The sequence below is a fragment of the Capnocytophaga sputigena genome, assembly GCF_900446695.1.
Classification (GTDB): Bacteria; Bacteroidota; Bacteroidia; order Flavobacteriales; family Flavobacteriaceae; genus Capnocytophaga; species Capnocytophaga sputigena.
The window spans coordinates 1-115,343 of record NZ_UAVP01000007.1 but is presented as its reverse complement, the minus strand read 5'-3'; the positions used below and the strand labels follow the sequence as shown (position 1 = coordinate 115,343).

Annotated in this window: 103 protein-coding genes and 1 pseudogene (1 of these 104 running past the window's edge); 44 read left to right on the top strand and 60 right to left on the bottom strand. The window is 39.7% G+C overall.

Translation table 11 applies throughout. The features are described from left to right. The 9 genes from DR017_RS04445 to abc-f all read right to left on the bottom strand — a co-directional run. Nucleotides 1-202: the beginning of an efflux RND transporter periplasmic adaptor subunit gene (locus tag DR017_RS04445; protein WP_002679954.1), read on the bottom strand. The gene continues 902 nt to the left of window position 1, outside the view; only the first 202 of its 1,104 coding nucleotides appear in the window; it begins with the start codon at nt 200-202; its stop codon lies off the left edge, out of view. A gap of 406 nt (nt 203-608) precedes the next feature. Further along, a complete protein-coding gene (locus DR017_RS04440; protein ID WP_002679908.1) occupies nt 609-1,484 on the bottom strand; it encodes a geranylgeranylglycerol-phosphate geranylgeranyltransferase in 876 nt (291 codons plus the stop codon). A 27-nt stretch (nt 1,485-1,511) separates the two neighbouring features. Next, nucleotides 1,512-2,822: a lytic transglycosylase domain-containing protein gene (locus DR017_RS04435; RefSeq protein WP_002679837.1), complete on the bottom strand. Its 1,311-nt coding sequence runs from the start codon at nt 2,820-2,822 to the stop codon at nt 1,512-1,514. A 109-nt stretch (nt 2,823-2,931) separates the two neighbouring features. Further along, on the bottom strand, nt 2,932-5,253 hold the full coding sequence (locus DR017_RS04430; RefSeq protein WP_002679835.1) for a penicillin-binding protein 1A: 2,322 nt from the start codon (nt 5,251-5,253) through the stop codon (nt 2,932-2,934). 82 nt (nt 5,254-5,335) lie between these two features. Further along, entirely contained in the window at nt 5,336-5,815 is a 480-nt protein-coding gene (locus DR017_RS04425; protein ID WP_002679890.1) for a gliding motility lipoprotein GldH, read from the bottom strand. Next, nucleotides 5,802-7,226: a PSP1 domain-containing protein gene (locus DR017_RS04420; protein WP_002679839.1), complete on the bottom strand. Its 1,425-nt coding sequence runs from the start codon at nt 7,224-7,226 to the stop codon at nt 5,802-5,804. The genes DR017_RS04425 and DR017_RS04420 overlap by 14 nt, the downstream gene beginning before the upstream one ends. A 223-nt stretch (nt 7,227-7,449) precedes the next feature. Beyond that, complete coding sequence (locus DR017_RS04415) at nt 7,450-9,111, bottom strand: MBOAT family O-acyltransferase (protein ID WP_002679830.1); 1,662 nt, start codon at nt 9,109-9,111, stop codon at nt 7,450-7,452. An 8-nt stretch (nt 9,112-9,119) separates the two neighbouring features. Then, the gene (locus DR017_RS04410; RefSeq protein ID WP_002679971.1) at nt 9,120-10,580 is read right to left on the bottom strand and encodes an SGNH/GDSL hydrolase family protein; all 1,461 of its coding nucleotides are present in this window, start codon (nt 10,578-10,580) and stop codon (nt 9,120-9,122) included. A gap of 3 nt (nt 10,581-10,583) precedes the next feature. Then, nucleotides 10,584-12,473, bottom strand: coding sequence for a ribosomal protection-like ABC-F family protein (gene abc-f / locus DR017_RS04405; protein WP_002679940.1), 1,890 nt, complete (start codon nt 12,471-12,473; stop codon nt 10,584-10,586). Between the two features lie 148 nt (nt 12,474-12,621). On the opposite strand from abc-f, the gene DR017_RS04400 reads away from it, so the two are divergent. Further along, nucleotides 12,622-13,488 (top strand): lysophospholipid acyltransferase family protein, encoded by an 867-nt coding sequence (locus tag DR017_RS04400; RefSeq protein ID WP_002679935.1) that lies wholly within the window; start codon nt 12,622-12,624, stop codon nt 13,486-13,488. Between the two features lie 71 nt (nt 13,489-13,559). Here DR017_RS04400 and DR017_RS04395 read toward each other — a convergent pair whose 3' ends face one another. After that, nucleotides 13,560-15,992, bottom strand: coding sequence for a tetratricopeptide repeat protein (locus DR017_RS04395; RefSeq protein WP_002679879.1), 2,433 nt, complete (start codon nt 15,990-15,992; stop codon nt 13,560-13,562). Nucleotides 15,993-16,073: 81 nt separating this feature from the next. Further along, nucleotides 16,074-16,859, bottom strand: a complete 786-nt coding sequence (locus DR017_RS04390; protein ID WP_002679877.1) for a DUF3108 domain-containing protein — start codon at nt 16,857-16,859, stop codon at nt 16,074-16,076. Between the two features lie 209 nt (nt 16,860-17,068). On the opposite strand from DR017_RS04390, the gene DR017_RS04385 reads away from it, so the two are divergent. The 10 genes from DR017_RS04385 (at nt 17,069) to nhaD (ending at nt 31,361) form a co-directional block, all read left to right on the top strand. Continuing rightward, nucleotides 17,069-19,330 carry a GH92 family glycosyl hydrolase gene (locus DR017_RS04385; protein ID WP_002679968.1) on the top strand — a complete coding sequence of 754 codons (2,262 nt, stop codon included), beginning with the start codon at nt 17,069-17,071 and terminating at the stop codon, nt 19,328-19,330. A 127-nt stretch (nt 19,331-19,457) separates the two neighbouring features. Further along, nucleotides 19,458-20,705, top strand: coding sequence for an efflux RND transporter periplasmic adaptor subunit (locus DR017_RS04380; RefSeq protein ID WP_002679972.1), 1,248 nt, complete (start codon nt 19,458-19,460; stop codon nt 20,703-20,705). A gap of 11 nt (nt 20,706-20,716) precedes the next feature. Continuing rightward, the gene (locus tag DR017_RS04375; protein ID WP_002679963.1) at nt 20,717-22,372 is read left to right on the top strand and encodes a DUF4836 family protein; all 1,656 of its coding nucleotides are present in this window, start codon (nt 20,717-20,719) and stop codon (nt 22,370-22,372) included. After that, a complete protein-coding gene (locus tag DR017_RS04370) occupies nt 22,362-23,006 on the top strand; it encodes an ABC transporter ATP-binding protein (RefSeq protein WP_172458395.1) in 645 nt (214 codons plus the stop codon). The genes DR017_RS04375 and DR017_RS04370 overlap by 11 nt, the downstream gene beginning before the upstream one ends. Nucleotides 23,007-23,053: 47 nt before the next feature. Continuing rightward, nucleotides 23,054-24,238, top strand: a complete 1,185-nt coding sequence (locus tag DR017_RS04365; protein WP_002679942.1) for a transporter — start codon at nt 23,054-23,056, stop codon at nt 24,236-24,238. 681 nt (nt 24,239-24,919) lie between these two features. After that, a complete protein-coding gene (locus DR017_RS04360) occupies nt 24,920-26,320 on the top strand; it encodes a sigma-54-dependent transcriptional regulator (protein WP_002679882.1) in 1,401 nt (466 codons plus the stop codon). Nucleotides 26,321-26,398: 78 nt separating this feature from the next. Then, a complete protein-coding gene (locus DR017_RS04355) occupies nt 26,399-26,578 on the top strand; it encodes a hypothetical protein (protein ID WP_002679827.1) in 180 nt (59 codons plus the stop codon). Between the two features lie 2 nt (nt 26,579-26,580). Next, complete coding sequence (locus DR017_RS14480; RefSeq protein WP_002679901.1) at nt 26,581-26,703, top strand: hypothetical protein; 123 nt, start codon at nt 26,581-26,583, stop codon at nt 26,701-26,703. Nucleotides 26,704-27,042: 339 nt separating this feature from the next. Then, on the top strand, nt 27,043-29,955 hold the full coding sequence (locus DR017_RS04345) for a serine hydrolase domain-containing protein (RefSeq protein ID WP_002679865.1): 2,913 nt from the start codon (nt 27,043-27,045) through the stop codon (nt 29,953-29,955). 80 nt (nt 29,956-30,035) lie between these two features. Beyond that, nucleotides 30,036-31,361, top strand: a complete 1,326-nt coding sequence (gene nhaD, locus DR017_RS04340; RefSeq protein ID WP_002679983.1) for a sodium:proton antiporter NhaD — start codon at nt 30,036-30,038, stop codon at nt 31,359-31,361. A 53-nt stretch (nt 31,362-31,414) separates the two neighbouring features. Here nhaD and DR017_RS04335 read toward each other — a convergent pair whose 3' ends face one another. From DR017_RS04335 to DR017_RS04305, 7 genes are all read right to left on the bottom strand, one after another. After that, entirely contained in the window at nt 31,415-32,347 is a 933-nt protein-coding gene (locus DR017_RS04335; protein WP_002679844.1) for a peptidylprolyl isomerase, read from the bottom strand. 19 nt (nt 32,348-32,366) lie between these two features. Then, nucleotides 32,367-33,551 (bottom strand): aspartate aminotransferase family protein, encoded by a 1,185-nt coding sequence (locus tag DR017_RS04330; RefSeq protein ID WP_002679832.1) that lies wholly within the window; start codon nt 33,549-33,551, stop codon nt 32,367-32,369. After that, a complete protein-coding gene (locus DR017_RS04325; RefSeq protein WP_002680018.1) occupies nt 33,551-34,324 on the bottom strand; it encodes a GIN domain-containing protein in 774 nt (257 codons plus the stop codon). The genes DR017_RS04330 and DR017_RS04325 overlap by 1 nt, the downstream gene beginning before the upstream one ends. 52 nt (nt 34,325-34,376) lie before the next feature. After that, a complete protein-coding gene (locus tag DR017_RS04320) occupies nt 34,377-36,812 on the bottom strand; it encodes an FtsK/SpoIIIE family DNA translocase (protein ID WP_002679943.1) in 2,436 nt (811 codons plus the stop codon). A gap of 321 nt (nt 36,813-37,133) precedes the next feature. Next, a complete protein-coding gene (tpx, locus tag DR017_RS04315) occupies nt 37,134-37,634 on the bottom strand; it encodes a thiol peroxidase (RefSeq protein ID WP_002680011.1) in 501 nt (166 codons plus the stop codon). A gap of 85 nt (nt 37,635-37,719) precedes the next feature. Beyond that, nucleotides 37,720-39,414 (bottom strand): single-stranded-DNA-specific exonuclease RecJ, encoded by a 1,695-nt coding sequence (gene recJ, locus DR017_RS04310; RefSeq protein WP_002679958.1) that lies wholly within the window; start codon nt 39,412-39,414, stop codon nt 37,720-37,722. Nucleotides 39,415-39,523: 109 nt separating this feature from the next. Continuing rightward, nucleotides 39,524-40,387 (bottom strand): sigma-70 family RNA polymerase sigma factor, encoded by an 864-nt coding sequence (locus DR017_RS04305; protein WP_002680009.1) that lies wholly within the window; start codon nt 40,385-40,387, stop codon nt 39,524-39,526. A gap of 102 nt (nt 40,388-40,489) precedes the next feature. Here DR017_RS04305 and DR017_RS04300 point away from each other — a divergent pair, with 102 nt between their 5' ends. After that, nucleotides 40,490-41,485 (top strand): glycosyltransferase family 2 protein, encoded by a 996-nt coding sequence (locus tag DR017_RS04300; RefSeq protein ID WP_002679878.1) that lies wholly within the window; start codon nt 40,490-40,492, stop codon nt 41,483-41,485. Nucleotides 41,486-41,628: 143 nt separating this feature from the next. Here DR017_RS04300 and DR017_RS04295 read toward each other — a convergent pair whose 3' ends face one another. The 9 genes from DR017_RS04295 to pncB form a co-directional block, all read right to left on the bottom strand. Further along, nucleotides 41,629-42,024, bottom strand: coding sequence for a PepSY-like domain-containing protein (locus DR017_RS04295; protein WP_002680001.1), 396 nt, complete (start codon nt 42,022-42,024; stop codon nt 41,629-41,631). Next, entirely contained in the window at nt 42,024-42,467 is a 444-nt protein-coding gene (locus DR017_RS04290) for a PepSY-like domain-containing protein (protein ID WP_002680046.1), read from the bottom strand. Before DR017_RS04290 ends, DR017_RS04295 begins: the two co-directional genes overlap by 1 nt. 41 nt (nt 42,468-42,508) lie before the next feature. Continuing rightward, a complete protein-coding gene (locus tag DR017_RS04285) occupies nt 42,509-43,189 on the bottom strand; it encodes an ABC transporter ATP-binding protein (RefSeq protein WP_002679894.1) in 681 nt (226 codons plus the stop codon). Further along, nucleotides 43,190-45,190 carry a phospholipase effector Tle1 domain-containing protein gene (locus tag DR017_RS04280; protein WP_002680016.1) on the bottom strand — a complete coding sequence of 667 codons (2,001 nt, stop codon included), beginning with the start codon at nt 45,188-45,190 and terminating at the stop codon, nt 43,190-43,192. 4 nt (nt 45,191-45,194) lie between these two features. After that, a complete protein-coding gene (locus DR017_RS04275; RefSeq protein ID WP_002679855.1) occupies nt 45,195-46,289 on the bottom strand; it encodes a DUF2931 family protein in 1,095 nt (364 codons plus the stop codon). Between the two features lies 1 nt (nt 46,290). Further along, a complete protein-coding gene (locus tag DR017_RS04270) occupies nt 46,291-47,301 on the bottom strand; it encodes a DUF2931 family protein (RefSeq protein ID WP_040361337.1) in 1,011 nt (336 codons plus the stop codon). Nucleotides 47,302-47,383: 82 nt separating this feature from the next. Then, nucleotides 47,384-47,929 carry a DUF8465 domain-containing protein gene (locus DR017_RS04265; protein WP_002680007.1) on the bottom strand — a complete coding sequence of 182 codons (546 nt, stop codon included), beginning with the start codon at nt 47,927-47,929 and terminating at the stop codon, nt 47,384-47,386. A gap of 123 nt (nt 47,930-48,052) precedes the next feature. Next, entirely contained in the window at nt 48,053-48,253 is a 201-nt protein-coding gene (locus DR017_RS04260) for a hypothetical protein (protein ID WP_002679869.1), read from the bottom strand. Between the two features lie 69 nt (nt 48,254-48,322). Next, nucleotides 48,323-49,495, bottom strand: a complete 1,173-nt coding sequence (pncB, locus tag DR017_RS04255) for a nicotinate phosphoribosyltransferase (RefSeq protein WP_002679946.1) — start codon at nt 49,493-49,495, stop codon at nt 48,323-48,325. A gap of 218 nt (nt 49,496-49,713) precedes the next feature. On the opposite strand from pncB, the gene DR017_RS04250 reads away from it, so the two are divergent. The 5 genes from DR017_RS04250 (at nt 49,714) to DR017_RS04230 (ending at nt 55,064) form a co-directional block, all read left to right on the top strand. Continuing rightward, on the top strand, nt 49,714-52,200 hold the full coding sequence (locus tag DR017_RS04250) for an SLBB domain-containing protein (RefSeq protein ID WP_002679834.1): 2,487 nt from the start codon (nt 49,714-49,716) through the stop codon (nt 52,198-52,200). Nucleotides 52,201-52,204: 4 nt separating this feature from the next. After that, nucleotides 52,205-53,347, top strand: a complete 1,143-nt coding sequence (locus tag DR017_RS04245; RefSeq protein ID WP_002679863.1) for a Wzz/FepE/Etk N-terminal domain-containing protein — start codon at nt 52,205-52,207, stop codon at nt 53,345-53,347. Between the two features lie 20 nt (nt 53,348-53,367). Then, on the top strand, nt 53,368-53,994 hold the full coding sequence (locus tag DR017_RS04240) for an HAD family hydrolase (RefSeq protein WP_002680019.1): 627 nt from the start codon (nt 53,368-53,370) through the stop codon (nt 53,992-53,994). Continuing rightward, nucleotides 53,991-54,389, top strand: a complete 399-nt coding sequence (locus DR017_RS04235) for a hypothetical protein (protein ID WP_002679961.1) — start codon at nt 53,991-53,993, stop codon at nt 54,387-54,389. The genes DR017_RS04240 and DR017_RS04235 overlap by 4 nt, the downstream gene beginning before the upstream one ends. Nucleotides 54,390-54,479: 90 nt before the next feature. Next, nucleotides 54,480-55,064 (top strand): DUF4112 domain-containing protein, encoded by a 585-nt coding sequence (locus DR017_RS04230; RefSeq protein ID WP_002680021.1) that lies wholly within the window; start codon nt 54,480-54,482, stop codon nt 55,062-55,064. Nucleotides 55,065-55,159: 95 nt separating this feature from the next. Here the strand turns inward: DR017_RS04230 and DR017_RS04225 are convergent, their stop codons facing one another. The 5 genes from DR017_RS04225 to DR017_RS04205 all read right to left on the bottom strand — a co-directional run bounded on the left by DR017_RS04225 (nt 55,160) and on the right by DR017_RS04205 (nt 62,922). Continuing rightward, nucleotides 55,160-56,428 (bottom strand): DUF2851 family protein, encoded by a 1,269-nt coding sequence (locus DR017_RS04225; protein ID WP_002679846.1) that lies wholly within the window; start codon nt 56,426-56,428, stop codon nt 55,160-55,162. 237 nt (nt 56,429-56,665) lie between these two features. Beyond that, nucleotides 56,666-57,241 (bottom strand): phosphatase PAP2 family protein, encoded by a 576-nt coding sequence (locus DR017_RS04220; protein WP_002679978.1) that lies wholly within the window; start codon nt 57,239-57,241, stop codon nt 56,666-56,668. Continuing rightward, the gene (locus tag DR017_RS04215) at nt 57,241-58,995 is read right to left on the bottom strand and encodes a DEAD/DEAH box helicase (protein ID WP_002679990.1); all 1,755 of its coding nucleotides are present in this window, start codon (nt 58,993-58,995) and stop codon (nt 57,241-57,243) included. The genes DR017_RS04220 and DR017_RS04215 overlap by 1 nt, the downstream gene beginning before the upstream one ends. A gap of 181 nt (nt 58,996-59,176) precedes the next feature. Next, nucleotides 59,177-62,539: a preprotein translocase subunit SecA gene (gene secA, locus DR017_RS04210; protein WP_002679980.1), complete on the bottom strand. Its 3,363-nt coding sequence runs from the start codon at nt 62,537-62,539 to the stop codon at nt 59,177-59,179. Nucleotides 62,540-62,700: 161 nt separating this feature from the next. Beyond that, entirely contained in the window at nt 62,701-62,922 is a 222-nt protein-coding gene (locus DR017_RS04205; RefSeq protein ID WP_111944740.1) for a DUF2795 domain-containing protein, read from the bottom strand. A 276-nt stretch (nt 62,923-63,198) separates the two neighbouring features. Between DR017_RS04205 and DR017_RS04200 the strand changes: the two genes are divergently transcribed. The 4 genes from DR017_RS04200 to DR017_RS04185 all read left to right on the top strand — a co-directional run bounded on the left by DR017_RS04200 (nt 63,199) and on the right by DR017_RS04185 (nt 67,423). Continuing rightward, nucleotides 63,199-64,449, top strand: coding sequence for a 3-phosphoshikimate 1-carboxyvinyltransferase (locus DR017_RS04200; protein WP_002679899.1), 1,251 nt, complete (start codon nt 63,199-63,201; stop codon nt 64,447-64,449). Between the two features lie 188 nt (nt 64,450-64,637). After that, nucleotides 64,638-64,931, top strand: a complete 294-nt coding sequence (locus DR017_RS04195; RefSeq protein WP_040361328.1) for an HU family DNA-binding protein — start codon at nt 64,638-64,640, stop codon at nt 64,929-64,931. 223 nt (nt 64,932-65,154) lie between these two features. Continuing rightward, nucleotides 65,155-66,699 (top strand): Rne/Rng family ribonuclease, encoded by a 1,545-nt coding sequence (locus tag DR017_RS04190; protein ID WP_002679970.1) that lies wholly within the window; start codon nt 65,155-65,157, stop codon nt 66,697-66,699. A 58-nt stretch (nt 66,700-66,757) separates the two neighbouring features. Next, nucleotides 66,758-67,423 carry a uroporphyrinogen-III synthase gene (locus DR017_RS04185; protein WP_002679841.1) on the top strand — a complete coding sequence of 222 codons (666 nt, stop codon included), beginning with the start codon at nt 66,758-66,760 and terminating at the stop codon, nt 67,421-67,423. Nucleotides 67,424-67,453: 30 nt separating this feature from the next. Here DR017_RS04185 and DR017_RS04180 read toward each other — a convergent pair whose 3' ends face one another. The 7 genes from DR017_RS04180 to DR017_RS14275 form a co-directional block, all read right to left on the bottom strand. Then, complete coding sequence (locus DR017_RS04180; protein WP_002679822.1) at nt 67,454-70,969, bottom strand: MMPL family transporter; 3,516 nt, start codon at nt 70,967-70,969, stop codon at nt 67,454-67,456. A 72-nt stretch (nt 70,970-71,041) separates the two neighbouring features. Beyond that, nucleotides 71,042-71,908, bottom strand: coding sequence for a DKNYY domain-containing protein (locus tag DR017_RS04175; protein ID WP_002679843.1), 867 nt, complete (start codon nt 71,906-71,908; stop codon nt 71,042-71,044). An 8-nt stretch (nt 71,909-71,916) separates the two neighbouring features. Continuing rightward, a complete protein-coding gene (locus DR017_RS04170) occupies nt 71,917-72,555 on the bottom strand; it encodes a WG repeat-containing protein (RefSeq protein WP_002679818.1) in 639 nt (212 codons plus the stop codon). A gap of 30 nt (nt 72,556-72,585) precedes the next feature. Then, nucleotides 72,586-73,110 (bottom strand): O-acetyl-ADP-ribose deacetylase, encoded by a 525-nt coding sequence (locus DR017_RS04165; protein ID WP_002679929.1) that lies wholly within the window; start codon nt 73,108-73,110, stop codon nt 72,586-72,588. Between the two features lie 7 nt (nt 73,111-73,117). Further along, entirely contained in the window at nt 73,118-73,396 is a 279-nt protein-coding gene (locus DR017_RS04160) for a DUF6794 domain-containing protein (protein ID WP_002679920.1), read from the bottom strand. 213 nt (nt 73,397-73,609) lie between these two features. Beyond that, nucleotides 73,610-74,002 (bottom strand): transposase, encoded by a 393-nt coding sequence (locus DR017_RS14280; RefSeq protein ID WP_081450872.1) that lies wholly within the window; start codon nt 74,000-74,002, stop codon nt 73,610-73,612. Between the two features lie 13 nt (nt 74,003-74,015). Then, nucleotides 74,016-74,405, bottom strand: a complete 390-nt coding sequence (locus DR017_RS14275) for a transposase (RefSeq protein ID WP_081450871.1) — start codon at nt 74,403-74,405, stop codon at nt 74,016-74,018. Between the two features lie 115 nt (nt 74,406-74,520). Between DR017_RS14275 and DR017_RS04150 the strand changes: the two genes are divergently transcribed. From DR017_RS04150 to DR017_RS04125, 6 genes are all read left to right on the top strand, one after another. Continuing rightward, a complete protein-coding gene (locus tag DR017_RS04150; RefSeq protein WP_009413704.1) occupies nt 74,521-74,868 on the top strand; it encodes a hypothetical protein in 348 nt (115 codons plus the stop codon). A gap of 228 nt (nt 74,869-75,096) precedes the next feature. Then, nucleotides 75,097-75,699 (top strand): CDP-alcohol phosphatidyltransferase family protein, encoded by a 603-nt coding sequence (locus DR017_RS04145; protein WP_002679956.1) that lies wholly within the window; start codon nt 75,097-75,099, stop codon nt 75,697-75,699. After that, the gene (locus DR017_RS04140) at nt 75,689-76,465 is read left to right on the top strand and encodes a phosphatidate cytidylyltransferase (RefSeq protein WP_002679931.1); all 777 of its coding nucleotides are present in this window, start codon (nt 75,689-75,691) and stop codon (nt 76,463-76,465) included. Before DR017_RS04145 ends, DR017_RS04140 begins: the two co-directional genes overlap by 11 nt. Continuing rightward, nucleotides 76,453-77,493, top strand: coding sequence for a patatin-like phospholipase domain-containing protein (locus DR017_RS04135; RefSeq protein ID WP_040361324.1), 1,041 nt, complete (start codon nt 76,453-76,455; stop codon nt 77,491-77,493). Before DR017_RS04140 ends, DR017_RS04135 begins: the two co-directional genes overlap by 13 nt. Continuing rightward, on the top strand, nt 77,490-78,236 hold the full coding sequence (locus tag DR017_RS04130; RefSeq protein ID WP_002679880.1) for an SDR family NAD(P)-dependent oxidoreductase: 747 nt from the start codon (nt 77,490-77,492) through the stop codon (nt 78,234-78,236). The genes DR017_RS04135 and DR017_RS04130 overlap by 4 nt, the downstream gene beginning before the upstream one ends. Before the next feature lie 66 nt (nt 78,237-78,302). After that, the gene (locus DR017_RS04125) at nt 78,303-80,006 is read left to right on the top strand and encodes a bifunctional alpha/beta hydrolase/class I SAM-dependent methyltransferase (RefSeq protein ID WP_002679933.1); all 1,704 of its coding nucleotides are present in this window, start codon (nt 78,303-78,305) and stop codon (nt 80,004-80,006) included. Nucleotides 80,007-80,047: 41 nt separating this feature from the next. On the opposite strand, the gene DR017_RS14100 is transcribed toward DR017_RS04125, so the two are convergent. From DR017_RS14100 to DR017_RS04035, 18 genes and pseudogenes are all read right to left on the bottom strand, one after another. Further along, nucleotides 80,048-80,224, bottom strand: coding sequence for a hypothetical protein (locus DR017_RS14100; protein WP_002679975.1), 177 nt, complete (start codon nt 80,222-80,224; stop codon nt 80,048-80,050). A 5-nt stretch (nt 80,225-80,229) separates the two neighbouring features. Next, a pseudogene (locus DR017_RS04120) lies at nt 80,230-80,469 on the bottom strand (class I SAM-dependent methyltransferase); the annotation flags it as partial. A gap of 18 nt (nt 80,470-80,487) precedes the next feature. After that, nucleotides 80,488-81,171, bottom strand: a complete 684-nt coding sequence (locus tag DR017_RS04115; protein WP_002679884.1) for a hypothetical protein — start codon at nt 81,169-81,171, stop codon at nt 80,488-80,490. Between the two features lie 9 nt (nt 81,172-81,180). Next, a complete protein-coding gene (locus DR017_RS04110) occupies nt 81,181-81,678 on the bottom strand; it encodes a YdeI/OmpD-associated family protein (RefSeq protein WP_002679955.1) in 498 nt (165 codons plus the stop codon). Nucleotides 81,679-81,710: 32 nt separating this feature from the next. Next, nucleotides 81,711-82,772: a hypothetical protein gene (locus DR017_RS14095; RefSeq protein ID WP_002679915.1), complete on the bottom strand. Its 1,062-nt coding sequence runs from the start codon at nt 82,770-82,772 to the stop codon at nt 81,711-81,713. 68 nt (nt 82,773-82,840) lie between these two features. Continuing rightward, the gene (locus DR017_RS04095) at nt 82,841-83,212 is read right to left on the bottom strand and encodes a hypothetical protein (RefSeq protein ID WP_002679965.1); all 372 of its coding nucleotides are present in this window, start codon (nt 83,210-83,212) and stop codon (nt 82,841-82,843) included. 100 nt (nt 83,213-83,312) lie between these two features. Further along, complete coding sequence (locus DR017_RS04090) at nt 83,313-83,684, bottom strand: hypothetical protein (RefSeq protein WP_002679959.1); 372 nt, start codon at nt 83,682-83,684, stop codon at nt 83,313-83,315. A gap of 6 nt (nt 83,685-83,690) precedes the next feature. After that, nucleotides 83,691-84,020 (bottom strand): hypothetical protein, encoded by a 330-nt coding sequence (locus tag DR017_RS04085; RefSeq protein ID WP_002679982.1) that lies wholly within the window; start codon nt 84,018-84,020, stop codon nt 83,691-83,693. A gap of 6 nt (nt 84,021-84,026) precedes the next feature. Continuing rightward, nucleotides 84,027-84,509: an SMI1/KNR4 family protein gene (locus DR017_RS04080; RefSeq protein ID WP_040361322.1), complete on the bottom strand. Its 483-nt coding sequence runs from the start codon at nt 84,507-84,509 to the stop codon at nt 84,027-84,029. A 7-nt stretch (nt 84,510-84,516) separates the two neighbouring features. Then, the gene (locus DR017_RS04075) at nt 84,517-84,948 is read right to left on the bottom strand and encodes a DUF2262 domain-containing protein (RefSeq protein ID WP_002679829.1); all 432 of its coding nucleotides are present in this window, start codon (nt 84,946-84,948) and stop codon (nt 84,517-84,519) included. A 188-nt stretch (nt 84,949-85,136) separates the two neighbouring features. Then, nucleotides 85,137-88,946, bottom strand: coding sequence for a DNA-directed RNA polymerase subunit beta (rpoB, locus tag DR017_RS04070; RefSeq protein WP_002679974.1), 3,810 nt, complete (start codon nt 88,944-88,946; stop codon nt 85,137-85,139). Between the two features lie 273 nt (nt 88,947-89,219). After that, nucleotides 89,220-89,600 carry a 50S ribosomal protein L7/L12 gene (gene rplL, locus DR017_RS04065; protein ID WP_002680017.1) on the bottom strand — a complete coding sequence of 127 codons (381 nt, stop codon included), beginning with the start codon at nt 89,598-89,600 and terminating at the stop codon, nt 89,220-89,222. Between the two features lie 53 nt (nt 89,601-89,653). Then, on the bottom strand, nt 89,654-90,169 hold the full coding sequence (gene rplJ, locus DR017_RS04060; protein ID WP_002679966.1) for a 50S ribosomal protein L10: 516 nt from the start codon (nt 90,167-90,169) through the stop codon (nt 89,654-89,656). Nucleotides 90,170-90,191: 22 nt separating this feature from the next. Then, on the bottom strand, nt 90,192-90,881 hold the full coding sequence (gene rplA, locus DR017_RS04055) for a 50S ribosomal protein L1 (protein ID WP_002679854.1): 690 nt from the start codon (nt 90,879-90,881) through the stop codon (nt 90,192-90,194). Nucleotides 90,882-90,893: 12 nt separating this feature from the next. Beyond that, nucleotides 90,894-91,331, bottom strand: coding sequence for a 50S ribosomal protein L11 (gene rplK / locus DR017_RS04050; protein WP_002679988.1), 438 nt, complete (start codon nt 91,329-91,331; stop codon nt 90,894-90,896). A gap of 47 nt (nt 91,332-91,378) precedes the next feature. After that, a complete protein-coding gene (gene nusG, locus DR017_RS04045; RefSeq protein ID WP_002679816.1) occupies nt 91,379-91,930 on the bottom strand; it encodes a transcription termination/antitermination protein NusG in 552 nt (183 codons plus the stop codon). 11 nt (nt 91,931-91,941) lie between these two features. After that, the gene (secE, locus tag DR017_RS04040) at nt 91,942-92,133 is read right to left on the bottom strand and encodes a preprotein translocase subunit SecE (protein WP_002679824.1); all 192 of its coding nucleotides are present in this window, start codon (nt 92,131-92,133) and stop codon (nt 91,942-91,944) included. A 108-nt stretch (nt 92,134-92,241) separates the two neighbouring features. Then, the gene (locus DR017_RS04035) at nt 92,242-93,630 is read right to left on the bottom strand and encodes a leucine-rich repeat domain-containing protein (protein ID WP_040361317.1); all 1,389 of its coding nucleotides are present in this window, start codon (nt 93,628-93,630) and stop codon (nt 92,242-92,244) included. A gap of 309 nt (nt 93,631-93,939) precedes the next feature. Here DR017_RS04035 and DR017_RS04030 point away from each other — a divergent pair, with 309 nt between their 5' ends. The 10 genes from DR017_RS04030 to nagB all read left to right on the top strand — a co-directional run bounded on the left by DR017_RS04030 (nt 93,940) and on the right by nagB (nt 106,148). Next, nucleotides 93,940-96,057, top strand: coding sequence for a peptidylprolyl isomerase (locus DR017_RS04030; protein WP_002679836.1), 2,118 nt, complete (start codon nt 93,940-93,942; stop codon nt 96,055-96,057). A 154-nt stretch (nt 96,058-96,211) separates the two neighbouring features. Beyond that, on the top strand, nt 96,212-96,568 hold the full coding sequence (locus DR017_RS04025; RefSeq protein ID WP_040361315.1) for a four helix bundle protein: 357 nt from the start codon (nt 96,212-96,214) through the stop codon (nt 96,566-96,568). A gap of 139 nt (nt 96,569-96,707) precedes the next feature. Further along, nucleotides 96,708-97,349 (top strand): pyridoxamine 5'-phosphate oxidase, encoded by a 642-nt coding sequence (gene pdxH / locus DR017_RS04020; protein WP_040362043.1) that lies wholly within the window; start codon nt 96,708-96,710, stop codon nt 97,347-97,349. Nucleotides 97,350-97,437: 88 nt separating this feature from the next. Then, nucleotides 97,438-97,800, top strand: a complete 363-nt coding sequence (locus DR017_RS04015; protein WP_002682357.1) for a hypothetical protein — start codon at nt 97,438-97,440, stop codon at nt 97,798-97,800. Then, nucleotides 97,793-99,409 (top strand): McrB family protein, encoded by a 1,617-nt coding sequence (locus tag DR017_RS04010; RefSeq protein ID WP_002682359.1) that lies wholly within the window; start codon nt 97,793-97,795, stop codon nt 99,407-99,409. Before DR017_RS04015 ends, DR017_RS04010 begins: the two co-directional genes overlap by 8 nt. Further along, the gene (locus tag DR017_RS04005; RefSeq protein WP_040362041.1) at nt 99,390-100,721 is read left to right on the top strand and encodes an McrC family protein; all 1,332 of its coding nucleotides are present in this window, start codon (nt 99,390-99,392) and stop codon (nt 100,719-100,721) included. The genes DR017_RS04010 and DR017_RS04005 overlap by 20 nt, the downstream gene beginning before the upstream one ends. Nucleotides 100,722-101,086: 365 nt before the next feature. Further along, nucleotides 101,087-101,821, top strand: coding sequence for a porin family protein (locus DR017_RS03995; protein ID WP_040361984.1), 735 nt, complete (start codon nt 101,087-101,089; stop codon nt 101,819-101,821). Next, nucleotides 101,821-102,984, top strand: coding sequence for a VWA domain-containing protein (locus tag DR017_RS03990; RefSeq protein WP_002682152.1), 1,164 nt, complete (start codon nt 101,821-101,823; stop codon nt 102,982-102,984). Before DR017_RS03995 ends, DR017_RS03990 begins: the two co-directional genes overlap by 1 nt. Nucleotides 102,985-103,309: 325 nt before the next feature. Beyond that, entirely contained in the window at nt 103,310-103,996 is a 687-nt protein-coding gene (locus DR017_RS03985; RefSeq protein ID WP_002682147.1) for an LOG family protein, read from the top strand. Between the two features lie 208 nt (nt 103,997-104,204). Continuing rightward, nucleotides 104,205-106,148, top strand: coding sequence for a glucosamine-6-phosphate deaminase (gene nagB / locus DR017_RS03980; RefSeq protein ID WP_002682146.1), 1,944 nt, complete (start codon nt 104,205-104,207; stop codon nt 106,146-106,148). Nucleotides 106,149-106,230: 82 nt separating this feature from the next. Here nagB and dnaJ read toward each other — a convergent pair whose 3' ends face one another. From dnaJ to DR017_RS03965, 3 genes are all read right to left on the bottom strand, one after another. Further along, nucleotides 106,231-107,349 (bottom strand): molecular chaperone DnaJ, encoded by a 1,119-nt coding sequence (gene dnaJ / locus DR017_RS03975; RefSeq protein ID WP_002682159.1) that lies wholly within the window; start codon nt 107,347-107,349, stop codon nt 106,231-106,233. Between the two features lie 10 nt (nt 107,350-107,359). Beyond that, the gene (locus DR017_RS03970; protein ID WP_050772821.1) at nt 107,360-107,890 is read right to left on the bottom strand and encodes a nucleotide exchange factor GrpE; all 531 of its coding nucleotides are present in this window, start codon (nt 107,888-107,890) and stop codon (nt 107,360-107,362) included. A 417-nt stretch (nt 107,891-108,307) separates the two neighbouring features. Then, complete coding sequence (locus tag DR017_RS03965) at nt 108,308-109,168, bottom strand: helix-turn-helix transcriptional regulator (protein WP_002682148.1); 861 nt, start codon at nt 109,166-109,168, stop codon at nt 108,308-108,310. A 94-nt stretch (nt 109,169-109,262) separates the two neighbouring features. Here DR017_RS03965 and DR017_RS03960 point away from each other — a divergent pair, with 94 nt between their 5' ends. From DR017_RS03960 to DR017_RS03930, 7 genes are all read left to right on the top strand, one after another. Continuing rightward, nucleotides 109,263-109,634, top strand: a complete 372-nt coding sequence (locus DR017_RS03960; protein WP_002682154.1) for a DUF2493 domain-containing protein — start codon at nt 109,263-109,265, stop codon at nt 109,632-109,634. A gap of 343 nt (nt 109,635-109,977) precedes the next feature. Next, a complete protein-coding gene (locus tag DR017_RS03955; RefSeq protein WP_002682137.1) occupies nt 109,978-110,277 on the top strand; it encodes a hypothetical protein in 300 nt (99 codons plus the stop codon). A gap of 74 nt (nt 110,278-110,351) precedes the next feature. Continuing rightward, nucleotides 110,352-111,626, top strand: coding sequence for a hypothetical protein (locus DR017_RS03950; RefSeq protein WP_040361988.1), 1,275 nt, complete (start codon nt 110,352-110,354; stop codon nt 111,624-111,626). 45 nt (nt 111,627-111,671) lie between these two features. Next, the gene (locus DR017_RS03945; RefSeq protein ID WP_232501570.1) at nt 111,672-112,259 is read left to right on the top strand and encodes a hypothetical protein; all 588 of its coding nucleotides are present in this window, start codon (nt 111,672-111,674) and stop codon (nt 112,257-112,259) included. Between the two features lie 277 nt (nt 112,260-112,536). Further along, nucleotides 112,537-113,748 (top strand): hypothetical protein, encoded by a 1,212-nt coding sequence (locus DR017_RS03940; RefSeq protein WP_002682150.1) that lies wholly within the window; start codon nt 112,537-112,539, stop codon nt 113,746-113,748. Nucleotides 113,749-113,800: 52 nt separating this feature from the next. Further along, nucleotides 113,801-114,583: a hypothetical protein gene (locus DR017_RS03935; protein WP_002682141.1), complete on the top strand. Its 783-nt coding sequence runs from the start codon at nt 113,801-113,803 to the stop codon at nt 114,581-114,583. A gap of 25 nt (nt 114,584-114,608) precedes the next feature. Then, nucleotides 114,609-115,028, top strand: a complete 420-nt coding sequence (locus DR017_RS03930; protein ID WP_256587533.1) for a hypothetical protein — start codon at nt 114,609-114,611, stop codon at nt 115,026-115,028. Nucleotides 115,029-115,343: the final 315 nt, after the last annotated feature.

Below are 115,343 nucleotides of genomic sequence, written 5' to 3'. Positions count from 1 at the left end.
TATAACCTGATATTTTGGCTTGTACGGAGCTGTTTACAATACCTTCAATATTCACTGGATAAGAGAGTTGAGAAACCGTATTTTGTTCACCTACTACAATCACTGGATAAGCCTCAGGTTCTTTTGATTGTTGTTGCTGTTGATTTCCATTATTACAAGCTACCAATGCGATAGCTGCTGCTGCTAAAAAAAATTTATTCATTATACTTTAATTATTAGTTGTTAGTTTTAGGACAAGTCGGACGGGGTTAACAAGTCGGAGAAAGTAGATGAGGTTGAAGTTAGAGGGTAAGGATAAGGATTATTGACAAAAGTAGTTCAAAAATAGTTATAGGCAAGTGTGGAATGGCGTTAATCTTTTGTTAAAGTTTAGAAAATGAGACCTATACGCTGTTTTAAAACTATGGTGCAAAGGTAGGGTGAAGTAGAGATTTAGGCAAATAATATCGACAGAAAGGCTGATTTTATCGACGAAAAACGCAAAATACGAGGTGTGAACCCCCGAACCCCCGAAGGGGACAATCCTGAGTGGTAGCCCCCGAACCCCCGAAGGGGGACAATCCAGAAAGGAGTCTATTATAAGTCTCAATGAAACAATATGCTATTTTTTAACTATTGATTTGCTTTACTAATATTACACTAAAGACTCCCATTACGAGAATCACTCTAAGCATATTGTGTAAAGCTCTGTATTGAGGTTGGATTTGGCTTTTCCAAAGAAAGGCTACAAAAAACAATAAATAAAGTATTGTGAAGTAGAGAAAGTACGTCAGTTTGAATATGGCGAAGCTATGGAGTAGCCAATAGATAGGCAGAAAGCAGAGCAATATACTCGAGGTGATGAGTTTTTTAGCAAAACGTTCGCCATAGACCACAGGGATTGTGGCGTAGTTATGTGTGAGATCACCTTTGATATTTTGCAAATCTTTGATGAACTCTTTGGTAAGCATCAACAGAAAAATGAGTAAAGCGTGTGCGAAAATAACTGTTTCAAAATTGCGATAATACACAAATACTGCGAAGAAAGGTATAATGGCTAAACTTGCCGAAGTGAGATTCCCCCAGAGTAGTAACTTCTTGATACGATGTGAATAAAGCCACATAGTGAAAATGTAACCCGAAAAGAAAACTACTGCCCTAAACGACACGTAACTCGCTACAATCACTGAAAGAAAATTGAGTAAAAAATAAAGTGTAAGTTTGGTATTCTGACTTACCAAATGATTGATCATCGTTTGGGTAGGTTTATTAATCAGGTCTTTATCTTTGTCATAAAAACCATTGATAATATACCCTCCTGCGATAGCTAAAGCTCCTGCAATGACTAACATTAGCAAGTGAGTATCGGAGAGGACTTCTCGCCAAGATTGTTTAGAAAGTACGAAGATAGACGCTAAGTACTGAGCTACACACACCATTGCGATGTTGTAGCCTCGCACTGCCGAAAAAAGCCCCAATAATTTTAATAAAGCTCTTCTCTTCATTTTGTCTAATTTTTATTGTAAGTTCTATTACTTGTAAATAGAAAGTCGTTGACCTACGCGTACTTTATTGCTTTTCATTCGGTTCCAACGTTTGAGATTATTGATACTCACACCGTGGCGACTTGCGATTTTACCCAAGTTATCGCCTTTTTTCACCGTGTAAATCGTTTTTTTAGTAGATTTACCTCCTGCATATTGTTCTCCTTTAGCTACTTCTGGAAGTATTTGTTCGCGTTGGGCTTTTTGTTCGTTTAGATAGTTGTAGATGGCTTGTTCATTGGCTACAAATTTACCTATCTCTGAAATAGGCAAGCGCACCGCATAGTTACGTCCTTCTACATAAGGCACTACATCTAACTGATATGAAGGATTAAAAAACTGAATATCTTGTACATCCATACCTGTAATTTCGGCTATATCCTTAAACGGAATTGCTTGTTTTACACGAATAGTATCAGTTTGGAAAAGGTGATTGGCGCGCTTTTGAGGTTTGAAGCCGTGTTCTTTAGCATATTCAAAAATATAGAGTGTTGCCAAGAAGGCAGGGACATATCCCGCTGTTTCACGAGGAAGATAGGGGCGCAAATTCCAATAGTTAGTCTTGCCATTAGAACGGCGTATAGCTTTGGTTACATTGCCAGGACCTGAGTTATAGGCTGCGAGAGTTAAATCCCAGTCACCAAATATTTTGTAGAGTTCGTTTAAGTATTTGGCTGCTGCTTTAGTAGAACGAACGGGGTCGCTGCGTTCATCGACATAGTTATTCACCTCTAAACCATAGCTTTTACCCGTAGCATACATAAATTGCCACAAACCTGTAGCCCCTGCACGTGAACGCGCTTTAGGGTTCAAAGCAGATTCAATAATGGCAAGGTATTTCATTTCAAGAGGGATTTTCTGGTTACTCATTTCCTGCTCGAACATTGGGAAATAGTAATCACTGAGGCTCATCAGGCGTTCCAAGGAAGAACGGCGGTTTTTCAAAAACGATTTGATCACCTGTTCTAATACGGGATTATACTCCACATTAAAAGGTGTTTTCTCGTTGAGCTTGCGCAAGCGTTCTTTGAGTACTTCGGTGGGCAACTCGCTGTAATCTACATCGGTAGGGGTAGCGGCTACATCTTCACTCATCTGAAAGAACAAATCAGAATTTGATAATTCTTTCAGCCATTTTTCATCATATTTTCTTACGTTAGGATTATCGTTGAGTTTGCGTAATCCTTCACGTTTAGGATTCTTATTTATAGTGTCTTTTTGAGAGAATTGCGCCTGCATTGGCATACTACCTAAAAGCAAGCAAGCGAGGGTAGTAAGAGTATATTTTCCAAGTTTCATATTCTTAAATAATGTAAGTGTGTTTTTTAGTTTATTATCGTAAGGGCGACAAAACTACTAAAAATATTACAAAGACGCAAATATTCGCTCAAAAAAGTATTTCGTTTCTCTAAAAATCGATTTCGGGCTCTTCTGTACCTCCTTCTTTTTCTTTGCTACAATCTATAGGGATTTCTATATTTTGAGGAGCTGGGAAAGCACCTTTAGAAACGTTCAAATCTTTATCGGCATAGCATTTTTTCATATAATAACCGAATACAGGGAGTGCCATAGTAGCCCCTTGACCGTAGGCAGTAGTACGGAAGTGTATCGCGCGGTCTTCTCCTCCTACCCAAACACCGGTAACAAGGTTAGGTACCATACCGATAAACCAACCATCACTGTTGTTTTGGGTTGTTCCTGTTTTACCTGCAATAGGGTTCGTAAACTGATAAGGGTAACCAGTCATCACATTCTTATAAATCGCATTGTAAGTTTCAGCTCCTTTGGTACGCAAGCGCGCCCCTGAACCATAACGTGTAACACCCTCCATCAAGTTTACCACTGCACGTGCTACTTCAGCACTTACTACATCGTGAGTTTCGGGAGTGTTCTCGAATAGTACTGTACCATTCTTATCTTCTATACGAGTTACCAACACTGGTTTTACATATACACCCTCATTAGCAAAGGTGCCATAAGCGCCTACCATTTGGAAGACTGTAGCATCGGCAGTACCTAAGGCTATAGAAGGCATTTCGGGTATATTAGAAGTGATACCGAGTTTTCGCACCAAATTGATAACAGGTATAGGTCCCACTTTGTCCATTAGATTTACTGTAATAGAGTTCACCGAGTTTGCCAAAGCGTATTTGAGGGTCATCATCTTACCGGTGAAATTACCCGTAGAGTTACGCGGACACCACGCTTGTACATTGCCATATTTATTAGCTTCCACACAAGTTAGGATATCAGGAAGTTCCAAACAAGGCGAATAGTGCAACTGGTCGATAGCAGTAGCATATACAAAAGGTTTGAAAGTAGAACCTGTTTGGCGAGCGCCTTGTACCACTTGATCGTATTGGAAGTGCTTGTAGTTGATACCTCCTACCCATGCTTTGATATGTCCTGTTTGAGGTTCCATAGACATCATACCCGTACGCAAATAAGCTTTGTAGTACAATATAGAGTCGCGTGGGGTCATAATAGTATCTTTTTCACCTTTCCAACTGAACACACGCATCTCTACTTTCTTATCAAAGGATTCGCGGATTTCTTTTTCGGAATATCCTAAATATTTAAGATGTATCCAGCGATTAGAATTTTTCATCGCGCGCTCCATCAGGTTTTTATACTCTTCTTTAGAGACTTTTACAAAAGGATAAGTAGCATTTTTCTTAGGGTTATTCTCGGCATCGAAGGCTTTTTGCAGCTGTTTCATATGAGCTTTCACAGCAGCCTCGGCATAAGCCTGCATCTTAGAATCAATAGTGGTATAGACTTTCAATCCATCGAGGTAAAGATTGTGTTTAGTACCATCGGGTTTAGGGTTTTGGTCAATCCACGTTTTCATATAAGAACGCAGATACTCACGGAAGTAGGTTGCCATCCCATCATTATGACTTTCGGGGGTAAACTTAATCTTCAATGGCAATTTTTGCAAAGAATCTTTTTGTTCTTGAGTGATATAGTTGTTCTTAGCCATTTGGGCGAGTACCACGTTGCGGCGATTGGTTACCCCTTCTTTATTTTTTACGGGATTGTAGAGGGCAGAGTTTTTGAACATTCCCACTAACATTGCCCCTTCTTCTATTTTGAGGTTTTTAGGTTCTTTATCGAAGTAAATTTTAGCCGCTGAGCGTATGCCATCGGCATTGTTATTGAAGTCGTAGATATTGAAATACATTGCCAATATCTCTTCCTTAGTATATTGTTTTTCAAGGCGAGTAGCAATCACCCATTCTTTTATTTTTTGGGTATAACGCGCTAACCCTCTGGTTTTTTCCTTGTGAAAGAGCTGTTTAGCCAATTGTTGTGAGATAGTGGAAGCCCCTCCTTTACTACCTAAATAGACCATTGCGCGCAGTGTACCGCGGACATCTATCCCTGAATGCTCATAGAAACGTTCGTCTTCGGTAGCGATGAGCGCATCAACTAAATGTTTAGGTAAATCTTTGAAGCGAATAGGGGTACGATTTTCATCTAAATAGAATTTCCCTAATGATTTACCATCGGCTGTAACGATTTCGGTAGCCAAATTGGTTTCAGGATTTTCCAAGTGCTGGAAGTCGGGCATTTCACCCAACAAGCCAAAAGAAGCTGATACAAAGAGCAATATCACTCCTACTACACCTGCTATAAAAATATACCAAAACCATCTCACCACTGCACTGAGTCCTTTTTTAGACTTGCGGCTGCTACTGGTGCTGTTTGTGCTGTTTTCTTTTTTCATAGTTTATTATTTTTTTAAGTCTCCCACGAATTTCACGAATTTACACGAAATTGAGACTATATAAAACTCTTTTGTTAGGCAATTATTTATTAGTTTCTTCTCGCAATCCTACTTCGGTAATTCCTTTGAGGACTGGCACTCCCTCATTGTCACCGATTTTGCGCATTGCTTGTTCTATTTTGATATTGTACTTGCCTTTCGCAGGAAAAACAAATTGTTCTTTGTACCACAATTTGCTCTCTTTCACTGCTGAATAACCATCACCTAACCATTTACCTTCGGGGGTTGCCATTTCGTACTGCAAGGTATCGACAATTACTTTATCGCTATTAGGCACTTCCATTTTGGCAATCAGGTAGATATTGCTAAACTCGTAATGCTCATCATTGCGCAACATTATAAATAGGTTTTTCTTAGCCAAAGTATCGTTTTCCTCTATAAGAAAAGTTACAGGCTCATTTTTAGTCCAACCATTAGGCAAGGATACATATTCGCTATAAGTTACCCCATTTTGGCAAGAGACAAGGAATATCAATAGCAATAATATACTAAACGTTCTCATTTTTAGGTTTATCGGCATTAGGAGCTTTAGGTTTGTTATTCTTATTATTAAACTTTTTCTTGGCAGCATTAGGGTTGTTATTGCTGTTGTTATTAGCATTATTGCCATTGTTATTAGCATTGTTGCTATTATTCTTAGGCTTGAATTGTTGTTTCTTTTTGTTAGGTTGCCCTTGTTTAGGCTGCCCTGATTGTGCCTGATTAGGCTGATTTTGCTGTGCTTGTGCCTGTGCTTGTTGGGGTTTGTTATCCCGCTGAGGCTTATTGGCATTAGTATTTTTCTTGTTGTTACGCTTGGTCTTTTTGCGTTTAGGCGTATCGAAACGGGTGATGCTATCTTCCTCTACTGGAGCGAGTTCTATACCTTCATAAGCTGAAGTGTTCTTACGAGAGGACAAATCGGTAACTATAGCGTACTCTTCTAATTCCTCAATAGGTTCCCCCTCTTTGTTAATCTCTATGATTTCCTTTACGCTATCTACTGACAGTTTGTGCCAAGTGATAGGGTTCTCATCATAAGTGAACCACATTAAACGCTTGAAAATATCTATTTTTTGGCACGATGCCATACCGCGCTGTGTGTGGAGTTTCACATCGGTACGAGGAAAATCTTGTAAGGCATCGAGATAAGTATCGAGTTCGAAGTTCAAACAGCATTTGAGTTTGCCACACTGCCCTGCGAGTTTTTGAGGGTTGAGGGACAATTGCTGGTAACGCGCTGCAGATGTAGAAACGCTTCTGAAATCGGTGAGCCAAGTAGAGCAGCAAAGTTCACGACCACAAGAGCCTATCCCACCTAAACGAGCAGCCTCTTGACGGAAACCTATTTGTCGCATTTCTATACGCACCGAAAAGGCTTTTGCCATATCCTTGATGAGCTGACGGAAATCTACACGCCCTTCGGCAGTATAGTAGAACGTTGCTTTAGAGCCGTCGCCTTGAAATTCTACATCGGAGATTTTCATCTCTAAGCCCAAGGCAATAGCTAATTCACGCGATTGTTTTTGCACTTCTATCTCTTTAGCTCGTGACTGTTGCCACACATCGATATCGTGCTGATTGGCTTTGCGATACACACGTGGTATCTCGCCCTCCCAATCCACTTTGCGCTTTTTCATTTGCGAACGCACTAATTCACCAGTGAGGGTTACTACCCCTACATCGTGCCCTGAAGGAGCTTCGGTAGCTACTACATCGCCCATTTGGAGGGGCAATTTATCTACATTGCGAAAATACTCCTTACGACTGTTCTTGAAGCGCACTTCTACGCAATCAAAATACTCTTGTCCGCCAAGGAGTTGGGTATTTGCCAGCCAATCAAAAACAGATAGTTTGGCAGTGCCAAAGCTACGGGCTCCGCAGTTTGTATTACAACTATTATTTGTATTGTGTGTGCAAGTATTGCAACTCATTTTTCTATGATTATTACGTTAATAGAGTGGGCGTAACAGCCCTTTCAATCGGCAAAAATACGAATAATTTGGGAATTTGCAAATTTGAGAATTAGCAAATTAGAGAAAAGTAGAGAGAATATTATAGGAAAAAGCTCAGAAAATCTTGTAAGATTTCTGAGAGTCCTGAAAAGAGTAGAGAGACGAAAAGAGCTGATTATTGATTCCTAAATCCTAATTTTGCTTAAAACTGAAAATAGATAAATGGCTGTATATCGGTAGAATAGGCTTGATAACATATCAACACTACTACTAAAGCGATAGCAGCTTTTACCACGTAATGGCTTTCGGCAAAAACGTGCTCAGTATAATCTTTCCAGCTTTGAGGCAACCAATGGGTAATATAGCCTATGAGAATGATTCCTAAACTGATATTGTTGTACTTCATCACTTGCATAGCTGACCCCCAGTCCATATTATGAGCGACTTGGTCAAACCACTGGTTTACACTCTCCATATCATTACTGCGGAAGAACACACGGGTGAAAGAGATAAAAGCAAAAGTAAAAGTTATTTTCCAAACACGTGCTACCCACAAATTGCTGTTCTCATACGGACTAATCTTACGCCAATACTTATAAGCTACCACTCCCAAACCATTGAGTCCGCCCCAGATGACAAACTTCCACGACGCACCGTGCCACAAGCCCCCAATGAGCATTGTGAGCATAATGTTGATATTGGTAGTGAGGTAACGCTCAAAAGGTTTATAAAAGAAAGCAACCGCAGAGCCCGCTACTAATAGTAGCCCTGTGATGAGGGTAAATGCTAGATTGTTGATAGCTACTACCAAAATTACCACAAAGAGCAAGGAGAAGACAAAAGTTCCTATGGTACTATTGCGGTTACCCCCTAATGGGATGTACAAATAGTCCTTTAACCAAGTGGAAAGGGAGATATGCCAACGTTTCCAGAAATCGCCGCAGTTCAGAGCTTTATAAGGAGAATTGAAGTTTACAGGCAATTGGAAACCCATTAGCAGTGCCACCCCTATGGCTATATCAGTATAACCAGAGAAATCGCCATAGATTTGCAACGAATAGCCTATGAGAGCCAGTACATTAGCAAAGCCCGTGTGCATAGAAGGGGCATCGAATACTTTGTCTAAGAAGTGCAAAGCGATGAAATCGGCAAAAATCATCTTTTTGATAAGCCCTTTGAGAATGAAAAATATTGCCTTGTTAAACTCTTCTTTAGAAACAACTGTTTTTTTAAGAATTTGAGGCACAAACTCTTCGGCACGCACGATAGGTCCTGCTACAAGTTGAGGGAAGAAACTCACATAGAAACCAAAATCGAGTATAGATTTGAGCGGTGTTACTTTGTTGCGATAGACATCTACTGTATAACTAATCGTTTGGAAAGTATAGAAAGAAATCCCTACGGGCAGAATTATTTTATCGACAGTGAAATACCCCTGATTGCTAAAACCATTTGCCCAATAAGCCAAATAGTTAAAAGTTTGATGATGGGTATGGAATAGCGCGTTGTAAGTATCGGTAAAGAAATAAGCGTATTTGAAATATGCTAACACAAACAAATTCAAGCAAACGCTCACGGTTACAGCTATTTTGCGATGGCGTTCTTCAGTTTGGCGATAGATGTAATGCCCCAGATAAAAATCGGTAACAGTACTGAACACCAATAGCAATACAAAGAGACCGCTTGCCTTGTAATAGAAATAAAAACTAGCGAGTAGCAAAAACAGATTGCGCAGGTGTCGGCGTCGGTAAATTAGAGCAAAAATGGCATATACCAAGACGAAGAATATCCAGAAGTCTATCCGCACAAAGGTAAGCGGATGTTCGGGATTAAAAGTAAAGAAATTGTTGAAAAAGTCTGTCATAAAATCTGTTATTCTACCGCCGCGAGGTCGTTATGTAGACATTGATAAAATACTTCTGAAATAAGTTTGGTTCCTTTAGGGCTAAAATGGACATAATCGGCAGCAGCCATACCTTCTTTAACCCACGTAATCATAGAGTTTTCACCTCCCATAGCCTCATACATACTGAAATAAGCAATATCGTTTTTCATACACTCTTCTTTCATCAAATCATTGAGTTTAGGAACGTAAGGATAAGTGATGCGCTTGCCATTGCGCGAGGTGGTCATATCGCCATTGCCTATGAGCATAAACATCGCATTAGGATTGGCGCGTTTCACCCATTTCATATTGAAAATGAGCCCTTCAACATAGTCTTTCAGCTGCTGATCGGTTTTCATATAAGGAATTGTATTACCCCCGAACTCAAAAATAAAGAGGTCGGGTTTGCGGACAGCAGACATTTGGCGGTAATTCTCATAGTTCATACGGGTGAAAATACGCCCTGCTTCACCGCGCATTGCCACGTTATCGGCGCGCACTCCCGAAGCTGCATCAAGGGTAATTCCATAGAAATCAGGACTTACACGTGCTTCTAATTCTACGCGTAATTCTTCGGGGGTAGTAGCGAAATTCAGTTGATAGTTATGGTATTTACCATCGGCGATAAGGGTATCAATTTTAATTACATTTTTTCCTTGATATACCTTAATCGCAGTTCGGCTGATAGCATTGCCATAGTGCAAGCCAAATTTAGTGTAGTTTTGCAAACGTGCGTAGGATTTTTTAGAAGGTTTGATTGTAAAAGATGCCTTTGTAGGTTTCAACAAGGCTGTATCGTTTACATAAGGTGTAAATCGCGAATAAGTAGCAAAAAGTCCGTAGCTATTGTGTTTCACAGTTTTGCGCTGTTTACGGTCGAAGAAAGCATAACGCATCCAGTTAGGTGAAGCCACAATATCTATACTATTTTGGCTATATACTACTTTGATAGGGATAAATCCAGGTCCGCCCCCACCATAGGAAAGTTGCAAGCGGTTGCGCATATAAGCTGTAATGCGGTCTCCCTCTATTTGAGAGTCGCCATAGTGTACAATTTGGCATACTCCCTGAGTGAGCTTGGCTTTGAGGCGCTTGATATAATCAATTTTATTACCAGGGTAATAGATTTTACCTTCTACATTGGTATCTAAAGTATGCAGCGAATCTTTTTCGATAGTATCGTTAGTTGCTAAGTTTTTTGTTTTCTCATCAACAATACTCCCTGAAGTTTCTTTGATAAGTTCATCGAGTTTGTTGTTCTCTTTTTCATCAGCTTTGAAGAGTTCTCCTAAAATATCGGGAGTAGGATAGCGCAACATCGCATCACCAAAGGCAATACCTTCACGCACCATACCATTGGCGGTGGTGTGATAACGACTGAAAAAGGTCATTGCAAAAAGGGCAGCGAGTAGCCCCACGATAAAGAGTAAGATTTTCTTAGGTTGCATAGATTAACTCATTAAAGATTCCCATTCGGTCATTAAATCCTCCAACTGTTGTTTTTTCTGTTCGTACTGTTTGTAGAACGCATCGGTTTGTACGCCTTGTCCCATTTGTTCGTTCATCGTTTTGAGTTCCTGTTCAAGCTCAGTGATGTTGCGTTCTATTTTATTGAGTTTGTTTTGAGCTGCTTTCTGTTGTTTTTGTTCTTCGAAAGAGAGTTTTTCAGGAGTTTGAGCAGCTTTAGTAGCAGTAGTAGTCGTTTCTTTAGGTTGTTCTATTTCACGGAAATTAGCGACAGCGCGTTGCTCTAAATAGAAATCGATATCGCCCAAATATTCTTTGAGGTGTTGGTTTTTAAATTCGTACACTTTATCTGTGAGTCCTTGCAAGAAATCACGGTCGTGTGACACGATGATGAGCGTTCCTTCGAATTGCTGAAGTGCTTTTTTAAGTACATTTTTGCTCTTGATATCCAAGTGGTTCGTAGGCTCGTCCATTACCAAGACATTGAAATCCGACAGCAACATTTTAGCCAATGCCAAGCGATTGCGCTCACCCCCTGAAAGCACTTTCACTTTCTTATCTACCTCGTCGCCGCGGAAGAGGAAAGAGCCCAGAATATCGCGTATTTTCATACGATTGCTATCGTTAGCAGCGTTGAACATCGTATCGAGCACAGTGAGTTCACCATCTAAATAGTCGGCTTGATTTTGGGCAAAATACCCCAATTGCACATTATGACCTAACTTGATAGTTCCGTCGTACGGAATTTCGCCTACAATCATCTTGGCGAGGGTAGTTTTCCCTTGTCCGTTTTGCCCTACAAACGCCACTTTGCTACCGCGTTCTACAAGCAAACTCACGTGGCTAAGCACTTGTTTTTCGCCGTAGTTTTTAGAAACATCGTCTATTTCGAGCACCACTTTCCCTGGAGTTACCGATACAGGAAAACGCACATTCATCACGGCGTTATCCTCCTCATCTACCTCTATGCGCTCTATCTTGTCAAGTTTTTTCATCAGCGATTGCGCCATAGAAGCCTTAGTAGCTTTTGCACGGAATTTTTCAATCAGCTTTTCAGTTTGCTGAATTTTCTTTTCTTGATTTTTTTGTGAAGCGAGTTGTTGCTCACGTATTTCTTGGCGCAATGCCAAAAATTGAGTGTAGGGTTTAGGGTAATCGTATATTTTGCCTACTGAAATCTCGATAGTGCGATTGGTAACATTATCGAGAAACATCCTATCGTGAGAGACGATTACCACTGCCCCACTATAAGTTGTGAGAAATTGTTCCAACCATATAATCGACTCGATATCCAAGTGGTTCGTAGGCTCGTCCAGCAACAACACATCGTTGTTCTGCAAGAGCAGTTTTGCTAACTCTATGCGCATACGCCAACCTCCTGAAAAGCTATCGGTGAGTTTATCAAAATCACTACGCTGGAAACCAAGACCTTGTAATACTTTTTCGGTTTCACCTTGGTACTGATAGCCCCCGATGAGATCAAAACGATGTGTATAATCGCTTAGTTTATCGAGCAAATCGTGGTATTCCTGACTATCATAATCAGTGCGAGTTTCTATTTGATGATGAATATCGTCTAACTGACGTTCTAATGCTTTGATCTCGGTAAATGCCTGATAGGCTTCTTCTAAGATAGTGCGCCCTTTTACAAAATCGATATCCTGCTTGAGGAAACCAATGCGCACATCTTTATCGGTAGCGATTCCGCCAGTATCGGGTTTTAGTTCGCGTGAAAGCAGTTTGAGCATTGTAGATTTACCTGCTCCATTCTTACCGATAAGCCCCACACGGTCGCCTGCATTGAGCATAAAAGCAACATCCTCAAAGAGGTATTCACCTTGAAAAGAAACAGATAGATTGTGAACGTTCAGCATAGAGAATAATTAGCAATTGATAATTGACTACTGACAATTAATAATTTAAAAACGGGGGCAAAAGTACGAATAATTTGTGAATTAGCAAATTAGCAAATTGGCTATTTGACAAATTATTTTTACCTTTGCGGCTTGAATTTGAACTCAAATGAATTTATTTATCTATATTATCGCTTTTCCTCTTATCTGGCTGATCTCACGGATGCCTTTCTGGATGCTCTATGGCGTATCGGACTTTTTGTACTTTGTGCTATATACTCTATTGAAATACAGAGTAAAAGTGGTACGCAAAAACTTGCATACAGCCTTCCCCTTTAAAACTGAGACTGAACTTTTAGACATCGAACGCAAATTCTACCACCATTTTTGCGATACCCTCTTAGAAATGGTAAAATCGTACGGAATGAGTGAAAAAGAAATGAAAAAACGTATGGTTTTCCCTAACTTGGAGGTTTTGAAGAAATACGAAAATGAGGAACGCAACATCTTGTTTATGTGCAGTCATTACGCAAGTTACGAATGGTTACTTTCATTGGCTTACTTCCTTAAACACAAATCGTACGCTCTGTATACCCCGCTGAGCAATCCTTATTTTGACAAGCTATTACAAAAAATACGCACTAAACATCACAGCTTTTTGCTACCGCGCTATACCGCTCACCGAGAGATGAAAAAACACAAAGATGCTCACGATGTATATTGTTATGGATTTGCTTCCGACCAGATTCCAAACAACAAAAAGAACTACTTACGTCCGTTTTTAGGTTTGAATGTACCTGTTTTCACTGGGGCAGAACGCTTGGGTAAGGCTTTGAATACGGTGATTGTATTTGCTAAAATAGAAAAACTAAAACGCGGGTATTACCAAACAACTTTTGAAGTTTTAGCTGAAGTACCTAACGATTATGTAGATTTTCAAATCACAGATATGTTCTTTGAACGTATAACCCGACAAATTTATGACCGCCCTGAGTTCTACTTATGGACACACAATAGATTTAAAAGGATGAGGTAAGACAAGATGAATAATAATAAAAAAAGCTGCCCAGAGTTGGACAGCTTTTTTATTTGTAGTGTTGTGAATATTTATTTTTTAGCTACTGCAACTTTTAGCATATCGCAGGCTTGTTTTTCACCACTATCGCAGGCTTGATCAAACCAATCGATAGCACGAGCATCGGATTGCTGGATACCTTCGCCGTGATAATAGCAATTACCCAAGCGGAATTGTGCAGGCGCATAACCTTGGCGAGCTGCGCGTTTATAATAGTCGGCGGCTTTTTCGTTAGAGCGTTCTAAACCACTACCATTATAATAACAATTTCCTAATTTGTATTGTCCTTCAGCGTATTCGCGATGAGCAGCTTTTTGGTATTGAGTTACCGCTTGACCGAAATCTTGTTTGCTTTCATAGTAAGCACCGAGTTCAGTGAGTGCTGCTACATTATTTTGTTCGGCAGCTTTGGAGAGCCAAAGTACCCCTTTGTGTTCATTGAGGCGTTTCATAGGTGTTTTAGGGGCAGGGGCATTGTGTGCTACTCTATGTTGAGCAACAGTGCGGTTGTTCACCGCAGGCGCCTTTGCAGGAGTATTTTCTGTTATTGTAGGGCGTGCTGAAGGGCGCACTCTGGTACGTGTTGTAGGAGTAGCGGTAGCAGCTGCAGTAGTAACTGTAGCTGTTTTTCCTTTTGCAGGGGCAGGGGTTTTAGGTTCTGGAGCTGGTTTTTCTTTAGGAGCAGGAGCTACATCAGGCACTAAAGTCATATAGTGTTTGCCCAAATTGTACTGAGTTTCAGCATCACCTTTTTTAGCAACACGTTCACTCCAGTACACTGCTTTTTCTTCATCTTTTTGAGGGTTTTTTGCCTCAAAATAATATTCAATCAAGCGTTTTTGTGCTTGCATATTGTCTTGTTGTTTAGCAAGTTTTTCGTATAGAGCAAAAGCTTTGTCGTTTTGTTTTTTCACTCCTTTGCCATAGAAATAACCATCGGCAACGGTGAGGATAACTTCAGGAGTTTCTTTTAAATCGTTTGCTTCTACTTTTTTGAGCAACCAATCAAAAGCTCCTTTGTGTGACAAATCGGCAGCTTTCATCGCCCATTTAGCAGCTTCACGTGGTGATTTTTTCACTCCTTTACCATCAGCATAGCATTGAGAAAGGGTGAAAAGCACATCAGCATAAGCATCGGCTTGCCCTTGATAGAAATAATCTAACATTTGATTTTCAGGGGTAGGAGTAAGTTTTGCAGCTTTATTGTAATACTCAAAAGCACGAGCGTAAGATTGATTTGTATATTTTCCTGTGAAGTTCAAATCACCTAATTTTTTAAGTGCAAGTAGGTGGTTTTGAGCGGCTGCTTTTTCAAGGTATTCAAAGGCTTTTTTCACATCTTGCTGTGGTTCTTCAAGCAAGAGAGTTCCTAAGTTATATTGAGCGGTTACATCGCCTGCATCAGCAGCTTTTCGGAAGAGTTCTACTGCCTGAGCTACTGATTGGCGTGTGCCATTGCCTGTAGCATAACATACAGCTAAATTATTTTCGGTTATAGGAGAAGGATTAGCATTCACTGCTTTGAGAATCCAGTTGAAAGCATCGCGTTGAGAAGCTGCTCCGCCAATACCATTATAGAGGCATACTGCCAATTGTCTTTGAGCATCTACATTGCCTTTATTAGCTGCTTGAGTGTAGTAATCGAGTGCTTTTTTAGGAAATTTACCTATGAGTGGACTATTGCCATAGAAGTAGAAATTAGCTAAATGATAGAGTGCTGTAGCATTACCTTTGGCTGCTGCCTTCTCAAACCATTCTATCGCTTTACTTTCAGATTGTTCTACCCCTTTACCATTGAGGTAAGACTCTCCTATCATTGCTTGTGCCTCGGCATCACCTTTTTCAGCAACTTGCATCAAGCGTTGTATTCCATCGGGGTTAGAAGGATTGGTTTCGTACACCCAAGTAGCAAGGAGAAAATCAGCATCTTTACTTCCTTTTTTAGCAGCTTTTTCAGCCCAAAACTTAGCTTTGTTCACATCTTTGGTTACACCATCGCCAGCGTAATACGCTTTGGCAAGATCAAGCAAAGTTTCAGCTTTTTCATTATCGGCATTCTTTTCAATCCAAGCGTAGTACTTTTCGGTAGACTGAGCAACGCCACGACCATCGCGATAACAGAGGGCGAGTTCTTGTTCGGCTTTTTGGTTACCATTTTCGGCAGCTTTAGCAAGCCATTCAGCTCCTTTTTCTTCAGATTTAGGCATCCCTTTACCATCAAGATGAAGGTGAGCAAGCTGGTATTGTGCTTGAGCATCGCCTGTTTCGGCTACTTTTTCAAGCCAAAGGGCAGCATCCTGAAAAGAGCGTTTTACTCCTTTGCCTTTTAGATAGGCTTCGGCTAATTCCGATTGAGCTTTCACATCGCCTTTTTCAGCGAGTTTCATTAGTTTTTTCACACTTGAATCTTGCCCGTACGCTAAAGAGGCAAGAAAAACAGAGACTGCTAAAAACAAGTTTTTCATAGTATAATTGTTTATTTTTGAGATTATATTGTTTGAGGGCACAAATATACGTAAAAAAAATAAACTATCTATACAATATACTTAATTTTTTTTCAAATCGGTTTCATTTTTGAGATTGTTAAAGCCGTCGAGCTCAGCTACTAATGAGCCTACACGCAAGGCAGCACGCAGTTTTACAGGTACTTTGTTCTTGTCGTCGGTAATCCACATTGTGATACTTTCTTCTTCTTTAAACACGCGACCATCTTGCACTAACGGACAGAATTTAAGCGTATTTACAGTACCAAAATGCGTTTTTACTTTCTCACGACCGAGGAGTTTAAGTTTGAATTTATACACTTCATCGTCATCGAAAATCATATCCAAAGTGATTTGTCCGCCCACTTTCATATTTTCGATATCGGGGTGGTGGCGAAGAGCGTAGAAAGCCGAAATCACATCGTGAAGCCCAGGTTGGAAAGAAATTTCGGTATCTTTACCGTTTTCCATATTGTGGATTTTCACTTTGTTATCAGTGTGATTGAAGTACATTTTTAAATATTTAGTATAGCCACCTTCGTAGATATTGCGGATAAAAAGACGCGGTTTGCCATCGGTGATGCCAAAATAACTCTCATAAGTATCATCTACTTTAAAAAATACGCGTGCCAAGCCGGTAGTAGCCCCTTTTCCAACAGCGTGATACACTTTTTCACCTCCATACATCTCTTCTTTGACCGACATTGTAGCAATACTAGCATTAAAAACACCATATTTTACTTTAAAACGCAACCATTCACCTCCTTTAAAAGGCAAATCTGAAGTTTGTGCCGACAATGGTGCCAGCAAACAAGAGAAAAGAGCAATGAATAAAGATTTGTTTTTCATAAGTTTCTTTTTTTAGTTCCCTAACCTTCAAAAATAAAACTTTTGTTCAACATTTTGCAATGTATAATCAGGGATTTAGATTTAATTTTGAGAAAGTCAGCAATTAATGTGCCAATTTTACACAAGAAATAATATTGAGTTTAAGTAAGTTATAAAACTTGTTAATTGAAAATTTATTACTACCTTTGCCTTCAAATAAAAAACACCTTATGAAACGATTATTTTCAACCATCTTTTTAGGGAGTTTGTTTGCTTGCTCCTCTCCTACTCCAGAAAACAAACAACCTCAACAGCAAGACGATATACCTATTGTACCCAAAACTTTTTATACCGAGTACGTAAACCCACTGATGGGCACTGATTCTAAATTTAGTCTTTCTAACGGCAATACTTATCCCGCAATAGCTGTGCCTTGGGGTATGCATTTTTGGACACCCCAAACAAACAAAATGGGCGATGGCTGGGCATATCAATATCACGCTGATAAACTCGTAGGTTTTAAGCAAACTCACCAACCGAGTCCGTGGATTAACGACTATGGGGCTTTTGCATTGATGCCAGTAGTAGGTGACTTGAAAATCAAAGAAGAAGAGCGAGCCTCGTGGTTTTCGCACAAAGCAGAAACAGCTCAGCCTCATTACTATAAAGTGTATTTAGCCGATTATGATACCTCAGTGGAGATTACACCTACTTCACGAGCCGCACAGTTTCGCATTACCTTTCCCGAAAGTGACAAGGCTTATTTGCTTCTCGATGCTTATTTTAAGGGCTCGATGGTACAGGTATTACCTAAAGAACGCAAGATTATAGGTTATGCACGCAACAACAGCGGGGGCGTGCCCGAAAACTTCCACAACTACTTTGTGCTTACTTTCGACAAAGATTTTGAGAGCGTACAAACGTGGGGCAACGGTTTTAAACTATCTAAAAACACTGAAAGTAAGGGTGAACATACAGGAGCTGTGATAGGTTTCAACACCAAAAGAGGCGAACAGGTAACTGTGAAAGTAGCATCGTCGTTCATTTCACCTGAACAAGCCTTGTTGAATTTGCAAACAGAACTGGGCAACGACACTTTTGAGCAAACCAAACAAAAGGCTCTCAATCTTTGGGAAACTGAACTCAGCAAAATACAAGTGGAAGACGAGAACATAGACCATTTGCGCACTTTCTACTCTTGTTTGTACCGCACTCTGCTTTTCCCACGCACTTTCTACGAATACAACAAAACAAGCGAAATGGTGCATTACAGTCCGTATAATGGCAAGGTAGAAAAAGGATATATGTTCACCGACAATGGTTTTTGGGATACTTTCCGCGCGGTATTTCCGCTGTTTAACCTATTGTACCCCGAGATGAACCAACAGATGATGAAGGGATTGGTGAATGCTTATAAGGAATCGGGCTGGTTACCTGAGTGGGCAAGTCCGGGGCATAGGGATTGTATGATAGGCTCAAACTCAGCTTCTATCATTGCCGATGCTTACCTAAAAGGAAATATAGAATCCGCTGATGCCGAAATTCTTTTAGAGGCAATGCTAAAAAACGCTACTCAAAACGATGGTAGACCCGTAAAATCGGTAGGGCGCGAAGGAGTGGATTACTACAACACTTTAGGTTATGTACCTTATGATGTGAAGATTAACGAAAATGTAGCTCGCACCCTTGAGTACGCTTATGCCGATTATTGCATTGCGCGTATGGCAGAAAAAATGGGCAAAGCCGATATAGCCAAACAGTACTACGAGCAGTCTAAACGCTATAAAAATGTATTTGACCCCGAAACTAAGTGGATGCGAGGTAAAAATAAGGACGGCAAATTCCAATCGCCATTCAATCCGCTAAAATGGGGCGATGCGTTTACCGAAGGGAATAGTTTGCACTATACTTGGTCGGTATTTCAGGATTTTGAGGGACTCATACAACTGATGGGAGGCAAAGAAGCTTTTGAGAAAAAGATAGACGAAGTATTTGAAATGCCACCATTGTTTGACGATTCTTACTACGGATTTACCATACACGAAATACGCGAAATGCAAATTATGGATATGGGTAACTACGCTCACGGCAACCAACCTATCCAACATCTTATCTACTTATATAACTATGCTGGCAAACCTCATAAAGCACAAGCCAAACTGCGTGAGGTAATGGAAAAACTCTACGCCCCTACCCCCGATGGTTATTGCGGCGATGAGGATAACGGACAAACCTCGGCGTGGTATGTGTTCTCAGCTTTAGGTTTTTACCCTGTAACTCCTGCTAACGATACTTATATTTTAGGAAATCCTTTATTCAAAACTGTAACTTTACAACTACCTGAAGATAAGAAGTTTTTAATTAAAACCGTAGCTCGCAACAGCACTGATAACTTGGTAGAATACGTTCAACTCAACGGCAAGAAAATAGAAGGTTTTAAAGTTCCTTTTGAAGCGTTTAGAGAGAATGGAAAAATGACGTTTTTTAGGTAAATCACGATAGACAAATTACGAATTACGAGGGAAGAACTAAAAATAGTATTATACTTATTTTTGTCATTCGTAATTCGTAATTCGTATTTTTTTATTATCTTTGCCTTTGAAAAACAACTTGATTGTTATGAAAAGAAAAACTATATTCATTATTTTATCCGTTGTCTTGCTTTTAATCGTACTAATTGTCGGAAAAAAAGCAGGCTGGTTTGGTGGTAACAGTGATGTCTTAACTGTTGAAACAGAAAAAATTACCCCTACAACTATTGTCCAAAAAGTATCCGCTACAGGAAAAATACAGCCTGAATTGGAAATCAAACTATCTTCAGAAGTATCAGGAGAAATTATAGAACTCCCTGTAAAAGAAGGGCAAATGGTCAAAAAAGGCGATCTTTTGGTGCGTATCAATCCTGATATTTACCAATCGGTAGTAAAGCGCAGTGCAGCGAGTTTAGAAACCGTACGGGCGAGCTTACAACAATCAGCCGCAACGCTCAAAGAAGCTGAAGAGAGTTACAAACGCAACAAAGTATTGTACGAAAAGGGTGTTATCTCTAAATCCGATTGGGACAAAGCTGTATCAGCCTATGAGGTTGCCAAAGCCTCTCGCGAGTCGGCTCGTTTCAATGTACAAAGTGCGATGGCAAGTGTATCGGAAGCCCAAGACAACCTCAAAAAAACAATTATCTACTCACCTACTGATGGCACTATTTCTAAACTCAGTGTAGAGTTAGGAGAGCGCGTAGTAGGTACGATGCAAATGACGGGAACTGAGATTATGCGCGTGGCTAACCTTCACAATATGGAGGTAGAGGTAGATGTAAATGAGAATGATATCGTGAAGATAAGCGTAGGCGACTCAGTGAATGTAGAAGTCGATGCTTACCTCAAGCGCGTGTTCAAAGGTAGGGTTACCAATATTGCGAACACCGCCAACACTACCACCAGTGTAGACCAAGTAACGAACTTCAAAGTAAAAATACATATAGAAGAAACTTCTTACAAAGACCTTTTAGAAGGCAAGCCCGCGGGCTATTCTCCTTTCCGCCCAGGAATGACTGCTACTGTTGATATACTCACTAAAACCAAAAAAGATATAGTAGCAGTTCCTATCAGTGCTATTATTGTAAAGAAAAAATCGGAAATCGACCCTAAAACGCCTAAAGAAGACGCTGATAAAAAACAAGAAGCAGTATTCGTGTTCAAAAACGGTAAAGCCGAACTTCGCGCTGTAAATACAGGCATTCAGGACAATGTGCATATCGAAATTCTTTCAGGTGTCACCAAAGACGAAACTATCATCACAGGACCTTATAACGTTGTGAGTAAAAGTTTAAAAAATGGAGATACCGTTCAACTAACAAATAACAAATAACAGTTAATACTATGAAAAAGTTTATTTTATTATTAGGTGTATTAGCCTTAGGATTTACTTCCTGTTCTAAGAAAAGTGAGAACTTAAAAGTAATTCCTAAAGATGCTATGGTAGTCGTTTCATTCGACTTGCAATCGCTTTACCAAAAAGCCGATGTAGAGGAATTACAACAACTCAAGAATTTCCAAAAACTCAAAGAGAAAATCAGCAACGACAACAAGGAAATGGGTAAAATTTTTAATGAAATTCTAAAAGACCCTAAGTCTTCAGGAGTTGACTTTAAAAAGAACGCTTTCTTTTTTGTATGTGACAGTAAAAAATACGGAGGTGATAGCCGCAACCCTTATATAGGTGTAACTGCAGTACTAAGCGATGACGCTAAATTTAAAGACTTGCTAAACAGAGTCTCTCAAGCTACAGAAGCTCAGTTGGACATCAAAAAAGAAGGTGCTTTAAACATCGTTTATTTTAATGAAGGAGCATCCCTCAGTTGGGACAACAAGAAAATGCTCTTCCTTGTAAATGATAATTATAGTACAAGAGTTGATGTAGTGCTTAAAAAACTATATGAACAAAGTAAATCAGAGCAAATTACTGATATCAAAGGCTTTTCTGATTTCTTAGACGGACAGAAGGATATCAATGTATGGTTGAATTTTGGAGGCTTTATGCAAGACGACAGTATGTTCCTCAATGGAATTGCAGCTTCTTTATACAAAAGTCTCTTCAATATGCAAAAAGACTCTTATTTCTATGGCTTTATAGATTTTGGTAAAGATGATATCAAGCTCACTACTTATAGTATTTACAACGAAGAAACTGCTAAACTCTTAAAAAAATACGACTTGTATGATATCTCGTTTGATAAAGATATCTTGAAAAACTTCCCTGAAAAATTACCTATAGCCATAGGTGGCGCTGTAAATGTGAAAAACTACTACGAGTTTTTAAAAGCTCAATTTGGCAAAGAACTCAATGAGGACGACCTCGTGAAACTCCTCAACACTCAGGGGCTTACTAAGGACAATGTGCTCAATTTCTTTGGTGGTAGCTTTGTGTTAGCTATTGAAGGTTTTGAAAATCAAAAATATATCAGCTATGATTTAGTAGAAGATGAGCAAAGTGAAGATGGCTATGAATACAAAGAAGTAGAAAAAGAGAGAATGTTTCCTATTTTTGGACTCTCATTCAATATAGGCGACAAAACACTCCTCGACAAAGGGGTAACACTTGCTAGTTTAGCGTTAGAGAATGGTTATTACAAGCTCCCTCTCCAAAAAGACCTCACATTTTATTTTGCTTATAACAATAAGGCTTTCTACGGTAGTAATTCTCCTAAAGGTGTAGAAGCATTCCTAAAAGGCGGTGTGAGCAACAACGCAGTGAAATCCGATTTTGGCAAACACGTAAGCAAAGATCTCACCTATCTCTATATGAGTTTAGAACCTAAGGATTATCCACAAGAGTATGTTGATATAATTAGAGAAAAAAACAGCCGTGAAGGCAGTTTAGCTTTCGATTTATTTACCCAACATTCTACTAACATAGAGTGCAAACGCATCGACAACTCTTCAGCTGAAATTATTTATCACCTTAAAGGGATTGAAAAGAACAGTTTGAATACTTTCTTCAAGTCGATAGACAAAGTAATAAACTATGAAAATTAAGCTACAACATTTAAAACCTACCTATATGTCGGGCGACGAAATACCGTCGTCCGATATCTATTTACAGCCAGAAGTAACTTTTGAACAAGGGCAGTGTTACCTCATCAGGGCACAATCGGGACAAGGCAAAACCTCACTTTTGAATTTCATCTATGGTGCGAGTTTTAGTTACGATGGCAAAATTACTTACAACGAGGTGTTTAACAAAAAAGAAGTTCTTCGCTATCGCATTGATAAACTGAGTTATGTATATCAGGATTTAAGGCTCTTCCCTACCCTCACCGCTTTTGAGAATATCATCTTGAAAAACAAACTCACCCTCTACAAAACCGAAGCTCAAATAAACAGCCTCATAGAACGTGTAGGGCTCTCCCACAAACGCGACACTTTGGTACAAACACTTTCTTTAGGGCAACGCCAGCGCATCGCCCTTTTGCGCGCCTTGTGTCAGCCTTTTGAGTTGCTGTTGTTAGATGAGCCTTTTAGTCATTTAGACGATAGCAACACCACTATTTTAAGAGAAATCATAGGGGAAGAACTACAAGTACGCAACGCCAGCCTACTCCTCACTTCTTTGGAAGACAACAATTTTTTCCACTATAACAAAAAACTCAATTTAGGTTTTAGAAATTAAATATATTAATTGTTATTCTGTTAATTGCTAATTGTTAATTGTAAAAAATGTTATACAAACTACAAAAAAACACACTTGTTAAATCACAAGTCATAGGTTATGCCCTCACACTTTGTATAGGAGTGTGTATACTGCTCACCGTCTGTCAGTTATATTTTGATGTAAAGCCGTTATTACAGCATCAAACCGATGTATTTGCAAGTAAATACGCAGTAGTGAGCAAAAATATTTCCATTTTCAAGACTCTTGATAAAGAAGGTATTTACTTTGATAAAAACGAGATGGAAAAACTCAAACAAGAGCCGTTTGTAAAGAGTGTTTCACACTTCACCCCAGCCTCCTTCAAAATAGGTGCTTATACTGATAAAGACGATAATATTCCCCTCTTCTACACCGATCTCTTTTTTGAAAGCATCCCCGATAAATACCTCGATGTTCAACCCGATGACTGGCAATGGACTGAAGGCAGTAGGTTTGTGCCTGTTATCATCCCCGAGAGCTATCTAAACCTCTATAACTTTGGCTTTGCCGAAAGCCAAGGGCTACCCGTATTTTCTAAAAATACCATTTCGCAAGTGCGTTTCAATTTAGAAGTGAGCGGCAATGGTAAAAACGATAACTACGCCAGCAGAATTGTAGGTTTTTCTAACAAAATCAACTCTATTTTGGTACCCCAAAGTTTTTTAGATTGGGCAAACAAAAAGTATGGCAAAACCGAAGTGAGCAACACCAGCCGATTGTTAGTAGAGTTTGAAAACCCCTCCGATGAGCGCGTGTTGCAATATTTTAACACTCACAATCTCTCCATTAATAAAGACGAATTAGAACTCAGCAAAATGAGTTTCTTTTTCCATTCTGCCTTGCTCTTTGTAGTAGGCATCGCACTGATTATCATAGTACTATCGGTTGCTTTCATCTTGCTCAGCGTAAATCTAATCATTCAAAAACACAAAGAACAAATAGTAAATCTATATTATATAGGCTACCAACCCCATCAAATTGCGCGATTCTATCAATGGGTCATCAGCATAGTTACAGTAATAGCCGTTGCAGGAGCAATAGCACTCAGTCTATACATACGCAAACTCTATACTGAAAAACTCAACACCCTTTTTGAGTTCAACAGCGAACAAAGCATACTATTTATAGCCGCCATCACAATTTTATTAATATTAGGGGTATTATACAACCTTTTAGTACTGCGAAATATCCAAAAAACTGTAAAACTGTAAACAGAAATTACACATTTATTACACACTTTAATTGTGTAATTATACGCTTTTCAACAAAGTATCAACATAGTTATTAACAGATTATCAACATTATATTTCATTGAAAAAAAAGCAATTAACGAGTTTATAAACATACTTTTCAAGTTTGGCACGATATTTTCAATGTAAAAAGCGTAAGTGAATAGAAGAAATCACTTATGATGCATACATAATTAAATAATGAATGATTTGTTCATAAGTACAAAAATTGGTTAAAAATTAAATTACTGAGAAAAATTGCTAAAAGAAACATTGTTAGATAAGAATCATTAAAACAAGATTATTGCAAAAAAATTAAATTTCATTTCATTTTACTAAAATCGTTGGGAAACGACATCTTTTTTAAGAAACATTGCTAAAATTTTAATTGTTAAACAAAATCATTTATTGAACTATTGTAAAAAAATAGTCTTTTAAACTGCCGAAGAGATTTTGCCAGTTTAAAAATACTAACAAATTTGGGAGTTAGTAGTAGTATTTATATTATATGCATTGGAAAAGACTTCCTGAAAGGGAAGTCTTTTTTTTGACTAATAACACAATTATTCGAAAAAAGTTTGTACATTTGCACGCTTTTTGTGTAGTATTTAAAAATAGAGAAAAAGCAAATATTAATTTTTTTATATTTAAAAATATACGAATATGAAGAATCCTATTCTTTTAGTAGAAGATGACGTAGTATTTTCCAAGATGCTAAGTCGATTCTTGGAACGCAATGGATATGATGTAATAGGGTGTTATACATTAGAAGAAGCACAAAAAAACCTAAACGCATCACTAAGTATGGTTTTCACCGATTTGAGACTTCCTGATGGAGATGGCATCAATTTTTTGAAAGCAGTAAAAGAAAATTTCCCTAATCTTCCCGTAGTGGTAATGACCAGCTACGCCGAAGTTTCTACTGCGGTAGAAGCGATGAAGTTAGGCGCTTTCGATTATATCTCTAAGCCCTTCCAGCAAGAAGATGTGCTCAACGTTATCAAAAACGCCCAAAGCAGCACTCGCACTGCACAACAGGACGTCTCTGTAGCGAAAAAAACTACTACCTCATCAGCTGCCGATAACAGCGCTCCTGCCAAGGTGACTAAAGCCCCTGAAACCGATGCTAACAATCCTTATATCGAAGGTGTTAGCCCTGCCTCTAAACGCTTGAGTAAGTTCATCAACTTGGTAGCCCCTACCGATATGTCCGTACTTATTATGGGAGAAAGCGGTACAGGTAAAGAGGTGGTAGCCAAATCTATTCACCTAAAAAGCGAACGCCGAAACAAACCATTTATCGCGGTAGACTGTGGGGCTATCCCTAAAGAAATCGCTTCAAGTGAGTTCTTCGGTCACGTAAAAGGTTCGTTCACAGGTGCTATCAGTGATAAAAAAGGACATTTTGAAGAAGCTAATGGCGGTACAATCTTCCTCGACGAAGTAGGTAACCTCAGCTACGAGAACCAAATACAATTGTTACGCGCACTTCAAGAACGCCGTATCAAACCTATCGGTAGCTCTAAAGAAATTGATGTTGATATTCGTGTATTAGCAGCTACTAACGAAGATTTGCTAGCTGCTGTAAACAAAGGTGAGTTTCGCGAAGACCTCTATCACCGTTTGAATGAATTCTCCATAAAAGTACCTTCTCTCAATGAACGCAAAGACGATTTGATGATATTTGCTTCACATTTCTTGGAAAAAGCCAATGAAAAACTCCACAAGAACGTACAAGGATTTACTGAAAAAGCAGTACAAAAAATGCTTTTATACACTTGGAGTGGAAACTTACGCGAGTTATCAAATACTGTAAAACGTGCTGCTCTACTCACGCAAGGCGATTACATCACCGAAAATGAATTACCTGAACCAGTGATTGTAGAAACACGCCATTTCCCTACCGAACGCTTTTCATTCTCTACCAAAGAAAATGAACGTGAGCTTATCATTGGGGCTTTACACGAAACCCATAACAACAAAACAGAAGCAGCTAAATTATTAGGCTTTACACGTAAAACACTTTACAACAAACTCAAAGCCTACAATATCGATGAGTTTTAGATAGATAAAAGGTAAGAGTTAAGAAGTAAGAAACTTACTCTTACCTTCTATTTTTTATTCTTTTAACCTAATAAAAATATGGAAACCACAAAAAAACAAGTAGTAGTAGTAACGCGAAAAACACATAATGCTACTCAAGTAACCATAAAAAATCCAAATCAGAAACTTCTTAGTTTTATAGAAAAATTAGCTGAAAGATCTAAAAAACTAAAAGAAGAAATAATGCAAATGGATTTTAAGGAATACAAAAGAATCTAGTTTTGAACTTGAATATTAATATACCTTTTGAGAGTGAAAAAGGTAATCAGTATACTTTAGTATTTTCTGTTTATGAACCTCTTTCTGATATTGCTATCCCAGTAGTTGAGGTAAGTTTAGTTTAAAAAAAAACAAGTAACTTCTACTAACTCACTAAAAGTTTTTAATCATATCATCAAAGAAATAGAAGAATATCTTTCAGAAAAAGAGGTTATTTTGTACTATTATTGTGATAATACAAAAATATATTACAGAAATAGTAAGAAACGATTCTTATCTCCCCAACATTTTAGAAGTGAGCTTTTTTATACGCTTTTTATCAAAGCTAATCCTAAAAATCTATTGATAAAAACTTCTGAAATCATTAATGAAACAGTAGGGAATCACTATATTAACTTTATTTATAAACCTAAACATCAACATTATATTGATATTCTCAGCAAAGAAATAGAAGAATACCAAAAATGAAAAAAACTTATATTTTTATATCTTTATTTATTGTATCTTTTTTTACTTCAGTAGCTCAATCTCCGCTGCGCTCTCCCGATGCTCAAGCCCAAGAAAAATGGGTAAACGATACTTACAACCAGATGTCTCTCGACGAAAAAATAGGACAGCTCTTTATGGTATCGGTCTACTCAAGCCATATAGGCACTAAAAGGGCTGAAGAAATTAAAGACTTCATCAAAAAATACTACATCGGTGGGATTATCTTCTCTAAAGGAGGACCTAAACGTCAGGCTAAACTCACCAATGAGTACCAATCTCTCTCTAAAATACCTCTTTTTATGGCAATGGATGCCGAGTGGGGGCTCGCTATGCGCTTGGACTCCACCTATGCCTATCCGTGGAATATGACCCTCGGTGCGATTAAAAACAACGCACTCATTGAGCGCACTGGCAAACGCATCGGGATGCACTGTAAACAATTAGGTATGCAGTTCAACTTCGCCCCCGATATTGATATCAACACGAACCCCGATAACCCTATTATTGGCAATCGCTCTTTTGGAGAGGATAAACTAAACGTTGCCCAAAAAGGACTTGCTTTTACCCGCGGAATGCAATCAGTGGGAGTATTGGGCAGCGCCAAACACTTCCCTGGTCACGGCGATACTTCTAAAGATTCACACAAAACCCTTCCTACTATCTCATTTACAGCCAATCGATTAGATGAGATGGAACTCTATCCGTTTAGAGTACTTGCCAAAGAAGTAGCTAGTGTGATGATAGGTCACCTAAACGTTCCTGCATTAGAACCTAAAGCTGGCTTACCTTCTTCCCTTTCTTCAGTTACCATCACCGATTTGCTCAAAAAGAAAATGGGTTATGAAGGCTTGATTTTCACCGATGCGCTGGGTATGAAAGGTGTATCAGAATATCTGCCCGTAGGCGAAGTGGAAGTAGAAGCCTTCTTGGCTGGAAACGACATTTTGCTAATGCCTGCTAATGTAGCCAAAGGTTTTGAAGCTATGAAAAAAGCCTACCAAAACAAACGCATCAGCGAGGAGCGTTTGGCACACTCAGTAAAAAAAATACTGATGGCTAAATACAAAGTAGGGCTTACTTCCTTTACTCCTTTAGACGAAACAAAAATCAACGAAGGCTTGCACACCCTCGAAGATGATTTGCTCACCGAAGAACTCTTTGAAAACGCTCTTACTATAGGACAAAACAAGGAAAACATTCTCCCTCTAAAAGACCTCGATAAACGCAAAATCGCCTACGTAAAATTTGGCAACGACAGCGGTTGGGCATTCTATTCTTCCTTACGCAAATATGCCGAGGTAACCCTTATAGAACCTCAAAACGAAACCCAACTCTACAATGCGATAGAGAATTTCGAAACAATTATCATTGGGTTACACAAACCTGATAAAACTCCTTGGGATGCTTATAAATTTAGTGATAACGAACTGAAATGGTTAGAGCATATCGCCAAAAAGAAAAAAGTGATACTAACTGTTTTCACTCGTCCGTATGCAATGCTCAACGTAAAGAATATCGCACATATCAAAGCGATAGTATTTGCTTACCAAAACCACAAAGTAGCTCAAGAAAAAGCCGCTCAACTTATCTTTGGTGCTATCGACGGCAAAGGTGTATTGCCTGTAACTGCTCACCCCGAATTGCCTGTAGGCACTTCTATCAGCACCCAAAAAATAGGACGATTGGCTTTTGGATTACCCGAAAGTGTAGGACTCAATTCGGCTAAACTTAAAGAAATTGATAGTATTGCCTTAGATGCTATCAACCAAAAAATGACCCCTGGCATCCAAATATTAGTCGCCAAAAAGGGCAAAACAGTATACCGCAAGAATTTTGGCACTTTAGACTATAATCCCGCCAATAGAGTTACCGATAACACTATCTACGACCTTGCTTCACTCACCAAAATATTGGCAACCCTCCCCGAATTGATGCGTCTATACACCAAAGGTGATTTCAAACCTGTAGACACTTTTGAAGATTTGCTGCCTAAACTCAAGCATACTAACAAAGCGGGAATGACAATGAAAGACGTGCTCTCTCACTACGCCCAATTTCAGGCGTGGATTCCTTTTTTTAAAAGAACTTTAGACTCTGTACAAAAGCCGAGCTCAGCGTTTTACAGCACTGTGAAAAGCGATGAATTTCCCACCGAAGTAGCCAAAGATATGTACCTCATAGAAGGATATACTGATACTATTTACAAACGTATAGACGAAAGTGAACTCATCAAAGATAAAAAGTACTTGTACAGTGATTTGCCGTATTACTACTTCAAAAAATTTATAGAGAAGAAAGAAAAAAAGCCCTTACAAGAGTTGGTGCAAAAACATTTCTACAGAGGTTTAGGGGCTTACCAACTCACTTATTTGCCTCTACATAAGTTCTCTCCTGTAAATATTGCCCCTTCTGAAGATGAAAAAGGATTTCGCAACCAAGTGCTTCGCGGTTATGTACACGACCAAGGTGCTGCGATGTTAGGAGGTGTAGGCGGGCACGCGGGGCTTTTTGGTACTGCGGACGATGTAGCCAAAATGATGCAAATGTATCTCCAAAAAGGTTATTACGGAGGCACGTGGTTTCTGCAACCTCAAGCAGTTGCCCTTTTCAACACTTGTAACTACTGCAGCGAAGGCAACCGCCGTGGTTTAGGGTTTGATAAACCTCAATTAGGTCGCTCAGGACCTACTTGTGGTTGTGTACCTATGGACAGTTTTGGGCATACTGGATTTACGGGTACTTTTGCTTGGGCTGACCCTACTAATGAAATTTTAATTGTTTTTCTATCTAACCGCACCTACCCTTCTTCAAATAATAAACTACTGATTAACAAATTAGTGCGACAAAAAATACAAAGTGTAGTATATCAAGCTATCATTTCACAATAAAAATTAAACAAAAAGATTTGGCATATAATAGAAAGTTTTAGTATATTTGCCACATTAATTTTAAAAATAATATTTATTGTATGGAACCTTGGATTATTGCCATTTTCTTCATTGGCTATCTCTGCATTACCACAGAACACCAAATAAAGGTGGACAAAACAATTTCAGCTTTAGCTATGGCTGTTATCTGTTGGACACTCTTAAAAGTTTCTAACATTGATGTAATGGAAGTTATAAACGGTGTATTAGTACCGGCTAACCCTGCCGACAATGCTACTGCTATCGACAAAGCTTTACAACATCACTTAGCTGAAACAGCTGAAATTCTCTTCTTCTTAATCGGTGCGATGACCATCGTGGAAATCATCGATATGCACCGTGGGTTTGAAATTATCAAACGATTGATTCGTACCAAAAGTAAAGTAAAACTCCTTTGGATTATAGGAATTATCGGTTTCTTCCTCTCCGCAATTATCGATAACCTTACTACAACTATTATCCTTATCACCATTCTGCGCAAGATTATTCCAGAACAAAAAGAACGTATATGGTACGCTTCTCTCATTGTAATTGCGGCTAATGCAGGAGGTGCTTGGTCACCTATCGGCGACGTAACTACTACTATGCTTTGGGTGAAAGGCAAAGTAACTGCTGCTAAATTAGTTGAGTACGTATTTATTCCTTCTGTTGTATGTTTGGTTGTACCTTTGCTCATTGCATCATTTTTACCTGTATTCAAAGGAAAAATTGATACTTCTAACAGTGAAGAAGGTATTACTTACAAAAGCAGTATGCCCGTGCTTTCTATAGGATTTATAGCTATTATTTTTGTTCCTATTTTCAAATCAATCACTCATTTGCCTCCTTATATAGGAATGCTCTTTGCTTTGGCTACAATGTGGTTTATTTCTGAAAAATTGAAACCTATCAGCGAACTTTCGCCTACTGATAAGGATAAATTCAGTATTCACCGTGCAATGAGCCGTATCGAGTTTTCTAGTATCTTATTCTTCTTAGGTATTTTGTTGGCAGTAGCATCATTGCAAACTATTGGAACACTTTTCAATTTTGCACAAACATTAAATCAAACTATTCCAAACACAAACGTAGTAATTTTGCTCTTAGGTTTTGCTTCGGCTATTATAGACAACGTACCATTGGTAGCAGCCAGTATGGGTATGTTCCAAGAAGGTATAGACCACGGTATTTGGCACTTCATCGCTTACGCGGCAGGTACTGGTGGTAGCTTGCTTATCATCGGATCGGCAGCGGGAGTTGTAGCTATGGGTATGGAGAAGATTAGTTTCTTCTGGTACGTAAAAAATATCTTATGGATAGCCCTCTTAGGATTCGTTTTAGGATACCTCACTTTGGTAAGTTTTGAAGCGCTACACTTCTTTGGATAATTAACAAGTAACAGATAAAACAATAAAGCCAGCTTTTAGCTGGCTTTATTATTTTATCCTACTGAAACTAATTCGACATCAAAGATAAGAGGCGCATTAGGAGGGATAACACCACCAGCACCTCGGCTGCCATAAGCAAGCTCTGAAGGGATAACCAAGCGGGCTTTGTCACCTTCGCTGAGGAGCAAAATTCCCTCGTCCCAGCCTTGTATCACTTGCCCTACCCCTACGGTAAATTGCAAAGGTTCTCTACGGCGATGAGAGCTATCGAACACAGATTTATCTAATAACATACCGGTATAGTGCACCGCTACTTTTTGTCCGGCTACTGCTTTTTTACCATTGCCTTTGTGGGTGATTTGGTAGTACAAACCACTGTCAGTTTTATCAAAACCTACTACTTCTTTAGCTAAGGCTTCTTCGGCTTTGCGTTTTTCTTCGGCTAAACGAGCTGCTTTTGCTGCTTTGAAATCTTCAAAAGCCTTGAGAGCGTCCCATTTTTCAGCCTCTGCTCCTACTCTTAAAATTTCAACTTTTTCAATTTTATCACCTTGTGCAATCGCATCTACCACCTCTTGACCTTCTACTACTTCACCAAAAACAGTGTGCTTATTGTCCAACCAAGGCGTTGCCAAATGCGTGATAAAAAACTGACTTCCATTAGTGCCAGGACCTGCATTTGCCATAGAAATCACGCCTGCTTTGTTGTGTTTCAATTCTGGGTGAAACTCATCATCAAAACGATAACCTGGGTCACCAGTACCTGTACCTAACGGACAACCGCCTTGTATCATAAAATTAGGAATCACACGATGAAAGGTGAGTCCGTTGTAATAAGGAGTGCCTAATGGTTTTTGTGAATTTTTCATTTTTCCTTCGGCAAGAGCCACGAAATTACCTACCGTAGCAGGAGTTTTGTCGTAAGTAAGACGCAGTAAAATAACGCCTTTATTAGTAGTTATTTTAGCATAAATTCCGTTTTCCATTTTTGTTTATTTTTAATTGTTAATTGAATTGGTTTAGCGCTTCAATAATGATATCGCAACCTTCTTTAATTTCTTCATCGGTGAGGGTAAGTGGAGGCGAAAGTCGTACGGCGCGGTGTTCAAACAAAAGCCAATAGACTATCAATCCTTTATCCTGACAGTAATTCACTACATAATCAGCGATTTCGGCAGTTTTCACGATCACGGCTAACATCAAACCGCGACCGTTGATACTTTCGATAAGTGGATGTTGCAAATACTTGCGGAAGAGTTTTTCTTTCTCTAAAGTTTGAGCCATCAGGTCGGTAGTGAGGAGCTGGTTGAGGGTTGCCAACGAGGCAGCTGCTATCACGGGATTGCCTCCAAAAGTAGTGATATGTCCCATTTTAGGACTATTTGCCAACAGCTGCATACGCTCATACGACGACACGAATGCCCCTACCGGCATACCGCTTGCCATCCCCTTGCCCATTGCGATAATATCGGGGGTAAAGCCATAGTTTTGGAAACCAAAGAGCTTGCCCGTACGCCCGAAACCTGGTTGTATCTCATCAATAATAAGGAGAGCACCTACTTCTTCACAACGGCGTTTTACCTTGATAAGATAGTCGTTTTGGGGTTCGATAAAGCCAGCTCCTCCTTGGATGCTTTCGAGCACTACCCCTGCGGTGCGTTCGGTGATTTTGAGGATATCGGATTCGTTGTTGAACTCTATAAAATCTACATCAGGGATGAGCGGACGATAAGCGCGTTTGCGTTCTTCATAGCCCATTAGGCTCATAGAGCCCTGAGTATTGCCGTGATAAGCATTTTTGGCAGCGATGAGTTGGGTGCGCCCCGTAGCGCGTTTGGCTAATTTCACCGAGCCCTCAATAGCTTCCGTACCTGAATTTACCAAATAGGTAGTGTTGAGTTCGGGGGGTAGTTGTGCTGCGAGGAGCTTGCAGAAGTCTACCGCAGGCTTTTGTATGTACTCGCCATACACCATTACGTGCATATAGGTAGCGCATTGCTCTTGTATGGCTTTCACTACCGCAGGGTGGCAATGCCCTAAGGTACAAGCCGATACCCCTGCTACAAAATCTAAATAACGCCTGCCGTCGGTAGTATAGATATAACTACCTTTGGCACGTTCCACCTCCAACAATCGCGGATAAGGAGAGGTGGGAGCTTGATATTTTAGAAATTCTTGTTGTTGATTCATTATTTTTCTTCTTTAATGACCTTAATCATTGAGTTTGTTTCTATTTGGTTAGTAGCATTACCTTTGTAATAAAGTTCAAAAATACCGCTTGGTTTTCCTTGTATAGTTCCGTCAATTCTCAATTTTGCTTTTACAATACCCGAAGTATTAAAGATAGCATTTTGTATTTTTAAGTCGTAAGTTTCTAATCGGATGATTCTGTTAGAAACGAAGTTAAGATTTTCTACTTTTCCACTAATAGGCAGCTTAGCGAGTGACCCTGCATTGAAAGTGAGATTTCGGCAATTGAGTTGTAAATTTCCTTCCTTACAACTACCTATTTCTAAGTCCAAATCGTTGACATTCAGTTTTAAATCAATCTCCGAAAGAAAGTCGAGAAGCATTTTATAAGAAGGCATATTTATAGGTTCTTCTGAACGAATTTTACCACTTTGCATTTTCAATTCGCTTGTTCCTTTAATTGGGATTTTAAGTTTTATGCCTCCTGTTTGCACAAAATTCACGCCTTTAGGTGTTTCCAAAGATATTTTCAAAGTACCATCTTCAACAGTAGCTTTGATGATAGGGTGAATTGCATTATCAGCATCGATGTAGATATGGTCGTTTTTTTCATTTACCAATGTAACCTCCCACCTACTATCGATATCTATTTTAGTGTACTTGGGCAGTTCTGTTCTTAGTACACTTCTTTCGCCAGAAGCTTGGAATACGTTTTGGGCTGTTGATAAGGCTGTTGCAAATAGCAAGCCTATTGATAGGATTATATTTTTCATTGTTTAATTATTTATTTCACTTAAGAGGACAAGCTGCAAAGAAGACATTTCACTATTCACTTCCTCCTAAGAGGCGGTCTAAACTTGTGATGTCTTGGATGAGCACTTGGCGGGCTTTACTGCCTTCAAAAGGTCCTACTACACCGGCGTGTTCTAACTGGTCGATGAGGCGACCTGCGCGGTTGTAGCCCAATTTGAGTTTGCGTTGCAAGAGCGATGCTGAGCCTTGTTGTGCATTTACTACCACTTCAGCCGCTTCACGGAACATAGGGTCGCGTTCAGAAGGGTCGAAATCTAAATCCATACTTTCACCCTCAGCACCTACGTATTCAGGTAGCAAGTAGGCATCGGGGTAGGCGCGTTGGGCTCCGATAAAATCAGTGATATGTTTGATTTCGGGGGTATCGACAAAAGCACATTGTATACGCACGGGTTCATTACCTTGTGAGTAGAGCATATCCCCCCTACCGATGAGCTGTTCAGCCCCAGATCCGTCCAAGATAATTTTAGAGTCGATTTTTGAACTCACTTTAAAGGCAACACGTGTAGGGAAGTTGGCTTTGATAATACCTGTAATTACGTTAGTAGACGGACGTTGGGTAGCGATAATCAAGTGAATACCAATAGCGCGGGCAAGCTGTGCCAAGCGAGCGATAGGGAGTTCCACCTCTTTACCTGCCGTCATTATCAAATCGGCAAACTCATCTACCACTAGTACGATATAAGGCAAGAAGCGATGTCCTTCGTTAGGGTTGAGTTGTCGTGCTTTGAACTTAGCGTTGTACTCTTTGATGTTGCGCACTTGAGCATTTTTGAGCAACTCGTAGCGGTTGTCCATCTCTATACAGAGGGAGTTGAGGGTGTTCACCACTTTTTTGTTATCGGTGATAATAGCCTCTTCACTATCGGGTAGTTTGGCGAGGAAGTGGCGTTCAATCGTCTCGAATATAGAAAGTTCTACTTTTTTAGGGTCAACAAGTACAAATTTCACCTCAGCAGGGTGTTTTTTATAGAGCAAGGAGCTTAGCACCACATTGATACCTACCGATTTACCTTGTCCTGTAGCTCCAGCCATTAGCAAGTGCGGCATCTTAGTAAGATCGGCGACAAAAGTTTCGTTGCTAATGGTTTTACCGAAAGCGATAGGGAGTTCCATTTCGGCATTTTGGAATTTCTGCGCCATAATCATCGAGCGCATATACACAGTGGTAGGTTTTTTATTAGGCACCTCAATACCAATGGTTCCTTTGCCAGGGATAGGAGCGATGATACGAATACCGAGAGCCGCAAGTGAGAGGGCGATATCGTCCTCCAAACTTTTGATTTTAGCAATACGCGTACCTGCCACAGGCACAATCTCATAGAGCGTAACAGTAGGTCCTACAGTCGCTTTGATTTTGGAAATTTCGATTTTGTAATCAGCTAAAGTTTTGATAATCGTATCGTTGTTTTCCTTTAGTTCTTCTTCGTTGATAATGATACCTTTATCTTTAGGTTCACTCAACAATTCGATTGTAGGGAAACGATAGTCGCTGAGATCTAAACGAGGGTCGTATTCACCGTAGTTTTCCACTAATTGTTTTGCTAAATCCTCGGGATCTATTACCGAAGGCGGCACAATAGGGGCAATGGTAAGCGGTGGTGCTTCTTCTTCAGGTACATTGGTAATTTCCAATTCGCCTTTGCCATCGAGGAATGGAATTTCTTTTTTATGAGTAAAAGGGTCGATTTTTTCATCTTCTACTTGCGGAATAACGATTTCTATATCTTGCTGATCGTCATCGCTAACTATTGTGTCGATAGGGGTAGTAGGAGGAGTTTCGTTGATATTATTCAGGTCGTCATCGTGTTCGCTGTGATGATCATCGTTGTGTTCACGTTTCAGTTTAGCGAAAATATTTTGGAAGAAAGACATTATTTTTTCGGGAGTGAGCTGCCATTTAGTAATGGCGTATACCAAGGCTATGAAAAAAAGTATTAAAAAAGTACCTATTTTGCCGAAATAATCTTGCAGAAAATGATTCACTTCATAGCCTGAAACTCCTGAAAGGATGGTAGATTTTCCTTGCAGAAAACCCAAAAAAGTAGCGAGGAGTACCATTAGCAAAGTACCCCAATACCAGCGGTTGAGCAGTGCTATTTTGATATTGAACAAATATTTGAGTCCGGAGAGGAAAATGAGCCATACGGCGATGAAAGTAGCGATACCAAAACCTTTGTACATCAGGAGATAGCTAAGGTAAGCCCCTATTTTGCTACCTAAGTTATCAGCTATTTCTTCACGATTGGTAAGGTCTGCCCACAAACTTTGGTCGGCTTGCCAGGAAAAGAAAAAAGATGTAAAAGCAAAAATTAAAAAGAGTGCGAGAAGCACTAAAAATCCTCCAAATATCAAGCGGCGTTGTTGAGATTTAACAGCTTTAGCTTCTTTCTTTTTTGCGGAATTTTTATCGTTATCTTTATCCTTATCTTGTTTTTTTTTAGCCATTTCTTTTAGGGTTTAGGAGGTCAGGGGACAGGTGTTAGGCTTTAGGCATCTAGGTGACCTCATTGAGGGGGCAAAGGTAAGAATAATTTGGCGATTTGGCAATAAAAAAGGTAACAAGCAGTGATTTGATAATAGAGAAGGTGTCCAAAAAGTTTTATTTATGTGGGCGTTTGCAGCACATACCCAGCTATCATTGGCTTTCACTCTAAAAGCAATTGATTACCAATACAACAAACTTTGCCAAAGTTTCAGACTTTGGCAAAGTTTGTGATGCAAAAAGAATTTTGAGACTTTCTGGACAGCCTTTTTGTGACACAATTATTAATTGTTAATTGCTTCGAGTGCTTTAGCGTAGTTAGGTTCGTTTGTTGTTTCGGGTACTTGCTCGGTATATACTACTTTGCCTTGTTCGTCAAGCACTACTATACAACGAGATAGCAATCCTTTTAGCGGACTATCAGTGAAAACGATAGGATAGTGAGCTGCAAAATCACCGCGGAAATCGGAGAGCATTGTAAGATTATCAATACCTTCGGCTGCACAGAAACGTGTGAGCGCAAAAGGCAAATCTTTTGATATACAAAGAATTGCTACGTTGTTGAGCTTTGAAGCCTCAACGTGAAATTTGCGCACAGATGCAGCACATACGCCTGTATCTACACTGGGAAAAATGTTTAGAATTACTTTTTTACCTCTGAAATCAGAGAGTTTTACTTCAGCTAAATCGTTTTTAACAGCTGAAAATTCAGGGGCTGCAACGCCTACTTTTGGAAGTTCACCAGCGGTGTGTGCTGGTTGTTCGTGAAATGTAATGTTTGCCATTTTTTTAGTTAAAAGTTAAAAGTGAATAGTGAATAGTGTAGCTGCAAAAATAATACCAAAATATATTAATTAGCAAATTATCAAATTATCTTATGTCTCTGACTTGCAACTGCAAACTTACTTTGCCATTCCACACATTTTCTTCTACCGAATAGACAATGCTAAAAGGTGTGCCAGAGGTGATGAGAGGGAGTTTATGAGCCAAACCAAAGCCTACTGCATCAAAATAGGCAGTGTTGCCTACCTCTCGCAAACAGAGTTTTAGGTGCTCATTAGTTTTGCCTATGTGTTTTGCAAAGCCTGTATCGACTACATTTTCGGCATAGAAAAGCGGTGGCAGGTTTTGAGGTCCAAAAGGCTCGAACTGCTTGAGAATATTATAGAATTTTTGAGTGAGTTTGCTCAAAGGAAGTGCGGTATCTATAGAGAGTTTTGGAGTGCGCAATTCAGGGTTGATGGTTTGTTTAACCACAGTTTCAAAGGCTTCTTTGAAGAGTGGATATTGCTCGGGGAGGAGCGTGAGTCCGGCAGCGTATTTATGTCCGCCAAACTGTTCCAAATATTGGCTGCACTGCTCCAAAGCCTCATAGATATCAAACCCTTGTACCGAGCGCGCTGAGGCGGCATACTTGTCGCCACTCTTGGTAAATACTATCGTGGGGCGGTAGTAATGTTCAATAAGTCGAGAAGCAACAATACCTATCACGCCTTTGTGCCATTCTTCATTCAGCACTACCGAGGTATAGCGATTTTGCTCGCCATTACTCTCTATCTGCCCCAGTGCTTGTTCAGCAATATAGCTATCTAATTCCTTTCGGTGGGTGTTGAGTTCATCAATTTCTTGGGCTTTGAGTAGTGCTTTTTCAGCATCAGGTTCAGTAAGGAGCGCTACTGCATATTTGCCGTGCTCTATACGTCCGGCGGCATTGATACGCGGTGCAGCCTTGAACACTACATCGCTTACTGTAATCGCCCCTTGATGTTCACCAAAGAGCGCTTTTACTCCTGCTGAGGGCTGCTGGTTGATCACTTCTAAACCAAAGTACATCAGCGTGCGGTTCTCACCGTTCATTGGCACAATATCGGCAGCAGTGGCGACAGCTACCAAATCTAAAAGAGGCATCAGTTCGCTGAACGGGCGTTGCAAATACTCGTGATATGCTTGTGCCAATTTAAAACCTAAACCACAGCCACAGAGTTCTTTATACGGATAAGGGCAATCAGCTTGTTGGGGGTCGAGTACTGCCACGGCATCGGGCACTTGGTCTGATGGGCGATGGTGGTCGGCAATGATACAATCAATCCCTTTTTCTTTGGCATATTGCACTTTATCAATAGCTTTGATACCACAATCCAAAGCAATGATAAGGGTACAACCTTGCGCCTCGGCATAGTCTATTCCTTGAAAAGAAATACCATAGCCCTCGCTATAACGGTCGGGTACATAAGTGAACAATTTAGAAGTGAAAGTGCTGAGATAACGTTCCATTAGAGAAACCGCACTAGTGCCGTCGACATCGTAATCGCCATAGATAAGGATAGTTTCATTATTTTTTAAGGCGTGGTCTAAACGAGTAACAGCTGCTTGCATTCCTTTCATCAGGAAAGGATTATGCAATTGAGATAAGGTAGGGCGGAAGAAATCTTTAGCCTGCTGAAAAGTGGTGATACCTCGTTGGGCTAAGAGTATTGCCAAGGGCTCGCTGATGTTAAGCTCTTGTTGTAGCTGTATTACAGTGGCTTGCGGTGGCAGCGGTTTAAAGTTCCAAGTATAGTTCATTTTATTTAGGTAAGAGGTAAGAAATAAGAAAAAACTTTGCCAAAGGAACAGCCGCAGGGGCAGGAAACTTTGGCAAAGTGTAGATTGTACAATCTTAATTTATAATTGACTATCCTAAGTAAGTTTTTAGAATTTTACTGCGTGAAGTATGTTTGAGACGGCGAATCGCTTTTTCTTTGATTTGACGTACACGCTCACGGGTAAGATCAAAAGTTTCTCCTATTTCCTCAAGGGTCATAGCGTGCTGGTCGCCCAAGCCAAAGTACAAACGAATTACATCAGCTTCACGAGGGGTAAGGGTTTCGAGCGCGCGCTCAATCTCGGTACGTAACGAATCTAAAATAAGCGACTTATCGGGGTTAGGCGATTCGTTACTGCGAATCACGTCGTAAAGATTAGAATCTTCTCCTTCCACCAAAGGCGCATCCATAGAGATATGACGCCCCGCATTTTTCATTGATTCTTTTACATCGTTTACGGACATATCTAACTCACGTGCAATTTCTTCGGCTGAAGGCACACGCTCGTTCGCCTGCTCGAGGTAAGCGTACATTTTGTTGATTTTGTTGATAGAACCAATTTTGTTCAGCGGCAAACGCACAATACGCGATTGCTCGGCTAAGGCTTGCAAAATAGACTGACGAATCCACCATACGGCATAAGAAATAAACTTAAACCCACGAGTTTCGTCGAATCGCTGTGCGGCTTTGATGAGCCCTAAGTTCCCTTCGTTGATAAGGTCAGGAAGAGTAAGACCTTGGTTTTGGTATTGCTTAGCTACCGATACTACGAAGCGCAAATTTGCTTTGGTTAGTTTTTCTAAAGCAGCTACATCGCCTGCTTTGATACGTTGTGCTAATTCTACCTCTTCATCGGCAGTGATCAAATCTACACGCCCAATCTCTTGTAAGTACTTATCAAGAGATGCGGTTTCACGGTTGGTTACCTGTTTGGTAATTTTTAGTTGTCTCATTCAGAAAAAATCCTTAATTTTGTCGATTCTTATACGTCCTATTATACGTATAGCTTTACACAGATGTTACAAAACCATCGAATTTTAACATTATATTAACAGATGAAGTACAGTTTTATCATTCCTATATACAACCGTCCGGACGAGTTAGACGAACTACTAAACAGCCTTGTATCACAAACTTACGAAGATACTTTTGAGGTAGTAGTAATTGAAGATGGCTCTACTATCCCCTCAAAAGAGGTATGTGAGAAATATAAAAATGATTTATCAATCACTTATCTTCCTAAACCCAACACAGGTCCTGGTGACTCTCGCAATTACGGGATGCGACACGCTCAACACGATTATTTTTTGATTTTAGATTCTGATTGCATTTTGCCTCCTCACTATTTAGAAGCTGTAGACGATTATCTGCAAGCTCATTATGTGGATTGCTTTGGAGGACCTGATACCGCTACCGATGATTTTACTGATATACAAAAAGCTATCAACTACACGATGACGTCCTTGCTCACTACTGGGGGGATTCGCGGTAGCCAAAAACGCATTCAACGATTTGAACCTCGCAGTTTTAATATGGGACTGTCACGCAAGGCTTTTGAGGCGACAGGTGGTTTTGGGAAAATACACCCTGGTGAAGACCCCGATTTAGTGATACGCCTCTGGGAACAAGGCTTTGAAACTGCCTTTATCCCTACTGCTTTTGTGTTCCACAAACGCCGTATTTCGTGGGAAAAATTCCGCACCCAAGTAAGTAAATTCGGACAGACACGCGCTATCCTCAACCATTGGCATCCACAAACGCGCAAACTTACTTTTTGGCTACCTACCTGCTTTACCTTAGGACTTTGTGGCGCTCTCCTACTCCTCGTTTGGGGGCGCATAGAACCCTTACTCGTGTATGTGTGTTACTTTATCCTTATAGGTTGGGACAGTGCTCGAGAAAACCGCAGTGTAAAAATAGGGCTGCTCTCAGTTTGGGCGCTTTTAGTACAGTTTTTTAGCTATGGCTGGGGATTCCTCAAAGCTACTCTTAAAATTGCTTTTTCTAAAAAACCAATGGAACAATTGTTTCCACACTTATTTTTTAATTAGGTGCAAGTGTGAGCCACACAGGCAAGTGTGAGCCGCACGGGCAAATGCGAGTTGAAACTTTAGTAAAGTGTAGTAACATAGCAATATGATATTCAATAAAAAAAGACCTCCGCAAAGAGGTCTTTTTATTTGTAGTAAAGTTATTAATAATTCCCGATAGGGTCACCATTGTGATTGAAAAACAAATCGGTGTGAGAGCCTATGATGTCTACTTTATAACCTATATTGGTTTTTCTAATCCCTTCGATGATATAGCCCTGCTGGGTAACATAATCGGCTATTTTTTTAGGGAAGAAGGTAGTAGGGATACTATTGCCATCTTCACCATCTACTTTTAGCCAATCGCCATTAGCTGTAAATTCTAGCTCGGTGCGATCTCTAAGTTCTACTGAATAGCCGTTGATATCATCTTCTCTTTCAACTTCTTTAACAGAAGTATGAGGAAAGTGAATGCTAATAAAATCACGTGCAGGCTGTGGCAATCGTGCGCACGAGCTGAGTGCAAGGGCTGCAAAAGCAGCAAAAAAGAGTTGTTTCATTAGTCGTCTATTCTTAAAAATTGTCCGTTAGCATTGAATTCTAAATCAAGTCCGTTAGCGAGTTCTACCTCATAACCATAGCGTTTCTTTTGGATTTTGTAAATCTCTGATTGAGGGTAAGTTTTCTTTACGTACTGAGCAATACCATTAGGGATAAGTTTTGCAGGTACAGCCTGAGTGCGAGTTTTTATTTCTTCCCAGTCGCCATTGGCATAAAATTCAATTTGAGTACCATCGTTGAAATACACTTTGTAATCTTGATCGTGGATATCATCGTCTTTCCATACTGATGCGATATCTCCTACTTTAAAGTGTTGTTTTACGAAAGCCTGTGCCTTAGCTGGCAATTGTTCGAAAGTGATAGGTAAATCTCTAGCTGACAAATCTTGTACTGCTACTACAGTCAATAAAAAAGTGGCGATAATTGATACTAATTTTTTCATCGTTTAATCTGTTTTTAAGTTTAACGCTGCAAAGATATGACCTAATTTGGGAAAGAATTGGGAATAATTATACGACCATCTACCATTACGAGTTTTCTATCTGCCATAGTAGCCAATTCTTCGTTATGGGTAACGATTACAAATGTTTGTCGGAATTCATTGCGCAGTTGGAAGAAGAGTTGGTGCAGTTTTTCAGCACTTTCGGAATCGAGGTTGCCACTGGGTTCATCGGCGAATACTACTGAAGGGTAGTTCACCAAGGCACGTGCTACCGACACTCGCTGTTGTTCGCCTCCTGAAAGAGCATTAGGTTTATGGTCGGCACGCGAGGTGAGATGCAAAAATTCTAAAAGCTCCATAGCGCGCTTTTCAGCTTCTTTTTTGCCTATTCCTCTAATGAGTGCAGGAATACAAATATTCTCCAAAGCAGTGAACTCAGGCAACAACTGGTGAAATTGGAAGATAAACCCAATATGTTCATTGCGGAATTTAGCCAAGGCTTTGGAGGATAACGACAATATATCTGTGCCATTAATTACCAACGATGATGGTTTATTGGGATCGGGGCTGTCTAAAGTACCTAAAATATGTAACAAGGTGGTTTTCCCAGCTCCTGAAGCTCCTACTATCGATACAATTTCGCCTTTGGCAACATTCACCGATACGCCTTTAAGCACTTCTAAATCTTTATATGTTTTATGAATATTGGTAGCTTGAATCATTTATGCTAATAGTACTTTTGGTGTTAAAAATCCTACTCTCTCTTTATGTTTTTTATTAAATATTTCACGTTTCTTATTTTCTGAAGGTTCCATTCCAGCTTGAAAATGATCCGCTGACCAATGCAAATAATTATGACGAAGCGCTCGTAACAACCATTGTTCTTTTACCCGAGCAGTGATAATTTTCTTCTGTTCCATTGGTTTATCTGTATTTACCTTTGAGACCTTTTGGTTATAGGCTTCATAAGCTTTATCTTCTACATAAAAATGTGCTGGTTTATGCTGTTGATTAGGAACTCTATCCTTAGATATTTCTTTCAATTCTTGGTCCTTTTCTCGTTGTTTTTCTTTACTCTCTTTATGACTTGGTATATTATCAATACTAATCCAAAAATTAACCTTTGCATCATCTACAAACTTCCATTCCTCAGCATTTCCAAATACATAACTATGCAAACGTTTTTTAGCATCAACAAGAGGATAGCCCTTGATAGGATATTTTTGTTCTGTTTTTTCTACCAAAATACTATTTGCATCATCTTGAAGTTTTTCATTAAATAGAGCTTCCATAAAATGTAGAGGAATATAACTATATTCTTTATATACTTTCCGTGTGCCTTTTATACCTATGTAATCACTTAGGTATTCATTCTTTTCCAAACTACCAAAAGTTTCCCAATGAAAAACAGCTTCTAATTCTTCTTTTTTCCAAAAATAACTTTCTGCAAGCTCTTTTTTAATTTTTCCTATTTTTCCATATAACAAGTCGCCGCTTATAGTAGGGATGAGTTCTACAATTACATTCTCTTTCATCTCTTCATTAGGTTTTAAGAAATTAGCGTAACTTCCCCCAATATCTGAGTGTACCCCTGGAAATACTTTTTCCATCACCTCCTTACCATTATCTGGTTCTAACTGAGTAAGCGAAAAGTTAAAGCGATGTTCATCGGCAGCTGTAAAATGTACTGCTTTACCAAAGTTTCCTATATTATTGAGCTGCAAGCTATCAATACCACTATTGAAACCTTTTTTGTTAAAAATAGAAAAATCTTTATCTTCATAAGAAGAAACTGTATCGTAAAGTCCTATAAAACGTATTTCAAGTTGCAAGTTTTTCAATTCTTCTTTGGTAAAATAGGTGCTTTTAAGCAACAAATATCCTAAATAACCAAATTTAGGAAGTTTACCATTATCTAAATAAGTAGGGATTACTTTTACCCCATCTTTTGTACGAGTTACTTTTTCCTTTATAAGGTGAGAAAAATAGCCATTGGGGGTTTTCACCTCTTTACTATCTACTACCTCCACTTTAGTAGTAGTTGCTATATCGTCTGCACGTTTGTTACCATTGATTTCATAAAGGAAATTACGCGCTGCCGCTGCTCCCCTACTAAAACCAAAGACATCTAAAACGATTGTAGAAATCGTATCTCCATTCTCTTCTACACTTTTTAAATTCTTTTTTTTATCAATAATTCTTTTAGCCAATTCGTCACAACCTCGCAACACTTTCTTGCGGATTCCTGTTTTACCAGTACCAAAACCTTTAGGATACAGGTCATCTTCTAACCTGTCTACTATATTGCGCAACTGTTTTTCTTCTGTAGTTCGCTCTTCTGCTTTACTAGGTGCTGGTTGTGTACCTATACCTTCTATATAGATAGCTTGATAAGAGTTCTTAGGTTTTATACAAAGATATTGTCGTGCTATATTAGTAAAATCGGTATTATAACTGTTGTCTTTTGTTTGATACCCCATTGATTTCCAGTTCCACTCTGTTCCTTCTGAATATTCCTTAGTTAGTTTCTTGTCTAATAGTGTAGCCCGATTTTCTTCTTTACTTTGGTCGGCATATTCCTCTATTTTATAGGTGCGTTTGCGTGCCCGTGTGCTGAACAGATTAGTATTAGTACCATCAAAAAACAGCCCAAACGAAAGGGTGATTTCGTTTTCATTTGGAGGGGTAAAACTCCCTGAATTATATACAAATGTTTGTGCCATAGCTTTATTTTCTTTTAAATGTATTCTTAGTTGTTTTTACTCTTGCTTTAGTATCATCATTAATCCCTATTAACTTTCCTTTCCCTTCGAGATACGCTACTACCATTGTCTCTGCCCGATTGATACGAAACTCTAACTTCAACGTATCTTCAGGGCTAAACTGTTCAAACTTTTTCATTATCTCCTCTTCATCAAAAGTAATAACCCCTACCTTGTTCACTCCTTCTTTAGTAGTGTATTGAATACCTGCAAAGCGAGGCAATACATTACTCTCTTTATATTCCTCTGGCAAAGTGCTTACATCAGGGTAGAGCAAATCGCTTGTTTGTCCGTTGAGATATGTAAAAGACACATCATACAGTTCAGCTCCTTCAGGCAAAGTAAACACTGGTTTCCAATGGTAGCGATTGCGATACCTATCCCACAAACCGTAGGGAATAGGCTTGTTTTTATTTTTCTCTTGTATCTCCAAAGGTACGGCTGCGGGGCGTTGCATTATTTCCTTTCGGTATTCACTGCTAAACCAATTCTTTTCAGAAGGTTCTAAGTTTTCTGTCTCTTCTCTTGGAATATGCACCTTCTTCCCTTGATAATGCCCCACTTCGCGTACATTGGCTCCTCCGTCACTCACCCAAACCGATACTACTCCACCTGGGGCAAAACCTGCTACAATTTGGTCGTACTTATCAGGAATTATATCGCCATAAGCATTGCGATTAAGGGTGCCTTCTTCAAAGTATTGCTCTATTTTCTGATAATCTAAGTCGGCGCTAATTTCATACTCACAATCTTCAGCAAACGATATCCACGTTACTTCCAAACGGTGAGGAATAGTACCGCCGTAATCAAGCCCACTATAAGCTTCACCCCAATGTTCATCAGATACAATAGGGCCATAAAGGCTTACTAAAAAACCATCTTTTGAAATAAATCCTCCACTATATACCCCAATAGGATAACCAGGAGGGGCAGAGCTCATAGCTCTCCATCCATAACTTTTTTCCATATTGTTATTATTACCATTGTTTTGACAAGCTATTACTGAGGTAAACAATATATAGCAAAAAAATGTTTTTATAAGCAGTGTTGTTTGTGCCATATCATTCTCTTTTTAGATCTTTATCCAATTCCCATATATTTACCTCTGTTTTCTCATCCACAAGTCCTATGGTTTTCTCTTTGTTTTTTAGATATATTGCCATCATTGTATGAGTACGATTAACAAAAAACTCTAATACCAAGGGTTCTACAGAACCAAAACGCTCAAAAGCTTTCATTGTTTTTTCTTCATCCAAAAAAACTTCAGCAGCATAATTTTTTCCATTGTAACTTGTAAAAGAAAAATGAACAAAACGAGGTAAAACCTCATTCCAAGAGGCTAATTCTAAAGAATGAGGGTAATGTATATTTTCTCTCTCACCATTTAGTTTTTCAAAAACAATATCGTATATTTCAGGCTTCGGTTCATCTGGGATATAAGGCAAAGTAAACACTGGTTTCCAATGGTAGCGATTGCGATATCTATCCCACAAACCGTAGGGAATGGGCTTGTTCTTGTTTTTCTCTTGTATCTCCAAAGGTACGGCTGCGGGGCGTCGCATTATTTCCTTTCGGTATTCACTGCTAAACCAATTCTTTTCAGAAGGTTCTAAGTTTTCTGTCTCTTCTCTTGGAATATGCACCTTCTTCCCTTGATAATGCCCCACTTCGCGTACATTAGCTCCTCCGTCACTCACCCAAACCGATACTACTCCACCTGGGGCAAAACCTGCTACAATTTGGTCGTACTTATCAGGAATTATATCGCCATAAGCATTGCGATTAAGGGTGCCTTCTTCAAAGTATTGCTCTATTTTATGGTAATCTAAGTCAGTGCTAATTTCATACTCACAATCTTCAGCAAACGATATCCACGTTACTTCCAAACGGTGAGGAATAGTACCGCCGTAATCAAGCCCACTATAAGCTTCACCCCAATGTTCATCGGATACAATAGGGCCATAAAGGCTTACTAAAAAACCATCTTTTGAAATAAATCCTCCACTATATACCCCTATAGGATAACCAGGAGGGGCAGAGCTCATAGCTCTCCATCCATAACTTTTTTCCATATTGTTATTATTAGTATTATTTTGACAAGCTATTACTGAGGTAAACAATATATAGCAAAGAAATGTTTTTAATAACATCATTCTATTTTGCATTTTGATAGATATATACTTCGGTAGCGCCTACGCCGTATTTGGCGTATTCGGCATCGTAGAAAGTAACATTGGAGTAACGCCCTAAAAGGAATTCTAATTCGGTGCGCAGCACTCCCTCTCCCACGCCGTGAATGAATACTACCCGCTGGATGCGCTGTGCAATAGCAAACTCTAACTGCCGGCGAGCGGTTTCGAGTTGTAGGGTAAGCATATCGTAATTGGTCATATTTCTTGTAGAATCAACCAATTGCTCGATGTGCAAATCTACCTCCATTGGAGGGATGTTGCGCTCTTTTTTAGTGAGTGGCGATTTGTTCTTTCGCTTGCTCACTACATCTTTGCGCAAACTCTCTTCATCTATATTTGTGAAAGCTCCTTTTAGAGGTGCTTCTTCTTCAATAACTATTATTTCCTCAGGACGAAAAGTGAGCTCAAAGCCTTCAGTAGTAAGTACTGTTACCTGCTGAGGCGTAAGGCGCACTATATGTCCTTTGATGGTATCGTCTAATACTTCTATGTAATCTCCTATGTTCACAATGCGAGGTGCGAGGTGCGAGCCGCACGGGCAGTTTATTTGTTAATTTGTAAATTTCTTAATTATCCCATTTTAGACACACAAAACGTCATTTGTCATTTGTCATTCGTCATTCGTCATTTGTTACTCGTCTTCTGGGTTTCTTATTTTCGTTGCTGGGTCTTGAAAATCTTCCTCGTTTTTAGAGGGTAGGTTACGTGAAATGCGGTAAATACCTATCATCAATAGGCTTATACCGCCAATGAGTAACGCTTGATCGTATTTGGGGAACAGATAACGCGACAGTGCTACCAATACCCCTAAAATCATTAGTATGTAATTCATTTTTTTATCAGGTTTTAGGTTTCAGGCATCAGGGGGTCAGCCTAAAATCTGACTCCTGACCCCAAAAACCTATTTAATTGCTAATATTCCTTTTGCGAGTTCAATCATTCTTGGGTCGCCGGTGTGTTTGTTAGGCTCATCGGAAAGTTTTACAGTAGGCACCCACTCATTGTCGCTGGTGAGTACTTCGGTGAGCTTCATCACTATGTTCATCGGGCGCAACCCTACATCATTCGTAAGGTCGGTACCTATACCAAATGAAATTCCTATGGTACCTTTACAAGCCTCAGTAATCGCTTGTACCTTTTTAGGATTCAACCCGTCGGAGAAAATAATGTATTTAGAGAGTGGGTCTATCCCCATTTTTTTGTAGTGAGCAATCGTTTTTTCAGCAAAGACGATAGGGTCACCACTGTCGTGACGCACACCGTCGAACAACTTGCTAAATTTCTTGTCGAACTGCTTGAAAAACACATCGGTAGTATAGGTATCGGAGAGAGCTACTCCAAGGTCGCCGCGGTACACATCTACCCAGTGTTCCAATGATAGCGCATTAGCCATTTTGTAGCTGTACTCGGCTGCGTGGAACATAAACCATTCGTGAGCGTGAGTACCTATAGGTTTCACCTTGTATTTCATGGCAAAATGCACATTGCTAGAGCCTATAAAGGTTTGGTTGTAGCCTTCCATTAAGGTATGCATCACAATGTCGTGCACGTGATACGAATGGCGACGACGGGTACCAAACTCGGCAAATACAACGCCTAATTCTTTATAGAACAATTCTTTTTCACGAGTATTAGCGATTACCTGCTCATCTGTCCAAGCAGTTGCTTTGGTAAGTTTGTAGAAAAGCTCGCTAATTACCGAAAGCAGAGGTACTTCCCAAAGGATGGTGCGATACCAATAGCCCTCAACAGTTACCTGCAAGTCGGTGCCGTGTTGCTCGATATGCACTTCCGAAGGGTCATAGCGATATCCTTCTAAAAAGTCTAAATACAGCGGACTCAAATAGGGACAATTGTCTTTCAAAAACTGTTTTTCGGCTTTAGTGAGTTTTAATTTGGACATATTGTTCACCTCTTCACGAATAGCATCGGCAAAACCTTCGGGGAACTCGTGTTTGCCGCGGTTGATAAAGGTATAACGCGCTTTGTTTTTAGGGAATAATTGCACTACACCACATTGCATAGTGAATTTGTAGAAATCGTTGTCTAATAATGAATTTAAGATTGCAGACATATATTCTCAATTAAATAATTAATAATTAACTATTTATCAATGAATGAGGAGCGAATCCTCGTTCATTGAAAAAGTTTTATTTTTGGCAAAGATATGATTTTTTTTTTAAATAGAATGAATTGCTGGGAATATAATAGCTCAAACAGAAAAAAATACTAACACACTCATTGGCTAATTAACAAATTATTCTTAATTTTGCCCCCAAAACAGATTTTAGAATGTCGAGACTTAAATTACTTCTTTTATTTTTATTTATCATAACGGCTCCTGCGATAGCGCAAATAGTTAATAATCAGCAATATAACAATGTTGATATCACCACTGTAAACATAGATAATCTCACAGATGGGCAGATCAAAACCTATTGGGATCGCGCTCAAGCACAAGGATATACCTTAGACCAATTTCTCGCTTTAGCACGTTCGCGCGGTATGCAAGAAACACAAGTGATGAAATTGCGCCAGCGTATTATGCAGCTCGACAGCTATTCTGGAACTGAAAAATCCAATGCTAAAAATAAAAATAAGGATACCAATGGCAAAATGCGCCGTCCTGCGGAGGGTGATGACATCTTTGGTTATACCGGTAGAGAGAAAAAAGATTCTCTCAACCGCAAAAAGGAAAAAGACTCTATTTTTGGGATGAGTTTCTTCAAAAATCCCAAAATTTCCTTCACTCCTAACCTAAATATGCCTACCCCCGAAAACTATCAAGTAGGTCCTGGTGACGAGCTACTTGTGGAAGTTTGGGGAGCTACAGAGGGTTCTTTCAAACAAAAAGTAGATGCTGAGGGTAATATTTTCCTCAATGGTGTGGGACGCATACACGTATCAGGACTTTCGTTTAGTGAGGTAAAAGCAAAGATTAATTCTTATCTAAAACGTATCTATTCAGGTATTTCAGCCCCTGATGGCAGTTATGCTAAAATTTATACCGGCGTAACTATCACCCAAGTGCGCACCGTAAAAGTGAATATCATAGGCGAGGTAGTAGTGCCTGGTACTTATTCACTTAGCTCACTTTCCACAGTGCTTAACGCTTTATACGCCTGCGGAGGTCCCTCAGAAAGTGGGTCATTTCGCGATATCAACGTATTTCGAGGGGGCAAGAAAGTCGCTACTTTTGATGTGTATAACTTCCTGATTAACGGTTCAGAAAAAGGTAATATCGGCTTGCAAGACCAAGATGTAATCATCGTATCACCCTACAAAAACCGCGTGTGGGTAGAAGGCAAAGTAAAACGCAAAGGATTGTACGAAATGCTCGACGACGAAACTCTTGCTAACCTTGTTACTTTCTTTGGAGGTTTTACTTCCGATGCTTTTACTAATACCCTTGTGTTAGAACGTATTAAAGATGCTAAACGCGAAGTGCAAGAAATTGCCTTTAGCGAAATTGGCAAGATGAAAATGCAAAACGGCGACCGCCTGAAAGTGCATTCTATCACCAATGAATACCGCAACCGATTGAGCATAGGAGGAGCTGTCTATCAACCTGGTACTTATGAGTTTAAAGAAGGAATGACTGCTCACGACTTGCTTGAAAGAGCTAATGGCGTGAAAAAAGATGCTTCTCTCAATCGCGGACTCATTTTCCGCACCGAAAACCGTGTAGATTACCAAACGCTTAGCTTTTCGGTTAAAGACCTTATTGAGAAGAAAAACGACATCCCTTTGAAGGATAACGATAGTATCCATATTTTCTACAAAGATTCTCTCCAATACAAACGCTTCGTAAAAGTAGAAGGTGCTGTAAATTCGCCTAAAGAATTGCCTTTTATGGAGAATATGAAAGTGGAAGACGTGATTGCCTTGGCAGGTGGTCTCTCTAACGGTGCTGACCCTTCAACAATTGAAGTATTTAGAGAAATAAACGACGGTAGCTTCCAGAGACTCAGCACAGCTTTCAAAGTATCGTCTAACAATGAACTTTTACCTGAAGAAGGTACCAATACACTCACCCTGCAACCTAACGACATTGTTTCGGTGCGCTATATCAAAGGTTTCACCCCTCTACAAACTGTCTCGGTAATGGGAGAGGTTGTTTACCCTGGAGTTTATAGTATCCAAAGCAAGAACGATCGCATTTCCGACCTATTGGAGCGTGTGGGAGGTTTTACGCCTTTTGCCTATAAAGAAGGGGCAACTTTGGTACGCAAAAAAACTGATGAGGGCGAAATTCAGCAAGAAGATTTTCTAAAAGAATTAGTTGAGTTAGAAAGCAATAGTAATGAAACTGCTAAATCACTGAAAAAAGCCAGCAAAAAAACTTCGGAATATCGTATAGGGATAGATATCAATAAAATTTTGAAAAAGAAACACAGCAAGCACGACCTAATCCTCAGTGAAGGTGATGTATTGCTCATTCCTTCTGAAAAACAAACCGTTGAAGTGCGTGGTGAGGTGTTAGCCCCTTCATTAGTGCGTTATCAAAAAGGATTTTCACTGAGAGAATACATTGATAGAGCGGGAGGTTTTGGCAATCAAGCTAAAAAGCGGGCTATCTACGTGCTTTACGCCAATGGCGATGTTCGTGCTACTCGCAATTCTCTTTTCTTTAGAAACTATCCTAAATTAGAACCTGGAGCTATCATTATTGTACCCTCTAAACCTGAACGCCAACGTCTTAGCACTGGAGAAAGTATAGGTATTATCTCAGCTATTAGCACTATGGGAGTGCTTATTTACAATGTACTAAAAAATTAGAACTATGGCATTTAACGAAGACCAAGACATAAGAGTTTCAGAAGATGTTATCAATCATTTAGGAGAAAATAAATTGATCCCTGTGGTCGACTCTGTAGAAGAAGAAACGGCAGAGGACGAAATAGATTTGATGCAGCTTATCCGCAAAGTATGGGGTGCTCGCAAATCGATTTTGTTATTTACTTTGCTTTTCTTTGTCATAGGGGTACTCATTGCCTTATTCTCGGCTAAAGAATACACCGCTACCACTATTATGGTGCCACAAACTACTGATAACAAATCAACAAGTGGATTAGGTGGATTGGCAGCAATGGCAGGTATCAGTTTAGGAGGAGGCTCCGAAACACTCCCGCTCACTACTTACTCTAAAATCATTGAAAGCGTACCTTTTAAACAGAAATTAGCACAAACAAAACTCACATTCTCTGACATCCCCAAACCGGTAACTTACGAAGAATATTGCAAGAACTATACTAAACCCAGCTTAATGGGACGTGTGATGGGTATTTTTAGTTTTTCTAAAGGTACTCCCACTGCAGCTCCTGTAACCCAAGATAGTACTGATATTACCCGACTCTCCGATCAAGAGAGGGGAATACTCAACAGCTTAGACAGCCGTATTAAACTGAATATGAGTGAAAAAGACGGCTACTTTACACTCTCATTTGTGATGGGGGAAGCACTTCCCGCTGCTCAAATGCTCGAAAGTGCCCAAAAAGTACTACAAGAAACCGTTACCGATTTCAAATTGCAAAAAGCTAAAGAAGAATTCGACTTTGTACAAAAACGCTTTGTAGAAGCCGAAAAAGATTTTAAAAACAAACAATACGCTGTGGCAGGTTTCCAAGACCGCAACCGCGACCTCTTTAGCAACCTTCCTCAAACTCGTTTGCAACAACTACAAGCAGAGTACAATTTAGCTTTCAACGTATATACAGAACTCGCTAAACAGCTGGAAGCCAAACGCATCAAGATGAAAGAAGACCAGCCTATCTTTGCTGTTATCGAACCTGTGACTGTACCTAACGAACGTTCTAAACCTAAACGAATGATGATTATCGCTATCTGGACATTCTTAGGAATGGTCATAGGTATTGGAAATGTCTTCTTGAAAGACTTTAGACGACAACTCAAATCTAATTCCTAATTTCTAATTTCTAATTCCTAATGAATTACATTATCTTTGATATGGACGGGGTACTACTAGATAGTGAACCAATGCACCAAGAGATTATTTATGAGACTTTTCAGCTGGAAGGCATTCCGTTTGATAAGGCGTATATACAAACCCTCACAGGGATGTCGGCTTTCCCAATGTGGGAAAAGGTAAAACGCGATGCTCAACGTTCAGAAAGTGTAGAAGAACTCATAAAATTTCATCGTGATTACTTTTTCAAACGATTACCCGAAGTAAAAGTACCTTTAGTACCACACGTAAAGGATGTATTAGAGAAATTCAAAAATGAAGGAAAACACTTATCATTAGCTTCTTCATCTGGACGCAAACTCATCGATATTTTTACTCAGCAAACAAATATAGCACACTATTTTGAAGTGATAATGAGTGGCGATGATGTGCAATATAGTAAACCCAATCCTGAAATATTCCTAAAGGTAGCCCAATGGTATGGATTACCAGCAACACAATTTACTGTGATAGAGGACAGTACCAATGGCGTGAAAGCTGCCAAAAGTGCTAATATGCAGTGTGTAGGCTTCCAAAATCCCCTTTCAGGCGGACAAGATTTAAGTCAAGCTGACCTACTTATCCATTCAATGCAAGAACTTTTATGACAAATAACAACTTACAACTCATAGAATGTGTAACGATAGCCAATGAGGATTATTTGCAATCTTTATTGGCTGTTGGTTTTTATGGTCTTGCGCTTAAAGCCGAACTACACTCTTTAGTTAGTCATTTAGATTTTTCAAATACCCAAACTAAAATCTTGCTTCTAGACGACGAACTGCCTGCCATTGAAAAACAAGGTATTACTATTAGCAGTTTGGCTACTGCCTACCAAGCTGGCACTACGCGTTTTTACAGTGCTATCAAAGGTTATGGGGGCTATCTTCCTACTGAAAAACTCCTCACCTTCTTCCAAGCCCAACACCTCCCTATGGGCATCAACCTGCTTGCTTTTGAGAGTGCTTATAACGAAACGCTACAAATATTTTCTTCTCTCTGACGCTATTTGGCAGTTTCACTCCCTATCTTTGCCTCGCGAAACAGAATTAACAATATTTTTAAAAGAAAATAAACATATTACCATATAAATATGAACACCCACAATCGAAGCTCAAGGAGAATACAACAAACACAAGAAAGCATTTCTCAGGAATTTGCTGATGTAACAAGAGCTATTCAACGAGAGGAGAAAAGAAGAAAAAAAAGAGAAGAATGGAAAAGGAGTATTGAGCAAAGTAATAGCTACCAAACAATAAAGTCTGTAAAAACACTAATGGATGACTATTATTTAGATCCTTTATTAGGACTAATACCTGTTGTAGGAGATATCTTACCACAGATATTCAATTTTTCTTTTTTCTACGTTTCCACTTTTAAAATTAAATCGTATGCCTTAACAGTGACTATTCTGCGTAATATCTTGATAGATATTTTAGTAGGAATTATTCCATATTTAGGTATTATACTTGATGTTTTTCATAAATCCTATCAAAAGAATTTCAATTTAATTGTAGGTTTTGTTAATAATGACAAAAATATAATACGAGAAGTTAATCAGAAAGCGTTTTCAACTACTATATGGATAGCTATTATAGGAGTGGCAATTTATTATTTGACTGTATTTTTATGGTCTATAGTAATGGGCGTTTATCATTGGGTCATAAATCTATTCTAAAAAACTATTTTTACAAATAGTTGCAAAATGCCCCTTATAGGTACGATACAAATATAATTGATAATCAATTACATTTCACTTTATCAAAGTTTTTCTTATTTCCTCCCTAAAATCGAAATCCCTATAGCACAATCTAAACAGCGTTTGGATTGGCAATAATGTTTGTATTGTTGTAGAAGTACTTGGGTGTCAAAAGCAGTGGTAACAGAGACTCCTAATTGTTGGTATTGGGTGATTATGCTGTTGCTCTCGGCTGTCATTGTTTTGAGTTCTTCAATGAGAGATTCACTCACGTCCTTGCCTAAACTTTGGTAATAGGCATATTTGAGTGGAATGAATACATTTATCCAAATAAGTGTAATAAGACTCGCACTAATAGGCTTTTTTACTTTTTTAGAAATTTTGGTAAAGGTATAGTGGGTTTCCCAAAAGTCGGAGACTCCTACGGCAAAGAGTTTTTGGATACTTTTGAAATCATTCACTTCGAGGATTTGTGAAAACAGACCTTCATTTAGTTCGTATAGCTGTGCGAGTTGCGAGAGTCGGATAGTAGGAAAACCTTGCGGACGCAAACCTGTGAAATGTATTTTTACTACGGGAGCAGAGAGCTTGTATTTCTGTTGTAGGTAGTGATAATTTTGCAAGAGTTCACGTGGGTAGGAGAGTTCAGTTGCTTCAGGGAGTAAGCCTGCTTGCCCTAGTAGTAGTGCTTCTAAATGTAAGGGATGTGAACGCTCTTTGCGAATAATACTAAAATCGAGATGTTTGCCCATTTGCAGGAATGCTTCGCCATTTACAATGCCACCAAAAGACTTGAGAAGCATACAAAAAAGTACTTTCTCCCAATCAAAATTGGCAGCTTTCCACAACTCATTTACCGCAGTGGCTTTTTCTTCTAAACGTTCTACTAACAAACGCTCATTCCACGAAAGCAAAGTAATGGCAGGTATAGTGGTATATTCCTTTTCACAAGGAATAAACTGGTAGTGTGAGGCTACAGTCGTATTGTATCGCTCTAAGAGTTCGGGGGAGATAAGACCTCGGAGTTCTAAAGTAGGAATTGGCTGGTTGTTAGCATCGAATACTTCTATATCGTGTTCCCAAACTACGTGCAGAATCACATTGCGATAGGCAGGATCGCTCTCGTGACCGTGCACATACCAATGTGATGATTTGAGATGCATTTCTACATTACCTGCCCATTGCTGTTCATCTATAAGCAGTTGGGCACTTTGGAAATCGGGACCAGAAAGGGTATTGTAGTCGCCAAATGAGAGAATTTGCAAGCGCTCTCCTGTAGTAAGTACAGTGTTGAGAGGTACTTTTTTGTATTTCCATAGGTAGTGTAAGAAATCTTCCTTCATAATTTAATGTGAGTTCGGCGTAAGTAATTATTTAACAATCAGTAAAATACTTTTAATCTCCCACGAATTACACGAATTTTCACGAAATTGGGAGAGCATAAAAGTCTTTATTTTTTATTATCTCACGAATTTTCACCTGACGGTGAATTATTTTGTGAATATATCATGTTACAAATCTGTAAATCAATATTCTGTTATATCGAACTGACGTTAATTTAGGTAACAGGTTTAGGAGGTTTATTGTTTAGTTGGGATTTTTAATCTTTTTTCGGTATATAGAAATAGAAAATAATAAAGGGTAGCTAAGAGTATACCGAAAATCCAACCTACAAGCACATCACCTGGGAAATGCACGCCTAAATAAATACGGCTATAACTCACAATAATTGACCAGCATAGCAGTAGAGTGAGGATATATGGGGCATTTTTTCTAAGCAAGTAACTAAAAAATACGGCTATTGCCATTGTATTGGCGGCATGAGCTGAAAAGAACCCATACTTACCGCCACAAATCACCATTCGCATTTGCCCTATAAGACTCTCATCGTGACAAGGGCGCAGGCGCTGGAATCCGTATTTGAAAACGTTCGCCAGCTGGTCGGTAGTGGTGATGATTATAGTAGTAAATACCAAGATGAGCAACACTCGTTTCCAATGGAAATACTTGAAACACAAGTATAACAAAAAAGCGTAGAGGGGGATAGACGAGAGTTCATTGGTGATTACTAACCAAAGGCTGTCAGCTTCGGGTGTTCCCCCACTATTGAGAAAACAGAGCAGTTGCTTATCCGTTTCTATAAGGTATTCTAACATTATTTACGTTTTTTCTTCTTTTTAAACGCCTGTTGAAGGGCTTCGGTGGTCTTTTGTTTACGACTTTCTCTTTGTCCTTTTTTGCGACTTCTCCCCTCGTCGTTACCATGTTTTCTACCGTCATCATTTCCGCGTTTGCGTCCGCCACGGTCTCTGCCAGCACCTTTGGTTGAGAGTTCTACATTGATAAAGCGACCGTCTAATTGGAAGTCGTTGAAAGTATCCATCACCAAATCGGAAAGGTCGGCATCGGTATTGAAGAAAGAGAAACTGTTCTTTACATCTACTTTGAAAACATCATCACGACCTAAATTAAGGGTTGCTTTGAGGAAATCTTTGAGCGATTTCCAGTCGTAACCATCGCGTTCACCTATGTTGATGAAATAGCGCACTTCATCGCTATTACCCCCACTGCGGCTTTCGCGCTCGTTCTCTACCGATAAGTTTTCAGCATTTTTATAATAATTGAAGAAACGCGTAAACTCTACTGAGAATATTTTTTTGATGAGCTCTTCACGATTTACTTCTTTCAGTTCTTTATAGATAGCTGGTAAATAATCGTCGATAGCAGGGTTTACTTCTGTATTTTTGAGGTTGTTAGCCAAGTGATAGAGCTGTATTTCACAGATTTCCATACCCGATGGCAATTGTTTCTGCTCAAAAGGTTGCCCTATCATCTTTTCGATAGTTTTGATTTTCTTTACCTCGCTTTTTGGCAAAATTACCATCGAAATTCCCGATTTACCAGCACGACCTGTACGCCCACTGCGGTGATTGTAGGTTTCTATTTCGTCGGGCAATTGGTAGTGAATTACGTGGGTGATATCGTCTACATCGATACCGCGGGCAGCTACATCGGTAGCAACGAGCATTTGTATTTGGCGTGCGCGGAAAGATTTCATCACCAAATCGCGCTGATTCTGACTTAAATCGCCGTGAAGAGCAGCGGCATTATAACCGTCTTCGATAAGTTTTTCGGCTACTGCCTGTGTATCGCGTTTGGTGCGGCAAAACACTACCGAGAAGATATCGGGGTTAGCATCAGCGAGGCGTTTTAGGGCTTGGTATCTATGGCGACCGCTCACTATATAGTACTCGTGTTGCACGGTGTTAGTAGCCTGATTGCGAGTTCCTACTGTTATTTCAATAGGCTTGCGCATAAACTTACGGGCTATCTTAGCCACCTCGTTAGGCATAGTAGCCGAAAAGAGCCAAGTGCTTTTTTCTTGAGGAGTATGCGACAGAATAGCGGTAATATCTTCATAGAAGCCCATATTGAGCATTTCGTCGGCTTCGTCCAGTACACAATAGTTGATATGACTGATATCTACGAAGTTACGGCGTATCATATCTTGCATACGTCCAGGAGTAGCCACGATAATTTGTGCGCCTTTTTTGAGGCTACGCGCTTGTTCCTCAATACTTGCGCCGCCATATACCGCCACTACGTTCACCTTAGGGAGGTACTTAGCATAATTGCGGAGCTCGGAAGCGATTTGCAAGCAGAGTTCGCGTGTAGGTGAAAGGATAAGACCTTGAGTTACACGGCTATCAGTATCGATAAGTTGGAGGAGAGGAAAGCCGAAAGCGGCTGTTTTACCAGTACCCGTTTGGGCTAAAGCTACCATATCAGCACCATTCGCCAAAAGAGTAGGGATGGCTTTTTGCTGAATTTCAGAAGGGATTTCAAAGCCCATATCGCTGATGGCTTTGAGGATAGGTTCATCAAGACCTAATTGTTCAAATAAATTCATTAATACAATTTGTAAATTAGCAAATTTGCCAATTTGCTAATGTATTTCAAGGCGCAAAGGTACAACAATATTTTCAATTGACAATTGATAATTGGCAATTAAGAAAAAAACTTTGCCAAAGGTCTTAGCACAAGAGGCTTTTAAGAACTTTGGCAAAGTGTAATGTTGATGTTTATTTTAATTATTTATTAGGTACTAATATCCACTCTCCGCTTTCTACTAGTGGTTCTGCTTGTTTGAACTTGAGTTCTTTGCGTTCACCGGTGCGGATGTTTTGGATTACTACCTTGTCGTTACGACCAATTTTAGGTTGTTGGCGTACGATGGTTTCTACTACCGAACGGCGCTGTGAGGCTTGTTGTCCTACTTCACGGGCGCGCTGTGCCATCTCATCGCTATTAAGAGTTTCTTCCTTATTGGTTTGGTAGTTCTCACGGGTGCGTTGTGGCGCGTGGGCTTCCTGCACTGGTGGATTTTGAGTAGGCAATTCGGCTTTGAATAAGAAAGAGATAATCTCTTTGTTTACCTTATCGAGCATTGATTTGAACAACTGATAAGCTTCAAACTTATAGATGAGTAGCGGGTCTTTTTGTTCGTGTACCGCTAATTGTACAGATTGTTTAAGCTCGTCCATACGGCGGAGATGCGTTTTCCACTCCTCATCGATGATGCCCAAAGTGATGTTCTTTTCAAAATCACTTACGAGTTTTTTACCTTGGGTTTCGTACGCCTCTTTAAGGTCGGTTACGATGTTGAGCATCTTTTCGCCATCGGTGAAAGGCACAACAATACGCTCATAAGTATTATTAGGATTTTCGTATACGTCTTTAATCACTGGGAAGGCTTGAGCGGCACTGCGTTCAGCTTTTTCCTGATAGTGTTTGAGCACTTCGTGATACAAGGTGAAAGTAAGGTCGTTTACTGACTGTTTAGCAAATTCGGCTTCTGAAATCTTTGTTTTCAGTGAGAAATATTTGATGAGCTCGAAAGTGAAATTCTTGTAGTTATTACCACCTTTGTTGTTCTCTACTATATTCTCGCAAGTATCGAATATCATATTTGCCAAATCCACTTTTAGGCGTTCACCTTCAAGAGCGTGGCGACGGCGTTTATAAATTTGCTTGCGTTGTGCGTTCATCACGTCGTCGTACTCTAACAGACGTTTACGCATACCGAAGTTGTTTTCTTCTACCTTTTTCTGAGCCGCCTCGATGCGTTTGGTCATCATAGAGTGCTGAATTACATCACCTTCTTTATGACCTAAGCTGTCCATTAGTCGGGCGATACGTTCAGAACCGAAGAGGCGCATTAGGTTATCTTCGAGAGAAACGAAGAAGAGTGAGCTACCGGGGTCACCTTGACGACCAGAACGACCGCGCAACTGACGATCGACACGGCGTGAATCGTGGCGTTCGGTACCTATAATTGCCAAACCTCCTGCAGCTTTTACTTCAGGGGTTAGCTTGATGTCGGTACCACGTCCCGCCATATTGGTTGCGATGGTTACCACACCACTATGTCCAGCTTCAGCTACGATTTCAGCTTCTTTTTTATGTAATTTAGCGTTCAATACATTGTGTTTTACCTTGCGCATTGTAAGCATACGGCTAAGGAGTTCGGAAACTTCCACAGAAGTAGTACCAATCAATACTGGACGACCCGCTTCAGAAAGTTTTACAACCTCATCGATCACAGCGTTGTATTTCTCGCGTTTGGTTTTGTAGATAAGGTCGTTGTGGTCTTTACGAGCGATAGGACGGTTGGTAGGGATTTCCATTACATCGAGTTTGTAAATTTCCCAGAACTCACCCGCTTCGGTAATAGCTGTACCCGTCATACCCGATAACTTGCTGTACATACGGAAGTAGTTTTGCAAGGTAATAGTCGCATAGGTTTGGGTAGCTGCCTCAATTTTTACATTCTCTTTGGCTTCAATCGCTTGGTGCAAACCATCGGAATAACGACGACCGTCCATAATACGACCTGTTTGTTCATCAACGATGAGCACTTTGTTATCAATTACTACATATTCTACATCTTTTTCAAAAAGAGTATAGGCTTTGAGCAATTGGTTAAGGGTGTGAATGCGTTCGCTTTTTACGCTAAAATCTTGGAATAATTTATCTTTTAGTTTAGCTTCTTCTTCAATAGGAAGTCCTTGGCTCTCGATATTGGCAATTTCTACTCCAATATCAGGTAAAACAAAGAAATCTTTATCACCATCGTAGGCAATATTGGCAAAACCTTTATCGGTAAGCTCGATTTGGTTGTTTTTTTCATCAATCACGAAGTACAATTCGGCATCTACCTTTGGCATTTCGCGATTGTTATCCTGCATATAGTAATTTTCAGTTTTTTGGAGGAGTTGTTTTACCCCTTCTTCACTGAGGAACTTGATGAGTGCTTTGTTTTTAGGTAACCCACGATACACGCGCAAGAGTTGGAATCCACCTTCTTTGGTATCACCTTCGGCGATGAGTTTGCGGGCATCGGCTAATACTTTGGTAAGGTAAGTACGCTGTTTGTTTACCAAATCTTCTACCAAAGGTTTCAGTTCGTTGAACTCGTGCAATTCGCCTTTAGGGGTAGGACCTGAGATGATGAGCGGCGTACGAGCATCGTCTATCAATACTGAATCGACCTCATCGACAATAGCATAATTATGAGCGCGTTGCACCAAATCTTCGGGGGTGTGCGCCATATTGTCGCGGAGGTAATCGAAACCAAATTCGTTGTTAGTTCCGTAGGTAATATCGGCGTTGTAAGCACGGCGGCGGGCTTCGGAGTTTGGTTGGTGGTTGTCGATACAATCCACACGCAAACCGTGGAACTCAAATAAAGGTCCCATCCACGCACTATCTCGGCGTGCCAAATAGTCGTTCACGGTTACCAGATGCACTCCATTCCCCGTTAGGGCATTGAGGTAGACTGGCAAAGTAGCCACAAGGGTTTTACCTTCCCCTGTTTGCATTTCGGCAATTTTACCTTGGTGAAGAGCGATACCTCCAATGAGCTGTACATCGTAGTATACCATATCCCAAGTAACATCTTTACCAGCAGCGTCCCAGTGGTTTTTCCATACGGCTTTATCACCCTCGATAGTTACATAATCGTGGATAGCCGATAGTTCGCGGTCGTGCTCGGTAGCTGTTACGGTAATCGTTTCATTATTAGCAAAGCGGCGGGTAGTTTCCTTCATCGTAGCGAAGGCTTCAGGAAGAATCTCGTTCAATGCCTTTTCTGAGGCTTGATAGGCTTCGCCGTTGAGTTTGTCTACTTCAGCATAGAGGTCTTCTTTAGCATCGATATCGTCGGTAGCATTTGCTTGAGCTTCGAGCTCAGCTATTTTAGTATCGAACTGGGCGCGAGCGTCTTTTATTCTTTGTTTGAACTCAATAGTTTTTGCACGCAACTCGTCATTAGAGATATTTTCTAACTGAGAGGCGTAAGTTTTTATTTTCTCAACGATAGGTTGGATAGCTTTTAGGTCGTTTTTGGCTTTATCGCCAACAAAAATTTTAATAAGGGAGTTTATAATACTCATATAGTGAGGATTTTTTTATAATATAATTATTCTAAAATTCATACCACATTTTTGTCAATAAACATACCAAACTGACAACAACTGACAAATTGTCACCACATAATTGATTGATTAACAAATTTGCAAATTAAAAAAAGTCTCTTTGGAGAGACTTTTATTTTTTAGTATTCATCTTCATTCCATAGGTAGTCTTCTTCCGACGGATAATCAGGCCAGATTTCGTCGATAGATTCATACATATCACCTTCATCTTCTATTTCTTGAAGATTTTCCACCACTTCCATAGGAGCGCCTGTACGGATAGCATAATCAATAAGATCGTCTTTGGTAGCAGGCCAAGGAGCATCACTTAAATAAGATGCGAGTTCTAACGTCCAATACATAAACTAATAGAATTTTATAAATTTCGCGCAAAAGTAATATATTTTATTGAATGTGCAAATTTTTGTCTATTTTATTTTTAAATAGAGAGTTATTATCATAAGGGTGAGTGTAATGAATAGAGCTACTAAAAGATACAAATATCTCATCAATTAGCAGGAAATAAACTTTTTGTACGCGGTGTTTGCAGTGGGCGCTTGCAAAATGCCCCTACATATTTGTTAATTTGCTAATTTGCCAATTATCGCGTATCTTTGCGGTTGTTAAACAGTTATGCAATGAACATCACTCTGCCTTTATCGCAACTTGTTTCAGGAAAAACATTACAGCTCTCGGGCTCAAAATCGGAGAGCAATAGAGCGCTTTTGCTACAAGCATTCTTCCCTGAATTACAGATAAAAAACCTCTCTACCGCCGATGACACCCTTCTCTTACAGCGTGCGTTACAATCCAAAGAGGCAACTATTGATATTCACCACGCAGGTACAGCAATGCGCTTTCTCACCGCTTACTTTGCTACCCAAGTAGGGCGCGAGGTGTTACTCACTGGCTCGGCAAGGATGAAAGAGCGCCCCATCCACTTATTAGTGGAAGCATTACAGCGTTTAGGGGCTGATATTCGCTATGGAGAACGCGATGGATTTCCGCCCTTATATATTAAAGGTGTAGCACTTAGCAAAAAAGAAGTGCGTATTCGCGGCGATGTGAGCAGTCAGTTTCTTTCTGCCTTATTGCTCATCGCATCTTCATTACCAAATGGGCTTACGCTGATTTTAGAAGGTGAACTCACCTCTATGCCTTATCTGAAAATGACGGTGAGTTTCTTGCAATACTGTCTGGGTAAAGAAGTTGTACAATGGGAAGGCAATGTGCTGAAAGTAGCTTCACACATAAATAAACCTTTAAAAAACAATATATGGGAAGTAGAATCGGACTGGTCGTCGGCTTCGTATTGGTTCTCGTTTGTAGCGCTCTCACCTATAGGCACACAGCTCACGCTCACACACTTCAAAGAAGATAGTTTGCAGGGTGATAGCGCATTACCGGAGCTCTATAAACATTTTGGCGTAAGCACTACTTTTAAAGGTAGTACAATGAAGATAGAGAAAACCGCCCTCCCCCACCCTATCCGTTTAGAACTTCAGCTAAACGATACCCCCGACATCGCACAAACTATAGCTGTTACAGCTTTAGGATTGGGATTAGAGGCAAACCTCAGCGGATTGCACACACTCAAAATTAAAGAAACTGACCGACTGCAAGCATTACAAACCGAAATGATAAAACTCGGTGCAGAAGTGAATATCACTGATGAGAGTTTGCATTTAGCCTCTTGCAACCACCTGCGTGAGGGAGTGCCTATTGCCACTTATAACGACCATCGTATGGCAATGGCTTTTGCTCCGTTGATGCTCAAAACTCCTATAGTGATAGAGAACAAAGAGGTGGTAAGCAAATCGTATCCAGCATTTTGGGAACAGGTGGAACAGGTGTCAGGTATCAGGTTTCAGGGAAGAGATAAGAGGTAAGAGTTAAGAGTTAAGAGGCGTTAGAAAAATATAAATAATTGATAGTCAGTACATTAGTTTGTTTTTAAAAGAGAATAGAAAAATAAATACTAATTTTTTTAATGTAACATAGTGTTTATTAAAGATTTAATTTGTATCTTTGCCGCCTGAAAAGAAAAAAAGAATATTCATACAAAAACATATTAAAGATGACAAAAGCAGAAATTGTATCAAAGATTTCCGACAAATTGGGTCTTGACAGAAACGACGTACAACTTACCGTTGAGAACTTTATGGATGAGGTGATTAACTCATTAGAAAGTGGACAAAACGTATATTTGAGAGGTTTTGGTAGCTTCATTATCAAAACAAGAGCTGAAAAAACAGGTCGCAACATCTCAAAAAATACTACTATCAAAATCCCTGCACACAACATTCCTGCCTTTAAGCCAGCAAAAGTATTTGTAGAAGGGGTGAAAGCAAAAGTGAAAGTTAAAAAGTAATACCCCCGTATTAGTTTAAGTAACTGAATAATTAACACATAAAATAATAAAGTTATGCCAAGCGGAAAAAAAAGAAAAAGACATAAAGTGGCTAACCACAAACGCAAAAAAAGAGCGAGAGCTAATCGTCACAAAAAGAAAAAGTAGTGTAATACTACTTTTTCTTTTTAACAGACAAAACGTACCTTGATTTATTAATTTTTAACTAAAAAAATCCAACAAAGTGGACAAAGAATTAATTATTCGTTCTGGTTCCTCTTACGTAGATTTTGCTTTGCTCAGAGATGGTAGGCTCATAGAACTTCACAAAGAAGAAGATGCCAATGGATTGGGAGTAGGTGATATAATGCTAGCCAAAGTGCGCAAACCTATACAAGGGCTGAATGCAGCTTTTGTGAATGTAGGGCACGAAAAGGACGCTTTTTTGCATTATCACGACTTGGGACCTCAATTGGCTTCCTTACAGAAGTTTCTCAAATGGGTACTCTCGGGAAAACTAAAAGACTTTTCACTAAAAGATTTCCCCTTAGAACCAGATATCAACAAAAATGGTTCAATAGCCGATACCCTCAAACCTAACCAGCCTATATTAGTGCAGATAGTGAAAGAACCTATCTCTACCAAAGGACCACGCATCAGCTCTGAACTTTCTATCGCGGGGCGCTACCTCGTGCTGGTGCCTTTCTCCGACCGCATTTCTATCTCGCAAAAAATAGAAGGTAAAGCCGAGAAAGAACGGTTGAGAAAACTCTTGCAAGGCATTAAACCTAAAGGTTTTGGCGTAATTGTACGCACTGTAGCTGAAGGTAAAAAAGTAGCGGAACTAGACAAAGATCTGCAAGGTCTCTTCAATCGTTGGGTTTTGATGTGTAGAAAAATACAAAAAGCGGTTTACCCCTCTAAGGTAATGAGTGAAGTGAGCAAAACAGGTGCTATACTTCGCGATATGTTCAACGATACGTTTACGGGTATACACGTGGATAACGAGCATCTCTACGAACAAATAAAGAAATATGTACGAGAGATTGCTCCTGAAAAAGAAAACATCGTAAAACTCTACCATTCATCAGTGCCGATATTTGAGAAGTTCCATATCGAACGACAAATAAAAACGGCTTTTGGTCGTACTGTATCGATGCCTAAAGGAGCTTATCTAGTGATAGAACACACCGAAGCTCTACACGTGATAGATGTGAACAGTGGTAACCATTCTAACAAGAACAACGACCAAGAAACCACTGCACTATCCGTAAATCTCATCGCCGCTACCGAAATCGCACGACAATTGCGATTGCGCGATATGGGAGGTATTATCGTTGTAGATTTCATCGATATGGGCAATAGTGAAAACCGCCGTATCCTATTTGACCACTTGCGCAACGAAATGGCTGAAGACCGCGCCAAACACAAAATATTGCCCCCGAGCAAGTTTGGCTTGATACAAATCACTCGCCAACGCGTGCGCCAAGAACTCAACATCAAAACAAAAGAAGAGAACCCAAGCAAAGAAGGCGAAATAGAAGCGCCTATCGTTCTGGTTGATAAAATCAACATAGAACTTGAAAGCATTATTAAGGAGGACGCCTATAAAGGACGCATTGTGCTGAACGCTCACCCTTTTATAGCGGCTTATTTAACCAAAGGGCTCTTTAGCTCTATCCGTTTTAAATGGTTTTTGAAATACAAACGATGGATAAAAATCCTACCTCGCGATGCCTATAGTTACTTAGAGTATCGATTCAAAACCAGCGAAGGTACCCCTCTTTAACATTACCAAACTCGGCGCTTGTGCGCCGAGTTTTTTTATTTTAAAACCTTAGAACAAAATGGAAACCATTGTCTCTACAAAAATATTAACCGAAACACAGCAATCTGTGCTTTCAGGAATCAATATGCAGCTCATTGAACACAATTTTATAAGTGTGAATTTGCTGCCTATAAAACTCACTCTTCCTTATAATCTGTTAATCTTCACAAGCCAAAATGCGGTGAAGAGTGTATTGCAGCACCCTTTGGCTACTGCCTTAAAAAATAATCTGGTGTTATGTGTAGGCGAACGCACTGCACAACTACTTGAGAAAAGCGGTTTTACAGTGCGTTGCTCTTTTGATTACGCTACCGATTTAACGAAATATCTTTCAGATAATTTAAAAGAATTTAAAAAGATGCATCGCATTGCTTTTTTTGCAGGTACACAGCGATTGGAAACGCTTCCACAGTTCTTTGCGAAGTACTTGCCTAATGTAGAAGAAATCACAGCTTATCAAACAGAACTAACACCTATTCCTATTCACAAAAAAGTAGACGGCATACTATTTTTCAGTCCGTCAGGGGTGGAGAGTTATCACTCGTGTAATCCTGCAGGTGAAGAAAAAGCGTTTTGCATAGGCGATACTACTGCCAAAGCTGCCCAACGCTATTGGAAAGATGTGGTGATAGCTGAAAAACCAACAATTGAAAATGTGCTGGCTCAGGTAAGAGATATGAGGTAAGAGGTAAAAAAATAATGTAAAACACCCAAACTAAGCTGTTTCTCTACCTTTAATTACTACATCAAAATCTTTTCCTTCTGGACGCTCTTTCACATATTGTATTTTGCGGATTTTAGTGAGATAACTATGCTGTGCGATGGCACGCTTCTCTTCATCGGCAATGACAGATACGATTTCACGCTCAGGATAAGTGAGCAATAACAAGAAATCTAACTGACCATAATCATCGGCAATATGCAAAATACGCGCTTTTTCGGGTAGTGAATGTACGAGCTCGTGATAGTGTTCGCGATGCTGCTGGTAATCTTCTTTAACAGCTCGCACCACATAATTTTCTTTGTATAAATAGTTTAAAAACAGTTTCTTTTTTAGGTAATCCACTCCTTCCAATCGCTTGCGCAAGGCGAGGAATTGCTGGCGGTAGAAAGCGCCTATCTGTTTGGCTCGCTCGCGCGGAGTATTGCCAAAACACTCATCGTTAGGAGCTATGGGTTCGCCTACTACTACCGTAATGGCACCATCGTAGATAATCACATCACCTTTGGGTTGCACTTCCGAACAACCGTGAATATACACGGGCACAAGAGGCGTTTGGAAATGTTCGGCTATTAGAAAAGCACCTTTGTGAAAACGGTGTATTTGGTTGGTATCGGAGCGTTTTCCCTCTGGGAAAATCATTACTGAAATACCATTTTTCAAATTCTTTTCGAATAAGGGCATTCCTTTTTCTATACCTTCAGAAGCTGGAAAGAAGCCCATTGCTTGCACATAACGTCCAAATACTACCGAGTTATACACCCAATCGTTTACCATATAGCTGATGCGATGTGTGAAGAGCCCTATTGCCAAAGTATCGAGCCACGAGGTATGATTAGAAATCACTACCGAAGGAGTTGTAAGCTGTATATGGTGTGGATTCTCTACTTTTTTGCGCACAAAAGGATTGGCATAAAGCACCGAAGTGGTGAGCGAAGCTGCTAAACGTCTGAGCCACATAGTGCGTTTAGGAGTTATTTTGGCAAGTAGCCAACCTATATTGGAGAGAATAATAGACGATAGTGCATAATAGGTAGTTAGCAGTATGGATTGCAGCAAAAGACGCAAACTCACTGGAGAACGCCCTCTATCTGGACGACGGAAGATACAAAACTTAAATATAGTAGGGTAAAATACAAAAGTTATTGCCAAAGCAGTGAAAATACCTATCACCGATACCGATGCAATTGATTTTAAGGCGGGGTGTTTGGCGAAAATAAGCGTACCGATAGCTAAAAAGGTAGTAATAGACGCTAAAAGCACCGACACTTTGTACACAGGAAGTTCGTTTTTACCATCGGTATAGTCTTTTTGCAATGCGCAGGTCATAAAAATACTAAAATCTACCGAATGTCCTAATACCAAAGTGCAGACAATCATACTAAACACATTGAACTCTATGCCAAAAAAGTTCATCAGAGCGGAAGTAACTACCCCTGTAACCCCAATAGGAATAAGGGTAAGTAACACCAATTCTACACGCCTAAAGAACAAGAGCAGTATGAGGAAAATAGCGATAGACGAATAGTTTACTAACAGCAATATATCGTCTTTGAGTTTGCCTAAGAACGTTTCGCTCAAATTCTTACGGTCGATAACAACAGTAGGTGTATGTTTTTCTACTGAATGAATAAAAGAGTCACGCTCGGCGGGAGTGAGCTTTACGAGATTGGCAATGGTATAAAAACCTTCTTTTTCGGTAATAAAATCTTCTAACGGAATGGCTGAAAGGGCTTTATAAGCATCAAGATTGTTTATCACTTCAAAATCACCTGCTATACTTTGATAGAAAGGCGCATAAGTTTCTTCTTTAAAACCGACCTCATTTCCTTTTCCTATCAGTTGTTGTTTTAGAAATTGCTGTCTTTCGGCATTCCAAAAATCTTTCCATCGTTGCAAACGCGCTTCTTGTTCCTTTTTAGGCAACACAATCCCCCCAATAGAACTGAATTGCTTGATACTATCGTGCGCTTTATAACTTTGCAACTGCTGATATAGTGTGTAATTGCGTTCTAAGGCTTCCTCTAACGAGTTGCCATAAGCAGCAGCGTAAAGTGATTTGTATTCACTATCGGTGATGTTTTCTAATTGATGTTCAGCTGCTTTATAACGTTCGTTGATATAGTTGATATTGGCAATATCGCTATTGAAACGGACATTTTGGAAAGTAAAACAACTCACTACTATGAGCAGTAAGCAAGCCCCAACTACCCACTTGTTGTGATGAAATGGATAAGCCCCTATGCGGTCTAAAAAGGTTTTGCGCACCTCGATAGTGCGATTGCCACGGTAGAAATGAGGCACGAGCACCAACGACAATATGGCTGATACCATTATGCCCACGAAAGCAAATATCCCTAAATCTTGCATCACCTCAGAATGCACAAAGAGCAAGCAGAGGAATGAAATAGCGGTAGTGATACTGCTGAGCAAGATAGGCACGGTTACAGCACGGTACAACTCGGCGGTGTTTTTAGCTACCTTATAATGGGTAAGAATATGCAGTGAATAATCGATTGTAACTCCCAAGAGTACCGCTCCTAAACTGATAGAAATTGCTGAAATACTGCCTTTGAGCACATAGAGTGTTGCCAAAGCAGAGAGCACCCCAAAAGCTGAAGGGATAAACGCAATAAATGGGATATAGACACTTCGATAAAAAAAGACAAGTAATAAATAAAGTACTGATAGTGAAATGAGTACCGTAGTGAGGATATCGGTTTTGATTTGAGAGGCATTGCTCACCGAAATAAAAGGAGCTCCAAAGAAATCTACGCGCGCTTTTCCTTTATACTGAACATTGAGATGGTCTTGCAACTCATCTAATCCTGCGACAAAAGCGGAATTGTGCTCGCTGTCGTTGCCATCGTACTTAGGGTTGATGAAGAAGAGGATATGTTGCTCGTCGTTAGTAGTGAGGAAACCATTGGCAATCTTAAAATCGTTACCTGTATTCAGTTCTTGAAGTTTGCGCAAACCGCGAAAAGTGAGACCAAAGGGGTCTTTGCGAATAAACTGTTGTGCCACCATACCCGCAGGTGTGAGCATCGTTTTGTACTGACTCTCCACCATTGATTTGAGACTATCGGGGGCTAAACGGCGTTCTAAATAGGTGTAATCTTCATCATTTAGAAAAAGAGGTAGGTGATCGTTTACAAACTGCCAAGTCTCATCGATTTCTTCTTCGTTTATAACCCCCTGAATACTGGTGATATACTTCGTCATAGAAGCATTGAGCGTATCGCGCAAAGTTTCGGCAACTGCCTGCATATCGGTGAGCGTTCCGCCTTTTTCGGCTGTTACCATTACCGAGATTTTATCGGCGAAATTGAGTTGCTTGAGTACCTTGGAAGTGAGGTTCGTCTTATCGTTTTGAGGGAGTACTTTGGTGATATCCTCTTCAAACCGCAACTGACTCAAACCATAAATAGCAATGAGCGCCCAAGCGGTGAAGAATGAGAAGGTTGCGAGTTTATGAGTGGTGATATATTGGTAAATTCTGTTTAGCATATTGGCAAAGTTTGCGATACTTCTTTTAGCGGCACAAAAGTAGAGAATAATTTCAGAAGTACAAAAACTTTTCTAATCATCCCAGATCGGCTTGTTCACTTCGTGTAAGGCTTCCTCTTCGCTAAGAGGGTTCCCGCAGTTATAATATTGGTTTTTATCCTTGCCATAGGGCAGTTTATATCCTTCTGGAGAAGTGAGCACTACTACCTCAAAAGTATCGTAATCTGCTTCTTTGATGAGTTTGTTTTGGTAATAAATACGCTTATCATCTTTGGAATAAAAATGTGAAATCTTTTGCCACGTAGCAGGATTAGCTTTAGGTAAAGGTGTTTTCCCATAGTAAACACACCTATCATCTTTCGCAAAATCACCGTCGTTCATTGAGATGAAAGTCGCTGGATTGGCTTTAGCGAGTATCTTTATCTTGCCGTGATAATCCTCGTAATACACCTGCTTGTTATCTTTAGCATAGCCATACGGAATCTCTACACGCACCACACGCCTGATGCCATCGCTAAACTCCCACGAAGTCTCTCTATCTCTATCCGTTCTGTGTATCCCCTCATCACATACCTCAAAAGTACTAATATCCTCAGGTTCAAAGCGCCCACCCGATGTCCAAACACTTTGGTAATCGGTAACATAACACTCGTTGAGCATTTCAAAAGTTTTAGGATTCGCCCCTTTGAGAGGGCGCCCCACGATATAACAATGCTTATCGTCTTTAGCAAAAAAGCCATTAAAATAAACAAAAGTATCAAGATTTGCTTTCTCTATAGCTGAATAGCGGTAGTATATCCGCTTGCCGTCTGTCCAATAGCAGGGCGTTTCTTGTGTGTCCGCCATATAAAAACGCGGGTCTTTATCAATATCTGCTACAGTGCGGATATCGATATCAAAAAAAGGAGGTTTTTTAGCCAAAGGTTTATTGATTTTCATTCTGTTTCTTATTTTATTTCTATACCTAATTTATTAATCTCAAATTGTTTATCCCCAATCTGTACCCACGCTTTACCATTCTCAAAGAGAGCGCCATCGTCATAAATAAAAGGGAAGACGGTTTCGTTTTTGTTATTGATATAACCATATTTATCACCTTTCTTTACCAAGGCAAGTTCCTCGGTGAAATAAGAAGCATCATCGTACAGAAAAGGAATAATTTGTTCGCCTTTTTGGTTGATAAAACCCCATTTTCCGTCTTTCTTTACAGCTACATAATCTTTATGAAAGTAGGTAGTATCTTCATAGATAAACGGAATCACCTCTTCTCCTTTCTCATTGATAAAGCCCCATTTGCCATTCAACAGAGCAGCTGCAGGGTGATGGTTATAGAAGTCGTTGTCATCTATAAGGTCGTATTTTACGGGAGTAATCTCCTTGCCAGAGGTATCTATCAATCCGTATTGCGCACCTATTCTCACCATTGCCACTCCTTGAAAAAAGTCATAGACAAAATCGTATTTTATAGGGGTAATAAGGATTCTCTTCTCATTGATGTAGCCCCATTTGTCGCCTTGCCTTACACAAGCAAAGCCCTTGTGAAAATCGGTTATTTCATCATATTTCTCTTGCTTGTTTGTGTTCATTGTTTTAACTTTTAATTATATTGTGAGTTGTTAAATCTTATGTATGTTTGTATAAATATCGTAGTTTTCTTGATCAAAACAAACCATCTTCACCTGCTTAATTTTATCCGTTCTTTGCAAGAAATCAGCTATGGTATGAAGTGCTATTTGTGCTGCTTTTTCCTTCGGAAATCTATACCTTCCAGTACTGATATTAGGAAATGAAATAGTAGCTACTTGATGCTCTAAAGCCAACTCCAAACAACTAATGTAAACTTGTGCCAGTAGGTTTTCTTCATTATGTGTTCCCCCATTCCACACCGGACCTACTGTGTGAATAACATATTTAGCAGGCAAATTGCCCGCAGTAGTAATAACAGCGCTACCCACCTTGCAACCTCCTTGTTTATTTCTTATCTTTTCACATTCTTCAGTGAGAGCTTTGCCCCCTGCTTTATGAATAGCTCCATCCACACCTCCTCCACCAAGTAGAGAAGTGTTGGCAGCATTCACAATAGCATCTACAGAAATTTTGGTGATATCTCCTAATACGATTTCAATGTTACTATGTATCATCACTCAATTAATTATTAGAATTTATTAGATATCTATAGTAGCTTGTGAGTATCATAGCCGACATATCATCGAGGTGTTTAACGCCTTGGTCTAAAAAGAACTTTACAAGTTCAGGATTTCCACTGCGAAGCCACTCATTGCGAATGCCCATTCCTAAAGTAAAATGACTTTCCATAAAGAATTCATCTTCGGTAAGCGTTTTTATATACTCTTTATCCTGCTTTTTGAGGTTCTTATCCAGCATTTGGATACATTCTGTTAGGTTTTTAGGTTTTTGTTTTTTCATATTGACGTTTTTTATTTGGAGTCCTCACCCCCGTTCCCCCTCTCCCAAGGAGAGGAGGCAATCCGTAAGAGGGATTTTTTGTTATAAATCTGTTTTTTAATGTAAATATTGTGTTTGAAAGCCTACCCCCGTTCCCCCTCCCGAAGGGAAGGGGACAATCCGCAAAAGTGATTTTTTCAAGATATATAGGTTGTTTTTAAATATAAAACGTGTTTAAACTTTTTTGAGGAACTTGGATATAAACCCTAATAGGAGCATTCCAATCCAAGTTACATCAAGATACTCATATCTCATTATCAAACCTTTATATCCATCAAGCCAACCATTTGCTTGTTCGATCTTAAACCTATTTTTGTACAATTCTTCATCAAAATAAACATCTGGTTGCTCTCCATTTCGGGGATTAGATTTAATATTTGCTATAATTTCTTTGCTTTCTAAAAAATCTCTAAGAGACTTACTATCAAATCCTGCATCAGCATTGAGAAACAGACCTTTATGTTCTATTCCTGCTTCTTCTAATAAAGCTAAGATTTCTTTTAGTACTTCTTCTATTTCGTATAAGTCATTGTGATTTCCTGCTTTAGGGCTTCCCATTGCTATCATTTACCCTTTATTATCACACAAAAAAAATACTATTTGTGGTTACGGCTTTTTTTCTTGCTTGATAACCTGCAGATTCTCCTTTTTGGCGATAACGTGTATGACTATCATCCAATTGAACGCAAGACATATCTAATTTTCTTTTCTTCTTGCTTAATAGATTCAACCATACTCGCTGAAAACTACCATCTTTACTCCATTTATTGAAGTAGTAATAGACATTTTGCCAAGAGATTTCTCCTTTTTCAAAATAACTCTCAATTGGAAGTTCTCTCCATTGCACTTCTGTTTTTAATCTCTTGAGAATCAATAAAATTATTGAAGCTAAATCAAAATTACTTTTAAATCCTCCTTTTCCTACACTTAAAAAGGGAATAATCCAATTATTTATTGTATCTTTGCCCAAAGTTCCTGAATTTTGGTGTTCTTTTTTTTCAAACGCAAAATTACTAATTTTCGGGAACTTTTACTTTATTATAGGAAAAAGTTTAAACAGCTTCTATAAATAATATATCAACATTATGACCTCAGACGAATTTGCAAAGAACTTTTACCTTGAAAAACTAGCGTTTTTAAAGTCATGCTTTCAAGCACAACCCGAACAAGCTTCGGCTGTAAATGTAAAAATAAAAGAAATGGCTCTGACAGAGAGTCAAACTGAGAAACTTAAGGAAGTTATTGATATTCTGTTAGAAGATGTATTTTACACTATCCTATTAGGCCTAGATGGTGAATGCCCCATAGGTGAGATCCAACAGAATTATAAGATATATGACCAAGACAATAATCTTATTTCCGATTGTGGAGAATTGGAAGCCAGTGCTTATGAGTACTTTCACGAAGACAAATATGAGAGGGAAACTCTCTGATAATTAACAAATGAACCTATTATGAAAAAACACACTCTGAAAGACATCATCCGTGCTTTGGTAGCGGAGTACCTTACTGATGATGGAAAAACCTATAACACCAAGCACTATAATCTATCTGCAATTATAGTGGTAGGTATAAGGTTAACTCGGAAAGGTTGGTGTCGTTCCGCAAGTGGCTACTCGGATTTTGATAAGTTTTTTAACTAATATACTCATTAACCTATTATGATTTCTGTATACAAACTAAAACCTAAATTCCAGCAGCTATTGCACCCGCTACTGGTATGGCTACACAGGAGAGGTGTTACTGCCAATGAGATTACTGTAGTGACCATTGTGTTCTCCTTTGGGATTGGCGTGCTCTTTTGGGAGGCTTCGGCGGAACCACTTTTCTTTTTGGCACTGCCCATAGGGCTGTTGGTGCGTATGATCCTCAATGCTCTTGACGGTATGATGGCACGAGAGTTCGGACAAACCTCCCGCTTAGGAGAGGTACTCAATGAGGTGGGCGATGTGGTCTCGGATGTGTTTATCTTCTTCCCCTTGCTAAAGTACCACCCCGAAAGCCTTTACTGGGTGGTAGCTTTTATTGTACTGAGCGTACTCAATGAGTTTGCTGGCGTCATGGGCAAGGTCTTAGGAGGGCAAAGGCGCTATGAGGGGCCTATGGGCAAGAGTGACCGAGCACTGCTGATGGGTATCTATGGGCTGCTTGCCTACTTTGGTGTGGGAATACAAGCCTACTCTCAAGTGGTTTTTGCCATAGTTATTGCCTTGCTACTTTTAAGTACTTTCACCCGCTTAAAAAAAGGACTTTATGCCGCTTGACAACAAATATGCCGATGTACCACTTCGTATCAGGAGCTGGGGAGTGATTATCTGTGTTTTTGCTGCGGCTGTCTCCCACCCCTACGCCATGTGTCTTTTTTCCCTATGGGTAAGCTTTCAAGCCCTTACGGAATTGGGCGGGCTCTTTGGTTTTAATCCGAGCTATTGGCGTATGGCTATTCCCTTGTTACAAGGGGTTTTACTATGGAGCTGTCCCAACTACTCCACTTATATGGTAGAAGCTTGTATGGTTGTGGGGATAGGCCTTATCCTATATCTATGCCTTAGGCAAATCCCCTTAGGATTGCCCCTTTCCCTACTGATTGTTTTGGCAGCCTACCCTCACCTGACTTTCTTACGTATGAAGCCACAAGGGGTGGAGTGGTTCATCTTCTTGGTGGTAACGACCGAACTCAACGACATCTTCCAATACCTCACTGGAAAGCGCTTTGGCAAGCACAAGATCTTACCCAAGATAAGCCCCAATAAGACCGTGGAAGGGTTTGTAGGCGGCTTACTGCTCACCCCTTTTTTGAGTGTAGGCTTAGGCTACTTGCTGAGGCTTCCTATTGCACTACATACATTAGTTTTTGTAGGCTTATTCATTAGCTTTTTTGGTTTCTGGGGCGATGTGACTTTCTCTTACCTCAAGCGGCGGGCGGGGGTGAAGGACACCAGCCAACTGATTCCTGGTCATGGTGGTCTCTTGGATCGCATAGATAGTCTCTTGTTCAACTGTATTTGGTTTTACCTATGGATACGATAAAGCCCTTTTCCCGTAGTTTGCTTCTCTCCGGAGGAGGCACCCGCTTTGCCTTATACAATGGTATGTATGCAGCGTTGTGTGATATAGGCAAAGCTCCTGAGCTACTTATTGCCAGCTGTGGTGGGGCTTTTGCTGCCTTGGTAATCAATGCTTTTGCTAATAATACAGAGAGAAAAGCCTATCTGCAATCACAGGAGTTTTACCACTTTATCCAAAGCCTGTCCCTTACCCCTTATAGCAAGCTATATCGCTTGGGGCTTTTAGTCCTACAGAAGCGCTATGACCGGCGTCGTGCTCCCTTGGTAGAGGATGTATATACACGCTATTTGGTAGAAATGTCCCAAGACCTATCGGGGCTACTCCCCTCCTTGACCAAGTTAGCTTTTTCTGCTGCCTTGCCCACTATCATCATAGGAGCAAAGATGTGCTTTGCCCCCCATGAGTGTGGCAAGCGTAGGGGTAAGCGAAAACTCTACCAAGAGGTGCTCATAACCGACCCTGAGACTGCCCATAGGATCCCTCTTGAGACACTGCAACATACCGAATCCAACTATACGCTTTCGGCCGTAGCAACTGATATAAGTGTGGAAACGGCTATTCCCTTGCTCTGGGCTGCCCGTATTTCTGTCTCGGATATGTTCTATGTAGCTCCTGTAAGCTATCAGGGGACATACTATGCAGGCGGGGCTATTGACCTTGTTCCTATGGAGCTGGCTTATGCGCTTTCAACTACTGTAATTGCTGAGCACAAGCAGGCCTACTCTCCTACCGAAGAGTCTTTGGTACGTGCCGTCTTGGGCTTTAGTGGCAACGAGCGGTTGGCGTCGGTGGCTTCCTATCCTGCCCAATGGATAGATACTCGAAGAGCAACTACCGTTCTAAAGGGCTTTTACTCTGAGAAATATATCAATTGGAAGCATCTGGAGATAGGAATTCACTTTCCCAAGGACTATCCCTCTTACCGAGAGCAGATAGAGCGGCAATGGGACTATGGTTACCAAACTATTCTTAACACCTTTAGCTTATGAATGTATTTATCATAGGAGGCACCACTGGCATAGGGTTTGCCTTGGCTCACTTCTACCAGCAAAGCGGCCATCGGGTTGGGGTATGCGGCAGAGATCTTAGCAAGCTCCCCAAGGCAGTTCCTTTTGAGAGTTATAAGGCCGATGTTATAGACAAAGCACTATTAACCCAGGTGATACGACAGTTTGTAGGCTCAGACACCCTCTCCTTACTTATCAACTGTGCGGGTAGCTATGCCGAGGATGTGGTAGGAGAAATTTCTTACGAGGAGGCGGTCAGTATACTACAAACCAATATCATAGGAGCCGTCAATACCTTGGAGGTTGGCCGAGAACTTATGGCTCATCATGGAGGCCAAATCGTCCTGCTAGCATCTATCTCAGGGATTTTGGACTATCCCTCCTCCAGCCTATATACCAAGACCAAGCGCAGTGTTTTACAGATAGCTGATGCCTATAGGCGTGCCTTACGCCCCTTTGGCATCTATATCACCTCTATTGCGCCTGGGTATGTAGCCACCCAAAAGCTCTACAAGCTCAACCAAAACAATCTCTCTAAGAAACCTTTTCTGGTGAGTGAAGATAGAGCAGTAGCCGAAATCAGCAGGGCTATCACTCAAAAGAAAAGCCTACACCTCTTCCCTACTCGTATGAAGTGGCTCATGCAATTACTCTCGCTACTGCCTAAGCCTTTGCTGTCCTTACTAATGTACAGAAAGGCCAAATGGATGCAAAATCACAACTAATTCTAACAAAAAATTAGGTAATCAAAAAATAATTTTCTATTTTTGTCGTATCAAAATCATTATACCATGAACACAGGTTTTTTCAAAAGTCATGAAGGGGAAGAACTATTCTTCTACGAATGGAATTACAAGCCCGGACAAAAGACCCTTATCGTAATCCATAGAGGGCATGAGTATGGGGAGCGTCTACAGGAATTTGCTACCCATCCGCTCTTTGCTGCCTACAACATCTTTGCTTTTGACATGCGTGGACATGGGCACACCAAAGCCGCTGTATCTCCTGTTTTCATGGATTCGGTACGGGACTTGGATACCTTTGCCAAGTTCCTTGGGCAGCACTATGAGGTACGCGAGGAAGATATCTTTGTAGTGGCCAATAGTATTGGCGGGGTAATCACATCGGCTTGGGTGCATGATTTTGCACCCCGCATCGCTGGCATGGCGCTATTGGCTCCTGCCTTTGAGATCAACCTGATCGTTCCTATGGCCAAGCAAGCCATCGAGTTGGCTCTAAAAATCAATCCTAAACTGATTGTTAAGAGCTATGTAAAATCCAAGATGCTCACTCGCGACACTAAGCAGCAACAGGCTTACGATAATGACCCTCTCATCACCCGCTCTATCAATGGCAAACTCCTCATTGACCTTGCCAATGCTGGTAAGCGATTGGTGGAAGATGCCGCTGCAATCACCACCCCTACCCTACTGCTCTCCGCTAAAAAAGACTTTGTGGTGATTAACCAACAGCAAAAGCAGTTTTATGTAAACCTATCCTCCTCTATAAAAGAGTTTGTTACCTTGGAGGGCTTCCATCATGGAATTCTCTTCGAGCAAGGCCGTGAGGAAGTATATAAGCTCCTACAACACTTTATCCAAAAGGCTTTCTCTGCACCCTTGCCTACTCCTACTCTTGATTCTGATCTCTTTACTCAGAAAGAATTTGAGACCATGCAATATGAACTGATTCCCACCAGAGAGCGTTGGGGTTACCATCTTCAGAAATGGGCGTTGAGCAAGCTTGGTCACCTCAGTGGTGGTATGACTGTAGGGCTTACCTATGGCTTCGATTCTGGCGCCTCCATGGATTATGTATATAAAAACACGCCACAAGGCAAGTGGGGTATAGGTCGTTGGATGGACAAAAGCTATCTCAATGCCATAGGCTGGCGCGGGGTACGTATCCGCAAGAGACACCTCCTACAACAGGTAGAAAAGGCTATACAAGCCCTACAAGCCCAAGAACAGGAGGTAAAAATATTGGACATCGCAGGTGGAGTGGGCAACTACCTTTTTGATATCAAAGAGCGCCACCCTGAAGTGGAGATCGTTATCAATGAGTTCCTACCAGCCAACATACAGAAGGGAGAGCAAATTATCAAAGAGCGTGGCTACCAGAATATTCGCTTTACCAATTACAATTGTTTTGAGGCTGATACTTACCGCAAACTAAGTTATTCGCCCAATATCACCATCATCTCAGGTATTTTTGAGCTTTTTGGCGATAATATCTTGGCCTCTGAGGCAATCAAGGGGGTGGTTTCTATCTCGGACAATGGGTATATCATCTATACAGGACAGCCATGGCACCCCCAGCTCAAAACCATTGCCTTTGTCCTGAAGAGCCATCAGGAAAAAGACTGGGTGATGCGCCGCCGTAGCCAGCGTGAATTGGACGGACTTTTCTCCCTCCAAGGAGTCAAGAAAAAAAGTATGCTGATTGATGATTTTGGAATCTTTACTGTTAGTTTAGGACAAGTAAAGAAATATTAGGTGAGAATATATGAAAATAATTTATGCTTTTATAATAGCACTTATCCTAAGTGTGATTGCTTTTTTCCTTCTTTAAAACTAAGTATTTTGTATTCTTCATTTAGGTGATATTTCACTTTGGTTTCATTGTACCAAGTATCGTGTTCTTTTCCATCACACAAGCTATTTTCGTGAGGAACGGTTTCTATTTGTGCTAATCGTTTCTGTAAGACATTCATTTAGTTGCTTTTTCTAAAAGTGATTCCATAAAGTCGGCAGTCTCATCGGCGATAAGGAGTTTGTTCCCTGCTTTGGCAACCCGAAGCATTTCGCTTATAGCAAGTGCTTTATCGTTAAAGAAATTGATACCTCCGTTGTGAAACACAATATCAAAAGTATTATCGGCAAAAGGCAATTCCTCTCTCGTGGACTTCTCCCAAGGAGAGGGGCAACCCGCAAGAGTGATTTTTTTTATTTTTGATTTACTTTGATAATTAAATCATTAATCAGTTGTCGAGGCTATAATCCCTATATACCAATACCTACACGGATTATAGACCGTCCAAAAGAAACTCCCTCTCCCCTTTTTACCCTCATCAAAGTAATTAGAGCTATCCGTACTCCACTTATAGACTTCTATTTGAGAAATATCGGTAAAAAGCAACCTACAAAAGTCTAAAAAGAAATTGCCTTTTTCAAAATTGCTTTTTGTAATCATAAAAGAGTACAGGGGCTGAAAGAAAGCGTAAGTAAAGGCTTCCTTTTTGAGGTCTTCCTCTGTCATAGTCACTGCTTTTTCAGGCACTTCTTTATCATCATAGTAAAAATACTGATTGTACAGTTTCTCTCCACTAAGAATTATCCTTCCGCTCACCTCTTCATATTGCCAGCCCATAAAGTCTTGTACAGAAATCTCCTTACCCGAATCTTTAAGGACTCCAAAATCGTAGTCCATCGTAAAAAGTTTCTTACGATTTATTTTAGATTTAGCCGCTATACGGTCAAGACGCGTATTTACTTCTTCCGCTACCGAAATAAGAGTCTGCTGGGCTACTGCCAAATGCTTCTGATAAGGCGTATCCTCCTGCTCTGTATCCAACTGAAAGATACGAAAGTCTATCATACCGCCTTCTCGTTCGTAGGCTTTATACTTTTCTATAAACTTAGGTATTTCTATAGTTGTCATTTTTAATATTTAATTCTTATCCGCAAAAAGCGCTAACAGTTGTTTTATCTCTTCCTTTATGGTTGTATTATCTGCATTAGCAGCTTGTTCTTCTATAGGATCAAAGTAGTAAAGGTCGTTTAGAATCCCATATATAGCTATAGCACGCATACTGCTAGGTTCAGAGTTTTGGTACCATTGCACCAAAAAAGCAATTGCCCACTTATATGCCACACAATACACACCACTATGGTTATTACCTATAGCACTTATAAAAGCCTCTGCAAGCGCATTCCCTTCTTGCGAATTAATATTAATAATTTCCTCTAACAGATTAATAACTTGGGGTTCTCCCTCCAATGTATACTTCTCACAGAACGACATTTGCATTTTCAGCACTCTTTTAAGGCGTGTTTCTTCCTTTTTAGCCTCATTAATATAGCTTACCCACTCTTTTTGATGAGAAGCAGGCAAGGTAATGAAGTGCTTTTTTACATTTTCACTTAAGAAAGGCGTTATATCTACCATACTTTATGTTGTTTAGAGAACTTTTTGATGTTCTATTTCCCCCAATCAACGGGCGCCCATTGGGTAAGATGCCAAGGGAAATCATTAAGGTCTATTCCGTTGTATTTCTCATAAATATCCCCTCCTTTTTCCCAAGGATTAGGTTTGCCTTGTACCATTTCGTTTATAGGGTGTTCAGCAGTAAAGGCGTGGCAAAAAAGATTCTTATCGGCTGCATAACCTCCATATTTCTGTACTGCTTTGGCTACCAAAAGGGTAAAAGGACGAAGTTTTAACTTGTTAAGGTCTATGTTAGGGTCTATCCGAAACCATTGCCCTTCCAACGGGGCATTAGGGTTTGTTGAAGTGCCATCTCCTTGTTTTGCTGGATAAGAAAAACCTTTCCCTGCATTGGCAATAGTAAAGGATAGCGCGTGGCATATCTCACCTTTTCGCGCCTCTGCAATGCCTATTTGAGAGAGTGGATTGAGCATACACACTACTGCCGACCCTCCTGTGGTGTGTTGCATTGCAAAGTTGTCTTTACCCAAATCTTTAAAGTTTGGTTTTGCTTTAAAATATCCCGAAGCAGCAAAATGCCAAGTCCCTTTCTCATCTTTAACAGCGTAAAAATATTCTCGCATTATTCCTGTTGCTCTGTCATAAACAGCAAAAGCTCTATCTCCTCCGCCTGCTGGTTGTGCATATTTAGGCAAGGGTATACGCCCCGTAGTATACTTAATAAGATCTTGTTTGTAAATAACTCTATTATCTTTAGATTCAAAATAAGCATATTCCTGATGAGGGTTATTAGAATCTACCACATAAATAGGGATGTTATAAGATGTTGTACTCAGTGTTGTTAGTACCGTTTTTTTAAATCTTTCAGGCAGATATTCAGCGGGCATTTTAGGCATATAAGCTGCTATGGCAGCCGAGTTCGTTGCTAAAGGCATATTTTTAACTTCTCTTGTGAAAATAGACCCCTGAGCTATATAAGGTTCAAAGAGACTTCCCGTATAATAATACCCTTTCTGCTGTTCGTCTTCTCCTGATTGTTTGCTACAAGCAGATAATATAAGCAAAAAGAAAATAAGTGCTATATTACGTATCATTTTAATTAATTTTATCTTTTACCTTGTTTAGAAAGAGCTTTTGCAAGCTGAGGAAATTGTTCTTTTATTTATACATCAAAATAAGTAAACACAAACTTAGGCAAATGTTCAAATAAAGGATAATCACCTACCATAAGCCCTATACATTCATTTTTATCATTATATACACAAGCCTCTACCACAAGTTTATTCATCTTTTTATCTTTATACAAGGTCAGTTCGCGTAGTTTATTCACTTCCTTATCTATATCTTCTATAGGAAAGAGGTGTAACACGCTTTTGTCTTCTACAAAATCAAGAGTCTCATTGATTTCTTCTAAAAACGCTCCCGAAACACCAAACTTTTCAGCTAATACTTGGGTATTTTGCGATTTATAAGCATTTAAAAAATCGGTAAGGGCGTAGTAAATTTCTGTTTTAAGGGCTTGTGTAATTTCCATATAGTGTTATTTAATCTTTGCTATATCGTTTTTATAACTTGCAAAAGTATAGCGACGCAAAAGCAATTTTGAGACTTTTCAGATAGCCTCAACGGGTGTATTAACAACTAAAGTAGTGAAATACAAACTTAGGAAATTGGTCACTAAGGTTGTAATATCCTTTGATGATGGCAAAATATTCTTGATCATCCCATAAGTGGGCTTCTACTCCTACAGCGGTATCATCATTGTTGAAGTTATACACCTCTAAATTCACCCCTCCGCCTTCTTCTTTATCCATTTCTTCTATAGGAAAGAGGTGTAATACGCTTTTGTCTTCTACAAAGTCAAGCATTTCATAGATTTCTTCTAAAAATTCTCCTGAAATATCAAATTTTTCAGCTAATACTTGAGTATCTTCGGCTTTATAGGCTTCTAAAAAGTCCGCAAGAGTGTGATATATTTCTGTTTTAAGGGATTGTGTAATTTCCATATAGTGTTATTTAATCTTTGCTATGTCGTTTTTATAACTCGCTAAACTGATGTTTCCTTCTAAAACCAATTCGCAAAGGGCTGTTGGGTCATAATCTTTAAAAGAATGAAGGGTATAATGGCAATGCTTGTCATCGCGCTCTAAGTGAAGTACATAACCATCGGGTTCATCTTGAAAAACAACGGTTGCTTCTTTGTACTTTTCTAAGGTTGCTACCGAGCGTATCAAATCCTGCCTACTATCGTGCAAGTAAGAGGCTACAAAAGCTATTTCGGCAGTGCCATTGCTAATAGTTACCGTTGCCCAGCCGTGTTCTTTGGGAGTGTAATCAATCATTGCAAATTAATAAAGTTTCATTAGTAAATTGGCAAAAGAAGTAGCAATAGGGTTTGGCTCTACGTCCTGAATATTGTGATTGAAGAGATAGATTTGCTGGTCTTCTGCTAATAGAAGTGTATCGCCCGCAGGAGTGCGCGCAATCGGTATTCCTTGTTTCTGAAAGTCAGGATACAAGTCTATCAGCGAATGAAACTTATAAGCCGACCGAAAAGCCAAAAAGCGGTCTATTACCACCTTACTGCCTTTCACCCTGTTTTTAGAAGGAATGCCTCCATTGTGCTCCAACAGAAAACGAATATATTCCTCATCGATAGGCTGGCTCAGCTCTCTCTGAAAATCAGCAATTTCTGTTTCTTCCGCCTTGTCCGTTTCGTAGGCTTTGATGAGGTTTTTTAGGGTTTGTTTATCGGGCAAAATCTTATAAGCTCTGAGCTGTTCCACTTTCTCTGGACTCAAGCCATATTTCTCAAAAGTAAGGTTTTTCATAGATTTATTATCCACTAATCGTTTCTAAATGAAGTTGATAGTTATCATCGAGCCTGATATTCACCAGATGCCCCAAAAAGTAATCAGGGTCAGTATCCACATCAAAAGTGCAGACGAGGTCTTCACCTACTTCACAATACAAATCATAGAAATACACAGCTTCGCAAAATTGCTCTTCAGTAATTTCTTCTTCAAGGTCTTCTTGGGCTACTTCAAAAAGTTCTCTTACCTCTTCATTTTTGAGCAGAAACTGCAGAACAGCTTCCTTGTTGCCCTCCAACCATTGTACTTTGGTTGCTACTTGCCGAAATACTTCTTGCTTTTCTTCTTCTGTAAAGTGGCGTTTGGCATCAAAACAGACCACAACTTCAGCCTCTTCGTCACCCCAAAAGGTAAAGAGGGCTTGATACTCGGTTTGGTTTTCAGTAATAAAATTCATATTCAATAAATAAACTGATAATGAGAGCAAAGGTAAACATAATTAGCGAATTAACCAATATATTAAAAAAACTTTCCCTTTGCAAGAAACAAAAATTCCAAACTACTGAATATTCAATAGTTTGGAATTTTATTTCTAATGACTGACGAATCACTTATTATTTGTAATTCGTCAGTTGTAATTAATCATTATTCTTCAAGTCGAATATCTAATCCAAGACCTTTAAGCTCGTGCATCAATACGTTGAAAGATTCTGGCAAGCCTGGTTCTGGCATTGTCTCACCTTTTACAATCGCTTCGTAAGTTTTGGCACGACCTACTACATCATCGGATTTTACTGTTAAGATTTCGCGTAAGGTACTAGATGCTCCATAAGCCTCTAATGCCCATACCTCCATCTCTCCAAAACGCTGACCACCAAATTGGGCTTTACCTCCCAATGGTTGTTGTGTGATGAGTGAGTACGGACCGATAGAACGCGCGTGCATCTTATCGTCAATCATATGTCCGAGTTTGATCATATAAATAACCCCTACAGTGGCTTTTTGGTCGAAACGTTCGCCTGTACCACCATCGTATAGGTAAGTATGACCGAAACGCGGTACGCCTGCTTCATCGGTAAGCTCATTGATTTGCTCAAGCGATGCTCCATCGAAGATAGGAGTTGCAAACTTCTTACCGAGTTTTTGTCCTGCCCAACCCAATACAGTTTCGTATATCTGACCGATGTTCATACGTGAAGGTACCCCAAGTGGGTTCAACACGATATCTACCGGAGTTCCGTCTTCAAGGAATGGCATATCCTCATCGCGAACGATACGCGCTACGATACCCTTGTTACCGTGGCGACCTGCCATCTTATCCCCTACTTTTAACTTACGTTTCTTAGCCACGTAAATCTTAGCTAATTTGAGGATACCTGCAGGCAATTCGTCACCCACAGCGATAGTGAATTTATCACGGCGCAACATACCTTGCAAGTCGTTTTCGCGAATGCGGTAGTTGTGCAAGAGGTCGTCTATAAGTCCGTTGATATGTTTATCATCAGTCCAACCTGCAGAAGTAAGGTGAGCGTAATCTTCAATGCCTTCAAGTACTTTTTTGCTGTATTTCTTACCTTTAGGTACAATCTCTTCACCAAGGTCGTTCACTACGCCTTCTGAGGTTTTTTCGGCTACTAAGCTAAATAGTTTTTCTAACAATTTAGTACGAAGTGCCTCGAATTTAGCATTATAGTCGGCTTCTAATTGCGCTACATCTTCTTTATCTTTACTACGTTTGCGTTTATCTTTTACTGCGCGAGAGAACAATTTCTTGTCGATTACTACCCCGTAGAGTGAAGGAGAGGCTTTTAGAGAAGCATCTTTTACATCACCTGCTTTATCACCAAAGATAGCGCGGAGGAGTTTTTCTTCAGGAGTAGGATCAGATTCTCCTTTAGGAGTAATTTTACCTATAAGAATATCTCCAGGGCGTACTTCGGCACCAATGCGAATCATACCATTTTCATCCAAATCCTTAGTAGCATCTTCTGATACGTTAGGGATATCATTGGTAAGTTCTTCAGCTCCTAACTTAGTGTCGCGCACTTCAAGTGCATACTCATCAATATGGATAGAGGTGAAAATATCGTCGCGTACAGCGCGTTCTGAGATTACAATCGCATCCTCGAAGTTATACCCTTTCCAAGGCATAAACGCTACTTTCATATTGCGACCAAGTGCTAACTCTCCATTTTCGGTAGCATAACCTTCACAAAGCACTTGTCCTTTTTTCACACGTTCGCCTTTTTCTACAATTGGCTTAAGGTTGATACAAGTACCTTGGTTAGTTTTTTGGAATTTGATAAGGTTGTATACTGTTTCATCAGGGTCGAAACTCACGAGTTTTTCTTCATCAGTACGGTCGTAAGTAATGATGATTTTTTCAGCATCTACATAATCTACTACCCCATCGCGTTCAGCATTCATCAGCACACGAGCATCCGATGCTATACGGCGTTCCAAACCTGTACCTACAATAGGAGCTTCTGGTTTCAACAAAGGCACTGCTTGGCGCATCATATTTGAACCCATCAACGCACGGTTCGCGTCGTCGTGTTCCAAGAACGGAATAAGAGAAGCTGAAATAGAAGCGATTTGGTTAGGCGCCACGTCTATATATTGTACTTCGTTAGGTTCGATTACAGGGAAGTCACCATCTTCTTTTACAACCACTTTTTCCTCAATGATATTAGCTTTATCGTCTAATGCGATATTTGCCATACCAATTTTAAGTCCTTCTTCATCTTCAGCAGTAAGGTAAGTCATATCTTTAAGATCTACCTTTCCGTTAGTAACTTTGTGGTAAGGGGTCTCAATAAAGCCCATACCATTTACTTTAGAAAATACCGCTAATGATGAAATCAAACCTATGTTTGGTCCCTCAGGAGTTTCAATTGGACACAAGCGTCCGTAGTGAGTATAGTGTACGTCGCGCACCTCAAAACCTGCACGTTCACGTGATAAACCTCCAGGTCCTAAAGCTGATAAACGGCGTTTGTGAGTAATCTCGGCTAATGGGTTTGTTTGATCCATAAACTGAGATAATTGGTTTGTACCAAAGAACGAGTTGATTACAGACGAAAGAGTCTTAGCATTAATCAAATCAATAGGTGTAAATACCTCGTTATCACGTACGTTCATACGTTCGCGGATAGTGCGTGACATACGAGAAAGACCTACACCAAACTGAGCTGCCAACTGCTCTCCTACCGTGCGCACACGGCGGTTAGACAAGTGGTCGATATCATCTACCTCTGCTTTAGAGTTGATGAGCTCAATCAAATATTTTACGATGGTGATGATATCCTCTTTGGTAAGCACTTGCTTTTCCATAGGGGTATCTAACCCTAATTTTTTATTGATACGGTAACGACCTACATCCCCTAAGTTATAACGTTGGTCTGAGAAGAAGAGCTTGTCGATAATACCGCGAGCTGTTTCTTCATCGGGTGGTTCGGCGTTACGCAATTGTCGGTAAATATGTTCTACCGCTTCTTTTTCAGAGTTTGTAGGGTCTTTTTGTAAAGTATTGTGAATAATCGTATAATCAGTAGCTTGACTATCTTCTTTGTGGAGAAGAATAGTTTTTACATCGGCTTCTAAGATTTCTTGAGTGTTATCTTCGTCGAGTACTGTATCGCGGTCGAGGATAATTTCATTACGCTCAATAGATACTACTTCACCTGTATCTTCGTCTACGAAGTCCTCGTGCCAAGTGTTAAGTACACGAGCAGCCAAACGGCGACCAATGTATTTTTTAAGCCCTGTTTTAGAAACTTTGATTTCTTCGGCAAGGTCGAATATTTCTAATATATCTTTATCGCGTTCAAATCCAATTGCACGGAAGAGTGTAGTTACTGGCAATTTCTTTTTACGGTCGATATAAGCGTACATCACATTGTTGATGTCGGTAGCGAACTCAATCCACGAACCTTTGAAAGGGATGATACGTGCAGAGTAGAGTTTAGTACCATTAGCGTGAAATGACTGACCGAAGAATACCCCAGGAGAACGGTGTAATTGAGAAACCACCACGCGTTCAGCACCGTTGATAACGAAAGTTCCGCTGGAAGTCATATAAGGCACAGTTCCCAAGTATACATCTTGTACGATAGTTTCAAAATCTTCGTGCTCAGGGTCGGTGCAATAGAGCTTCAATCGGGCTTTCAGAGGCACGCTATAGGTAAGACCACGCTCAATACACTCTTGTATAGAGTAGCGAGGAGGGTCTACGAAATAGTCGAGAAACTCCAATACGAATTGGTTACGAGTATCGGATATAGGGAAGTTTTCCTTAAAGGTTTGGTATAATCCCTCGTGAACTCGGTCTTCCGACTTGGTTTCCATCTGAAAGAACTCTTGAAACGATTTGATTTGAATATCCAAAAAGTCAGGATATTCAGGAACGTGTTTCACAGAAGCAAAATTGACTCTTGCGGTTTGATTCGTAAGCATTTTCTTTACTTTAATATTATTGTTTAGTGTGTTAGTAGTAAGTTGTTAGTCAGTTAGCTTTTAACAGCAATTATTATTTTGAAGCTCAAACAAAGTTTGTAGTGGGAAAGACTATTGCAGACTTTGCTTAAAGTTGATGAGTTGTTTGTTTGAGGGTTGGCAAGATAAGTCTTACCATTATATTGTTGTTGTATTGTTGCTTTAAATTACAAAATGGTTTAGGTCTTTTTGCCATTGAAAAAGACCTAAACCTTATAGGGTTTATAAGTAAAATTATTTCAATTCTACTTCAGCACCAGCTTCTTCTAAAGATTTTTTAAGCCCTTCAGCTTCTTCTTTAGAAACACCTTCTTTCACTTTTGAAGGAGCGCCGTCTACTACTTCTTTAGCTTCTTTAAGTCCAAGACCTGTAAGATCTTTTACTAATTTAACAACCGCTAATTTGTTAGCACCTGCTGATTTCAAGAATACATCAAATTCTGTTTTTTCAGCGGCTGCTTCACCAGCACCACCTGCTGCTGGACCTGCTGCTACTGCTACTGCTGCTGCAGCTGGCTCGATGCCATACTCTTCTTTCAAGATTTGAGCAAGCTCGTTTACTTCTTTAACGGTTAAGTTTACTAATTGTTCTGCGAAATTTTTTAAATCTGCCATTTTTTCTATCGTTTTTGTTTAATTGTTTAAAAATAAATTCTGTGTGTTCTGTTTTACTTTTCAGATAAAGTTTTGATGATACCAGCCAATTTGCCGCCACCCGATTTGAGAGCTGAAACAACGTTTTTGGCAGGAGATTGGAGCAATCCGATGATATCGCCAATAACTTCGTTTTTAGATTTGAGAGCTGCTAATGCATCTAATTGGCTATCACCAATAAATACAGCTGCATCTACATAAGCTCCTTTCAAAATAGGTTTATCTGATTTTTTACGGAATTCTTTGATGAGTTTTGCAGGTACATTACCTACTTCAGCATACATCAAAGAAGTGTTGCCTTTGAGAATGCTTGGCAATTCGCCAAATTCTTTCTCTGAAGCCTCCATTGCTTTAGAAAGCAAGGTATTTTTCACAACTGCTAATTTGATATTCGCTTTGAAACAAGCACGACGTAAAGCCGTTGTTTCCTGAGCGTTCAAACCAGTTAAATCTGCTACATAAATAACGTTATTTTCAGCTAACTGTGCAGTTAAATTATCTATTACTAATGATTTTTCTTCTCTTGTCATAATTTCGGTTTTTAACTACAAATTAAACTGTTTTAGGATCTACAGCTACACTTGGGCTCATAGTAGATGAAAGATAAATAGATTTCATATATGTACCTTTAGCAGCGGTAGGTTTCATCTTTATTAATGTTTGGATCAACTCGTTAGCGTTGTCTACAATTTTATCGGCTGTGAATGATACTTTACCGATAGAAGCGTGTACGATACCTGTTTTATCTACACGGAAATCAATTTTACCAGATTTCACTTCTTGTACAGCTTTACCAATTTCCATAGTAACAGTACCGGTTTTAGGGTTTGGCATCAATCCGCGAGGGCCGAGCACACGTCCTAAAGGACCTAATTTACCCATTACAGCAGGCATAGTAACGATTACGTCTACATCAGTCCAGCCGTCTTTGATTTTTTGTAGATATTCATCAAGCCCTACATAGTCTGCTCCAGCAGCTTTAGCTTCAGCTTCTTTATCTGGAGTTACTAATGCGAGTACACGAACATCTTTACCAGTTCCGTGAGGAAGCGTAACTACACCGCGTACCATTTGGTTTGCTTTACGTGGGTCTACCCCTAAACGCACTGCAATATCTACAGAAGCATCAAATTTAGTGTAAGTGATTTCTTTCAATAATGCTGAAGCCTCTTTGAGTGAATATAGCTTGTTGCTATCAACTTTTGCAAGAGCTTCTTTGTGTTTCTTTGTTAATTTTGCCATATTGCTTTGCGATTAAAAAGGTTTTTCTCCAGTTACTGATATACCCATTGAACGTGCCGTACCAGCAACCATACTCATTGCAGACTCAATTGTAAATGCGTTCAAATCAGGCATTTTGTCTTCTGCAATTGCTTTCACTTGTTCCCAAGTGATACTTGCTACTTTCTTACGGTTTGGTTCTCCGGAACCTCCTTTAACCTTAGCGGCTTCCAACAGCTGAACAGCAGCAGGTGCAGTTTTGATAACAAAGTCGAAAGACTTGTCTTTATAAACGGTGATAACTACAGGAATTACTTTTCCTTGTTTGTCCTGCGTACGAGCGTTGAACTGCTTGCAGAACTCCATAATATTAACACCGGCAGCACCTAATGCGGGTCCAATTGGTGGCGAAGGATTCGCTTGACCTCCCCGAGCTTGTAGTTTAACTACTTTACTAATTTCTTTTGCCATTGTTTATAATTAATAATTTATTTAAAATGCCTCTTATGAGGACTTTGTTACAATTTTTCTACTTGAGTGTAGCTGAGTTCTAAAGGCGTTTTACGTCCGAAGATTTTCACCATCACTTCAAGTTTGCGTTTTTCTTCGTTCACACGTTCTATAGTACCATTAAAACCATTGAAAGGACCATCGATAAGTTTTACCATCTCGCCTACTTCAAACGGAATAGCTACTGTTTCTACTGTTTCAGCTAATTCATCTACCTGACCAAGCATACGGTTTACATCAGCTTTACGCAATGGCAGTGGATCACCTCCTTTGGTTTCACTCAAGAAGCCTACTACCCCTGGGATAGACTTAATGATATGCACTACCTCACCTGCTAAGTGAACTTTCACCATTACATAGCCAGGCATATGCACTCTATCTTTGGTGATTTTCTTGCCGTTACGCACTTGAACCACCTTTTCAGTAGGCACTAAAACTTCCTCTACATAGTCGGCATAACCTAAACGAGAAGTCTCGTTCTCTATGTAGTTCTTTATTTTGTTCTCCTGACCAGTAACGGTTTTAATTACATACCATTTTTTTTCTATTAATCCAGACATTGTTGCTGTTTTTATTTCAATTTCATAAATTCAAAATACTTACCTATAAGGTATTCAAATGAAGAATCCATTCCCCAAATTACTAAAGAAAATAGAATAGAAAATACCACTACTACCACCATTTCCTTCTGTGCATCTGAAATATTAGGCCACGTAACGTGGTTAGTTAGCTCTTCATAAGACTCTTTAACGTATTGAATCATAACTTATTAGTATTATTAATGAATAATATTACGCCTATTTATGTGCGCTTTTGGGTGGCAAAAGTACGGCGAAAATTTTAATCCGCCAAACTTTTTAGAATATTTTTTTTATTCCAAAGCACAATCTTTCCATCCTTCAGCTTGTTTGTAAAGCTCTAATGAGCGATAGGGCACTAACACTTTTCCTCTATATCCAAAACTGCGATTCACCACTGGTGGAGTAATTGCACGACAATGCAACTCAGAAAGTCCGCTATTTTCAAAAGCTGCTAAATCTATTTTTTCTACTGTATTAGGCAATTTCAATTCTTTTAAGTTAATGCATCCGTAAAACGATTGTACCCCTATAGAAGTAGTAAATTTAGAAAAGTTCACTTCGGCAAGGTTTGTGCAGTTGTAGAACACCTTAGCTGCGACATCTACCACGGCACGAGGTAGCTCTACAGTTTGCAGACTTGCACATTCGGCAAAAGCAAACACACCTATATATTTAACATTCTCAGGCAAATCAATATATTGCAAATTTCTACAACCATAGAAAGCACCATAGAAAATATCGGTAAGCGCCAAAGGCATTTGAACTGTGAGTAATGAAGTACAATTCCTGAATGCCTGCATATTGATTTTCTCTACTGTATCTGGAATCACTACTGAACTCAAACTCATACAATTTAAAAAGGTATCATTCAAAATATGGCGTAGACCATAAGGCAATTTGAGCGTTGCTAGAGCACTACAACTATGAAAGGCACTTGCTCCAATAAAAAACACACTATCAGGAATGTCTATTTTTTTGAGTGATTTGCAATACTCGAAAGCATCGTCGCCTATGCTTTCTAATTTTTCTGGCAATATTAATTCTGGCAACGATTCACAATATGCAAAAACACTACTCTTGATATGACGCAAACTCGGCGGCAAAGTTACTTGTGCAAGCGCTTTACACTGATAGAACAACTGCGATGGGAGAGTATTAAGTTCATTACTCAAAAAAACTACTTGCTTAAGCCCTGAGCAGTCTATAAAAGCACTATTACCAATAAGAGTAGTCGCTTCGGGTATTTCTACACGCTCTAAAGCGAAACAACCTCTAAAAGCCTCCTCCCCTATCGTCGCTACCGTATTAGGTAAGTTAATATCCTTCAGCTTAACGCAAAAAGCAAATGCTTGCACCCCAATAGCCGTCACCGAGTTAGGCAGCATCTCCACTTTAGTAAGATGATTACACCCCGCAAAAGCGCGATCCCCAATAGTGGTTACCCCACCCGAGATACTAATCCTTTGCAAGCGCGTACAACCTTTAAATGCCTCAGCTGCAATTGCTTTCACCGTATGAGGCAATGCTATATAGCCATCTGAAGGTATCTTAGCATCCTCACACTTGAGTAAAACCCCTTCTTTGATGAAAAGCGCTTCAACACCTTGCTGAGCCAACACTAATCGTACGCCGAAAAACAATACTATAAACAAGTATTTATAAAGAGCCGTAGTCTTCATATCTTTATATATCAAAGGGCAAAAGTACAAAATAATTACCAAATAGCAAAAAAAAGCACCTCATTCGAACACTCAATGAACACGTAACGAAGACACAACGAACCTCCTCCCTACTTGCAAAAAACTACACTAAAAAAATTATAAAATCCCCCCCTACCCCACTCAACAACAATTTCTTATCTCTTACTTCTTACCTCCTATCTTATAAAAAATCTTAAAAATATTTTTGCATTTCCACAAAAAGTATTACTTTTGCCGTTTGATTAATAACACCAAACAATTTTATACTTTTATAAACGAATATAAACAATGGCAGTACTCGAAAAGATTAGAAGTAAAACCGTATTCCTTATCGCGATTATAGGGCTCGCCCTCTTCGCTTTCATCATCTCCGATTTCATCGGTAAAGGGCGATTTAGCAACCACATGCCTAACGAAATAGGTACCGTAAACGGTGAAGATGTCTCTATTGATGCCTTCCGCGCTCAAGTCGAAAACGCTACTCGTCAAGCTAACGGACAAGTAAGCAGCATCGAAGCCGCTAAATACGTGTGGGAACAAAAAGTCCAAGAAATCCTTCTCAACCAACAAATCGAAAAACTCGGCCTTAGTGTCGAAAAAGACCAAATCTTGGCGATCCTCGCTAAAACCCCTCTAGCGCAAAACCCTCAATTCGTGAATGAACTCGGCGTGTTCGACCCCCATAAATTCACTTCCTACTTGGCTACCCTCAAAAGCACCAACCCCGAAGCCTATGCTCAGTGGAAAATACAAGAAGACGCTATCGTAGAGGGCGCTAAACAACAAATGTATTTCAGCCTCATCCGCGCTGGACTTGGCGTTACCAATGCCGAAGCCGAAATGGAATACCACCAAGAAAAAGACCTCGCCGATATCAACTATGTTGCCCTCCAATACAGCAGCATCGACGATAAAAATATTACCGTTACCGACGGCGAAATCCAAGACTACATCAAAAAACACGAAAAACAATTCAAACAAGAGGCTTACCGCAATATCCAGTACATCGTCGCTGCCGAAAAACCTTCAGCTAAAGATATGGAAGCTGAAAAACAAAGCTTGCTCAAACTCTTGCAACCCGAAGTCGTGTACAACAGCAAAACCAATAGCAACGACACCCTCCCTGGATTTGCTAAAACTAAGAATATCAAAGAGTTCGTCGATCGCAACTCTAATGTCCCTTACGATAGCACTTTCGTAAATAAAGACAATATCCGCTCTGCTTACGCCGATACCCTTTACGCTCTTCCCGTAGGTAAAGTATTTGGTCCTTACGAAGAAGACGGCAACATCAAACTCAGCCGTATGGTTGCCAAAGAGCCTGCTGGAGCCGTGAAAGCAAGCCACATCCTCATCGCCTACCAAGGAAGCCAAGCCGCTACTCCTAATACCACTCGTACTAAGGAAGAAGCTAAGGCTAAAGCCGAAGAACTTTTGGCAAAAGCCAAAACAGCAGGAACTGATTTCGCCGAACTCGCTCGCGAAAACTCTGAAGAACCTGGCGCTGCCTACAGCGGTGGAGACCTCGGATTCTTCGGAAAAGGCGCAATGGTAAAACCTTTCGAAGAATTCGCTTTCGCTAACCCCGTTGGCAACATAGGGCTTGTTGAAACCGACTTTGGGTTCCACGTTGTAAAAGTTACAGGCAAAGCCGAAGCCGTAAACATCGCCACTATCAGCCGTGCGGTAGAACCTTCTGAAGCCACTGTAAGCGAGATTTTCTCTAAAGTTTCTAACTTTGAAATGAAGGCTTCTCAAAATCCAAAAGAATTTGCAAGCATCGCCAAAAAATTCGGCCTTTCAGTACTCCGCGCCGATAACCTCCATAAAAACGACGACCAAATCATCGGATTAGGTAGCAACCGCGCCATCGTACAATGGTTGTTCAATAAGGACACCAAAGTAGGTGACATCAAGCGATTCAACGCCGGAAGCAACAACATCGTCGCTCAATTAGTAAAACAAGGTGAAGAAGGACTCAGCTCTGTACAAGATGCCGCTCCTATCGTGAAACCTATCCTCATCCGCGAAAAGAAAGCCGCTATTTTAAAAGAAAAAGCCAAAGGCAACAGCCTCCAAGCCATCGCTTCAGCTAACAAAACTGAAGTAAAAAGCGCTACAGGTCTCGTGATGAAAAACCCAACTATTATAGGTGAAGGTCGCGAACCCAAAGTCGTAGGAGCCGCCTTCGGACTCAAACAAGGTCAAATCTCTAAACCCATCGATGGTGAAAACGCTGTATATGTAATCCAACTCATCTCAGAGACTATAGCCCCTGCAATCACCGATTACAGAACTCAAGCTGAAACCGTTGAAAACCTTCGCACTGAACGCGCTGCTCAAAACATTCTCAAATCATTAGAGAACAGCGCTACTATCAAAGAAAACCTAAGTTCATTCTATTAATAAATAGGAAAAAAAATCAGAAAAATAGGAGTTAAAGAATCCCAACATTCTTTAACTCCTTTTATTTTGCCAATTAACATTTTATCCCTACCTTTGCCGCAAATAACCATTCACTATTCACTTTTAACTATTCACTTTTAACTATTCACTTACTATGGGTGTTTTATCTGAAAAAAGTTATCTTTTTGCGATCAGAATTGTAAAGTTATCAAAATTTTTACAAAACGAAAAAGAATACAATTTAAGCAAACAAGTATTGAGAAGTGGCACAGCTATTTGTGCTTTAGTAAAAGAATCAGAATATGCACAAACCACCCCCGATTTCATATCTAAGTTATATATAGCCTTAAAAGAAGCCAATGAAACAAACTATTGGGTATCCCTTTTGCACGACACCGATTATATAGAAGAGCGATTAAAAGTAAGTCTTGAAAGTGATTGTAATGAACTAATCGCAATGCTTATAGCCTCTATCAAAACAAAGAAAAAATCCCAACCCCCTAAAAAATAACTTTTCACTTTTCACTTTTCACTTTTCACTTTTCACTTTTCACTTTTCACTTTTCACTTTTCACTTTTCACTTTTCACTTTTCACTTTTCACTTTTCACTTTTCACTTTTCACTTTTCACTTTTCACTTTTCACTTAATATGGATTTAAGCAACTACCGAAAAACTTACGACAAACGCGTGCTTTTAGAAAGCGATGCTCCGGAAAACCCTATGCAACTCTTCCAAACTTGGTTTTACGAAGCCGATGAGAGCGACAGCGTAGACGAAGCCAATGCAATGTCCGTCAGCACCATAGGACTCGACGGATTCCCCAAAACCCGCGTGGTACTCCTCAAACAATACACTTACGAAGGTTTTATTTTCTACACCAATTACGAAAGCGAAAAAGGCAAAGCCATTCTTGCCAATCCTCATTTGTGTTTATCCTTTTTCTGGCCCTCTCTCGAACGACAAATTATCATCAAGGGAATAGCCGAAAAAGTCCCCGAAAACACCTCCGATGGCTATTTCGAATCCCGTCCTCTCGGCAGCAGGTTAGGAGCCATAGTTTCGCCGCAGAGTGAAGTCATCCCTTCAAGAGAATACCTCGAAGAGCGTTTACATCAATTAGAAAAAGAGTATGAAGGCAAAGAAGTACCCCGACCAGCCTATTGGGGAGGTTTTTTAGTACGCCCTCAGAGCATCGAGTTTTGGCAAGGACGCCCCAACCGCCTCCACGACCGTCTGCGCTACACCCTCACCAAAGACTACGACTGGAAACTAGAACGCTTAGCACCGTGATAATTAGCAAATTAGATAATTAGTAAATTATCAATTCCATTTCTTGCTTGTGTGGCTCGAACCGTCATTTGTAATTCATTTGTTATGTATGATTGAAAAAGACTATCTGAAACGCCAAATCGACCGTTTCTTTGAGGAACTCACTGCCCTACTAAACCCCAAGGCAGGCAAAGAAGAAGAACGCAAACATTTAGACCTGCTGGCTGAAAAATACACCCAGCACCATCTCACATACTTCTTTAACACCCCCACCGAAACCCTCCTTTCAGAATACGAAAACGATGCCGAGGCGTTAGAAATCATCTCCGAATTGCTCCTCCAATCCACCAACGAGCCCGCAACCCTACAGAAAACCGCCCACATCATCAAATATGTAGATGCCGTCAGCAAAGACTTTTCATTTAGGAGAAAAAACAACTTAGAAAAAATTAAACAACTCAAATATGAATAACGATTACAAAAATTTCAAGCAATTATTAGAGTATTTTGTGGCGCACTTAGAGTATTGCGTTACAAATAACAAACACAATAGAGGTTATGATAAATACATCAAACCTTTTGAAGAAAGTGGTAGCTTTAAATGGAGTGGTTTTGGTCGTAAAGAAGAAAAAATACAAAACCAAGTCAAGAATTGGGAAAACTATCAAAATGGTAGAATTACTATAAATATATTAGCTTCTTCTTATACCAATAGAGGTAGTTACCTAAATTGGATACACACTTCAATAAATGTAATTGCTGTTTGGCAAAAGGATGCTAATAGTATTGAATATCTAAGAATTGTAAAAAACTCATATCCTATTACAAATGCAGAAGAAGTTTTGACTGTTAGTGTACAAAAATTAGGACTCTTTGATGATCAAGAACCCAATGACAAGTTGAAACACTTTTTTGATAAATTTAATGAGTTGATTATGGAAGAAAAAGGAAAAGGAAAAGTCTTTCAGTATGTTCAAAAACTAAAAAGCTCTAAAAACATCATTCTTACAGGTGCCCCTGGTACTGGTAAAACTTTTTTAGCTAAAGAAATAGCTAAACAAATGATAGGGGTAGACGATGAAGCTTTAGCAAAAAGCCTTCAGTTTGGCTTTGTACAATTTCATCCTTCTTACGATTATACCGATTTTGTAGAAGGTCTCCGCCCTACTAACGACGACAATGGAAATGTCGGTTTTGAATTAAAAGACGGTATTTTCAAAAAGTTTTGTAATAATGCTGTTTATGGCAAAACCTTTGAAGAGTTATACTCCAAATTTATGGAAGATTTGTTAACTCCCATACCACGTAAAACTAAACAAAATAGGGATTTTATCCTAAAATCTAATGGAAAAAATAGCTGTATAGCAATTCCTGAAACAGGAGCTAACACAACTATTTACATCACTAAAGAAATGATAAAAGAGTATCTCTATGATCAAATAGAAAGACGTTATCCTTCTTATTTAGTTCCAATTGCTAAATATTTTCAAGAAGAATATAACTTTACCCCTGAAAAAACTGAAAACAACAAAAACTACATTTTTGTAATTGACGAAATCAACAGAGGCGAAATCTCTAAAATTTTCGGAGAGCTCTTTTTTAGTATCGACCCTACTTACAGAGGTGTAAAAGGAGCCGTCAAAACTCAATACACTAATATGCAAGGTGATGATGTGTTTTTCTACGTGCCCGAAAACGTCTATATCATCGGCTGTATGAATGATATCGACCGCAGTGTCGAAAGTTTTGATTTTGCTATGCGCCGCCGCTTCACTTGGATAGAAGTTACTGCCGAAGAGAGTGCTATAAATATGGGACTAACTGAACCAATAACAAAAGCTATGACAGGACTCAATGAAGCTATTGAGAAAATAGCAGGCTTCAGCAGTGCTTATCATATAGGAGGTGCTTATTTTCTTAATACTGATGGCAATTGTATTCAAGATGAAGAATTAGAAAACGTATGGGATTATCGCATAGAACCTTTACTAAAGGAATATTTACGTGGTATGCCTAATGGAAAAGACGAGTTAGAAAAATTAAAAAATGCTTTCTTTGGTAATGAGGATAACGGACAATAATTATAAGGGAAAAGAGCTTAATTCTCAGTATATAGAAGACCTAACGCCTATTGCCAATCATAGTATAACACACTTAGTGTGTGAAAATCCTAATTTGTTAGTTTTTCCGCAGTCTTTAGAAAAATATCTCAACAAACCTATTTTCAATATTGAAGGAGACAAGTTGTATACTAACAACATAATGGGATTTGTAGGGCGTAACACAAGTAAGGTTACTATCACTTCCCGTTTTGCTAAAGATGATAAGAATGATTTCTTTTTGCACTGTATGTTGCAAAAAGTATTAGCTACTAACATCTTTAATTTTGAACAGAGCCCTAACAACGAAGAAACTATTTGGGATTTTTGGCTCTACTTATTCCCTTATTGCTTAAAAAAAGCTTATGCACAAGGGCTTTATAAAGCTTACCAACGCAAGCAATATAATGATGCAAATGTAAAAGGAAGTATAGATGTAAAACGTCATCTACTTAAAAACCTACCTTTTGCAGGCAAAATAGCTTATACAACCAAAGAACATAGCTACGATAATCCTTTATCGCAACTCATCCGCCATACTATTGAGTACCTAAGAACACATCCTATAGGCAATGCCTTGCTGAATACAGATGCCGAAATGCGCACTATGGTTAGCCAATTTGTTTTTCACACTCAAAACACCTATAACAAAAATGCTCGGCGTAAAGTGATAATGGCAAACGCCAAGCCCTTTGTACATCCTTATTTTACAGAGTATGCTCCTCTGCAAAAAATATGTTTAAACATCCTAAACCACGAAAAACTGACATTCGGCGAAGAAAAAGATAAAATATATGGACTTCTTTTTGATGGTGCTTGGCTGTGGGAAGAATACCTAAACACTTTTTTAGATGAAGATTTTAAACATCCTGAAAATCTCAAAGGCAATGGAAGAGAATACCTTTTTAAAAAAGGAAAACAACCTATCTACCCCGATTTTATCAGCAAAAGTGGTTCTCCCAAACTTGTAGGAGATGCTAAATATATACCTTTAGATAAGCATAAAAGTTATGGAGAAGATTCAGAAAGAGCTATTAGCATCTACTACAAAACGATTACATATATGTACCGTTTTGAAACAAATAGAGGTTTTCTACTTTATCCTTGTAGCAAAGAAGATAGCGACAAACCATTTTTTTCTGAAGAACTCTATATAGACGGGAATGCAGAAAATAGAATTTTAGAAAAAATAGGATTGCATATTCCTCAAGAAACTGAGAGCTTCCAAGAATTCACAAAGAAAATAGGTAATAATGAACAAGCCCTAAAAGAACACCTTTCTAAAAATCATTAAGTCAAAGAATTTATATACTCACAAAACAATTCACCGTCAGGTGAAAATTCGTAAAATTCGTAGGAGTTTTCACTTTGGCAAACTTCGCAAAATCGTAAGCGTAGCAACAAAATCCTAAAAAGCATCAAAATCCGTTTTATCTGTGCAATCCATGGGAGTCTCCTCCCTCCCATTACTCCCATTACTCCCACCCCCCTCCGAGACCTTCAGAGTACCTCCTAGATACTCCCTCCCATCCCCTCCCACTGCTCCCACCGCTCCCACCGTTCCCACCGCTCCCATCTCCCCCTCATATTTCGTCATTCGTATTTCGTAATTCGTAATTATTTCATATCTTTGCCAAAAAATATAATCCAAAGAAAAAAATGAACAAACTAAATATCATTCTTTTACTCCTCCCCCTCTTCACTTACGCTCAAGAAGATAGTGACGACGGATTGATTGCTACTTCTCAAGGCGCAACCTCCACGCTAACAACCATCGACAACCGTTATTTAGAAGATCAATTCTACGTTGGTCTCACCTACGATTATCTCGCTGGCAAAGCCAGCAGTGTTGTGCAACACAACCTCTCCCACGGCATCCACTTAGGTTTCATTCGCGACCTCCCTATCAACCAAAAACGTAATCTTGGGTTCGGCATAGGGTTAGGCTATGCTTACGATGTGGTGTATAACAATATGGTAGCCAATAGAAACTCATCAGGAGTTGTGAGCTACGAAATCGTTGAACACTTCCGCGATTTCAACATCAGCAAAAACTACTTCAAAACTCACGCTATCGAAATGCCCTTAGAATTCCGCTTCCGCACTTCCAACCCTACATCTCACAAGTTCTGGAGAGTATACGCCGGAATGCGATTCTCTTATCTTTTAGGAGGCAGAAGCCTATACACTGCGAACGATATCGACACCTCTTTCCAAAACCCCGATATTGCTAAAAAATTTCAGGTAAAAGCCTTTGCTGCTTTTGGCTATAATGCACTGAATTTCTTCGTGCAGTACAACCTCTCACCTTTGCTAAAGGACGTAAAAACCACCGATGGCACAAGCCTCAGCTCTAATGTATTACAAATAGGTCTCATCTTTTATATACTCTAATGGACGAAAATATCACACGCTGGCGACTCATCTTGGGTCAAGACGCAAATGCTTTGGGCGAAGTATCGCTCAACGAACAACAATCGCTGATGGACGCTACCCTCGCCGCCCTCTACGACGACACCGAGAACAATGGCAACGGCGGCGGCAAACGCTCGGCTGGCTTGGGCAACTCCGCTCCTAACTTAGCCAAGTGGCTCACCGATGTACGTTCCTTCTTCCCCCCCGATGTAGTGAGCGTCATTCAAACCGATGCTATCGAACGCAAAGGACTCACCAAATTGCTCTTTGAACCCGAAACCCTCAAGAACGTAAAGCCCGACATCTCTATGGTGGGCACCCTAATGGCACTCAAAGACCAGATTCCTGCCAAATCCAAAGACACCGCCCGCGAGTTAGTCAAAGAAGTCGTCAATGAGATAATGAAACGTATGGAGCAAGACCTCCGCCGCGCCGTTACGGGCGCTCTCAACAAAAAAGCACATACCCCCATCGCCAATTTCTCATCAACCGACTGGAAACGAACCATTCAGCGCAACCTCAAAAACTACGACACCGCCACCAAGCGCATCATACCCGAAAAATTCTATTTCTTTGAACGCACTCAAAAACAAAAAAACTGGACGGTAATCCTCGACATCGACCAAAGTGGGTCTATGTGCGATTCCATTATCTACTCATCAGTAATGGGCTCTATCTTTGCCAGTATGCCAGCCCTCGACACTCACGTAGTAGTGTTCGACACCGAAATAACCGACCTCACCGAAGCCTGCCGTCAAGACCCCGTCGATATGCTCTTTGGCGTGCAATTGGGTGGAGGAACCGACATTAATAAGTCTGTGGCATATTGCCAAACGCTCATCGAGAACCCCCGCAAAACGATGTTCATCCTCATATCCGACCTCTATGAGGGAGGTGTGCGCTCCGGACTACTACGTCGTCTAAACGAGATGCATCAGGACGGCGTAAAAGTATTGGTACTCTTAGCCCTTTCCGATAGCGGTCGTCCCGATTACGACGAAAAACTTGGCAAGGAAATCAGCAAACTCGGCATCGCCTGTTTCGCCTGCACCCCCGATCGCCTCCCCGAGCTCGTTGAAAATGCTCTCAAAGGCAACGACCTTAAAAAATTTGAAAGTAAAAATAATGAATCTATAAACTAATTTGCTAATTCTCTAATGTCCAAATTTGTTAATTTTCCACAGCTCCTCTCCGAGCCTCTCTGAGACCTTAGATTTTTCACTTTTCACTCCCTTCGCCGTCAGGCGAAAATTCGTGCAAATTCGTGAAATTCGTGGGCAAAAAACTCTCGCAGCCCCAGCTGCCTAACATCACTTGGCATTCGTCACTCAGAAATTTTCAGAGTCCCTCTGAAAACTCCATTGATTACACTGATATTCAATATTTTTTCCGGCTATTCCCCCTTCGGGGAAGTCTGCGAGAGCAGAGTATGTGGGGGCTATCTTTTAACTTTTAATACTTAATTCAATGAAAAAACATTCTAAAGTTTGGAACGAAACCAAAACACACGACTCTTGGTCTATTTTTAAAATAATGGGCGAATTTGTCCAAGGCTATGAGCAGATGAGCTCCATAGGACCCTGCGTATGCATTTTCGGGTCAGCCCGTATCAAGCCAGGCACCCCCTACTACGAACTCACCGTACGCATCGCCCAAAAAATAGTCGACGAAGGTTTTGGCATCATCACCGGTGGAGGACCCGGCATTATGGAAGCCGGCAACAAAGGCGCACACCTCAACAAAGGCGTATCTGCCGGACTCAACATCGACCTCCCCTTCGAGCAAACCAACAACCCTTATATCGACCACGACAAGAACATCAAGTTCAACTATTTCTTTGCCCGCAAAGTAATGTTCGTCAAGTATTCCAAAGCCTTTGTAGCGATGCCAGGCGGTTTCGGCACCCTCGACGAGCTTTTCGAGACCCTCACCCTCGTACAAACCCATAAAATCGACAAAATCCCTATCATTTTAGTAGGCACCGATTATTGGGGCGGACTTGTAGAGTGGATAAAATCAATATTGTCAGAAAAGTTCAACAACATCAGTCCCGAAGACCTAGATTTATTCCATTTGGTAGACACCGAAGATGAAGTCATCAAAGTCATTGAAGACTTCTATTTCAACAAACATCAATTAAAACCAAATTTCTAAAAACACTAACTTTGCTAAAGCGTACTTGCTTTAGCAAAGTTTTTTATTTTTATCAAGTTATTTAAAAAGCGTATATAAAAACTTCCGCCTTTTAACCATAAAAAGAATTAAAATAAAATGTTAATTTTTTTTGTATAAATCATAAAAAAGATATACCTTTGCAGGGTTCAAAACTGAAATTTATTATAACATCATTTATCAATAAAAAATGAGAACACATATCAGAAAAGAAGTTTCATCAATCGCTCATCAGCCCGCCGGCTCCGTTGAGGAAACTCGCTTCGAGAAAATCCACAACATCGTTTTCTCGAACTCCGTAACCGCTTCAATTAGTGTCGCACACGAAATCGCCGACCTTATCAAAAAGAAACAAGCCGAAGGCAAAAAATGCGTATTAGGTTTAGCCACTGGCTCCTCCCCTGTAAAAGTCTACGACGAACTCGTGCGTATGCACAAAGAAGAAGGTCTTAGTTTCAAAAACGTAATTACCTTCAACTTAGACGAGTATTATCCAATGGAAAAACAGGATATACAAAGTTATTGGTACTTTATGCACGAGCACCTCTTCAACCATATTGATATCCCTAAAGAAAATATCAATATCCCTGATGGAACCGTATCTCACGACGAATTAGAAGCCTACTGCGCTAATTACGACAAAAAAATCCAAGATTGCGGCGGACTTGATTTCCAACTCCTCGGTATCGGTCGTACCGGTCACATCGGCTTCAACGAACCTGGTTCTAACCGCAATTCTGGTACCCGCATCATCACTCTCGACCACATCACCCGTTCCGATGCCGCCGAAACCTTCCACGGCATCGACAATGTGCCTCGCCAAGCCATTACAATGGGTATCCGCACCGTGTTAAAAGCTCACCGCATCGTATTGCTCGCTTGGGGTAGCAGTAAAGCCTCTATCGTAGCCAAAGCCGTAGAAGGTGATATCACTGCCGAAGTACCTTCAAGCTACCTCCAACTTCACGAAAACACTACTTTTGTATTAGACGAAGAAGCAGCCGCCGATCTTACTCGTATCAAAACCCCTTGGCTCGTTACCGATGTACAATGGAACGAAGACCTCAAAGCAAAAGCTATTGTTTGGCTTTGCGAACACTTGGGTAAAACAATCCTCAAACTCACAGATTCCGATTACAACGAGTACGGTATGTCCAAACTCTTGGCAGAATCAGGTCCTGCTTACGATTTGAACATCGCTATGTTCAACCGCTTGCAACACACCATCACAGGATGGCCAGGTGGTAAACCTAATGCCGATGATACCAACCGCCCTGAACGCGAACATCCTCACAAAAAACGCGTAATTATCTTCAGCCCTCACCCCGATGACGATGTAATTTCTATGGGAGGTACTTTCGATCGATTAGTTTCTCAAGGTCACGAAGTACACGTAGCTTACCAAACTTCTGGTAACTTTGCCGTATCCGACCACGAAGCGCTTAAATTCGCCGAAGTATTCAAAGATATAGCCAAAGAAAACAAAACTGAAGTAGCTGTAATCAACGAGATTATTAGCAACATCACCAATAAAAAATCCAACGAAATCGATAGCCTTCTCGTACGCCAACTCAAAGGTAACATCCGTCGCCACGAATCGTTGGCTGCTACACGTTATGAAGGAGTGCCCGATAACCAAGTACACTTCCTCAACTTGCCTTTCTATGAAACAGGGGGCGTGAAAAAGAACCCTATAGGCGAAGCCGATATCAAAATCATTATGGATTTGATTGAAGAAGTAAAACCTCACCAAATCTATGCTGCAGGTGACCTCGCCGACCCTCACGGAACTCACAAAGTATGTCTCGATGCTATCTTTGCTGCTTTGAAGAATTTAAAACACAAAGATTATATGAAAGACTGCTGGGTATGGTTATACCGCGGAGCTTGGCACGAATGGGACATCCACGAAATCGAAATGGCAGTCCCTATGAGTCCAGCACAAGTGCTCAAAAAACGTCAAGCCATCTTCTTCCACCAATCTCAAAAAGATGGTGCTATGTTCCAAGGAGACGACTTGCGTGAGTTCTGGCAACGCGCCGAAGCTCGTAACAGCGAAACCGCTCGTCGTTACCGCAATTTAGGCTTTGCCGACTATGCCGCTATCGAGGCTTTCAAACGTTACTTCTTCTAAGAAGGATACGCCTTAAAATACAAAATAAAAAGGGACTACCTGCGTAAGGTAGTCCCTTTTTAGATTTAACAAAATCTATAACCTATGAAAACATTTCTTTTACTTTCTCAAAGAAAGACTTATCGTGCTTATCGGGTTTAGGACTGAAATGCTCATCCTCCTGCATCTTTTTAAAGAAAGCCTTTTGCTCATCGTTCAAGTTTTTAGGAGTCCATACATTCACGTGAACAATCAAATCACCCGTTGCGCGTCCTTGCAAGCTAGGAATACCTTTGCCACGCAAGCGCAATATCTTGCCCGATTGTATGCCTTCTTCTAATTTGATGCGCACTTTGCCCGTTACTGTATCTATTTCCTTACTAGCTCCTAGAACAGCTTCAGGGAAACTGATATACAAATCGTAATGCAAATTATCGCCTTCGCGTTTGAGCGTTTCGTGTTCTTGTTCTTCAATAAGAATCAAAAGGTCACCAGCAACACTGTTCTTCACAGGAGCTTCATTACCCTTTCCATTCATATTCAACTGAATGCCATCCATTACACCCGCAGGAATATTGATAGAGATAGTCTCTTCAATAGTTTTCAATCCTTGAGCATCGGTATCGGCACCGCGTTTATCAATCACTTCACCAGCACCACCACAAGCCGAACAAGTAGAGGCAGTTTGCATCATACCGAGCATTGTGTTCACTTGTCGTACCACTTGTCCGCGACCATTACACGTTGGGCAAGTTTTATAAGTTGTATCTTCAGCTTTTACTTTGCGGCGTACTTTTATTTTCTTTTCAGTACCTTTTACAACATCTTCCAAGGTAACTTTCACACGTATACGCAAGTTTTCACCTTTCACATATACCTGCTGACTGCCGCCACCAAAACCGCCAAAACCACTAAAGCCACCCGAAAAATGACCACCAAATATATCACCAAACTGACTGAATATATCGTCCATTGAGAAACCACCGCCTCCCATACCGCCTTCAAAGGCAGCGTGACCAAAGCGGTCGTACTGAGCCCGTTTGTTCTCATCGCTGAGCACCTCGTAGGCTTCAGCAGCTAATTTAAAATTCTCTTCAGCTTCTTTATCCCCAGGATTTTTGTCGGGGTGGTATTTTAATGCTTGTTTGCGGTATGCTTTTTTTATTTCGGCAGCCGTAGCTGTTTTCTGTATTTCTAATATTTCGTAGTAATCTCTTTTCATTTTAAACTTCTTATTGTGCTACCACTACTTTAGGAAAACGTATCACTTTATCACCTAATTTGTAGCCCGCTTGCACTACATCCACTATTCTACCTTTATATTCAGGCGATGGAGCAGGAATGAGCGTAATTGCATCGTGAATTTCACTGTCGAACACATCGTTAGGAGCAACGTCCATACGCTCTAAACCTTTAGATTTTAGCGTGTTTATAAGTTTGTTATAGATGAGTTTCACCCCTTCAAGTGTATTCTCATCTGCTGTTTTAGAGAGTTCCACCAAAGCACGGTCAAAATCATCTACTATAGGCAACATAGCTGACAAAATGTCCTTTCCAGCAGTAGCTATTAATTCTTCACGTTCTTTAATAGTTCTACGGCGGTAGTTATCAAACTCGGCAAACAAACGCAAATAGCGGTCTCTTTCCTTGTTGAAATACTCATCCGTTTTTTCAGGTTCGTTGGGGTCTTTATACATAATCTGCTCTTCCTCAGTAGGTTCTGAAGTATGAGCAGGTTCATCTTCTAATGGAGGCTGTTCCATTGGTTCTTCCTCTGTTTCAGGTTCTTCTTCAAACTCTTCATCCTCAAAAGATTCTTCAGGATCCTCTTCTTCTTCAGGTTGCTCTTCTTCAGAGTCTTCTTCTTCTGTTTCAGGTTCTTCCAATTCTTCTCCTGCTTCAGGTTCTTCTTCAAAAGAGTCGTCGTCATCTAAATCAAAAGGCATTTCGTCCTCATTGAAGTCATCGAAGTCCTCATCTTCAGGAATTTCCACTGTTTCGTACATATCCTCTTCAGGAGTGTAATCCACAGGGTCTTGTTCAAATTCAAAATCGTCTTTGTTAATATCTTCAGTACTCATAATGATTCTTATTAGGTTTATTTCGTATTTTGATAGCAAACAATTTGCCATTTACAAAAACAGTGCCATTTTGGCAGTTTGAGCCACTCGTACAATTGCTTACCTCCACTCTACCCTACTGCCGTACGATTGTATTTCTTTCACAAAATCGGGAGTAATTTTCAAGTGCAGTTTGAGCACAATTTCATCTTCAGTTTCACCCATCAGCTCTTGCGAAGGGTGCAAAGGCATCGCTTTGAGGTATTCAGCAGGGTTAGGCACAAAAGGCGAGTCGGTAGGTAACTTTTTAAAGGCGAGCACCACCTCTTCAGCTTGCGTACGCTCGTTGTCTACCCACGCCCCAAAACTATCGTCAAAAAAGTGCTCTACGCCCTCTGGTACAGGATGCTGAAACTTCACTCCCCGCTCATCGTCTAAGTGCTTAATTCTATCCAAGCCAAACACCCGCAACGCTTCTTTCTCCACATCCCACGCCAGCACATACCAGCGTCTTTGCGCCTCTTTCAGCAAATAAGGCTCTATCGTGCGCACCACCGGCTGTTTGTTTTTATCCCAAAACTTATAGTAATGCAACGCTACCTGCCGCTTTTCTTTGATAGCCCTAAGCAGCGGCGACAAATATTCCGTACCCGCAGGTAAGCGCTTTTCAAACTGAATCACCTCTGAAAGATTACCGTAATTCTGCAACGCTCTAAACACATCAAACGCCTCTAATAGATTTTGAGTATAGAGGTCGTTATCTTCGGTGATTTCGTAGGCTTTAAGAGAGTTGTTATACTCAATTTTTATATGATAGATTTTCTCAATATCTTGTTTATCACGGAGAAAAGTACGATCAGTAAACGCCTCAACATCGCTATATTCCTCACTCTTTTCTAAAGCCCTTATCAAATCTTCATACGAATGAGGTTTCATACGCAGGCGTTCCACAATAAAACGGTGTCTTAAAAACTTCTTCATCTCATTATTTTTTGCAAATATACAAACTTTTTCTTTGAGCGACAATTTTTGTCGTTCTTACTATCGACTTTTGCCCCAATAAATAACGATTTATATGAATATAGCCATTGTTGGGGGACGTGATTTTAGCGATTACCCCCTACTGAAAGAAAGTATTTTAGCGTATATCAATACGCACGAAAAACCCGAAAACATCGTATCGGGTGGTGCTAAAGGAGCCGACACCCTCGCCGCACAATTTGCTGCCGAGATGGGTATTCCTCTCCTCGTTTTCAAACCCGACTATCAAAAGTATGGACGTGGGGCTACCCTTGTGCGCAACACTCAAATCATCGAAAATGCTGAAGTGGTTTTTGCCTTCTGGGACGGACAGTCAAAAGGCACTAACGACAGCATTAAAAAAGCCAAAAAGCTTGAAAAAGAGCTACATATCATCAAGTATAAACAAAGTATTTTTACCTCTTAACTAAAAAAACAAGGCAAAAGGACGCACATATTATTTTATTTTGTATATTTGCTGGCAGAAACTCATAAAACATATTTTATAGTAAAAACCAGATAAACACAAAATAAACATATTAGTAGCGTTTCGCTTTTATTTTCTAAGCTCGAAATACGACCAATTTTTCAATAGTGTACAGAAAGTAAAGACGGAAGCGTTCGCGTATGCGGGCGTTCCTTTTGCTTTACACTATGCCTTTGGTCGGGCAACGAGCTAAGTAAAACGGGATGCCCGCAAACTATTTTTGTAAAACATTGGGAAAGCCGAAAACCATATAGAGTAGGCAAGAACTAAAAACTATAATAATATGATTTTAAAAATTGTAAATGGAAGATTAGATCTTCTCAGTGATTCAGGAGGTCGTATCAGAACGATTGCGCAAAGCAATGTAATTGACGCTGCTCTCAGCGATGATGAAAAATCTGTTCTAATCACCTACAGCAATGGTAGAACAGATCTTTGCAACGATTCTGGAGGACGCAAATCTACAGTTGCAGAAAGTAATGCTGTAAAAGCTATTTTCCACAAGTCGGACATACTCATCACCTTAAAAAACGGAGATATGGAACTGAGAAACCAAAATGGTGGAAAGATAAGAAGCTTTTAATTTACATTTCACAAGGAGTGCAAGCCTATAATAAACTTAGGCTTGTTACTCCTTCTAAAAAAAATTTAACAACAATGAAAATACAAAATAACGGTTTAGAAAATTACCCTAAAACCCCTTATGCTCCTAAGGTAGAACCCAATCTTTTCTTTGCAGGCAAAAAAGTAAAAACGTCCTACAAAGAGTACGAGGCACTCATAGGCAACAACAACAGCGTTCGTTTAGGCAAATTTAAAAATAATGCCGCTGTTAGCCCTAAGGAGATCAGTAGTCTTGTCGAGGAATATCGTGATATGGCAAGAGAGTTGAAATATAAAAATTTTTTTGATGAAAAATCAGAAACATTGTACGATAACATATTATCCTCCAGAGATTGTGAATGCTTTTGCTTTGTAACTACTTACAACGAACAGGGGTTAGTAACAAGTTACGAAGTAGACGATTTTGTGTTTGTTTTCAAATATAACGAGCAGCAACAACTCACCGAATGGACTGCTACTATTTCGGGGCAAATACCTTGCACACGAAATTACTTGTACAACAAAAAAGGTCTGCTTTGTAAAATTATAGATAAGCTCCCTACAGGTATTTTTAAAGAGTATTTATACGACGAAAAAGGCGATATGGTAGTCGTTATAGAAAATGGAGAAAATTCTGAAGAGTATAAATATAAGTACAACTCAAAAGGTGAATTAGTAAGCTTAAAATGCTATCGAAATGAGAAATTTAGGCAGGAAGATTTGTTCCTATATGATGAGAGAGGCAATAAAACACTATTTTGTTCTTTCGGCGAAGAAAACGAGAAAGACGAAAGAGAAAACGAGCGAAAAGTTTTCATCAATTCGTACCAAAATGGATATCTTGATAAACAAGAAATTTTGTACTACGAAAATGGGAACAAGGATTTTTTATTCTTTGACGAGCAAGGCAACCTAATTAAAAAACAGCACTTTGAAATCAAACATTACCGAGGTTTTGAGCTACTAAACTGTGTTTCCTACAAATATTTTGACGGTAAGGCAGAGCGCACTGATATTAACAAAGATTTGTACAAAGAGGTGATCGTTTGCAAAGACATTACCTACAAAGAAGACTCTTACTGCGGAGGATGGACGTCTTTTAGGAGATTTTCCGATAAGACAATACATAGAGAATATAATGCACGCAAATACTATTCAATTTTGTTCAGTGACAATATTTTTTCTTATGTCATATACGATAAAGAAGGCAATGAGATAAGAAAGTTCGTCCGTACTTATCTTACCAATGGAGAAAGTGAAACTATTTTCTATAAAAACGGTACTCCTGACTATATCCTTAGAAAAGAGTGTAGTGTAGTGGAAAATTAATGCTTTTACACAGAAAAAGAATACAATATTAAAAACTTAGATTATATGTATACACAGCATTTTAAAGAGGCAGTAGCCTACTGCAAAGCCAACAATCTATTTGTAGGGTATGGCAACCCTAACGGTAAAGTTTTAGTAATTGGCAAAGAAGCCGCACACATTGGCAAAGAAGAGACTACCGAAAATTTAGAAAAGAAGAAAGAAGAGCTCTTCCATAGTAATGTATCTCAATGGGAGCACATACTCTCTACCAATGAAGTGCCTAACTACGATGGTGAGCGCCCCATCTCTCACGAAAATCCCTTATATGCTTATGGCAATCAGTTTAACAAAAGGGATATAAGAAAAAAAGGAAAACCTTACAATGGTGGTACAAGTAGCACCTATTTAAACTACGAAAAACTCTACGAACAGCTATTTTTACAGGGAGAAAAACTTGAGAAAATCAATTTTCAAAAAGAGTTTTTCATCACCGAGTTCAGCGACTACCCTACTAAAGAAAGCTACAAAAATGAGGATATAGAAGCCCTTAGAAAACAGTCTATAGAAGAGCGTAAACCTCTCTTTGCAATGCCTTTTTTCAAGGAGTTTTCTATTCCAATGATTATCCAAAACATTACCAAATTGACTTAGAACGAACTTTTGATGTCGTTTTCCAAAAAGAAATAAAAGTAGGAAGAGACCGATATTTCTTACACTTTAGTAAGGATAACAAACATATTCTTATCCACACCCGCCAATTGAGCAACAGCTTCTCTAAAGAGCTTATTCCTGCTATTGCTGCTGAGGCTAAAAAGTTTTTATAACAACGAGTTATGTCTCTTTCTGTTGATAACTTTGCCCAAAAATAAAGAAATACTGGGGAAGCTGAAAACCATATAGAGTAGGCATGACTTAAACACTCATAACGATGAAAATTAAAAACAATGGTTTAGAAAATTATCCTAGAAGTCCTTATATCCCTAAGGTAGAACCCAATCTTTTCTTTGCAAACAAAAAAGTAAAAACATCCTACAAAGAGTACGAGGTACTCATAGACAACAACATTGGCTTAGGCAAATTTAAAAAAAATGTGGCTGTTATTCCTGAGGATATCATAAACCTTATCAAGGAATATGATGATATGGCAAGAGATTTTAGAACGAAAAAATCCCTTGATGAAACGACCAAAACATTGTGGCATAACATATTATTTTTCAGTGGTTGTGAATGCTTTGTAACTACTTATAACGAACAGGGGTTAGTAACGAGTTACGAAGTAGACGATTTTGTATTTGTTTTCAAATATAACGAACAGCAACAACTCACCGAATGGACTGCTACTATTTCGGATCAAATACCTTGTATATACAGTTTTTTGTACAACGAAAAAGGTTTGCTCTATAAAATTACAGAAAAGATCCCTACAGGTATTTTTAAAGAGTATTTATACGATGAAAAAGGGGATATGGTAGCTGTTGTAGAGGATGGATATATTGATGAATACCAATACAGCTACAATTCAAAAGGTGAATTAGTAAGGTTAAAACACTATCTAAATGAGAAAGTTCAGAATGAAGATTTGCTTCTGTATGATGAGAGGGGCAATAAAACACTATTTTGTTCTTTCCGTGAAGAAAACGAAGAAGACGAAGATGAAGATAGGCGAAAAGTTTTCATCAATTCGTACAAAAATGGACATCTTGCCAAACAAGAAATTTTGTACTACGAGAATGGAAACAAGGAATTTTTATTCTTTGACGAACAAGGGAATATAATTGAAAAACAATACTTTGAAATCAAACCTTACCAAGGGTTTGAGCTGCTATACACTGTTTTCTACAAGTACTTTGATGGTAAAGTAGAGCGTACTCAAATTAACGAAGATTTTAAAGAGGTCATTGTCTGTAAAGACATTGTCCACGAAGAAGATCCTCTCTGTAATAAGAGAAGGTATGATAGACATAGGTACAATTTGTTCATCGACAAGTTATTTTCTTATGCCCTATACGATAAAAATAGTGATGAGATGGAGAGATTTGTGCGTACTTATCTTACTAATGGAGAAATGGGAACTGTTTTCTATAGAAATGGCACTCCTGAATATATCGTAAGAAAAGAATGTACTATAGTAGAAAATTAGTACATTTGCAAACGTTAAAAAAAAATCAAAGGCAATAAAAAACTTAAATTATATGTACACACAAGCATTCAAAGAGGCAGTAGCCTACTGCAAAGCCAACAATCTATTTGTAGGGTATGGCAACCCTAATGGTAAAGTTTTAGTAATCGGCAAAGAAGCTGCACACATTCCCCAAGAAGAGACTACCGAAAATTTAGAAAAGAAGAAAGAAGAGCTCTTCCAAAGTAATGTATCTCAATGGGAACACATACTCTCTACCAATGAAGTACCTAACTACGATGGTCAACGCCCCATCTCTCACGAAAATCCCTTATATGCTTATGGCAATCAGTTTAACAAAAGGGATATAAGGAAAGAAGAAAAACCTTACAATGGTGGCACAAGTAGCACCTATCTAAACTACGAAAAACTTTACGAACAGCTATTTTTACAAGGAGAAAAACTTGAGAAAATCAATTTTCAAAAAGAGTTTTTCATCACCGAGTTCAGCGACTACCCTACTAAGGAAAGTTACAAGAGTGAGGAAATAGAAGCCCTTAGAAAACAGTCTATAGAAGAGCGTAAACCTCTCTTTGCAATGCCTTTTTTCAAAGAATTCCCTATTGTAATTGTTGCAGCCAATGATTATCCAAAACATTACCAAATAGACTTAGAACTAACATTTAATGTAAAATGGGAGGGAAAAACAACAGAAGTAGGTAATAAAAATTGGTATAACTTACATTTTAGTAAGGACAACAAACGTATTCTTATTCATACTCGGCAATTAAGCAATGGAGTTAGCAATGAACTTATTACTGCTATTGCGAATGAGGCTAAGAAGTTTTTAAAGTAAAAATTAATCTTAAAACTATTAGAAAATGAGTGATAGTATCAGAACAAAAGAAGAAATGTTTGATAGTTTGATAAGCATTATCAAATCAAAAAGATTTAAAAGAAAATTAGCTAAACTCAACGACAATTTTTTTAACCTAAAACAAGAACTCCACATCAGAGATCTATTGTTAGCTCTTTTCAACAAGTATCATAGTCAAAAAGGAGTCAGAGCCATAGCGGAACACCCTCGCTTAGAAAAAGAGAAAACTACAAGAGAAGAACGAACCTCCTACACCCGCGTTGATTTATCTTTAGTTGACGAAAATTTCCCTAAAAATCCTTTTAAAATAGAGTTAAAATATCATTTCCCTAAAGATAAAGGAGGTTTTTCAGAGTACCAAGAATCTATTCAAAAACACTTTGAAAATAGAAATAGTAATGGATTTATAACTCATTGTTTGTGACAGCGACAAAGATTTAAGAAAGAAGTTTGAAGAAAGATGGGATGTTGACACTATATTTCCAAAGTTATCCAAGGAAGATAACATCTGGAAAGAAAATCTTGAAGATAAGTTTAAGAACACTGCTGATTCTCAAGCTTATTTTTTTGAAATCACCATAGAAAAACCTTTCAAAACCACTTATCACTTCTTTATCTTAGAAAGGAAATAATAAAACTTCCTACAAAGCAAAAAAAACTCCCCAAGCATAATGCCTTGGGGAGTTTTTACTTATTATCTTTTCTATTTGTTCAATTCATCATAATTCACAATAAAAAA

Coding starts and splice junctions, on each gene's coding strand:
- secE (WP_002679824.1), bottom strand. CDS start 92,133: ATGATTCAATACGTTAAAGAGTCTTATGAAGAGCTAACTAACCACGTT.
- DR017_RS04410 (WP_002679971.1), bottom strand. CDS start 10,580: ATGCAACCTAAGAAAATCTTACTCTTTATCGTGGGGCTACTCGCTGCC.
- DR017_RS04025 (WP_040361315.1), top strand. CDS start 96,212: ATGGGTGTTTTATCTGAAAAAAGTTATCTTTTTGCGATCAGAATTGTA.
- DR017_RS04290 (WP_002680046.1), bottom strand. CDS start 42,467: ATGAAAAAATTAGTATCAATTATCGCCACTTTTTTATTGACTGTAGTA.
- DR017_RS04085 (WP_002679982.1), bottom strand. CDS start 84,020: ATGATTGATTACACTCCCAAAGAACACGGCTGGGCAACGGTAACTATT.
- DR017_RS04285 (WP_002679894.1), bottom strand. CDS start 43,189: ATGATTCAAGCTACCAATATTCATAAAACATATAAAGATTTAGAAGTG.
- DR017_RS04185 (WP_002679841.1), top strand. CDS start 66,758: ATGGAAACCATTGTCTCTACAAAAATATTAACCGAAACACAGCAATCT.
- DR017_RS04420 (WP_002679839.1), bottom strand. CDS start 7,226: ATGAGTTGCAATACTTGCACACACAATACAAATAATAGTTGTAATACA.
- DR017_RS04250 (WP_002679834.1), top strand. CDS start 49,714: ATGTCGAGACTTAAATTACTTCTTTTATTTTTATTTATCATAACGGCT.
- DR017_RS04360 (WP_002679882.1), top strand. CDS start 24,920: ATGAAGAATCCTATTCTTTTAGTAGAAGATGACGTAGTATTTTCCAAG.
- DR017_RS04035 (WP_040361317.1), bottom strand. CDS start 93,630: ATGAAGACTACGGCTCTTTATAAATACTTGTTTATAGTATTGTTTTTC.
- DR017_RS04355 (WP_002679827.1), top strand. CDS start 26,399: ATGGAAACCACAAAAAAACAAGTAGTAGTAGTAACGCGAAAAACACAT.
- DR017_RS03945 (WP_232501570.1), top strand. CDS start 111,672: ATGTATACACAGCATTTTAAAGAGGCAGTAGCCTACTGCAAAGCCAAC.
- DR017_RS14280 (WP_081450872.1), bottom strand. CDS start 74,002: ATGATAGCAATGGGAAGCCCTAAAGCAGGAAATCACAATGACTTATAC.
- tpx (WP_002680011.1), bottom strand. CDS start 37,634: ATGGCAAACATTACATTTCACGAACAACCAGCACACACCGCTGGTGAA.
- DR017_RS03995 (WP_040361984.1), top strand. CDS start 101,087: ATGAACAAACTAAATATCATTCTTTTACTCCTCCCCCTCTTCACTTAC.
- DR017_RS04230 (WP_002680021.1), top strand. CDS start 54,480: ATGAACACCCACAATCGAAGCTCAAGGAGAATACAACAAACACAAGAA.
- DR017_RS04235 (WP_002679961.1), top strand. CDS start 53,991: ATGACAAATAACAACTTACAACTCATAGAATGTGTAACGATAGCCAAT.
- DR017_RS03960 (WP_002682154.1), top strand. CDS start 109,263: ATGAATATAGCCATTGTTGGGGGACGTGATTTTAGCGATTACCCCCTA.
- recJ (WP_002679958.1), bottom strand. CDS start 39,414: ATGAACTATACTTGGAACTTTAAACCGCTGCCACCGCAAGCCACTGTA.
- DR017_RS04125 (WP_002679933.1), top strand. CDS start 78,303: ATGAACACAGGTTTTTTCAAAAGTCATGAAGGGGAAGAACTATTCTTC.
- DR017_RS04015 (WP_002682357.1), top strand. CDS start 97,438: ATGATTGAAAAAGACTATCTGAAACGCCAAATCGACCGTTTCTTTGAG.
- DR017_RS04425 (WP_002679890.1), bottom strand. CDS start 5,815: ATGAGAACGTTTAGTATATTATTGCTATTGATATTCCTTGTCTCTTGC.
- abc-f (WP_002679940.1), bottom strand. CDS start 12,473: ATGCTGAACGTTCACAATCTATCTGTTTCTTTTCAAGGTGAATACCTC.
- DR017_RS03940 (WP_002682150.1), top strand. CDS start 112,537: ATGAAAATTAAAAACAATGGTTTAGAAAATTATCCTAGAAGTCCTTAT.
- dnaJ (WP_002682159.1), bottom strand. CDS start 107,349: ATGAAAAGAGATTACTACGAAATATTAGAAATACAGAAAACAGCTACG.
- DR017_RS04245 (WP_002679863.1), top strand. CDS start 52,205: ATGGCATTTAACGAAGACCAAGACATAAGAGTTTCAGAAGATGTTATC.
- DR017_RS04005 (WP_040362041.1), top strand. CDS start 99,390: ATGAGGATAACGGACAATAATTATAAGGGAAAAGAGCTTAATTCTCAG.
- DR017_RS03950 (WP_040361988.1), top strand. CDS start 110,352: ATGAAAATACAAAATAACGGTTTAGAAAATTACCCTAAAACCCCTTAT.
- DR017_RS04375 (WP_002679963.1), top strand. CDS start 20,717: ATGAAAAAGTTTATTTTATTATTAGGTGTATTAGCCTTAGGATTTACT.
- DR017_RS04325 (WP_002680018.1), bottom strand. CDS start 34,324: ATGAAAAATATAATCCTATCAATAGGCTTGCTATTTGCAACAGCCTTA.
- DR017_RS04075 (WP_002679829.1), bottom strand. CDS start 84,948: ATGAATTTTATTACTGAAAACCAAACCGAGTATCAAGCCCTCTTTACC.
- DR017_RS04160 (WP_002679920.1), bottom strand. CDS start 73,396: ATGAAAAAACAAAAACCTAAAAACCTAACAGAATGTATCCAAATGCTG.
- DR017_RS04145 (WP_002679956.1), top strand. CDS start 75,097: ATGATTTCTGTATACAAACTAAAACCTAAATTCCAGCAGCTATTGCAC.
- DR017_RS04170 (WP_002679818.1), bottom strand. CDS start 72,555: ATGAACACAAACAAGCAAGAGAAATATGATGAAATAACCGATTTTCAC.
- DR017_RS04030 (WP_002679836.1), top strand. CDS start 93,940: ATGGCAGTACTCGAAAAGATTAGAAGTAAAACCGTATTCCTTATCGCG.
- nusG (WP_002679816.1), bottom strand. CDS start 91,930: ATGTCTGGATTAATAGAAAAAAAATGGTATGTAATTAAAACCGTTACT.
- DR017_RS03930 (WP_256587533.1), top strand. CDS start 114,609: ATGAGTGATAGTATCAGAACAAAAGAAGAAATGTTTGATAGTTTGATA.
- pncB (WP_002679946.1), bottom strand. CDS start 49,495: ATGTCTGCAATCTTAAATTCATTATTAGACAACGATTTCTACAAATTC.
- DR017_RS04180 (WP_002679822.1), bottom strand. CDS start 70,969: ATGCTAAACAGAATTTACCAATATATCACCACTCATAAACTCGCAACC.
- DR017_RS04165 (WP_002679929.1), bottom strand. CDS start 73,110: ATGATACATAGTAACATTGAAATCGTATTAGGAGATATCACCAAAATT.
- DR017_RS04135 (WP_040361324.1), top strand. CDS start 76,453: ATGGATACGATAAAGCCCTTTTCCCGTAGTTTGCTTCTCTCCGGAGGA.
- DR017_RS04280 (WP_002680016.1), bottom strand. CDS start 45,190: ATGGCACAAACATTTGTATATAATTCAGGGAGTTTTACCCCTCCAAAT.
- nagB (WP_002682146.1), top strand. CDS start 104,205: ATGAGAACACATATCAGAAAAGAAGTTTCATCAATCGCTCATCAGCCC.
- DR017_RS03985 (WP_002682147.1), top strand. CDS start 103,310: ATGAAAAAACATTCTAAAGTTTGGAACGAAACCAAAACACACGACTCT.
- DR017_RS04260 (WP_002679869.1), bottom strand. CDS start 48,253: ATGAATTACATACTAATGATTTTAGGGGTATTGGTAGCACTGTCGCGT.
- DR017_RS04365 (WP_002679942.1), top strand. CDS start 23,054: ATGTTATACAAACTACAAAAAAACACACTTGTTAAATCACAAGTCATA.
- DR017_RS03935 (WP_002682141.1), top strand. CDS start 113,801: ATGTACACACAAGCATTCAAAGAGGCAGTAGCCTACTGCAAAGCCAAC.
- DR017_RS04400 (WP_002679935.1), top strand. CDS start 12,622: ATGAATTTATTTATCTATATTATCGCTTTTCCTCTTATCTGGCTGATC.
- nhaD (WP_002679983.1), top strand. CDS start 30,036: ATGGAACCTTGGATTATTGCCATTTTCTTCATTGGCTATCTCTGCATT.
- DR017_RS04270 (WP_040361337.1), bottom strand. CDS start 47,301: ATGGAAAAAAGTTATGGATGGAGAGCTATGAGCTCTGCCCCTCCTGGT.
- DR017_RS04330 (WP_002679832.1), bottom strand. CDS start 33,551: ATGAATCAACAACAAGAATTTCTAAAATATCAAGCTCCCACCTCTCCT.
- rplL (WP_002680017.1), bottom strand. CDS start 89,600: ATGGCAGATTTAAAAAATTTCGCAGAACAATTAGTAAACTTAACCGTT.
- DR017_RS04200 (WP_002679899.1), top strand. CDS start 63,199: ATGAACATCACTCTGCCTTTATCGCAACTTGTTTCAGGAAAAACATTA.
- DR017_RS04275 (WP_002679855.1), bottom strand. CDS start 46,289: ATGGCACAAACAACACTGCTTATAAAAACATTTTTTTGCTATATATTG.
- DR017_RS04305 (WP_002680009.1), bottom strand. CDS start 40,387: ATGAGACAACTAAAAATTACCAAACAGGTAACCAACCGTGAAACCGCA.
- rplK (WP_002679988.1), bottom strand. CDS start 91,331: ATGGCAAAAGAAATTAGTAAAGTAGTTAAACTACAAGCTCGGGGAGGT.
- DR017_RS04295 (WP_002680001.1), bottom strand. CDS start 42,024: ATGAAACAACTCTTTTTTGCTGCTTTTGCAGCCCTTGCACTCAGCTCG.
- DR017_RS04080 (WP_040361322.1), bottom strand. CDS start 84,509: ATGAAAAACCTTACTTTTGAGAAATATGGCTTGAGTCCAGAGAAAGTG.
- DR017_RS04095 (WP_002679965.1), bottom strand. CDS start 83,212: ATGGAAATTACACAAGCCCTTAAAACAGAAATTTACTACGCCCTTACC.
- DR017_RS03970 (WP_050772821.1), bottom strand. CDS start 107,890: ATGGAACAGCCTCCATTAGAAGATGAACCTGCTCATACTTCAGAACCT.
- DR017_RS04440 (WP_002679908.1), bottom strand. CDS start 1,484: ATGAAGAGAAGAGCTTTATTAAAATTATTGGGGCTTTTTTCGGCAGTG.
- DR017_RS04345 (WP_002679865.1), top strand. CDS start 27,043: ATGAAAAAAACTTATATTTTTATATCTTTATTTATTGTATCTTTTTTT.
- pdxH (WP_040362043.1), top strand. CDS start 96,708: ATGGATTTAAGCAACTACCGAAAAACTTACGACAAACGCGTGCTTTTA.
- DR017_RS04130 (WP_002679880.1), top strand. CDS start 77,490: ATGAATGTATTTATCATAGGAGGCACCACTGGCATAGGGTTTGCCTTG.
- DR017_RS04395 (WP_002679879.1), bottom strand. CDS start 15,992: ATGAAAAACTTGTTTTTAGCAGTCTCTGTTTTTCTTGCCTCTTTAGCG.
- DR017_RS04195 (WP_040361328.1), top strand. CDS start 64,638: ATGACAAAAGCAGAAATTGTATCAAAGATTTCCGACAAATTGGGTCTT.
- DR017_RS04385 (WP_002679968.1), top strand. CDS start 17,069: ATGAAACGATTATTTTCAACCATCTTTTTAGGGAGTTTGTTTGCTTGC.
- DR017_RS03965 (WP_002682148.1), bottom strand. CDS start 109,168: ATGAAGAAGTTTTTAAGACACCGTTTTATTGTGGAACGCCTGCGTATG.
- DR017_RS04225 (WP_002679846.1), bottom strand. CDS start 56,428: ATGAAGGAAGATTTCTTACACTACCTATGGAAATACAAAAAAGTACCT.
- rplA (WP_002679854.1), bottom strand. CDS start 90,881: ATGGCAAAATTAACAAAGAAACACAAAGAAGCTCTTGCAAAAGTTGAT.
- secA (WP_002679980.1), bottom strand. CDS start 62,539: ATGAGTATTATAAACTCCCTTATTAAAATTTTTGTTGGCGATAAAGCC.
- DR017_RS14095 (WP_002679915.1), bottom strand. CDS start 82,772: ATGATACGTAATATAGCACTTATTTTCTTTTTGCTTATATTATCTGCT.
- DR017_RS04175 (WP_002679843.1), bottom strand. CDS start 71,908: ATGAAAATCAATAAACCTTTGGCTAAAAAACCTCCTTTTTTTGATATC.
- DR017_RS03955 (WP_002682137.1), top strand. CDS start 109,978: ATGATTTTAAAAATTGTAAATGGAAGATTAGATCTTCTCAGTGATTCA.
- DR017_RS04010 (WP_002682359.1), top strand. CDS start 97,793: ATGAATAACGATTACAAAAATTTCAAGCAATTATTAGAGTATTTTGTG.
- DR017_RS04205 (WP_111944740.1), bottom strand. CDS start 62,922: ATGTATTGGACGTTAGAACTCGCATCTTATTTAAGTGATGCTCCTTGG.
- DR017_RS04415 (WP_002679830.1), bottom strand. CDS start 9,111: ATGACAGACTTTTTCAACAATTTCTTTACTTTTAATCCCGAACATCCG.
- DR017_RS04215 (WP_002679990.1), bottom strand. CDS start 58,995: ATGAATTTATTTGAACAATTAGGTCTTGATGAACCTATCCTCAAAGCC.
- DR017_RS04090 (WP_002679959.1), bottom strand. CDS start 83,684: ATGGAAATTACACAATCCCTTAAAACAGAAATATATCACACTCTTGCG.
- rplJ (WP_002679966.1), bottom strand. CDS start 90,169: ATGACAAGAGAAGAAAAATCATTAGTAATAGATAATTTAACTGCACAG.
- DR017_RS04140 (WP_002679931.1), top strand. CDS start 75,689: ATGCCGCTTGACAACAAATATGCCGATGTACCACTTCGTATCAGGAGC.
- rpoB (WP_002679974.1), bottom strand. CDS start 88,946: ATGCTTACGAATCAAACCGCAAGAGTCAATTTTGCTTCTGTGAAACAC.
- DR017_RS04110 (WP_002679955.1), bottom strand. CDS start 81,678: ATGGTAGATATAACGCCTTTCTTAAGTGAAAATGTAAAAAAGCACTTC.
- DR017_RS14100 (WP_002679975.1), bottom strand. CDS start 80,224: ATGAATGTCTTACAGAAACGATTAGCACAAATAGAAACCGTTCCTCAC.
- DR017_RS04390 (WP_002679877.1), bottom strand. CDS start 16,859: ATGAAAAACAAATCTTTATTCATTGCTCTTTTCTCTTGTTTGCTGGCA.
- DR017_RS04240 (WP_002680019.1), top strand. CDS start 53,368: ATGAATTACATTATCTTTGATATGGACGGGGTACTACTAGATAGTGAA.
- DR017_RS04380 (WP_002679972.1), top strand. CDS start 19,458: ATGAAAAGAAAAACTATATTCATTATTTTATCCGTTGTCTTGCTTTTA.
- DR017_RS04115 (WP_002679884.1), bottom strand. CDS start 81,171: ATGACAACTATAGAAATACCTAAGTTTATAGAAAAGTATAAAGCCTAC.
- DR017_RS04430 (WP_002679835.1), bottom strand. CDS start 5,253: ATGAAAAAAGAAAACAGCACAAACAGCACCAGTAGCAGCCGCAAGTCT.
- DR017_RS03990 (WP_002682152.1), top strand. CDS start 101,821: ATGGACGAAAATATCACACGCTGGCGACTCATCTTGGGTCAAGACGCA.
- DR017_RS04370 (WP_172458395.1), top strand. CDS start 22,362: ATGAAAATTAAGCTACAACATTTAAAACCTACCTATATGTCGGGCGAC.
- DR017_RS04300 (WP_002679878.1), top strand. CDS start 40,490: ATGAAGTACAGTTTTATCATTCCTATATACAACCGTCCGGACGAGTTA.
- DR017_RS04335 (WP_002679844.1), bottom strand. CDS start 32,347: ATGGAAAACGGAATTTATGCTAAAATAACTACTAATAAAGGCGTTATT.
- DR017_RS04320 (WP_002679943.1), bottom strand. CDS start 36,812: ATGGCTAAAAAAAAACAAGATAAGGATAAAGATAACGATAAAAATTCC.
- DR017_RS04220 (WP_002679978.1), bottom strand. CDS start 57,241: ATGTTAGAATACCTTATAGAAACGGATAAGCAACTGCTCTGTTTTCTC.
- DR017_RS04150 (WP_009413704.1), top strand. CDS start 74,521: ATGACCTCAGACGAATTTGCAAAGAACTTTTACCTTGAAAAACTAGCG.
- DR017_RS04435 (WP_002679837.1), bottom strand. CDS start 2,822: ATGAAACTTGGAAAATATACTCTTACTACCCTCGCTTGCTTGCTTTTA.